The sequence below is a fragment of the Vibrio sp. 2132-1 genome (genome assembly GCF_033344315.1).
In genome coordinates, this window is sequence record NZ_JAWPON010000013.1 from 1 (window position 1) to 115,343 (window position 115,343).

The following is a 115,343-nucleotide window of genomic DNA, read 5'->3' on the forward strand; positions in this document are numbered from 1 at the left end:
TAAAATACAAAACGCCCGATGAAGTACATCGAGCGTTTTAGTTAAAAAGTGTCAACCCATATCAGGACGGGTCATTAACAATTATTTAAGTAGGAACAATTAGTATTGCTGGCCTCGCAACGCTGCAATACGTTTATCTAGCGGAGGGTGGCTCATTAGTAGCTCAGTCAGCGACTGCTTGCCGTTGATACCAAATGCCATCATGGTGCCATCCAGTTGAGATTCATGACTCACCTTCAAACGCTCTAGAGCCGCAATCATTTTTTCTTTGCCAACGAGGCGCGCTGCACCTGCGTCCGCGTGGAATTCGCGATGACGGCTGTACCACATAGTCAAGAAGCTAGCTAGGAAACCAAATACCAGTTCAAGCACCATGGATACGCCAAAGTAAACCATCATATTTGTACCTTGGCCTTCTTCATCATCGTTCGACGCCACGATATTGGCAATAAAGCGTGATAGGAAGATAACAAACGTGTTCACGACACCTTGCATCAACGTCATCGTGACCATATCACCATTTGCAATATGGCTCACTTCGTGTGCAAGTACTGCCTCTGCCTCATCACGAGTCATATTGTGTAAAAGACCAGTAGAAACTGCGACAAGAGAGTCATCTCGTTTTGCACCAGTCGCAAATGCATTGATATCTGGTGAATCATAAATAGCCACCGTTGGCATACCAATACCCACTTGTTGAGCTTGACGACCCACAGTTTCGACTAACCAATGCTCCGTTTCGTTGCGCGGGCTTTCAATGACCATACCACCAACCGAGCGTAGCGCCATACCCTTTGACATCATCAACGAAATAAATGCGCCACCAAAACCAAATACAGCAGCCATTACAAGTAAACCTGACAGACTGCCTGGTTGCATTCCAGTTACAGCGTAAACAATATTCAGAACAACACTAAGCACTAGCACGACAGCTAGGTTAGTTGCTAGGAATAACATAATTCGCTTCATTACTTTTCTCCGAGGAAGCTTATCGTTTTTTTAAAACGGATTGTTATAAGGAACAAATGGTAATCGCTATAAAAGCCAATTCCGTTGATTTTCATGTTCCGTGCGTTATAGATATAGTCTATCCGCGATAAAAACAAGGTTAAGCAATAAATTGCAACATTTGTTTTCGGGACTGAAATATTTGATTCAAGCGATTTCAAAACATGCTTTGGTAGGAGCTGGAACCTCCGTTCATATACATTTATCAAAATGATGAAATAAGCTCTGAGCTACTCATCATCTATTGATAGATGATCTTGGTGTTAAATCTATCACCTCTTAGCAACTTAGCTAGAAATTTTTTAATAGACCAAAAACAGTACGTTAGCTCTGCTATAGACTTTGGTCTTATTGTGCGGCCACATGGACATGCTAAATTCGAATGAGATGAACAAAACAGAGCCACTCTAAGTACATTGCAAAAAGTGCATTGGGTGAGTTCAAAAACTCCATGTATTGAGGGAAAAACCATGGTAGAAACTAACGACTATCAAATGGCTATTGATTTACTACGTTGTCACCTAGGCATCTCAGAGGACGAGGCAAAGCAACAACTTGGTATTTCAACCGATCATCATATGTCTCAGCGTGTTGCAGAAACACAACAAGCATTGATGGGGCTCAGCCAAGATAAGTAATCTGACTTTTTAGGTTACACCAACAAGAAAGGGCTGCATTGCGCAGCCCTTTGGGTTTTTAGTCTTTTATCCTAAACACCATTAGTCAGTGTTTAGCAACGGCTCTACATTAATGTACTTGCCTAGCTCTTTGCGTTTAGCACTTGGAATATATGGAATTTCCCCAAGCTTAGGTGCATCGATACGTGCTTCTAGCATCTCGATAATGTCAGCGTAGTGCTCTGTGCCAGGGTTGACGCGGTTTGCCACCCAGCCAACAAGATTCAAACCATCCGCTTTAATACTCTCCGCTGTGAGTAAAGCGTGGCTCAAACAGCCTAATTTAATGCCAACCACCAGTACAACAGGTAACTGCTCTTCTTTTACCCATGTAGATAAACAGTCCGTATCGGATACTGGCACACGCCAGCCTCCAGCACCTTCAACGAGAACAACATCGGCTTGCTGCTTATGTTGAGCCAGTTTTTGACTCAGAACATCGTAACTTATTTCGACATGTTCATGCTTCGCTGCAATGTGGGGAGAAGCAGGCAACTCTAAAGCGTATGGGTTCACATCATCATAGGCCACATCGAGTGTTGCGGCGTCTTGTAAGTGTAAAGCATCAGAGTTACGCCATCCGGCTTCAGTCTTGTCACTCCCTGCTGCCACTGGCTTATAACCAATAGTGTTTAGTCCTTTTGCAGCGATCGCTTGCAAAATGGCTTTAGACGCTACCGTCTTTCCAACATCAGTATCCGTACCAGCAATAAAAAAAGCATCAATCATAGATGTATTACTCCAAAACAAACCTGATAACTTGCAGGTAGAAGACCTTGATCGTTTTTAAACGCTTGGTACGCATGCTCAACTTTTAACAAAGTCTCGCGACTAGTTAAACCGTGTGAGCGCCCGCTGACGTGATTTGCACCTATACCTTTGAGGTCACGCATAACTGAAAATGCAGAGTCATACCAAACTGTGATGGTGGTCAAGTCTAGTTGATGGCTGTCACATCGAGATTGCGCTAACGCAATTTTTACCTGATTGAGCGTTAGAAAGTTATTGACGTGTTGATATGCATCAATTTTTTCCCATGATGCACGCAGCTCATACAGTGATCCATCAACCAGTGTAGAGAACCACGCTTTCCCACCATTTTTTAGCACGCGGCGCACTTCTTTTAGTGGGTAACTTAAATCTGTACACCATTGCAGCGCTAAACTTGAAAACACGTAATCGAAGCTATCATCGTCAAATGGTAAGTTTTCAGCATCAGCAACTTGGTAATGCATTCGTACTGCACCACAACGCTGCTCTGCTTTATCTAACATGGCTTGAGAGATATCGCCGCAGACTACTTCCGCACCACGTTGTTGAAGTAGTTGGGAGAAATAACCCGTGCCACAACCTAAATCCAATACACGTTTTCCCGTCAAGTTTTCAGGAAGTTTATCAAGCAGCTGATGCCCGACATCACGTTGAAAAGCCGCATGTTTATCGTATGTTTCTGCTGCTTTACCAAACGAAGAGGCAATCGCGTCTTTATCTTGATGGAAACTCTCTAACGCGAGCGTTTGCGCTAATGCGGTAGTTGCATTATCCATTACAGCGCTCCTAATGCTTGTTTCAATGCGATTGAAAGCGTTTTAACTTGTTCTGTACTATGGTTCGCAGTGAGCGTGATACGAAGGCGTGAGGTACCTTTCGGAACGGTTGGTGGACGAATCGCGGTGACCCATATGCCATTTTGTCGACAAGCGTTCGCAACCTGCAAAGCAAGTTCTGATTCGCCAATCACAAATGGCTTGATCGGGGTATCTGTTTCAACAAAGCCATCCAGATCGCTTAGATTCGTTTGATAAACCTCATTTAGCTCCGCCAGCTTTTCGCGTCGCCAAGACTGCTCTTGAATCATAGAAACCGCATGTGTCAACGCGTAGGCCTGCGCAGGTGGCATTGCTGTTGAATACACATGGTGACGAGCAAACTGGGTCAAAAAGTCACCCGTTGCTTGGTCACACAAAATCGCCGCACCGGACATGCCAAACGCTTTACCGAAGGTCACGACTAAAATCTCTGGTTTGACATTAGCAAGTTCACAAGAGCCTCCACCCGATTCGCCGAGCACGCCAATACCGTGAGCGTCATCCACTGCTAACCATGCTTTACGTAAGCGAGCTACTTCCGCAATGTCTTTCAACGGCGCGCAATCGCCGTCCATGCTGAAGACACCTTCAGTCACGACCAGATGATTGCCTTCATTAGTAAACAGCGTTTCTAAATGCTTAATGTCGTTGTGCTTAAAACGCTTCATTTTCGCCGTTGACAGTGCCCCTGCTTCCATCAAAGATGCGTGGTTTAATCGGTCTTGAATCAATACGTCTGATTTTTCTAGCAGGGTAAAAAGCAACGCTTGATTAGCACTGAAACCAGAACCAAATAATACCGCCCTCTCGAAGCCCAGCCATTCAGTTAACGCCGCTTCTAAGTTGCAGTGCGCAGCACTGAAGCCAGTCACCATGGGTGATGCCCCACTGCCACTGCCATAAACGCTCAGACCTTGCTGCCAAGCACGTACAAGCGCTTGATCATTGGCTAAGCCTAAATAATCGTTGCTTGAGAAGTTGATGTAGCGTCTGCCATCATGTTCTAAAATCGATTGGTTTCCGGCAAATACCACATTCATTGAACGATTCAACCCTTGCGCTTTACGAGCAGAAAGAGCAGATTCGATTCGAGATTTAAACGCTGGCATCGTAGAAAAGATCGTCTTTAGTTGGACGTGCAGCAACGCGCTCTACCACGCGATCCAGCAATTCGTTTTCTTCGATTTCATCAGGTTTTTGAGACACTTCTTGGCTGTTAATACCCAGCTTCTTAAACAGCATCATGTCTTTGTCTTCAGAAGGGTTTGGGGTCGTTAGAAGTTTGCAGCCGTAGAATACTGAGTTTGCACCTGCCATAAAACACAGCGCTTGCATCTGTTCGTTCATGTTTTCGCGACCAGCAGACAAACGCACAGCCGATTGAGGCATCATGATTCGTGCGATCGCAATCAGACGGATAAAGTCAAATGGCTCAACATCGTCCACAGTCTCCAGCGGTGTGCCCTTCACTTTTACCAGCATATTGATTGGTACGCTCTCAGGGTGTGTAGGAAGATTCGCCAATTCAACCAGCAAACCTGCACGATCGTTGGCACTTTCACCCATGCCGATGATACCGCCAGAACAAATCTTCATACCAGCATCACGAACGTGAGACAGCGTATCCAAACGGTCTTGGTAAGTACGAGTGGTAATGATGTTGCCGTAGAACTCAGGCGACGTATCTAGGTTGTGGTTATAGTAATCCAGACCCGCGTTTGCCAGCTGCTTCGCCTGCTCTGGCGTTAACATACCTAACGTCATACACGTTTCCAAACCCATGTCTTTTACGCCTTTGATCATATCGGTCAAATGCGGCATGTCGCGCTCTTTCGGGTTCTTCCACGCTGCGCCCATGCAGAATCGCGTCGAACCTGCATTTTTCGCTTTTTGAGCAGCGTCGAGTACACGTTCGACTTCCATCAGACGCTCTTTTTCGATGTCTGTGGTGTAACGAGCGCTCTGAGGACAGTACTTACAATCTTCTGGACAAGCACCCGTCTTAATCGACAGAAGCGTGCTTACTTGAACATGGTTGGTTTGTTGGTATTGACGATGAACAAGCTGCGCTTCAAATAGGAGATCCATGAATGGCTTTTCCATGAGATCGCGCACTTCAGCATGCGTCCAGTTATGACGAACTTCCACGTGTATTCCTTTAATCACTTTTTTGTTGTGTTGACAGTCTACTTAGTCTCGATAAACTGTCAACACAACAAGAAACAATAAAGTTTACATTGGTTTGTTTTTTAATCTCAACAGCTATTGGAATAGAACATGGATCTCGCCTTCGACCGCCATCACATCTGGCATCCTTACACTTCAACGTTGACACCTCTGACCTGCTACCCAGTGGCCTCAGCAAATGGTGTACACATTAAATTGGAAGATGGGGCAGAGCTTGTCGATGGCATGTCTTCTTGGTGGTCGACTATCCACGGCTATAACCATCCCCACCTAAATCAAGCGGCGCACCAGCAAATCGATCAAGTGTCACATGTCATGTTTGGCGGGATTACCCACCAGCCTGCAATTAGTTTGTGTAAGAAGTTGCTGTCCCTCGCACCAAATAACCTTGAGCATGTATTCCTTGCCGATTCAGGTTCCGTTGCCGTAGAAGTTAGCTTAAAAATGGCTCTGCAATATTGGCATGCGAAGGGCGAACGCCGACCGAAGTTTCTGACTTTGCGCCACGGTTATCACGGTGACACCTTTGCAGCCATGTCGGTTACCGATCCTGATAACTCAATGCACTCTCTCTACAAAGGCTTTTTGCCTGAGCATATCTTTGCGGAGTCACCAACCTGTGGTTATTGGGATGAATGGAAGCCAGAAGACCTTACCGACTTCGAGCACAAGATTGAGACTCACCATAAAGAACTTGCTGCGGTGATCCTAGAGCCTATCGTTCAAGGCGCAGGCGGCATGCGTATCTACCATCCAGAATTTCTCAAAGGCGTGCGTAAGCTTTGCGACAAATACGGCTTGTTATTGATTGCAGATGAGATCGCTACCGGTTTTGGACGTACCGGCAAATTGTTTGCCTGCGAACATGCAGATATTCAACCAGACATTCTGTGTGTTGGGAAAGCACTCACTGGAGGCTACATGACCCTCTCTGCGACCCTCGCGAGCAAACACGTAGCAGACACCGTTTGTGGCGGTGATGCAGGTTGTTTTATGCATGGCCCAACGTTTATGGGTAACCCACTTGCCTGTGCTGTTGCCACTGCAAGTTTGGAATTGATTGAGCAAGGTAACTGGCAACAGCAAACCCAACAAATCGAAGCGTTGTTTTCTGAGTTACTACCAAAACTTGAAGAATACGACTTGGTGAAAAACACCCGTTGGTTGGGTGCTATTGGCGTAGTGGAGACGCATCGCCCTGTGAATATGGAAGCCATCCAAGCCTTGTTTGTTGAACACGGAGTTTGGATTCGTCCATTTGGTAAACTGATTTATATGATGCCGCCCTTCATAAGCAAGCCGGAAGATATTGAGAAACTAGTTAACGCGATTGATGCAGCGTTGCAACGTAAAGACTGCTTCGCTTCATAGTTCAATTCAACATGAAAACGGTTTGAGTATGAGACTCAAACCGTCTCGTTATTTATTAGAGCAGTAAAGTTATCGGAGTTGACTGTCTTTACTCGCTCGTCTATTGAACAATGCTTGGCGTTGAGATACCAATTCGATTGTTGACTGACATTCGATACACAGACGAACGCCTTTCATTGCAAGACGACGCGCTTCCGGAATCTCATCACCACACTCATCGCAATAATGGGCGCTCTCACCCTTTGTGATACTGCCACGAACACGGAAAATCTCGTCGTCTATTGTGTTTTGAATTTGTTGGCTGACGCTATCGTCGTTTGCCCACCCTACGGCCATAAGCCCTCCTCGTTACTTGAATGAGAAAATCTACTTACCGTGGTAAGGTGGATGATTATATCGATTACAAATAACAAGATAATTAGGGTAAATTCGAAAACACTATTACGTTTTAGTAATAATTACTCTGTAATCGATTATTCGGCGCTCTCATGGAAAAGCAATGCAAGGTTACTCATACTCCCTTCCTCGCATTCAAAATACTGCGTTTGCTCAGGCTCTCTCAAAGTAACACTGAGTATCTTCTCTACCTCACCAAACTCCTCGTTAAAGTACTCACTGACTAATATGACGCGCTCACCAATACTAAATTCCAGTGACTTCTCATCTACCAACGCTCGATGGTAATGTTTGAAACGATAATCTTGAGGTTTGATCCGCAGTAAAACTGGGCTTTGATTCACAGTGGACTTATTAAAGGTAAGCTCGCCTTTGACGTGTTCTATCGAAATACTAAAGTTCATAGTTTGGTTTACCGAACATTCAAAGACTTTTCTGGGTAAGGTGCTAGCAACCGCAAACGTGCTCATCATAGCAACACTTAAACCCCAAGTGACCGCCAATCGTTTCATTACCATTCTGCCAACACTATAAATAGCGCTTGCTCAGACATACGGGTTAATACATATCCGTGTGAAGATGAATACGAGCCACTGAGTACACTATTCTCTTTCTCAATAACGATATCCTCGATGCCGTCAGCGTTGTAATCACCTTTTGCTACAATCGTAATGACTTGAAAACCATCGGTCGCGTCGAAGTACTCTGCTCTCACTTCACTGGAGACATGAGTTCTCTGGATATGGTCTGCTTCATCCCACGTTGATAGTGCCTTTGCTTTCTCCGCACTTTCGTCAGAAATAACAAAAGCAAGCGCACTTGGGGCTAAATTAGGAAAGTTATCGTCTAACTTAAATTTCGATATAAATGAGCGCTTGGAGGCGGCTAACTTTGCCATCTCACTCCATGTTTGACACTGAGTTAAATACGCTTTAAACGCACCGTATTCATAAGCTTTAGCCGCAGTAAAACCCTCTGAACTTGCATTAGCTAAGTCTTGGCAATTCGATACCAATTTTTCTTTGTCAGGCGCACGTCTCAATTCAAGTTCATAGCCCCAATAGAGCGAGTTACGAAGTTGCATATTTTCTTTGGAAGGTTTCGCTACTTCGCGCGCGAAAAAGCGGTCTGTTCGCTCAGTATCTAAGTATTGAGGTGGGATAAGTTCGCTTGCGACAACCCTACCGAAAACGAGCAAGGTAAGCGCAAAAATAACACGTAATAAAAGATGATTTAATGGCATAACGTTTAACAACAAAGACAAATGAGGACGTTAGCTTGTCACGTGAAAAACCGCTTAGAAAAATATTATTTATCTCCTACTGCCAGATTCTGGGCGAGCTCGTCACTAATGCGTGTGCTAATTACATTACAACGTATTTTCACTCGACGCAGATAACAAAAAACCCAGCACTAAGGCTGGGTTTTGGTGTTCTAGTGGTTAATGAATTAACCGATGTGCGTTGCGCCCGCCATGTACTTCTGAAGTACTGTAGGGATTGCAATGCGGCCGTCTGCTTCTTGGTTGTTTTCTAGGATAGCAACCATTGTACGACCTACAGCTAGACCAGAACCGTTTAGCGTGTGTACAAGCTCAGGTTTCTTCTCGCCTTTACGACGGAAACGCGCTTGCATACGACGAGCTTGGAAGTCCCACATGTTAGAACATGAAGAGATTTCACGGTAAGTTTCTTGAGCAGGAACCCAAACTTCTAGGTCGTAAGTCTTACGAGCGCCGAAGCCCATGTCACCTGTACATAGAACCACTTTACGGTAAGGAAGCTCAAGAAGTTGTAGAACTTTCTCAGCGTGACCTGTTAGCTCTTCTAGTGCGTTCATTGAATCTTCTGGCTTAGTGATTTGTACTAGCTCAACTTTGTCGAACTGGTGCATACGAATCAGACCACGAGTGTCACGACCGTAAGAACCCGCTTCTGAACGGAAACATGGCGTGTGAGCTGTCATCTTTATTGGTAGATCCGCTTCGTCAGAAATCGTGTCACGAACTAGGTTCGTTACAGGCACTTCTGCAGTAGGGATTAGAGACAGTTTACGTGGCTCTTCGTCGTTTACTTTTTCTACTAGCGGCTCAGTGTGGAAAAGATCTTTACCAAACTTAGGAAGCTGACCAGTACCGAATAGGCTGTCAGAGTTTACTAGGTAAGGTACGTACATTTCTGTGTAGCCGTGCTCTTCAGTGTGAAGATCCAGCATGAACTGAGCGATTGCACGGTGTAGACGAGCAAATTGGCCTTTCATCACGATGAAACGTGCGCCAGTGATCTTAACTGCACTTGCGAAGTCTAGACCGTCGCCCATTTCGCCTAGGTCAACGTGATCTTTCAGTTCGAAGTCGTAAGACTTTGGCTCACCCCAACGAGAGATTTCAACGTTGTCGTTTTCATCTTTGCCATCTGGTACTTCGTCTGCTGGGATGTTTGGTACAGAAAGCGTGAACTCGTCTAGTTGAGCCATTACTTGCTCAAGTTCAACTTTCTTCGCATCAAGATCGCTACCTAGCGTACCGATTTGTTTCTTGATCTCTTCTGCGCCTTCTTTGTCGCCAGCCGCCATTTTTTGGCCGATTTGCTTGGAGATGGAGTTACGCGTGGATTGTAAATTTTCTACTTCTACTTGAATGGACTTACGTTGTTCTTCAAGTTTACGAATAGTATCTACGTCTAGCTTAAAGCCACGACGCGCCAGTTTAGCAGCTGTTTCATCCAGCTCTGTACGAAGTAATTTAGAATCCAGCATTGTTAATCCTATGCTTTTTGTTGTGAAATCACGCGCACTTTCCAAGCGTACGCGTTAAAAAAATTTACTGAACAAATGTATCCAAAAACGCCTACTTTTCATAGCGCTTTTGTGGGCTATTTGCGTCTAAAGTAGCCAAGTAATCTAACTTTTCGCCGATTTTGGTCTCCAGACCACGATTTGTCGGCTGATAGTACCTACGATCGCCCATTTCAGGCGGCAAATATTGCTCACCTGCTGCGTAAGCACCAGGCTCATCGTGAGCATAACGATACTCAGCCCCATAACCCATGTCTTTCATCAAACTGGTTGGCGCATTTCGAAGGTGATGCGGCACTTCATATTCAGGTAAGTTATGAGCGTCCGCTAGCGCTTGTTTCCAAGCAACGTAAACGGCATTACTCTTTGGAGCGCACGCGAGATAAACAATAGCTTGAGCAATCGCACGTTCACCTTCTGCTGGACCAACGCGTGTAAAACAGTCCCACGCGGAGAGTGCCACTTGCATGGCTCTAGGGTCCGCATTGCCGACATCTTCCGATGCTATCGCAAGTAATCGACGGGCAATATAAAGAGGATCACAACCCGCAGCAATCATACGTGCAGCCCAGTAAAGCGCCGCATCTGGGTTAGAGCCACGAATGGATTTGTGGACCGCAGAGATTAAGTCATACCAGATATCACCTTTGTTATCGAAGCGAGAGACTTTCTCCCCTGCCACTTCAGCCAGCAACTTAAGCGTGATCTCTTTTTCACCTTGCGCATTGTCTTCTGCCATGTCGTAGAGCAGCTCAAGATAATTGAGAGACATGCGAGCATCACCGTTGACCAGTTCTGCTAGGCGGTCTAATACGTTATCAGCGAAATGTGCGGGTGTATTGCCCAAGCCACGCTCTTTGTCACTGATCGCTTGATTCAGCGCCAGTGAGATTTCATCTTTATCGAGAGACGTTAGCTTGTAGACACGTGCACGTGACAGCAATGCGTTGTTTAACTCAAACGATGGGTTTTCTGTCGTCGCACCAATAAAGGTAACCGTGCCATCTTCGATATGCGGTAAAAACGCGTCTTGTTGAGATTTGTTGAAGCGATGCACCTCATCCACAAATAAGATGGTGCGGCGACCCGCCATTTTGTTCTCACGTGCTTTCTCGATTGCAGCACGGATTTCTTTCACACCAGACGTTACGGCAGACACACGCTCTACTTCAGCATTGGCGTAGTTTGCAGCCACTTCCGCTAATGTCGTTTTGCCTGTACCTGGTGGTCCCCAAAGGATCATAGAGTGAATGTGACCCGCCTCTAGCGCACGGCGCAGTGGCTTACCAGGGCCTAAAATGTGCTGCTGTCCAATATATTGCTCGATCGTTTCCGGTCTCATACGAGCAGCAAGGGGACGAAAATCTTCGTCCCCCGAGAAATCTAATGTGTAATTACTCACTACCAATTAATTCCTTTGGTCATCCACTTCCACACCTTTTGGAATTGTGAATGTGAATCTGTCTGCTTTTGGTTTACCCAGCTTCACGTTGTTAAAGGTGAACAAACCTTTTTGGCCGTCTTGCTCAACCACATTGAAGCCTTTCACCACACCTTTGGCATCAATATTAATCTGGAATTGACCTTGTGTGGAGTCTACTGCAGTAGGAATGAGAGTGAACTGGTCACCTTTTTGAGATATTTTGTAGTTATTCCAATCACTTGCTCGGTTACGCGTTAGCAAAACAAATGGCGTTTGCTCTGTTGCTTGCTCTTGCCAGTAGATGCTCACTTGCTCGATGAATGGGCTGTAGTACCACAATGTCTTACCGTCAGAGACCAATAGGTTCTCATCAGGGAATGTTGTACTCCAACGGAACAGGCTTGGGCGGGCAATTTCAACCGTACCTTCTCCTTCCATAACCGTTTCGCCTTCAGGGCTGATAACCTGCTGAGAGAAATCTGCACTAAAGCCATCATTCATAGAAAGACGTTTGTTTAATTCATCTTTAGGAGATGCTGCGTGTGCAGTAGAGAAGAGGGAAAAGCTTAAAACAAGCGCGGAGAAAAGTTTCGCTGAACATAGTTTTTTCATTCAGATACCTATTATTAGAACCACTCACCTCAGTTGGACTGAGGTGAGTAACACAAGTTCATTAATCTTTTGGTGGCGCAGGTGCCAGTACTTCACGGTTACCGTTATGACCCGGAGCACTTACGATGCCCTGCGCTTCAAGCTGCTCTATAATACGGGCGGCACGGTTGTAACCTATCTTAAATCGGCGCTGAACACCGGAAACCGAACCTCGACGTGATTGAACCACGTGCTCAACAACTTGATCGAAGAGCGGGTCTACATCTTCATCCGCTTCCATTTGCTCACCTGGCAATAGACTTTCTGGAGTTTGATCTCCACTGATGATCTCTTCAATGTAGTTCGGTTTACCACGCGCTTTCCAGTTGTTTACAACAGCATGAACATCATCATCTGATGCAAATGCACCGTGAACACGAGTTGTATGACTTGATCCCGGCGGTAGATACAACATATCACCCATACCAAGTAGTGATTCTGCGCCGCCTTGATCTAGGATTGTACGAGAGTCCGTTTTAGTCGATACCGTAAACGCAACACGAGTTGGGATGTTCGCTTTAATTAGACCGGTAATAACGTCAACCGATGGACGCTGAGTCGCAAGAATTAAGTGAATACCTGCCGCACGCGCTTTTTGCGCCAAGCGAGCAATCAGTTCTTCAACTTTCTTACCTACCACCATCATCAGGTCAGCAAATTCGTCAACAACAACAACGATGTAAGGCAGCTTTTCTAGCAATGGCGGTTCAGTATCCATGCTGTCGCCTTCCTGCCAGAACGGGTCATGGATTGGGTGGCCCGCTTCTGCTGCCATCTTCAATTTTTCGTTGAAGCCCTTCACATTACGTACACCTAATGCCGACATCAATTTGTAACGACGTTCCATCTCGCCCACACACCAACGTAGAGCGTTTGATGCGTCTTTCATATCAGTCACAACTTCAGAAAGAAGATGAGGGATACCTTCATAAATAGAAAGCTCTAGCATTTTCGGGTCAATCATGATGAAGCGTACATCTTCTGGACCTGCTTTATACAGCATGCTCAAAATCATCACGTTCACACCCACCGACTTACCAGAACCTGTTGTACCTGCTACTAACACGTGAGGCATCTTCGCAAGATCTGCCACCACAGCTTCGCCCGCAATGTCTTGACCTAACACAACCGTTGTTGGTGACGTTGCTTGCTCAAACTGAGGGCTACTGATGACATCAGATAAATAGACCGTCTGACGACTCATATTTGGCAGTTCCAAACCGATGTAAGGCTTGCCAGGGATTACTTCCACAACACGTACCGCCATCGCAGACAATGCACGCGCTAAGTCAGTTGAAAGACCAGAAATACGACTTACTTTCACCCCCGGCGCCAAATCAAGCTCAAAACGAGTGATCACTGGTCCAGGATAAATACCAACCACATCGGCTTTGATTTTGTAGTCAGCGAGTTTGCTCTCTACCAATCGAGCGACCTGCTCTAGCGCATCACGGTCGATAAAGTTTTCACGTTTTTCTGGATGATAAAGCAACTCGAGCGTTGGGAGTGGCTCTTCCGGAACTGGCAAATTTTCTTCTTTCTGTACCAAAAATGGGTTCTGTGTTGCAGCGACTTTGGCTTGCGCATTGGAAACCATATCTTGGAATGCTGTAACGTCTTGGTCGTTGTCTTGGATCTCTTCTACTTCCACTTTTTGAGGTGCAGGTTCAAATGTTGTTGAAGGTGTTGCTGCTTGCTGATGAGGCGTTGTTGGCTGTACTTGCTGTGCAGGCTGAGACTCCACTTCGTCTTCATCATCTAACACATCAAAGTCAGAGATCGTAGGCTCAATATGTTGGCTCGACTCTGTTTGAGCCGTGATGCTACCTAATACAGCAGAATCAATTGCAGGCTCTTCATGTACAGGATGCTCTATACTTGGCTGCTGTACTTGCTCTGCTTCAAATTGTTCGTACTCCGCATAATCTGGTTCAACACTGATCGGTTCTTCTGTAGCTGTATGTGGCTCGACATAGGAAGAATAAGTGTCTGCAAATGATGGGGCTGCCTGTTCTTCAGTTCCCCAGTCATCTGCTTGTTGCGCCGCTGCTTCAAGCTCTTCTATCGTAACATTCAGTTGCTTGGTGCGTTCCAAGAGCGGATCAACGTTATCAGTGTTAACCGTATGGATAGGTTGTATTTGAGGCTCAGGTTCAGAATAAACTGGCGCAGCATTAACCGTAGCCTTGCGTTGTGGTGGCGTCGGTTCTACCATCGCCTGTTCCGCAGGCTTATCAGGTTTAGCTTGCGGCATATAAATAGGGTACTCATGCGCTGGCGCCGACTCTTTCGGTTCATCGACATCGTACGCCGTTAAATGAGGAAGCGGCTCATCATCAATTTCATAGTCTACATTATGTTTAGGCGTAGAGACTTTATCTTCTACAAACTCATCAAGCTGAGGTTCTAAAACTTCCTGCTCTGAACCTCTTGCCTTATTTGCAAGCGCGGCAATTAGTGCTAACGCACGATCACCAAGCCATTCCACGATGTTAAGCCATGAGATGCCAGTGAAGAGCGTAAAGCCCGCTCCCCACAAGAACAGCAGTACCAATGTGGTACCGAGTACATTCAATGTAGGTAAAGCGAGGCTAGACAACACATCCCCGACCACACCTCCGGATGAAAAATACCAAATGTCATCAAAATTAATATCGGCAAGACCGCAACTGGTCATAATAAGGACGACCAGACCGAGCAGCCTTGTACCCCATAGCATGAAATCAATGGGCTCATCTTCTCCTCGTTTACGGCAAATCACCCATGCAGCCGCCGCTAGCAAGAAAGGGATTGGGTAAGCGAGAGAGCCAAATGTGAAGAATAGAGTATCGGCTAGCCAAGCGCCGAAAAGGCCACCAGCATTATCGATATCCCCTCCCCATGCGGTTTGGGACCAAGAAGGATCGGCCGGACTGAAGGTAAATAGTGCAACCGCAAGCAATACCGAGCTAAGAACGCCAACGATAAAGCAGCACTCTTTTAAGCGTTGGAAGCCATTTAAGCGTGAAGACTGGGGCTCTTCACTGGTTTTGATAATGGTTTCGACTTTCTTTGCGTTCTCTTTGAACATAAATCAACTTGAATATGGAAATGAAATAGGAAATTGCAAAACATTCCGAGCGGCATCAAGCCGCTCGGTAAATTGATTTAACCATATCAAGGAGAAAAACCCAATTACTCTCTGGCGAAAGCGGAAGCATATACCGCTTTCTTTGCAAGAAATTAACGAGTTTTGATCACAAGCTGGTTAGATTGTTTCACTTCTTCCATAACAACGTATGTGCGAGTGTCATTTACGCCAGGTAGACGTAGTAACGTATCGCCCAATAGTCGGCGGTAAGCACCCATATCTGATACACGGGTTTTAAGAAGATAGTCAAAGTCACCTGAAACAAGATGACACTCTTGTATGTCGTCTAGCTTTTGAACAGCTGAGTTAAACTGCTCAAACACATCCGGCGCACCACGGTTTAGCGTAATCTCAACGAATACTAATAGTGATGCATCCAGGAACTGCGGATTCAATAATGCAGTATACCCTGTGATATAACCCTGACGCTCTAAGCGACGTACACGCTCCAAACATGGCGTTGGAGAAAGTCCCACACGTTTTGAAAGCTCAACGTTTGAAATACGACCGTCTTTCTGCAGCTCATTAAGAATGTTGCGGTCGATACGGTCTAGTTCCTTGGACGGCTTTTTATAGTTGTCTGCCATTTTTTATTCCACCTTATTACTTCCTTGCAAAAAAATATACTACAACTTTTTAATATTTGGTGCCAAATTTTACAAATCTATAACTATACTAGTTATTAATTCGACAATAACACCCTACTAACAGTTAATACAACCATTATAGAAAGAGGATACAGGATGATCATTGGCGTACCTAAGGAAATCAAGAATCACGAATATCGTGTTGGTATGATCCCAGCTAGCGTGAGAGAACTCATCTCACATGGTCACCAAGTTTTAGTTGAGACCAATGCAGGTGCCGGCATTGGTTTTTCAGACGATGATTACATCGCTGTCGGCGCATCCATTCTCCCTCATGCTGCTGACGTATTTGCGCAAGCAGACATGATTGTAAAAGTAAAAGAACCCCAAGCAGTAGAGAGAGCAATGCTCCGCGAAGGGCAAATTTTATTTACTTATTTACACCTAGCACCAGATTTTCCACAAACTGATGAGCTAATCAAGAGCAAAGCTGTCTGTATAGCCTATGAGACTGTAACAGATAATATGGGTCGTTTGCCACTGTTAGCACCAATGTCAGAAGTGGCAGGTCGGATGTCTATCCAAGCTGGTGCGCAAACGTTGGAAAAATCGCACGGCGGTCGTGGTCTGCTCCTAGGCGGCGTACCTGGTGTTGAACCTGCAAAAGTCGTTATCGTTGGTGGTGGCGTTGTTGGTGCAAACGCTGCTCGTATGGCGGTTGGCCTTCGCGCTGACGTCACTATTCTAGACCGTAACGTAGACACACTTCGTAAGCTTGACGAAGAATTCCAAGGTCGCGCAAAAGTGGTTTATTCTACTGAAGACGCTATCGAGAAGCATGTTCTAGAAGCGGACCTTGTTATCGGTGCCGTTCTAATTCCTGGCGCAGCAGCACCTAAACTGGTCACTAAAGAGCACATTGCTAAGATGAAGCCTGGTGCGGCAGTGGTTGACGTGGCAATTGACCAAGGCGGTTGTTTCGAAACTTCGCACGCGACAACTCACGCAGATCCAACTTACATCGTTGATGAAGTGGTTCACTACTGTGTAGCAAATATGCCTGGCGCAGTTGCTCGCACTTCAACATTTGCACTCAACAACGCTACACTTCCATACATCGTGAAGTTAGCAAATAAAGGCTACCGCGAAGCACTTCTAGAAGACAAAGGCTTCCTTGAAGGTCTAAACGTTATTCACGGAAAAGTAACATGTAAAGAAGTAGCAGAAAGCTTTGACTTGGAATACGTTGAACCAACTCAAGCTATCGCTATGTTTAATTAATGACAAAATAAAACATAACTTGTCACGTTTTGTTTACAAAAGCCCACTCATAAGTGGGCTTTTTCATATAGAGCGTTTGGCTATAAAGAATAACTAAATCTTATATGCACAAATTAAAATATTTCTAGGTGTGACCGATTTAGGGCAAAACTCTGACAATCTAACACGGTAACCACGTTCTTCAAGATAAAGCACTTTGTCTAATGCGAGCCAGATCTCCAACGGACGTTGAAAAACAAGTTGCACTAAGCTCATTCTCTCCATTTGCCAGAAGCGTTGTTCGCTTAACTTTTCAAAATGAGAGAAATCGATTTCTTGAGGAAGAACAATGCCTTTTTGCTCCGCTGCCCAGCGACATAAAGATTCAAAACCATCACTTAATTGCGACTTACGGATACTCGGCACAGGCTGATACTCTGCCATTCCCAAAGCTTGTCGCGTGATCAAATCAAACCCAAGACGAAACATCATTTCCTGCTGACGATGACGACGCACGCGCTCTCCTCCTGTCACCGTTTGTTGTAATGGGATACGCAGTTCTTGCTTAGACAATGAGAGAGAAGAAGCCCTGCCCGATTCCGACATCGGCTGGTATTGTTCCGACTGAATCAAGTGGTAACAACAAGGTGATATGGTCATCGCAGCAATCCCATTTTCACTGCCGTACTGCATTAGACGAACGTGAAGGTCACCGCATGCATGCAGTGCTACTGCGTGTTGCGTTGGCTTAAACACGGCTTTCGCTTTGCTATCAAACGCGTCGCCTTGAATAAACGTCATCTTCCAATGATGTTCATTGGCTGCTTGTTGCCCCGAATCGCACAGTGCTTGTTGGTATTCAAAGCTGGTTACAGGCTGATCGGTTTGCGTTGTCAGGATTCGCCCCAAGTAACCTTTACCTGAGCACCATTCTAGCCATTCTTCGCCACAGTGTTGTTGAATTGCAGCTTCACCCATCGAGCTAATTTGCTCCAACTTACGTCCCGGAATACCGTTATCTAAACCACGAGCGAGTTCCAAGCCGTTTAACGACAAAAGCTCTAAATGAGTCAGTTCTGCGAGTTGTTCAAGCTCAGGCAAAAACGGACTAAGTGCTTTTAACGCGAGTTCTGGTGCTGCTTTGTATTCTTCGATTTGAGAGGGAGTAAGAGACGCTAGCCATTGGCACAGTCGAGGATGTTGCTCCTGCCAAGGTAATGATGTGTGAATGCTGCTTTTAAAAGGCTCGAATCGCCACAAAGATTGGTTTTCGATTAAGCAGTCATTAATAAATTGAAATTGCGTTTTCATAACTCCCCCTACAACGAGCGCATTGTAGAGGGAATCGAAACATCAATGAAGTGTTATCTCACCGGAAGCTCGATGTCTTTAAACATCTCTTCGATTTCTGCATTAGACTTCAACGAAATCGCCTGCTCAACCACTGGACGCGTTAAGTGCGGTGCAAAACGCTCCATAAAATCGAACATGTAAGAGCGTAAGAATGTACCACGGCGGAAGCCGATGCTCGTGGTGCTCGCGCCAAACAAATGGCTCGCATCTATTGCAACCAAGTCACCGTCCTGCTCTTCATCCACAGCCATGCTTGCAATCACACCCACACCAATACCCATACGAACGTAAGTTTTAATGACGTCTGCATCAGTTGCAGTGAACACCACTCGCGGGGTTAAACCTTCGCGGTTGAATGCTGTATCCAGCTCTGAACGGCCAGTAAAACCGAACACGTAAGTGACTAATGGGTAAGCGGCAAGATCACTGATCGTTACTTTGTCTTTCTTCGCTAGTGGGTGGTCTTTAGGCACAACTATTGAACGATTCCAGTGATAACAAGGCAGCATGATGGCATCTTGATATAAGTGAAGCGCTTCTGTCGCAATCGCAAAATTCGCTGTGCCTTTAGCTATCGCCTCAGACATTTGTGACGGTGTACCTTGGTGCATGTGTAACGACACTTTTGGATAACGAGAAGTAAAACCTTTGATGACATCTGGCAGTGCATAACGAGCCTGCGTATGTGTCGTGGTGATATTCAGCGTCCCCATTTCTGGATGGGTGTGCTCTCCAGCCACCGCTTTGATACTTTCTACACGAGCGAGAATTTCTTGCGAGATACGTACAATTTCTTCACCAGCTGGCGTCACTTGCGTTAAGTGCTTACCGCTACGTTCAAAAATCTGAATGCCTAACTCATCTTCCAGCAACCGAACCTGTTTACTGATACCTGGCTGAGAGGTATATAAGCTTTCCGCCGTTGCAGATACATTCAGATTATGGTTTACAACCTCAACAATATACTTCAGCTGCTGCAGTTTCATCGTAATCCCTTACTTATTCATGAGAGAGTTTATTGGCCACTCAAGCGAGCGATATAATAATTAGTTATAACGCGTTCAAATCGAAATGAACAGCAATTTCTAACTTATACCTCAATCACATACTAATAATCTTCAAGCAAGAAACAATATGCACAAAGTTGAGCCAATAAATGACCGAAGTTCTATGATGTGACTTCTATCAGTAACTAAAACGTGGGAAAGACAAAATAATCAAACAAATAAGGTGCCGAGTAAGATAAGATTCATGTATTCTTTAACGCTAGCCGCAGAAAAGTAAAGCAGACGCAAAGATATGAATATTGGTTTAATAATCGCTTTGGTAGCCATCCTACTGGTGTTAATCCTAGGCTATAACATTATGTTGCAATATAAGGTTAAAGTTGAAACCGCAAAAAGGCAGGAATCAGCGCGATATGTAGCCTTGATAGATGGTACTGAAGAGTTGATTGGTCATGCGCACCATATCCCTTTTAGTAAAGAGCTGTTGCTGTGTCTAAACAATCGTATTCTTGACGCGCTAGAGAGCATGCATGAGCTGGACCCGAAGAACAAGCAACTTGCTCAACGTATCGAAAATATGAAGCAGCAGATTACGCAGCTAAAAGAGAATGGTCCTACTGGCGAGAGTACCACTTTCAAGATGCCGAGTAGTGATAAACAAGCTATCGTCATGCTTAAGCTGGTTAAACGACTTCGCGACACTATCCGTAACGAGCACAACAAAGGCCGATTGGATACCCAGACTTACGTCACCGAAAATGCGCGCTTGGAAACGATGCAAATTCGCATCAACATTGAAAATGTCATCAAAAGAGCAAACGACTCTATCGCTCGTGGCCAACCAGGCACCGCGCTTCAACTGCTGCGTAAAGGTATCGATGCTTTGAGCACTAAGAGCGATCCTTATTCTATTCAAGCGAAACAAAAGCTTGAAGAGATGTTGGGTGACTTAGATAAAAAGCGCCAAGATAAAAGCGATGCCGAAATGCAGCAGATTGCTGACAAAGAGCGTGACAATGACATGGAAGCACTCTTCGGCGAGAAGAAAAAGTGGTAACATTCACTTCAGGTCAAGAAAGGCTGCAATTGCAGCCTTTTTTCTATCCGCAAGACAACGGATATGCCCAGTAAAAATGTGAAGTACTAAAACTAAAATGATGAATCTAGACGCCTATCAAGATCTTCTTGCTCCCATTAACCAATTTCTGCAATGCAGTACACCTGATGAATGGGTAGAGGAAGCAAAGAAACCAGAGAACCTTCAAACCATTTTGTTAGACCACCTACTGTGCGAACTAAAAGCTGGCCAATCTGCCATGTTTTTAATTCGCAAGTATGCCGTTGACCAATCCAGTTCACATGCTTTACTTGACTGGTTTAAGCCCTACGAAGATTTTGCTTACCGTAACGTAGGCTCATTGGAAACTTTAAAAGGCAAGAGCAATATTTCTAAGTCAATCATGGCTAAGTCCGACTCACCATACAGCCAAGATTTGATCGATAAGATGGTGCTTTTGATAAAAGAGGAGTTACACCACTTTTATCAAGTTTTAGAGATCATGGAAAGTCGTGGAATTGAGTATAAAAATATTCCAGCAAGTCGCTATGCTAAAGGACTGATTTCGCATATGAAGACTCATGAGCCAGAAACGCTGATCGATAAACTCATCATTGGTGCGTACATCGAAGCCCGATCTTGTGAGCGTTTTGCCAAACTAGCACCACATATGGATGACGATATCGCAAAGTTCTACATTTCTTTATTACGTTCAGAAGCACGCCATTACCAGGATTATCTTGTATTAGCGGAGCAAATCGCAGGCAAAGATATCAGCGAGCGCATCGCCTACTTTGGACGTATAGAGGCAGATTTAATTTCTACGCCAGATACAGATTTTAAGTTTCACAGTGGTATTCCAGTCTAGCGAGCATATTCTCCCAAGGTTGAGCATACTCTGAACTTATATAGACAGAGAATAAATAAGCCGGACATTTCGTCCGGCTTATTTATTGTAGCAATGAGGTTAGGAATAAAGCTGAAACACAACAACTAGAGCTGGAATGAACCCATTCGAGTTTTCAAGTTGTGCGCTAGGCTACTAATCTGCTGACAAGCCACAGCCGTTTGTGAAGCTCCCTCAGCCATCTCTGTTGAAGCACTATCAATATGCTCCACGCTACGATTCAGCTCTTCGGATACAGAATTCTGCTCACTGCACGCCGTTGCGATTTGTGTACTCATTTGCGCTATGTTATCGACAGAATGTTCAATTTCTTTTATCTGGCTATCAGCATCATTAACTTGCTCAACACACTGAGAAATACCCTCCTGACAATCACGGCTTGAATGCCCTATTTTACTGCTGCTCTCTTGTAGTTGATTAACAATTTCCACAATTTGTGAAGTGGAGTCTTGAGTGCGTTGCGCCAGAGAACGAACCTCATCTGCCACAACAGCAAACCCACGTCCTTGTTCACCAGCCCGAGCGGCTTCAATTGCGGCGTTCAGTGCTAACAAGTTTGTTTGCTCGGCAATCCCGCGGATCACATCTACGACCACATTGATATTGTTTGAGCTCGATTCAAGCTCACGTGCCAGTTCATCTGATTCTTGGATCGTATGTGATACACGCTCAATTACTGCGATAGTTTGTTGTAACGTCACCGTTCCTTGCTTTGCCACTTCCGCAGCCGAATAAGCAGAGGTTGCGCCAACTTCGGTATTTTGTGCCACTTCACTTACAGCAGCTTGCATTTCTGTCATCGCAGAAGCCACCGAGCTAAGTTCAATTTGTTGATTTTGCATACCAGAAGCGGTCTGAGAAGAAATAGCACTCACTTCCTCTACTGCTGCCGTTAGCTGAATCGTTGAGTCATTAATCTCAGAAACCAACGAATGTAAGTTTGTTTGCATACCGACAAGCTCTTTGAGCAGCGTTCCTAACTCGTCTTTGCTCAATTCGCTTTCGTCGATTTGATTATTCAATTGACCCTTGGCGATTTTGGAAACGAATTCCAGTGCTCGATCAACAGGCCCGCAGATGACTCGAGAAAGCAACATGGCAGACATTACCATGACCAATGCGACGACAAGCGCACCAACAGCAGCGCTGTATTGTGTAAATGCCGCTTCACTTTGTACTTCTTCGCCAATCAAATTCACCAACTCATCGTTCAACGCGAGGGTATCATCCAAGCTGCTCAACGCTTTTGAGTAGGTATCGAAACTTGATAAAATTACATCATTTGCACTTTCAGCATCGCCTTGGCTTAGCAATACGTTGTAAGTCTTCGTTTCTTTGATGTATTGATTCCAAGTTTCTTTAAAAACGCTAAAGGACTGCGTTTCACGCTTATTAAGGTCGAGCTTTTCGTATTCTGCAATACCAGCCTGCACATCAGAACGCCATTGGTCGAGGCCTTTTAACCACTCACCAATTTTGGGGTGATTTGCGTTTGGCAATAAAGAGAACTCATCTTTACGCACTTTAGTAATATCAACTTGGATACCTTTCAAAATCGCAACAGAAGGTAAACTTTTATCTGTTAGCACTGAGATGTCTTTATTCAGTGTTAACAAACCTTGCACCAACATTACTGACACTAAACCAAACACGGCAAAAACGGTTAAATAACTAACCGATATTTTCTTTACGACACTTAAGTCTTTAATACGCATGCACTTTCTCCCCGCAGCCTTTCCAAACCTCTCACTTAAGTGAAAGCTTAACCTCTAAAACACACTGTTTTTTGCGCTCGATATCATTGAACGCTCTTATATACATCGGCTTGAGAGGTCAAATCTTGACCAGTAATTGATAGTTTTATCACATGCTATTTTAGAGATAGGCTCGCATGCTCCGTATTGTGTCTACATCTTTTCATGAGCGCTTCTCGGCGCAGATCCAAGATCTCATCGATGAGCTTTTCTTTCGCATTTATCCCAAAATGCTGGGCATAATTTTTTACTTTTGCTATCTCATTAGGTTGCAAGCGGTACACCTCTTTCTTTAAACGCGCTTCTGCTTCACTTCTAATCAAACCTTGCTCTTGTAACAATTTAATGATGGTTTCATCGGTTGGATTTACTGCTCTAGCCATGGTGCTCCATCTATCAATTTGAGTTCTAGCCATATAGCTAGATGAATGACGCCGCACAACTTATAGAGCAAAGATGACAGCTTGATTGCAGTGAATGCAATTCGTTGACTGTTGGTACTATTTTCCACCGCTTTAACGGCCACACACTCAATATCCCCATTCTCACCATTGAATAAAGATCACATTCTGATAACAATTTTCAGCGCTGGCTTAGATGTCATCCATATTTAACGTGCAAGTAACATTTATAAACAAGAATGATTGCTCTAGTTCAAATGATGGAAAAATAAGATGAAATTTTCGCAGTGGAGCCTTTTATTAAGTAGCTTGATAGCGTTACCCAGCATTGCAGATACCGACGTTTACCTAACGAATAACTCTGAGCAACCGTTAACTATTCAAGTAAAACATGAAGGCAGTGATTTGCTTCAATACGGAGAAGAATGGCAACAACATGTGCAGGTACTTGGTCCGTGGGAAACTAAATCTGTATTAAGCTTCAACCGCTGGGAGGGCGTGAAATCAAATCAAACTTACCGTTTTGAAACTGTGGTTTCTAGCCCCGAAGGTGAAAGCATAACACTCAATCAAATAATGGAAGGCCATTGGTACAATTCGACCATTGAATACGGCTTGTCCGCAGCCGATGTCGAGTTATCTCTCAAAGATGATCGTAACATTCATCGTGCCAACACTAACGCTTTTGGTACGAGAGAAACCGAACTGGCATTTAAGTCAGACAGTACCGCTCGATATGATGATCTTTACTACACCATCACGCCGAGCAAGGTAGCGGAGTCTGTCGACAACGAAGAACAAAACCTTAAGTTGATGACTTATAACATCTGGGCATTGACGGCTATTGCATCGCACATTGGAGATCGTTACGAACTGATTCCTCAACATGTAAAAGGTTACGATGTTTTGGCGCTGCAAGAGGTGTTTGCCAGCGGCCGTGAAGCATTCTTACGTGAGTTAGCCAAGGAATATCCTTACCAAACAAAGATGTTAGATAAAGAAGGCGTTAATATTCATGATGGTGGCGTAATCATAGTTAGTCGCTACCCTATCGTGAATGAAGCGCAATATGTCTTTCCCGATTGCTCTGGTACAGACTGCTTTGCCGATAAAGGCGTAAATTATGCGGAAATAATTAAAGGTGGTCAGGCTTACCATGTGTTTGCTACCCATACCGCATCTTTCGATACAGACACCGCCCGTGAGTATCGTCAGCGCCAGTTCAAACAAATCCGCGCACTCGCCCAATCTCTTGACATTCCTTCGAGCGAAACTGTGGTATACAGCGGCGACTTTAACGTAAACAAAAGAAAGTTCCCTGGTGACTACCAACAAATGATCGCTAACTTAAGCGCCATAGAGCCTCAGTACTCTGGTTACACGGAGTCAACCTTTGATCCCCGTATCAATAACTTCGCAGGTGAAGCGTTATCAGGTGGCGAAAACGTGGAATACCTTGACTATGTTATGGTGAGTAGTGAATACGGGGTGAAATCATTCAATGACAACCGTGTAGACGTGCCGCGCACAACCGCAGAGAGTTTATGGAAACACTACAACCTTTCTGACCATTTCCCAGTAAGCGCAACAATCAAGCCATGAAGAAAATCGCTTTGATAATCATGTCCGCCATTATGGCGGGCATGATATTTTTAACTTTCAATCACGATGTTCAAAAAAAAGAGCTCGCTTCCTCTCCTTCCCCTAAGACAAAAAATCAGAGTGTCTCCAGTACCTCACCACAAACAAGCAGCATCGTGCCCGATACGGATACTTCACCACAAACAACTAAGCTCCCTTCCACAGTTCAAATAACGACTGAGCGATTAACTCAACTCAAAGGCAGGAAACTTGTCGCTGAACTTGAGACGTTTTGGCAAGAGTGTATGTTGAACCGTAGTTGTGAAGAGCAGGTCGCCTTGTTTGAGGCGCATTTATCTTCAGCTCGATTCCAGCTTTTGGCGAACTACCCTCAGCTCAGAAGCCAATGGCAAGAGAGTGTAGGAAATTTGTTATTTGATGAGCAGCAATCACTGGCGTCGCGTATTGCACAGCTGAAGAACGAAGCAAGACGCATCTGGGGAGAATTGGCTGATGTTGTTTTCGCGGATGAGTTCGCGCTGTACGATTTCAACTTAGAAGCCCAAAAGCTGGACACTCAAAGCCCAGATAACTTTTTGCGAACTTTCGAACAACTCACCATTGACTGGCAAGAACATGCAGATGCTATTGGGCTAACAAGCGACCAGGAAAAATATGAGCGTGCGGTCACCCTGATTCCTAATAGTATGAGCCTACCAGATCGCTTGGCGATCATCGCAGAGCTTGAACGAACTTACTTAACGAAAGAAGAAAGTAAAAACATTCATGCTCGTCAGCAGCAAATTACAGAGCAAAAAAAACAAGTCAAAGATTACCAACAAGCATTACAACAACTTGAGTCCAAGCTAAGAACGCAAAGAGCTTCTAGCCATTCAAATTTGTCAGAACCGGAATGGCAAAGCTATTACCAACAAGAAGTCGCGGATTTTCGTCGTGAATTTTTTTCTTCTTAACAATGCGCTTTGACTGACTGAGAACTTAAAAAGGCACGTTGCTAACCAGCCGTCGTGCCTTATGTTCAACTCTCTACTTTTAATTCAGAACAAATTTAAACCAAATACATCTTTCACATCAAATAGCACTTTTTCGGTTTTCTCGCGAGAACGCTCACTACCTTGTTTTAAAATATCAATCAGCTGCGCTTTATCATTCAAATACATAGCGCGCTTTTCTCGAATAGGGCGAAGAATCTCTTGTAAGCATTCTTCTAACACTTTCTTGGTCAAACCATCACCTAACCCACCTCGTCGATAATGGTCTTTTAGCTGTTCGACATAATTTTTATCAGGATGAAAAGCATCGAGGTAGATGAATACAATATTCCCTTCGACTTGGCCTGGGTCCTCAATTTTCAGATGATTGGGATCGGTATACATAGATTTCACTGCCGCGGAAATCTCCTTTTCGGAGGCCCCTAAGTTGATTGCGTTCCCCATGCTTTTAGACATCTTATTTTTACCGTCAGTACTCGGCAAACGAGGTGCATCGCTAAGTAATGGACGGCATTCTCTAAGAACCTCTTTTCCACCCAGATGGTTTATTTTTCTCACGATTTCATTAGTTTGCTCTAACATCGGCAGTTGGTCATCACCCACTGGTACTAGCGTCGCATGAAACCCCGTAATATCAGCAGCTTGAGAAATTGGATACGTTAAAAAGCCTGCGGGAATAGAGCGTTCAAAACCTTTACTTTGAATCTCATTTTTAACCGTAGGGTTTCGCTCTAATCGTGCGATAGAAACAAGATTACTGTAATACATTGTCAACTCGGCTAACGCTGGAATTTGAGACTGCAACGTGATCGTCGTTTGAGCGGGGTTGATACCAACAGCCAAATAATCTGCAACGACATTGAGAATATTAGAGGATACCTTTGATGGGTTATGCGCGTTATCCGTCAGCCCTTGCATGTCCGCAACCAAGATCGTTTGCTCGTGCTCCGTTTGCAATTTGACTCGTTGTTGCAATGAACCAATATAGTGCCCGAGGTGTAATGGACCTGTTGCTCGATCTCCGGTAAGTATAATTTCACGCTGAGATGTATTTTTATGGCTATTCATATTTGTCTCCAAGTATTTAATAGATCGCTACTGGAGATAAAAAGATCAAACACTCTTAGCTACCATCCAGCAGCTTAAGAATGTAAGTATTCCGCGCCGCTCTATTTAGAGCGCCACCAAGAGAAGGTTGTTAATGAAGGGCGAACGTGTATTTTCATGTTTTTTAAACTAACAGCACACACCGCAGAACTCAATCTGTTTTGTACTGAATTAGTGTGAGTGTTCCAACAGCCAATTAAGAGGATTACATTGGTAAAGACATCGCAATGACCAAAACCGCACCAAATACCGAACCAGAGACAAACGCACACAGTACAGTTTTGTTGTGTTTCCTTTTCATTGATGAACTCCTATCCATAACTACGATGACCAGCCCTCACATCTAATACGCATGTGGATGCATCACGACAACGAGTTAACCAACATATCGCACGTAGGACCAGTACCGCTTTGTTAAATTGGGACCTCGTCCATAACTTGGAGTGTAAATGACTCCGGAACCTACAACAGAAGAAAATTTCATCACGTTACTGTCCTACCCTCCGGGTTTGTGGCTTAATAGGCAGCAGGAACACTTTTTTCTTTTACTGCGGATACTTACATGGAAGCTGTTTTACATCAGTTGCAATTCTCTTTGTCGATAACCGGACCTATCTGTTTGATGTTGATACTTGGCGTTCTTTTTAAGCGCTTTGGTCTAATCAACGATAATTTTATCGAAGTAGGCTCTAAACTGGTGTTTCAAGTTACCTTGCCTGCAATGTTATTTGTCAGCATTGTGGCTTCAGAACACGACTTTTCCGCGGCAAGTGGATTCGTCAATTTCGGCGTCATCGCTAGTATTTCGTTTTTCATTTTCACCTACCTTTCCGTCAAACTTCTGTTCAAAGCATCGCCTGACCAAGGCGTTCTCATCCAAGGTGGGTTCCGAGCAAATACAGGTATTATTGGTATCGCTTACGTTGCCAATGCGTATGGTTCTCAAGGTGTGGCGCTAGCAGCGCTCTATGTCGCGGTCACCACATTTATTTATAACGTCCAAGCGGTAATTTGCTTATCGCCCAAGGGGGCAACGTCTGCCTCGCAAGCAGCAAAGATGATGGGCCGAACACTGACTAGGAATCCGCTTATAATCTCCATTGTTCTAGGAATGACTTTTTATTTACTCGCTATTCCAGTACCGAATGTGGTTATTGACGCAGGAGACTACTTGTCCAAAATGACATTGCCTTTGGCGCTGTTGTGTACAGGTGGCTCACTTGACTTTAGCTTGATGAGAAAAGAGAAAGGTCCATCTTGGTTTGCGAGCAGTTACAAGCTCATCGTAGCGCCAGTCATCATCACCATGGGAGCTTACTTAGTAGGATTTCGAGGAATTGAGCTAGGTATTCTTTTCTTTATGAACGCCTCTCCAGTCGCTGCTGCCAGCTATGTCATGGCGCGTTCCATGGGAGGCAATGCCACGTTAGCTGCAAATATCATCGCACTCACTACGGTGCTTTCTACCGTGACCTGTACGTTGGGCATCCTATTTCTTAAGTTCTACAACTTAATATAATTGGTCCGCGATAAAATAAAGACGCTAAACGGCATTGATGTAAGTTACTGGTCGTGATTCGCAAAAGTGAGCTTTCTTACCAGACGAAAAAATTCACTCGCTTCAGATTCCGACAAACAAGAAAAAAACTCTTTCTGTAAATTCGTCATGATTTGATGAACTTGCTTTAAAGCATTTGCCCCCTTTTTTGTCATGCTTAGCATTTTAAGGCGCTGATTCGATTTACTTTTAGAAACTTGAACAAACCCTCTCTTTTCCAGATTGTCCACCATCCGCTTTGCTACACTTCGCTCAGTTCGAACCGCATCAGCCAACGCTTGCTGGCTCATAGGTTGAAATTCTTCTAAAGCGGCCAGTGCACTTGCCATTTCTAGTGTCATCAAATTTTGCCGAGAGAGCTCGGCTTGGGCACGATTGCGGTACATGCGCTGCATCACACCGCAGACAAACATAGGGCTTTGATCCAAAACGGAAATTGGGGAAATTTTCTGATCTTTCATCGTCGTTTTTCTTCTTTAGGCTTTCATTCGGTCGAAAAGACTGTGCTGATACTGCACACAACACGCCGTCTTTCAGGCTCGCGTCATAGACGGTAACCACCAAGTGAAAACATAAAATAAAGAGCGCCGAAGCGCCCTTTAATCGTGTTAATTATCACTAGTATAACTCAGTTAAAACAACCAAGTCCTACTCGCTTTGCTGACTGGGTTTAGTGCTGGTCTCAGACAACTCTGCCTCCGACTCTTTTCTCGCACGTCGATCAAACAATCGCTCAACCACTACAAAGAAGATTGGGACGAAGAATATACCCAATATCGTGGCACTGATCATGCCACCAAGTACGCCGGTACCTACTGCGTTTTGACCTGCCGATCCCACACCTGAACTGATAGCAAGTGGTACCACACCCAAACCAAAAGCAAGCGATGTCATGATAATTGGGCGCAGACGAACGCGAACAGCATGTAAGGTTGCTTCGATAAGCCCAGCGCCTTTCTCATAGTAGTCCTTTGCAAACTCAACAATCAGAATGGCGTTTTTGGTTGCCAAGCCGACCGTAGTTAATAAGCTCACCTGGAAGAACACATCGTTATCCATACTGCGCGTCATTACCGCAAGCACAGCACCAAGCACACCAAGAGGAACAACTAACACCACGGCGAAAGGTACTGACCAACTTTCATACAAAGCGGCAAGAACTAAGAATACAACGAGGATAGATAGCGCATATAGCATTGGCGCTTGGTTTCCGGAAAGGCGCTCTTCATACGAAATACCATTCCAGTTCACCGTGAAACCTTCTGGTAGCTTTTCTACCATTGCTTCAATTTCTTCCATGGCTTCACCAGTACTTACACCAGGAGCTGCACCGCCTTGAATATTCATTGCTGGCAAACCATCAAAGCGCTGCAAAAGAGGAGAACCATAGGTCCACTCGCCACTCGCAAAAGCAGAGAAAGGCACCATCTCTCCCTTAGCGTTGCGTACGTACCATGAATCGAAGTCTTTTGGCTGCATGCGGTATTCCGCATCACTTTGCACCATCACTTTCTTCACACGACCGCGGTCAATATAATCGTTAATGTAAGCCCCGCCCCATGCAGCTGACAGGATTTGGTTTACGTCATTGATACTGACATCCAAAGCACGAAGTTTGACGTGGTCAATGTTCACTTTGTACATTGGCGCATCTGCCTGACCGTTTGGACGAACACCGACAAGTTTCGGGTTTTGTGCAGCCATGCCCAGAAGTTGCCCTTGAGCCGCAACTAATGCATCGTGCCCTTTATTCAACGAGTCTTGGAGATAGAAATCGAAACCTGTCGAGTTACCTAGCTCTTGAATCGCTGGAGGGGCGAACGCAAACACCAAAGCTTCTTTAATGGTAGAGAAGTACCCCATCGCTCGGCCCGTAATGGAAGCCGCATCAGCGCCAGGCGCTTCACGCTCAGACCAATCTTTCAGGCCGATAAATGCCATCCCCATGTTTTGGCCTTGACCTGCGAAACTAAATCCAGCAACGGAGAAGACAGACTTTACATTGTCTTTTTCGTCTACTAGGTAAAAGTCACGCATTTTCTCAAGTGTTTTTTCCGTCTGTTCTTGTGTTGAGTTAGGCGGCAAAATAGCCATTGAGAATACTGTGCCTTGGTCTTCATCTGGCAAAAATGATGTTGGAAGGTTCATAAACAACCAGCCAGCACCTGCACTCATTGCCAAAAATACAACCAACATGCGACCTGTGCGTTTTAGAAGTTTGGCAACGCCGGTTTCATAGCCTGCTGTCATCGCATCAAACTTGCGGTTAAACCAGCCAAAGAAGCCTTTCTTCTCTAGAAGCTCAGCATCGCCTTTTTTCAGCAACGTAGCACACAATGCCGGAGTCAGAATTATCGCAACCAAAACGGAAAGCGTCATAGCCGCCACAATAGTTATCGAGAACTGACGGTAAATAACCCCGGTAGAACCAGACATAAACGCCATAGGGACGAATACCGCTGAAAGCGTCAAACCCACACCAATCAAGGCACCAGTGATCTGCCCCATCGATTTTTTGGTCGCTTCTTTGGGCTCTAAACCATCTTCATGCATCACACGCTCGACGTTTTCCACCACAACGATGGCATCGTCCACCAGCAAACCGATAGCCAGAACCATCGCGAACATGGTTAACGTGTTTACGCTAAATCCAGTCGCGTACAAAATAGCGAAGGTTCCGAGCAATACGACAGGCACTGCGATCGTTGGAATGATCGTCGCACGGAAGTTCTGCAAGAACAGGTACATGATTAAGAACACAAGAAGAATGGCTTCTAATAGCGTTTTAACCACTTCTTGAATCGAGGCTTTGACGAATGGCGTTGTTTCAAATGGGTAAGCAATCTGCAACCCTTCTGGGAACGTTGCACTCAGTTGTTCTAAACGCTCTTTCACCGCATTGGCTGTCTCAAGCGCGTTTGCGCCAGTACCTAATGAAATACCTAACCCCGATGCTGGGAAGCCATTATATTGGCCTCGAATATCATAACTTTCTGCACCACGCTCAACGCGAGCTACATCTTTCAAATAAACATTCGAACCACTGGCGTCGGACTTAAGAATGATGTCTTGGAACTCTTCTACACTGCTCAAACGACTTGCAGAAGAAATCGTAGCATTCAACAACTGACCTTCCTGCGCAGGTGCCGCACCCAGTTGACCTGAAGAAACTTGCGCGTTCTGTTCACTGATCGCGTTCGCTACATCGATTGCGGTCAAGTTGAACTGCGTAAGCTTAAATGGATCCAGCCAAACTCGCATCGCATACTGCGCACCAAACGCCTGCACTTGTCCTACGCCAGTTACACGACTTATCGGGTCTTGAATATTCGTTACAACAAAGTCGCCGATATCGTTTTCTGTAAAGTCAGGATCTTCAGAATAAACTGCGACAACCATGAGAAATGCCGTATTGGATTTATTGACGACAATACCTTGGTTTTGTACCTCCATCGGCAATGAAGTCAATGCCAATTGCAGTTTGTTCTGCACCTGTACTTGCGCGATATCAGGATCAGCTTCGCTATCAAACGTCAGGGTAATTGTCGCATTACCAAATGCATCACTGCTCGAGGATAGGTAGCGAAGGTAATCTAATCCTGTCATGTTTTGCTCGATAACCTGCGTTACCGAGTCTTCAACGGTTTTTGCTGATGCACCTGGATAGCGAGCACTGATGGTGATCGTCGTCGGTGAAATCGTTGGGTATTGCGAGACGGGTAAATTGAATAATGACATTACCCCCGCCAACATCGTTAGAATCGCGAGAACCCAAGCAAATACCGGACGATCGATAAAAAATCGTGCCATGATTACTCCTGTTCACCGTTTTGGATAGTTACCGAACTGCCTGGCCCTATCTTTTGTAAACCGGCGGTAATGACTTTATCACCCGCGTTCAAACCATCAATAATGCGCCATTGGCTATTGATCGCTTCGGCAGTCTTCACTGGTTTCGCTTCCACTTTGTTCTCGCCATTAACCGTCATCACTGTCGCTTTACCTGTCGCATCACGAGATACCGTATTTTGTGGTATTAGAATCGCATCAGGGTCGACACCAGTAATGACCGTCGCACGAACAAACATTCCAGGTAGCAACAAACCGTCAGGGTTTGGGAATTCGGCACGAAGCGTCACGCTGCCCGTACTTTCGTTCACATTGACCTCAGTAAATTTCATTGTGCCTTTGTGTTCGTAAGTGCTGCCATCTTCAAGCATCAATGTAACTTGCGCAGAGTCATCTTCTTGCATATGGCCTTGGGAGAGTGATGCTTTCAAACGCAGCAGTTGCGCGGATGATTGCACAATATCAACATTGATAGGGTCAAGCTGCTGAATGGTCGCTAATTTGGCAGCTTGGTTAGCCGTAACCAACGCACCCGCTGTCACACTCGATTTACCGATCACCCCGCTAATCGGAGCTTTGACTTGCGTATAATCTAAGTTGATTTTTGCTGTGTTGATCTTGGCTTTTGCGACTAGGACCTGCGCTTTCGCTTCTTTGTATGCCGCTTCTGCTTCATCCAAGTCTTGTTGGCTGATGGATTTTTTGGTGATCAAGGTTCTGTAACGCTTCACCGTGGCATAGGTCGACTCTGCCGCAGCTTGCGCACGGATTAATTCCGCTTCAGCGCTCAGCAAATCCGCCTGAAATGATGAATCATCAATTTGATATAGCGACTGTCCTTGTTCAACAAGGCCACCTTCAACAAAATTTCGCTCCGAAATAATGCCAGTGACTTGCGGACGAACTTCCGCTTCTTTGAATGCTCGGCTACGACCCGGCAACTCTACTGTCAATGCTTGGCGCGTTGGCTGCACTGTTAACACTTCTACTTCGGTTGCGGGCGCAGGCCCCCCTCCTTGGCTCGATCCTTCTTCGCTAGGTTGACATCCAACCACAAAAAGGCTCGACGCAATCAGCAGAGATAGCGTGGTTTTACGTCTCATGAATTTTTCTCTCTTATCTACCGACAAGCCTTCAAGATTCCTTATTAAAAGCTTCTAGAATGACTTAATAATGACTAAAGGATGTATATCCAGAACAAATTAATTAGGATGATAAATACCCAGTGTTGTACATACAACAAAATTTACAGTTCTATACGCTTACGAAAAACGTTTATGGTAAAGGTGTTATGAAGTTCTCAAATTTGAAGATTTTGGGTTGGAAATCACATTTTCCTGTGTGCAATTGCAATGGTTAAAAAGCAGCAAAAGTGATGATAAAAGCATCATCACGCTGTACAGAGTTTGTTACCGCTGTCTAGGGTTATTTGCCCACTCTGGTATACGAACTAAAGTGAGAAAGGAATGTAAATATAGTCGAAATTTCACAAGTCAGGTTCGCCACTTATCTAAAAAATAACCCGCTAAGAAGCGGGTTATTTCGTCAGTGAGATTGCTGTTCTCAAGCTTATACTTTGAACTGACTGACCTGATGATCTAAACGTTGAGTTTGCTCTGACAACATGGCTAAAGAAGCTTGCGCTTGGTTTACGATTTCCACAATTGAAGTGCTACTGTCTGCAATGCCTTGTACGTTGCTATTTACTTCGTCACTTACTGTACTTTGCTGGCTCGCAGCCGTTGCAATGTGTGTATTCATCTCGTTCATACGTGAAATCGCGTTCAAGATTTCAGAAAGGGATTCACTCGCTCGGCCAGCGGACTTGATCGTTTCATCACTGCTATTTTGGCTACCGCGCATCACTTCTACAGCTTGTCCTGCACCAGATTGTAGCTTTTCAATCATGGTTTGGATTTCTCCCGTACTCTGTTGCGTACGACTGGCTAAAGAACGAACCTCGTCCGCTACGACAGCAAAGCCTCGCCCTTGCTCTCCAGCGCGAGCCGCTTCAATGGCTGCGTTAAGCGCTAATAAGTTTGTTTGCTCGGCAATACCACGAATTACATCCAGTACGGACGCAATGTTACTCACATCATGATCCAATGTGTTAATGACGTGGCTTGCGCTTTCGATTTCACTTGCGAGGCTACGAATTGAGCTAACCGTTTGATCCAAAATAACATTGGTATTGGTAAGTTCATCATTCGCTGTTTGGCTCGCAACCGCAGCTTCGTTAGCGCTATCGCTTACATTTCTGCTGGTGACTTGCATTTCATGCACTGCCGCCGCTACCGCCTCGCTATCTTTTTGCTGAGAAACGGTCGAATTCGCGATGGTCGTGGTCAACGAGCTAAGATTTGCCATTTCGTTACGTAAGGTATTTGAGCTTTCAATTACCTGAGCGACTGTCATTTGAATTTTGGACACAAACTGGTTAAATGCGTCTGCTAAATTGCCAATTTCGTCTTGTGTTTTTACATCGATTCGCTGACTTAGATCACCTTCACCGGACGCAATTTCTGTCATCGCATTTTTAATATTATTGATAGGCTTCACAACCGTTTGCAACAACAAAAACGCCATCGCAATAGCGGCCAGAATAACAATCACAATGCCCGCTTCAAGAATGAGTTCTGCTCTTGTTGCAGCCGCTGATATTTCGTCCTTCAATTGGCTTTGCTTTTCTTCTATTGCATCTTTTACAACGTTAAGCTGCGCTCTAACCTCGATAAATTGGTCTTCAAAGGTATGTTTGTGCTCATTGTAGTAACCACGCCATTGAGATTGAGGTAAACGTAGCATCGCCTCATAACTTGCTAACCATTTTTCACCCAAAGAGACAAGCGTTCGAACTTCATTACCATGTGTAGAAGGCGTCACACCGGCTTGCGATAGCTCAATCATTTGTTCCATACGCGGCAGCGCTTTGTATGCGTTGTCTTTGTATTCACCGATGTGGTGATCAATATCGGTTTGAGTATCAGAAAGAGCAACACCTTGGATTGCAGATGTAGCTTGGTAAAGATCGCGGTAAGCATCCTCAATCGTTAATAAGTTCGGCACGATCCGTTCGTTGAGTGTCTCACTCAATTCAGATTGCTTCCAACTTGTCATAACGTTTAATACAGAGCTCACAATAAACAATCCAATAATCAATGACAGCGGAATCACTATCTTCTGCTTGATCGTTAAGTTCTGGAACATGAATAGACTCTCTTTATTTATGGTATACAAACTGCCGGAAATTATATCAAACAAATAGAGTATACTATTAGGTAAAAGAGGCTATTCAACATGAAATCTAATGACTTTTTGACAAGGGTTCTAATTTCAACAATTAGTTGATTTTATACAAAATTTAACAAAGAGATCTTTTCAAAAGATGCAAATTAAAATGCTCTTTCAAAACGAAAAATATGTAACAGAAAGTGAATTAAAAGGGACCACATTTTGAAGAATAGATCGACTCAATGATTTACTGAGAACACATACAAAACACAGTTCTTGGATTGAGCACCACCGCGGAATATGCAAAGGTCCGAACATTTCTTCTAAAGCTCAAAAAAAACATTGTTTATCTGACGTATTTAAGGGTACTCCTTGATGATGTTAGTCGTGATGTTGGCAGACAGGATGCTTACAAGTTTTCGAAGTTAACCAGTAGCACAGTGAACGATTCAGATTTTCTTGAGCGCCAAGGCAATAAAAAAGTTTGCTATTTTCCTCTCAAGAGACGCATTAAAGAAAATAATGCAACCTAGTCACAAAGTCTTGCTACATCTTCAGAAAAGAATGATGTTGCTAAACAAATCTGGTGCAGCATACACATTGAAGCTAAACTCGTTTAAGGAACTTTTTCATATCAATATGAGAAAACATAGATTTCTCAAAGTTACACCGACCATTCAACGATTAAACTAATGTTAGCGTACCGGTACGTCCAAAAACTCCATGCATGAACCATTTGAAAGAGCCAAAATGTTCCAACCCAACTTCGCCTCAGTGGAGTGGCGAGTCGTTTCGCTCGCTCTCCTACTCTCTCTTCCTAACACAGCTCAAGCGGATCCACTAGATAAGGAAATTAGCAACCTTCTCCAACAACGTTTTTCTATCGCGGTTTTGCTGTCCGATACTGACGCAATTGCGTTTGGTATTGGCGACTTTGATCCGAATGCATTATTTGATACCGCCAACCCAGAGTTCGGGACTGACGAGTCAATCAATGAACGTCGAAGCAAATCCGTATATGTTCTCCCTTACACGACTAACTTTGACATAGAGGGCAGCGAGGACTTACATGAGCTGTCGTTTAAGGCATTTACGATACAAACAGAGAATGATCTCAAACTATTCGGCACAAGTAAGGATCTTCTCAAGGAAAGGACATACGGTGCGTCGATTGGTTATGGGTACCTATACAAAGCAAGTGAAAACGTCACCCTTAGCACCAGAACGACGACTCACCTTATGCGTTATGAAAACTCATTCTCTACCGATAATAAACTTTCCTCCATCATTGGAAGAATCCTAGACGGCCGTGCCGTTAACGTTTCAGCATGGGCGGCAATAGTTCAACCATCCATTAAAGCCAAATACACGTCTCCCACAAGTTGGGGGAAATGGCATGCCAGTTCGACATTGAATTCATTCATGGGGCACAGCTGGGGAAGCGCAAATAACGTCAATATAGGCAACCCTAAAGGTTGGTACCTATCTAATGAAATCACCGGTTACTACAATATTTATCACGGTGAGCAAGCTTTATTTACCGGGATTAAAAGAGTCGACCTTTCGCATGATTTAAGCGATGAACTGGGAAGCCCGCATTACTACGAAGCTTCTATAGGATGGCTATTTTATGCACCAAAGCCCTTTGATTGGTTAGACAATTTCGGCATAGGCGTTAACTTCAACTACGGCTCGACTCTCAGAGGTGGCAGCATTCAACTTTACTACAACAAACAATAACGCTGTCAGTACAGGAACCAGTTGGTAGCATATATAACAAGAAGAACTAGAAGACACAAAAGGAATGGCAGAGTTAGCGTCTTCGCAAACTTTTTCATGAGACTTGGGTTATCAAACACTACACCTTCCGCTTCTCTTACCCTTCGCTCTTCGTCAAAATGCCATTTAATGGCTAAGTAGGCTCCTATCCCTAATACAATAAGCTTAAAAGCTCCAGCAAAGTAAGGAAAGAAATTAGCCCAACTGTCGTTCATTATCCATCTCCATCAAATTCAATATCAGCTTTGCGGTGGCAGAATCCAAAGTTCATGTAGAATGCCCCCCTCAAAGTCAGACTCTCTGGCTAGCGCCAGTCTACTGCTCGAGATAGCTGTCCACAACTCTCTTTACCAGATCGGCATTTATTAATTATTTAATAAATAACAAGAAAGACACTAGCACACTTGCTGAAAAGTAAGTGTCAGTTTGGATTGAAACTCATCAGGAATCGAAAATGGTCCGCAGTCGACTTGTTGATCTAGTGAAAACCGAATTACCTAGCGCCAAATCGTTCGCTAGTATAAAAATGTAGCCTATCGCACTTCTGGTCGAGTGCTAACGAACTTATGATGCACATGTCATTAGCAGTGCAATTTTAAGTTTATCAATTAGCTAAAGTTTCCCACCTTAACTGCCAGTAAGTTTGCTGTGTTTGAGATGATCTCGACATGACTAGTGTATAAATAGTATGGAGGTTCAAAGTGAAGGCAAGGCAATTTTCCTTACTAAAAATATTGTTTTTGTAATTTTATTTCAGGATTATCGAAACCATCATAAGGATAATTCGAACTAATCTTAATCCATGCTCCTTCAGTTACATTTGCTTTCTTTTACTCACTTCTCGCGACTATTAGTGGCATTTTGAGACAATTTCCTACACTCCTTTCTTTGTCTTAGTTGATATAAATCATGGTTAGAAGAAAACAGAATCACCTGTATTTCTCGATACATGAATCCAAACTGCCCGACTTTTCGTAACTAAATTACAGATAGACACGATTTTTAGTATGGCACGTTTTTGAGGAACCAAGATGTTAGATACCCTCATGCTGTCGCGGATCCAGTTCGCGGCCAATATCAGCTTTCACATTCTCTTCCCGACCATCACCATTGCGTTGGCGTGGATGTTGGTGTTTTTCAAGTGGCGATATAACCGCACACAAGCCCCCGTATGGCTCGATGTTTATTACTTCTGGGTCAAGATATTCGCTCTCACTTTCGCCTTGGGTGTGGTATCCGGCATTACGATGAGTTTCCAGTTTGGTACCAACTGGCCAGGCTTTATGGAACGAGTCGGAAACGTAGCTGGACCATTGCTCGGATACGAAGTGATGACCGCCTTCTTTATGGAAGCCACCTTCCTGGGTGTAATGCTTTTTGGACGAGGACGAGTACCGGAATGGGTTCATACTCTCGCCACCGTTCTGGTTGCTGTTGGGACAAGTATGTCCGCATTTTGGATTCTGGTGCTTAACAGCTGGATGCACACACCAAGTGGCTATGAAGTGATTGACGGCATTGTTCATGTGACCAGTTGGAAAGAAGTCATTTTCAATCCTTCTTTACCTTACCGTCTTCTGCACACGCTATTAGCATCGGCGCTGACTGCCAGCTTCTTGATTGCGGGTATCTCAGCTTATCAAATAATGAAAAAGCCAGATCACCGCTCAGCCAAACTTGGCCTAAAAGTCGCGCTGTTCGCGGCGGCTGGGTTCATCCCGGTACAAATCTTTGTCGGTGACCTTCACGGGTTAAACACGCTTGAACATCAACCTGCAAAAATTGCAGCGATGGAAGGTGTGTGGGAGACCGAGCAAGGCGCGCCTCTTCTACTGTTTGCGATGCCAAATAAAGAAACTCGTAGCAATGATTTTGAAGTGGGCATCCCGAAGTTAGCGAGTTTGATTCTTACTCATGACTTAGACGGAGAAATCCAAGGCCTCAACGAGTTTGCGCCTGACCACCCGCCAGTCAAGCCCTTGTTCTTTGGCTTCCGCGTGATGGTTGGTGTAGGTGTCCTTATGCTGCTGGTTAGCTGGTATGGCGCGGTGAAGCTAGCACGCAAAAAAGCGCTACCTAAACCTTACCTGTACACTGTATTAGCCATGACGTTCTCTGGTTGGATAGCCACACTGGCGGGTTGGTATGTTACTGAGATTGGTCGACAACCTTGGTTGGTCAGCGGTGTATTGCGAACATCCGAAGCCGTCACCACGGTTGCGAGCAGTAGCGTGATGACTTCGCTCATTATGTACTTAGCCATTTATGCTGCATTGCTGGTTGCGTACATCCATACCCTATTCTATTTGGCGCGCAAAGACGTTGCAGCCCATGAAGTCCCACTGACACAACAAGAGGCCTAATCATGCTCAACTATCTACCAGAAATTTATCTTCTGCTGCTTGGCTTCTCGGTCTTTATGTATGCCGTGCTCGACGGCTACGACCTTGGCGTCGGTATCCTTTTACCAAGTGATAATGAAGCGCAACGTGACCGAATGATAGCCTCTATCGGCCCTTTCTGGGACGCGAACGAAACGTGGCTGGTGTTAGCCGTTGGTATTTTGTTGATTGCCTTTCCTACCGCTCACAGTTTGATTTTAACGGAGCTCTATATGCCGACCGCCATCATGCTTATCGCACTGATAATGCGTGGCGTAGCGTTCGATTTCCGAGCCAAAGCGAACTCGGATCATAAACCTCATTGGGATTGGTGCTTCAGAATTGGCTCGCTAATCACCGCACTAACTCAGGGTTACATGGTGGGTCGTTACATCATGGGATTTGAACAATCAACCGAAGCATTTGGCTTTGCTTGGTTAAGCGCACTTTGTGTAGCGGCGGCGTACGTTTACATCGGTGGCGCATGGTTAGTACTAAAAACGGAAGGTGATTTGCAAATACGCTCGGCCCGTTGGTCTCGCCGTGCTGGTTGGTTAGCAGCCTTAGGAATCTTGGTGGTTAGCGTTGTAAACCCAATTGTAAATCAACAAGTTGCCTTGCGTTGGTTCAGCTTCCCAGAAATCTTGTTGCTTGCCCCAGTTCCGTTAATTGTATTGGCAACCATCTTCCTAGTTGATCGCTATTTGCGTCAGGTTCCAATGGTGAATGATCTGGGTGTGCGCTGGCCTTTCTTTGGTGTCACCGTCATTTTCGCGTTGAGCTTTCTCGGGCTTGCGTATAGCTTCTTCCCAGAAGTTGTGCCGGGGTTGATGACCGCACAACAAGCGGCCTCCTCACCTGCGACATTAATAATCGTGGGCTACGGTGTGATGATTGTTATGCCGGTGATATTGCTTTACACCTTTGTGGTATACCGGATCTTCAAAGGCAAAGCGACAGAACTTAGCTACAAGTAGGAAAGGGAATTCCTCAACAAAGCGCCGCTGCTCATGCGGCGTTTTTTTGCAGTACTCAACGACTAAAGTATCTACCCAAGGCGACTGAGTGGGAACGCTGAGAGAATGTAGCGGCAGCCAGTAGTTTGTTCCTAACTAGAACGAGATAACCGTTTCTCAACTATAGCGATACAGGCACAAAAACAGAAAGAATATTTGATGTTACAAAAGGTAGACCGCCACTTTAAAACGCTTTGAGTATTTTTTGCGCTCAATGAGGTACAAGTATACTTATGCTTTTTATGACTTGTGAACACTCAATTGCATGTTATGTTGCTGTTGAAATCGTACATGAAATAAGGACAAGAACATGAAGATAAGATGCAAAACGACGCAAAGCATTGAAAAATTTAACCCTGATGACCTCAATCCAAACACAGATCTCTTTGGTATGATTGCTGTTGTATTCGTGTTCATGGCTGTTTTGCTTAGCATCTAGTAGCACTACGTTCATTCTTGTGGCCGTATTCATACCTCATGTGATATGGCTGCTAAATTCTAGATTAAAGCGGATAGGCTAACCCGCACCAATCAGATTATGGCGGCCTCTGTATAGCATCTTCAATTTTGGCGTTGTATCGAGGTGAGGTGTGAATAGTTGGCTTGTAGATAGAATGGCGCTTGCACCTTGAGCACTCTTGTGTACTTTCAATGACGCATTACTTTAGTGTAGATACGAAAAAAGGCCTGATAAATCAGACCTTTTAGAATGTGGCGGTGAGTGAGAGATTCGAACTCTCGATACGTTGCCGTATACACACTTTCCAGGCGTGCTCCTTCAGCCACTCGGACAACTCACCGAATCAAATTTTGGTTAGCATCATTGGCTAACGAGGCGCTAATTTAATGATTATGTGCCTGATGGTCAAGGCTAAACATAAAAAAAAGCGCCCTTTTCGAATCGATTGCTCACTAAGTAACTAAATTGAGCAAAACTGGGGCATTTAGATGCTTTGAGAATAACCGGGAACACGGAACCAACGGCGGCACATGTCCAAGAAGTACCCATACAACACACCCATGCCACAAGAAATAACAGCGTTACTTGCCACTGCGGTCACAATTTGATCTGTAGACGCGCCAACTGCGAATAAGATACCCGCATAAACTGGAGATTGAAATAGTACATAAGCGACCAGATCAGAGATGTTTTTCATAAAGGAAGACGGTGACACCTTACTACCTTGATGCAGCACCCAATCACGAAAAACCCCATACGGCCAAGCAATGGCGATATTCACTGGAATCGATAGCGTACGCGATGCTAGAGATTGCTCAAATGTCATCCCTGAAATCAAAATCTCGACAATCATCCCTGTGATAAAGCAAAAAACAACCATAGCAAAGGTATCCGCTGCGGCGTGACGAATACAAAATGGTCCACGAGACTTCATTTACAAAACCCTTAAAATCAAACACTGCAATTAATAAAAATAATAAAACTATTAACCACTAAAAAGACACCAAGCCAGTTAATGATGCAATTAGAACACACAAAAACTAGCTTATGGCTCTGTATTTAAAATTAAGTTGTAAATTTATAACCAACTTTTAAAGTAAAAGTAGTTTTTTTCACCAATGACGAGTAAAAACGCCTAAAATTACGTAAAAATGGTACAAAAACACGGATTTCACTTACATAAAAAGGGGTTACGATAATTATTTTGACGTAAAGTTAGAACAAAACTCGGACTGTAAACAGTCACTCCTATAGCTTATGCTACCAAGCTGCGAAAATTCAGAGTATTACCGATATAATCACAGTAGAAGGTCTTGCTGCTTTACTCGTAAAAGTAAAACTGCAAGCCTGTTCATTGCAGGTTAGAAGAGTTTGTCACGAAGCTGGATGACGTATGAATAGTAAGAACAATTCACAGTTGCGCCATATTGATTCAGTTATGGTGAGGCCAGCAAAATCGTTAATGTATCGATATCATCTTGGTCTGGGGATTGCTGACGCTTTAAGTTACTTCTTATCCGTTCAGCGACTGAAGAAACGTCGTCACTGAGTTCAAGGGGAGCCTCCGCAATGATCGCTGAAATAGCCTCAAGTGCTTCATTAAGATGTCCATTATCTAGAGCGACATAGAAGTTGAGTAACCACTTTTCAGCATTAAAGCTATCTGCTGCATTTCCATCAAAGTCCGATTGGTACTGATATAACTGTGTCGCATGAAGATACAGTGCATCATTTAATTCAGACTCCACTATTGGTTTCGCTATTATGTGGTCTGCTCCTACATTAATCATACGTTCTTGTGTTTCTTTGAACACATCCGCTGTACAGCCAAAAATCAGTACCGACTTAGCAGGTGAACTCATTGCTCGAATGGCTGATATGGCCCCAACGCCATCTAGAACAGGCATATGATTATCCATCAGTATCAAATCAAATGGTTTGCTCGCAACCTCATCGACTGCAAGCTGACCATTTTCGACACTTGTGCACTCAAAGCCCTTGGCTCGGAGGAAAGTTTCCATAATGATCGCATTTGTTCGGTTGTCTTCAACAATGAGTGCTTTCAACCCTTTACAGTTCAATTTATGTGTATTGATTGACTCTACTTTACCCGGCTTGCAAGGTGTAAGGGCAATTTCGACAGTAAAAGTCGTTCCAGCGTCCTCCTGACTCTCTACAACCACTTGCCCACCCATATGTTCCGCGATTTCTTTGACTATTGCTAAACCAAGCCCTGTACCACCAAACCGTCTAGTCGTTGATGACTCCGCTTGCTCAAAAGGACGAAAAATGCGTTTTTGTGCCTCTTTTGAAATACCAATTCCTGTATCTTTTACCTTTAGTATCAGCTTGGTGCCTGCCTTACTCGATTTCTCGGCTAGCTCTACCTCTACGATGCCACGATCGGTGAACTTAACAGCGTTATTGAGTAGATTGAACAGTACTTGACGCAAACGGGCTTTGTCATTGTTGTACCAACGACCCGTTGGTACATGCGAGACGACTCTAAAGCGAAGACCTTTTTCTGCACATAGAGTTTGATAAACACTCTTGATACTGCCGATAATCGACTCAATTGGGAAAGGCTTATTTTCAAACTCAACATGCCCTTGTTCAATTTTTGAGTAATCTAAAATCTCATTGAGTAATGTCATCATGTGATCACCTGAATCATAAAGTGTTCTCAGGTGCTTACGCTGCTCATCGGTAAGTGGTGTTTTTAACAGTATCTGGGCAGTTCCTAGTACACCGTTCATTGGTGTGCGAATCTCGTGCGACAATGTGGCTAAGAATGCCGTTTTAGCGTTTGTCGAAGCCTGAGCTTTTATTCTCTCCTGCTCTAAATAGATCGTCTTTTCATTGAACTTCTCGATAAGCTGTCCGATTTCGTCATCGCTATCGTAGTCAATATCTATGATCCCACCAGTTTTCGAGTCATCAATCTTAGCGGCAATGCGAACAATTGGTTCAACAATATAGCGATTCAGTAAGTAGTAACCGACCAAGACACACAAGAGCAAAAATGGAATGATCCTCCCCTCAACGCTCATCACTTGTTCAAACACTTGATCGGCGACTTTAGCTTTTGCGTTGACAACTTCCATGCGCCAATCGAACTCTCCGAAATCAAGCTCGCTGACATAAATTTCGTCCGTCAGTTGAAAGTTGTGTTCAATAATCACGTTTGAGTCAGCATCGCGAACCACTACCCCCAAAGAATGCTGGTTCGTGTGCTCTCGAATAAACTGAAAAAGTGCATCAAGTGATAGGTCTACCGTTACAACTCCAGCGAATCGACCGTTTTGGTAGTACGGAGAAGACGCGGTAATCATCTGGACCTGAGTAAAGGTATCGATGTAAACCGTAGACCAACTAACAGAACCTACCGGAGCATCGGCGGCAGCGACATACCAGGCTTCATTATCATAACCGCCAGATTCGGGGTTATTGTAGGAGTGAATTTGGTCAATACCACTATCACTGTTTTTATTGAAGAATAGACTTTTATATCTCCATTGTTCTGCTTTTAGTTCGGGTTTAGGCCATACGCCACCACTAACAAGCATCTTGTCACTCAATTGAAGTATATGTGGAATTATTGTGTTGAGAGATTGAATATTTTCAGTCCCTTGGGCTAGCCCTACTAAGCTGCTCAATACACCTGTAGAACTGAGGAGGGGCTCTTTTATCTCAAGAGCCAGGAGTTGGGTACGTAACTCTAGGTTTTGCTCTAGCTTTTGTCTAACCGGTGGCTCAACAACCAAATAGGCGACAGAACCGATAGTGGCGATAAAGAAGCACAGGTAAAGTGTTAGGGCGAGAATGCTTTTTTTTCTAAGTGATGAGCGAATTTCCATAGATGTGTGAATCATTCCCTAATATCGATTTATCACTAATTGATTGGTAAGATGAGCGCAATCAACCATCCCATTAACAAATGGTATTCTATTTTGAAACTACAAGACATCCTTTCTCTCCCAGAACTTGACGGTAAACTACTAAACCTAGCAAAAACTCAAGGCTTTGTAACAGCGATGGCTGCAGCGCCAAACGTATTAATGCCTCAAGAGTGGTTGCCATTCTTATGGGGTGGAGAAGAAACAGCGCCATTTACTGACGGTGAACAACTAGAGCAGTACATTGACGAGATTGTACAAATGTGGAACCAAACTCGTCCCGCTCTCCTAGAAGGCACTTGGCAGTGGCCTGCAGGGTGCGCGCTAGATGAGCAAGACATTGTAACAAGTCAGGCTCGCGATTTCTGTGAAGGTGTATTACAAGGCTGGCAACTTGCGCGTGATGACTGGGAAACGTTGATGCCTGAGGATAGCGAAGATAATGCCCTACTCGGTGGTGTTTTACTTTCTCTTACTATGCTTTACGACCCAGAAACAACCATTGAAACATTGGCCGAACAAGGTATGGAAGGCTTAGAGCAGTTTGAAGAGATCTTCAATGCAATGCCAGTGATGTTATGTGGTCTTACCCAGCGCGGTGTTGCATTAGCTGAAGAACAATAGACGCAACGCTGTCGACCATCAAGATTGAACGGCTGAATAGACAAAAAGCTCTCCAAATGGAGAGCTTTTTTGATCATGTTAAAATTACATGTGGAATATACCGCGCCATATCTTGAGTCACTAAGCTACTGTCTTCCCTAATCGAAATACCGGCAGCTCTATCATTGACCAACCAACTGCCAATTAACGTATGGTTTTGCCCAAACTTAGGTAGTGGATGGTATTGCTGGACGATATTGAATTTAGATTCATAAGGCCCTGACGTTTTAACAAAACGTTTTCCATCGATGACGATCTCGATGTTCGCGCCCTCTCGAGAAAATAGTGGCTTGATGACACAATCTCTCATAGTGTTCGCTTTTGAATCGTTAGCAAAATAAGCGGGCAAAAGGTTCGGGTGATTAGGAAAGCGCTCCCACAATAACGGTAAAAGTGCTTTATTGGATAGAATCGACTTCCACATCGGTTCTAACCAGTTTACGTTCGCAGTCGCTAAGTACTTCGCATATTCCTCTTCAAACATAAACTCCCAAGGGTAAAGCTTAAACATCCAACGAATCGCTCTGTCGTCAGCATCCACAAACAGACCATCTTCCGTCACTCCAATATCTTCGACATGCACGAATGCCGTTGCTAACCCTGCCTCTCGCGCGCAATCCTCTAAATACTGGACAGTCCCTTTATCTTCTTCAGTGTACTTGCAGCAGCTAAAGTGAAGTGTTTGTCCTGGTTGGTATTTTGCTATTTCGGCAAAGCGCTCGATCAAAAAGTCTTGAAGAATATTGAATTGATCCGCGCTCTGGTGAACTCGACCTTTATTTACAACATCTTCTAGCCACACCCACTGCCAAAAGCCAGTTTCAAACAAGCTGGTTGGCGTATCCGCATTGTTTTCCAGTAATTTTGCAGGCGAGGTCCCGTTGTACGCGAAATCCAGCCGCGAATAAAGCGAAGGTTCGCTTCGTCTCCATGAAGAAGCGACCTGCTCCCACATAGATTCAGGGATCGCACATTGCGTCAGCAACCGCTCACTCCGAACGACTTCATCCACAATAGCCAGGCACATCTGATGCAGCTCTTCAGTGGGCGCTTCTATATCGCGCTCAATTTGCTCCAGCGTGAATTGATAGTAAGCACTCTCATCCCAATACGGTTGGTCATACATGGTATGGAAACCAAAACCAAACTGGCGTGCTAATTCACGCCAGTTTTCGCGCTCTTGTATTTCTCGTCGAAACATAGTTCTTTTTAACCGCCTCGACTGACCGACACCGCTTTACCAAACCCGCCTCGAGACATCGCCCTGCCAATGGTGCCGCCACCACGTTTATTAAGGCTATTCGTCGCAACTTTGGTCGGCTGATTTCGGTAGGAGCCAAAGAATTGTCCTGCTCCATTATAGAATTTGGATTTATAACGGTACATCGGCTCTGAGTAATAGCTCTTGTTATAACCTTTCAACCCGCTTAATGAGCGACTGTAAAAAAAACCGCCAAAGTTAGGTACATAAGCTCGGGAACTGGAACTGTAGTAACAATCATCCTCGTAGAAATCATTCTCGCATTCGAACTCGCTGCGGTAGCGAGGGGCATTTTGTTCGGCACGAGCTAAAGCTTCTTGGTATGCAATGTCACACTGTTCACTAAACTCAGGCGAGTTAGATTTACACTCATCAGCATCAGAAAAAATGTACCCTTCTGTTTTTGACTCGTACGTAGCAAAGAAGAAAATACCACCAAAGGCAGCAAAGGGAAGAATTTTCCCAAGCTTTAAGCTTTTGTCCATGGAAGAACGTTTAACGTTAGAACTCCGCTTCATCGTTCCTCCTAGTAAGTCATGCAAGCGGCATTCAATACGCCGACCGAAACAGAAACTGCGGCTAATACGATACCGGCTGGCAGTTCATCTTTTTCGATACGCTCTGCCACTTTCGGAAGTAAAATAAAGCGTACAATTGCAAATGCGATAATTTGAGCAAGCATTGCGACAACGCCCCATACCATAAAATCGACGATATTGACTGAGTTTTTTGCCGCCCCCGAAATCGCGAGACAGTAACCAAGGAAAGCCCCACTTAGCGCAATCGCTGCTGCTGTATTTTGTTTTTCTTTAATCAGATGCCACTCATCGTATGGCGTCAACTTGACGTAGATGAACTTAAACGCCAATACAAAAATAATAGAAACAGAGAAATAGAGTAAAAAGTTTGGGAAGCCTGCTAACAGGCCGGCAATCATGTGCATTATTGTTCCTTGTTCATTTCTTTCCAGGCAAAACCTTCAATACGTTCATCTGCAATGTAAAACAGCTTGGTACTCGCGGGTACTTCAGCATCTAAATCTGGGTTGAGTTGAATACCATCGCCAATATCAAAAGCAATCAGCGTGGCATGATGGCGTCTTTTGAGAAAAACGAAGAGATTCTCAATAGTGGTGGCAGACTGCCCCTCAGGATAAATAACTGAGTATTGTGTCATACCTCGTGTTGAAGCCAAAAGCTCCTGATGAAGCGCACTTGAGCCCGGGTCAACTGCCGCTTTTGCCAACATTTCTGCGCCAACAGCAGGTATGCATTCCGCTTTCGGGCAATGCTGATTTAGAAGTCGGCCTAGCGCTTCATCTTTAAAGTAAGCGACCAAATGAGCGGAAGGGTTTACAGATGCGCAGTACAGAGCGGCTGACAAGGTAATGTCGTCCGAGAGATTATCCACAATAATGCAAGCGGCTTCGGCAATATTGGCGTTTTTCATTTCTTGCGAATCGGTATAACTGGTCACTTTGATAAAACTGATTTCGCCAGGTAACGGGTTCTCTATTTCTGAACGGCTGCATAAAACAATCGGGCGCTTTCCCTCTTCTTCATGTTGTAACATGCGAATAAGGTGCATCGTTCTCGATCCATTCCAGCCCAACAATACAATATGGTTTTCCACTCTTACTCTCCGTTTTCCTAAAATACCCGCTCGCCAATAGTCCATCGCTGCTCCAGCGACACGCCCCAATAATGCGGCGAATAAGCTCAAACCGCCGGGGATTACAAATAGTACGACAACCCATTTACCCAAATCTGTTACAGGAGAATGGTCGCCATAACCCACCGTACTCGCCGTAACCATGAGGTAATAGATAAAGTTAGCGAAACTGTCTGTTAATGCGGTTTCACCAGCGAGAACCAGCAGCCACCATGAAAGGCTCACATATAAGCCACTAAAGATGAGAAGGCTTCGGTTGCTCAATTTAAAAAGGTGGGAACTAAGCCACTTTTTAACTACTAACCACACCGCCATAAATTTATGACCTCGATATTCATTGATTGCATCAATAGTAACTCATTGATAGTAAGACACAAAAAAACCAGCCATATTCGGCTGGTTTTTGAGATTTACTTTCAGTTACGCCTACTTTTTAAGCATTACCTTTCACTTGCATATTTAGCTGCTCAGCAAAATCTAGCATGCGGTTAAGCGGTATAAGGGATTTAACACGCAGTTCTTCGTCAACAAAAATCTCGTGCTCTTCACCACCTTCACTAAGCGCTTTCTCAATTGCTTTCAAACCGTTCATCGCCATCCAAGGACAGTGTGCACAGCTGCGACATGTTGCGCCTGCACCTGCGGTTGGCGCTTCGATAAGTTCTTTCTCTGGCACAAGTTGCTGCATTTTAAAGAAAATACCTTTGTCTGTCGCAACGATCATTTGTTTGTGAGGAAGCGCTTTCGCTGCTTTGATCAGCTGACTCGTTGATCCAACGGCATCGGCAAGTTCTACGACGCTTGCTGGTGACTCAGGGTGAACCAAAATAGCCGCATCTGGATACACGCTCTTCATTTTTCGTAGCGCATCAGCAGAGAACTCATCATGAACCACACACTCACCCTGCCAAAGCAGCATATCTGCGCCAGTTTTGTTAGCGATGTACGATCCTAAGTGACGGTCTGGTCCCCAGATGATTGGCTTGTCTTCGGCGTCTAAATGTTCCACGATTTCAAGCGCAATGCTTGATGTAACGACCCAATCGGCACGAGCTTTAACTGCGGCAGACGTATTTGCATAAACCACAACCGTATGATCAGGGTGAGCATCACAAAACTCGCTGAACTTATCCGCAGGACAGCCAAGGTCGAGCGAACATTCCGCTTCCAACGTTGGCATTAGAATGCGCTTTTCTGGTGTCAGAATTTTGGCCGACTCGCCCATAAAGCGAACACCACCAATAATCAATGTACTTGCAGGGTGACGATTACCAAACTTCGCCATTTCCAACGAGTCACCAACAAACCCGCCAGTGTCTTCAGCTAGGGCTTGAATCTCAGGGTCGGTATAATAGTGCGCGATAAGTACCGCATCTTTTTCTTTGAGTAACTTTTTAATACGCTCAATGTAAGATGCTTTTTCTTCTTCGCTTAATGGAACTGGTTTCGGTGGGAATGGGTAAACAGTGTCGATTTTATCTAATATATGGCTCATTGCTCTTGCTCTACGCAACTTCCTTTAATCCGAGTATTGTAACCTCGTTAATTTTCAAAAACCAACTTGTCGCGGGGATTTCTAGCGGTCTAGCCGTATATCTTTGTTACAGGTAGCATTTCCGAGTAGCGAAATTCGGTGCAACACAAGGTCAGAGGCTCTGCATCATTGCTATCGACTTAGCCGTTCTGCACCAACAGAAAATGGAAAAGAAAAAGGAAGCCGAGGCTTCCTTTTCAAAACATAACGTCTTACAGCTTAGAGCTGGCAAGTTTTGCAGATGCACTACCTGGGTATTCATCAACCACTTGTTGGTAGTACTTTTTCGCTTGAGCTGCATTGTTATTACGCTCAGCGATTTCGCCTAACTTAAGCAACGCATCGGCTCGCTTATTGGAGTCTTTATAAGACACAACAGCGGCAAAACTTTTCACTGCATCCTCATCCTGCTTTTTAGCGAAGTACAACTGACCTAACCAGTAGTGAGAATTCGCTGAATATGTAGAATCAGGATAATCTTTCTGGAACTGCTGGAACGCTGCAATTGCACCAGTGTAATCACGCTTTTTGAGAATGAGGTCAACTGCATTCTGATATGCCGTTTGCTCATCAACATTTGGAGTGTACTGGCCACCTGTTTTCACAGGTTGTGCTTCTTGTGCAGGTGTGGATTTTATCTCTCCACGAACACGATCCAGCTCGACAAACAACTCACGTTGACGTTGCAACATTTGTTTCATTTCGTAGCTATTTCGCTCTAATTGACCACGCAATTCACTGATCTCTTGTGACATTTGGTCAATTTGCTGTTGCATTTGGAGCTGAACGCGATTGCGATTTTGTAGCAAACGTTCTAGACGCTCTACTTCCGTTTCAGATGAACGGCTCTTAGAGACGGATGATGTGCTGTTGAGATCGGATACTGGAGCTGGTGCAGCGAACGCAAAGTTCGCTGCACTTGCCAGTAACGTAAGCGCAACAGCGCGCTTAGTGTTACTGAACATGAGGATTACCTCGAATTAGTATACTAGAACCGCGCGACGGTTCTTAGCGTAAACTTCATCTGATTGACCTAGAAGAAGTGGCTTCTCTTCACCGTAGCTAACGATTGAGATTTGGTCAGCTTGAACACCTAGTGCTTGTAGGTAGTTCGCTACTGCTTGTGCACGACGCTCACCTAGAGCAATGTTGTACTCAGGTGTACCGCGCTCATCAGCGTGACCTTCGATAGTTACGTTAAGTGCTGGGTTCTTGCTTAGGTAAGAAGCGTGAGCCGCTAGCATCTCTTCGTAATCTGCTGCAATTGTTGAGTTGTCAAAAGCAAAGTAGATTGTTTGAGTTTCACGTAGCGCTTGCTCTTTTAGCTCTTGCTCTGTCAACTGACCGCTTTGATCAATTGGCGTAGCTACTGTTGTTTCAACTGCGCCATTGTTGTTTGTTGCTGCACCAGTGTTAGAAGCAGCGTCGTCGCTTGAACTACACGCTGTAACAGCCATTACAGGAAGCGCGATTAGTAGCCCTTTTAGAACCTTGTTCAGTTGCATCTTATTTTCCTTTATTAATCAAACTTATTACTACAAAAACGGTGACCATGCAGGCGCTCGAACACGCCCATTTGTTGCCGGTAATCTAGCTTTGAATCGACCATCAATTGACACCATCGATAGTACGTTTTTCTTGTTGTAAATCGAGCTATACACAACCATGCCACCGTTTGGGGCAATACTAGGAGACTCATCAAGCAAGGTCTTAGTTAAGACTTGAAGAGCACCAGTTTCCAAATCTTGTTTCGCCAAATTAAATCCTGCGTTGCTGCGGTTCACCATAACTAGGAATCGCCCATCAGGAGTAATCTGACCACCCAAATTTTGGCTGCCTTGCCAAGTCAAACGGTCAATAGAACCGCTGCCCAAATTTACTTGATAAATCTGTGGTTTACCACCCCTATCCGATGTGAAAATCAACGATTTTCCATCCGGATGCCAGAACGGTTCCGTATTATTTGATCTGCCACGCGTAATTTGCGTCAGCTTACGAGTGTTAAGGTCAAACGTATAAACATGAAGCGAGCCTGTTTTAGAAAGAACAATCGCTAACTTATTGCCATCTGGCGAAAATCTTGGCGCACCATTGTGACGTGGGTATGAAGTAATTTTCTCACGTTCACCGGTGTAGATGTTCATGATGAAGATTTCTGCTTGGCCATTTTGGAAGCTAACATACGCAAGCTTTTTACCATCTGGTGACCACGCTGGTGACATTAATGGTTGCTTAGAACGTAAAACCAGACGCTCATTGTAGCCATCGTAATCAGCGACTCGAAGTTGGTAAGGGAAACGGTCTTTATCGTTCACTACCACATATGCGATACGAGTCATGAAAGCGCCACGGTCGCCAGTTAACTGTTCATACACCAAATCAGAGATACGGTGAGCGTACTCACGCATACGAGGCCCTTGAACAGTGGCTACTTTATTGAACAGCACATGATCTTTTGACAGAACCAATTCACCGTCACTACCAAGCGCCTTACTCTTCCCACCTGTTAACTGACCACGCACAATATCAACAAGTTGATAGTTGATAACGTAGTCACCTTGGTCGTTTTGCTTGATTGAACCAGTCAATAGCGCATCCACACCTAAATTGGTCCAAGCATCAAAATTAACTTCTGATTCACTGAACGGTGTTTGTGGCATTTTGCTCGTTGGAACTGGGCTGAATTTACCACTACGTTGTAAATCCGAGGCGATAACAGCAGAAACATCCGTTGGAAGCGCTTGTGTGCCCTCCCACTTAAACGGAACAACAGCAATTGGTCGTGCTGAATCAATACCATCGGTAATGACCAACTCTAATGCGGCATTCGCCACATTTGTCATACTGCTAAACAGTACAAACATTCCTAGTAAAAGGCGTCTAATCACGTCTTATTCCTTTTAGTCCAAAGCAACAGTTATGTTGATGTCTTTTAGTCTTTCATTGACCGCTGATTCTGAAGATTTAGGGAACGTCCCTACCTGAGCTATTGCTCGCTTCGCCGCAGCACATACTCGAGTATCGCCACTCAAAACGGTAACACCAGAGACCATCATATCAGTTCCTGTCGGAATCAATTTGATGTTTACCCTACACTCCTTTCCCAGCAAGTAGTCATCCTTAATCAGCTTTTGCTGAATATTTTGAGTATAGATGGATGACATACGAGAAAGTTCGTCGTCAATAAATTGATTGCGCGCAGCACTGTTTTTACTGACCTCATCCTCGAGACCCGCAAAAATATCATCTAACGCGGCTTCTTGAGCTTTACGCTCACGCTCGGCACGCTCAGCTGCTTCTCTCGCTTTACGCTCTCGCTCCGCTGCCTCTTTTGCCGCTTTCTCTTTTGCAATGCGCTCTTGTTCAGCTTTTTCAGCAGCTTCACGCTCACGACGTGCTTTTTCTTCCGCTTCTTTTGCTGCTTTTTCACGAGCCAAACGTTCTTGCTCAGCTTTTGCTATAGCCGCTTCTTTTGCTAAACGCTCCTGCTCAGCTTTACGCACGGCTTCTTCTTTTGCCTTGCGCTCTTTTTCTAGCTTAGCAGCTCGCTCTTTTTCTTTGCGAACACGTTCTTCTTCCTGCTTGCGCTCTTGCTCTTTTTTCTTACGTGCAGCTTCTGCTTCTCGTGCCGCTTGAGCATCTTTCGCTTGCTGCTCTTTCAACTTGCGAATTTGCTCTTCTTCAGCTTTGCGGTTTTTTTCTAGCTGCTCTGCTTCGCGTCTCAGTTTATCAAGACGCTCTTGTTCTTTTTTCGCTGCCTTTTCGCGTTGCTGGCGAATTTCTTTCGCTTGTTGCTGCACAAGTTTTGGATCGATGACAACAGCTTGAACCATTTGCCCTGTAGGCTCTGGTTTAGACATGTTGAAGTCAGTCCCCCAAAGCAGGGCTGCAACTAGAATTGCATGCAAACCAACCGATATTGCTATCGGTTTGGCGTATTGGTTGGGTTTCTTCTTGTGATCTTTCATAGATAATTGATGTCTATTCCCTGATATCGGTCATTAGACCTACCTTAGGGATACCAGCTCGACTTAGTTCATCTAGCAATAGAACAACATCGGCATATGGTGTTGCCGCGTCGCCACCTACCGCAACTGGTGAATCCGGCTTAACCTCTCGCTCCGCTTTCACTCGCACAATAACATCTTGCAACGACAAACCTCGCTGAACTTCTTCATCATTTACGCTTAGGCCTAAATTACCCTCGCTATCAATTTCGATGATAATAAAGCTACTGTCAGTCTCGCCAGCAAGGTCTTGCATAGATTCTGCGGTCGATGTTTTCGGAAGATCAACGTCGACGCCTTGAGTCACAAATGGAGCGGTCGCCATAAAAATGATCAACAGTACGAGCATTACGTCGATATACGGAACAACGTTGATCTCCGCTGTCATTTTTCGCTTTTTAGGTTGATAACCCGCCATGCTTTATTCCTTATCCGCGCTGTCTCGGCCAGCCATCGCTTGACGATGAAGGATGCTGTGGAATTCTTCAGAAAATGTTGCGTAAGTGTGCTCTAGTTTACTCACTTTATTGCTTAGGCGGTTGTACGCCATTACTGCCGGAATAGCCGCAAATAGCCCCATCGCTGTCGCGATAAGTGCCTCGGCGATACCCGGTGCAACCATAGACAACGTAGCTTGCTTTACTTCACCCAGCGCAATAAAGGCGTGCATGATGCCCCAAACGGTACCAAATAGGCCGATATAAGGGCTTATAGAACCGACTGTTGCCAAAAACGGTAAGCTTGTTTCTAGCTCATCTACTTCACGAGAAACAGCAACGCGCATTGCGCGGCCAGTGCCTTCCATGATGTAAGCTGGTGAATTTGCGTTGCTCTTACGTAGGCGAGCAAACTCTGTAAAACCTGCGTAGAAGATTTCTTCTGTGCCTTCAATTTCGTCTTTACGCGCTTTTACTTTTTGGTAAAGCTGAGAAAGATCAGTACCCGACCAAAATTTGTCTTCAAACTGCTCTGCATTTTTTGATGCTTGAGAAAGCACTTTGCTGCGCTTGATGATCATTGCCCATGACACAATTGACATGCCAAGCAACGTCAGCATCACAAGCTTTACCAACAGACTGGCCTGAAGAAAGAGATCTAAAATGGAAATATCAGCAGTCACTATTTGTTAGCTCCGAATTTATAAAGGTTGGAATAGCTATTGGTTTCATTTTCTTATTATCGATACATGCTACCTTAACCGAGGCCTTGCACAATATCTTGCCTTGATCATTGACCAACTCTTGACAGAATTGCAGAGAAGCACGTTTTATTTCTGACACTCGGGTTACGACTGTCAGATGCTCGTCCAGCCTAGCCCCTTGGTTAAAATCGATATCCATGTGTCGGACAACAAAGCCGATATTTTGTTCCAGTAACACATGTTGAGAAATGCCTTTAGCACGTAACATCTCTGTCCGTGTCTGTCCGTGCGCGCTCAAAGAATTTTAGATAATTAGAATGATATACAACACCGCCCGCATCAGTGTCTTCATAGTACACGGTGATCGGCCAGTGAAAGAGATTTGATGTGCCTTGCAAGGGAGTACCAATATATTCAATTCTTTAAAGTAATTACTATAACTGAAGCGACAGCAATTGGTACCGAGCTAAGGAAATATTTTTGAAATTTGTAGAAAAAATAAAAGCTAGGCGAGATACCTAGCTTTTATTCGATGATTTAGTAACCGACTTTATTACAGCATATTTCAGCCTAAATGAAATAAAGTGCCGTTAGATAAATTAAGATAGCTAACGAGAAATAAGGACTAAACAAAACTTGCCAGTACCAGTTTCTTGGCTTGAAGCCCACCCCATACACCATGCTTGAACATACAGACCAAATCAGTGCTGGTGCGACGATTGAGTTAAAACCACCAATTGCTTGATGGTAAGCTTCAGGGTCCCACATCACCAATCCTACGTGCATAAAGCCAAGGATGAGAGATAAGACTCGTAGCAGAGTCTTATCCATTGGTGCGTGAAGTTTCGCTACCTTATCAGCGAGGTTACTCACTGTCTTTATCCATCATTTCTGAGTGCTCTAGCCAAAGAGCGTTGATGATACCGAATGCACAAGCAAGTAGTACACCTAGAATCCATGCGAAATACCACATAGTAAATGCCCCTTAGTAAAGTGAGTTTTTGTTGTCTTCAATGTACTGGTCATCAAGGCGACCAAACATCTTGTAGTAAGTCCAAGATGTGTAACCAAGGATGATTGGCACCATAACAAACGCAACGCCTGTCATTAGGTTCAGAGTCAGCTCAGATGACGTTGCATCCCACATTGTTAAGCTGTGGCTTGGCATTAAGTCTGAAGGCATGATGAATGGGAACATCGCAAAACCTGCAGTAAAGATAACACCAGCAACACCCAAGCTTGAAGTAATGAACGAAATCGCACATTTTTCAAGACGAGATGCCAATACAGCGAGAAGCGGCATTGCAACACCTAATACAGGAGCAGCCCATAGTAGTGGGTAGTTTTCAAAGTTCTTCATCCACGCACCAGCTTCACGGATAACCTCTTTGTTTAGAGGGTTAGAAGCAGCGTTAGTGTCGATACCGCCAACAATGACGTAGCCATCGATATTTTGGATCCAGAAACCAGCCGCTACAAACGCAGCAACCGTCAGTAAACCAGCTAACTGAGCAACGTTGCGCGCACGCACATGCACTTCGCCCGTTGTTTTCATTTGTAGCCAAGTAGAACCTTGCATCAAAATCATGAACAAGCTTACTAGACCACACAACAGTGCAAATGGGTTTAGTAGACCAAAGAATGAGCCATGGTATGTTGGCATCAAGAACTCACTCAATTGGAATGGTACACCTTGTAGAAGGTTGCCAAACGCTACACCAAAGATGATTGGCGGAACAAAACCACTGATTGAGATACAGATATCCCAGGTATTGCGCCATTTTGGATCTTCGATTTTAGAGCGGTAGTCTAGGCCCAGAGGACGAAGCCATAGCGCTGCTAGTGTCAAAATCATCGCTAAGTAGAAGCCTGAAAATGACGTTGCGTAAACCAAAGGCCAAGCTGCGAACAGTGCACCACCAGCAGTGATAAGCCAAACTTGGTTACCATCCCAGTGAGGAGCAATTGAGTTAATCATGACACGGCGTTGCGTGTCGTTTTTACCGATGATAGGTACAAGCGCGCCTACACCCATATCGAAGCCGTCTGTTACTGCAAAACCAACTAGTAGAACACCGATTAGTACCCACCAGATGAGTCGCAAGATTTCGTAATCAAACATCTTGTTATCTCCTTACCTTACGCTTCTACTTGGCGACTAACTTTGTCTTCAACAGAGTCAGCATTTTGCTCGAAGTGGTAGCGACCCGTTTTCAGGCTACTTGGGCCTTTACGAGCGAATTTCAACATTAGGTAAACTTCTGCAATCAGGAATACCGTGTATAGCGCCAGAATTGCGAAGAGTGAAGTCCAGATTTCACCTGCAGTTAGTGCAGAAGCTGCAACATGCACTGGTAAAATTTCACCTACAGCCCAAGGTTGACGGCCGTACTCAGCGACGAACCAACCCGCTTCAATTGCAATCCAAGGTAGTGGAATGCTAAATAGTGCAGCTTTTAGAATCCATTGTTTCTGCTCAATCTTCTGACGACACGTTTGGATAAACGCCGCACCAAAGACAAACAACATGATGAAGCCACAAGCAACCATGATACGGAATGACCAGAATAGCGGCCATACTGTTGGGATTGAGTCGTCCGCAGCAGCTTGGATTTGCTCTTCTGTTGCATCAACAACATTGTCTGTGTAGCGTTTTAGAAGTAGACCGTAACCTAGGTCACCTTTCACTTCATCAAACGCAGTCATGTTTTCTTCTGACTTATCGCCCGCACGAAGCTTCTCTAGAAGTTCATAAGCGTACATGCCGTCACGAATACGATCGACGTGTTCATCACGTAAATCACGAAGACCTGTTACTTGCTCATCAAAAGAACGTGTCGCGATAATACCCATTACGTAAGGGATCTTAATTGCGTAATCGGTATGCATCGTTTCCTGGTTAGGAACACCAAATAACGTAAATGCGGCAGGTGCAGGTTCAGTGTGCCACTCTGCTTCAATTGCAGCGAGTTTCACTTTTTGAACTTCACCAAGCTCGTAGCCAGATTCGTCACCAAGAACGATGGTAGATAAGATAGCTGCAATACCGAAAGAAGCAGCAATAGCAAACGAACGACGAGCAAACGCAATGTCACGACCTTTTAATAGGTAGTATGAACTGATGCCTAGAATAAACATTGCGCCACAAGTGTAACCAGAAGCAACCGTATGCACGAACTTAACCTGAGCAACTGGGTTTAGTACAACCTCAGAGAAGCTCACCATTTCCATTCGCATGGTTTCGAAGTTGAAATCTGCGCCTACTGGGTTTTGCATCCAGCCGTTTGCGATAAGAATCCAAAGAGCAGAGAAGTTAGAGCCTAGTGCCACAAGCCAGGTAACCGCTAAGTGTTGGCGTTTAGATAGACGATCCCACCCGAAGAAGAATAGACCAACAAAAGTTGACTCCAGGAAGAATGCGACAAGTGCTTCGATCGCTAGCGGTGCACCGAAGATATCACCTACATAGTGGGAGTAGTAAGACCAGTTCGTACCAAACTGGAACTCCATGGTAAGGCCTGTCGCCACACCAAGTGCAAAGTTAATACCGAATAGCTTACCCCAGAACTTGGTCATGTCCTTATAGATTTGCTTGTTCGTCATTACGTACATCGATTCCATAATGGCCAGAAGGAAGGCCATACCAAGGGTCAATGGTACGAATAGGAAGTGATACATCGCTGTCAGTGCAAACTGCAACCGCGATAGATCAACTACGTCAATCATGGTAACTCCTATGTGTCGGCTGAATGACACTCTCTACATATTGCAATCCATATTCAGGTGTTATTTACACTTGAAAAATGTTGAATTATCACAACTCATTGTTGCAAAAATGTGCTTCATTGGTTAGTTAATTGTTAAGCATCAGCTAATATAGCTGGGGCTAATATTACTTGTAAAAACAGATTGTTTCAAAAGGTTTATAGCCGTAACGCGCTTTGATATACATCAATGTTTATGCGCGGAATTTGCACAAAAATCCATCACATTGATCTAGATCAACCAGTATTGGATACGGATGTTAAGAGAGAGTAATCAGGAGAGAAATTAACCAGTTGCAAGCAAACATCGAGTTAACAATCAATGCTTTTTACTTACTAAACCAGTATGAGAAAAAATTCAAAAAATGTGAGTTTGGTCAACTTTAATGAAGCGCTGGGCAACAAAGGCCCAGCGAGGGAATCTTATTTTTCAATTCCGAAATGCAAATACGCACGATCTGTCGCGATTCTTCCACGCGGAGTGCGTTGTAAATAACCTTGCTGAATAAGATAAGGTTCAAGAACGTCTTCAATAGTGTCCTTTTCTTCACCTATCGCCGCTGCCATGTTGTCGAGCCCGACCGGACCACCACCAAATTTTTCCATAATCGCGAGTAGTAGCTTACGGTCCATGTAATCGAAGCCTTCGGCGTCCACATCAAGCATATTCAACGCCTTATCGGCAACATCGGCACAAATGTGACCATTGCCTTTCACTTCCGCATAATCACGAACACGGCGTAGCAAACGGTTAGCAATACGTGGTGTGCCACGCGCACGTCTTGCCACTTCCAATGCACCTTCAGGTTCCATTGATAAACCTAAACAATCCGCGCTTCGCTGCACAATATCTTGGAGGTCTTTTATCTTATAAAACTCAAGGCGCTGAGTAATACCAAAGCGATCGCGCAATGGTGACGTCAAAGAGCCCGCTCGGGTCGTCGCACCAATTAACGTAAATGGTGGTAAATCGATCTTAATAGAACGAGCGGCCGGACCTTCACCGATCATAATATCCAGTTGATAATCTTCCATCGCCGGATACAGCACCTCTTCAACCATCGGGCTCAAGCGGTGAATCTCATCGATGAACAACACATCGTTTTCTTCAAGGTTGGTTAACAGCGCGGCCAAATCGCCTGCTTTCTCAAGTACAGGGCCTGAAGTAGTGCGAATGTTCACTTCCATTTCATTGGCAACGATATTCGCAAGTGTGGTTTTACCCAAACCTGGGGGACCAAAAATCAAAAGGTGATCAAGTGCTTCGCTACGTAACTGAGCAGCTTTAATGAAGATCTCCATTTGGTCACGGACATGGTCCTGACCTTGGTAATCCGCTAATTTTTTCGGCCGAATAGCACGATCAATGACATCTTCATCACGAAAGGCAGGGTTTTCTGGCGCGATTAAACGATCGGCTTCAATCATCTTTTTACCTTGAAAAATGGTTACCTGAGAGAATAATGCCGCTCGTTTAACAGCAAGTGGCATATTTCTATATCTCGTCATCCTGTACAGCGACGAAGGAGCGTGATACAGGATCTTCTATCCGAGCGATTTATGGTCAAATTGTTTCATTAACCGCTCAGCGTGCTGCTATTAGATTCCCAGTCTCGCCAGGCTCGCTGGAATGACACAAAAAAACATCGTTAAGCGATTGGCATTAACCTTAGAGAATGAGTTATCTTGAACAAATGTTCACTGTGCAACCAGCGTTACACCATTGATTTTAGAGCTTCACGGATCATTTGCTCACTGCTCATGTCCGGTTTAGCGATCTGAGATACCACTTTTGACGCTTGAGTCGGCTTGTAACCTAGAGCTAGAAGCGCACTGATTGCTTCTTCTTCCGCGTTGTTGGATGTCGCACTAGAATCCGCAGGAGCAGCATCCGTAAATGGTGTAAATAGATCGCCAGCGCCCCACCCTTTCAAGCGGTCTTTCATTTCAACAACCAATCTCTCTGCGGTTTTCTTGCCAACGCCTGGAAGCTTAACCAGCGTAGAAACGTCTTCATGTTCCACACAAGTAACAAATTGCGTTGCTGTCATACCAGAGAGAATACCAAGACCGAGTTTAGGACCAACGCCATTGGCTTTGATCACTTCACGGAAAAGTGCTCGTTCTTTTACCGTGTTGAAACCGTATAGCAATTGCGCATCTTCACGGACAACAAAGTGAGTATAAATAATGGCTTCTTCGCCAACATTTGGCAGTTCGTAAAAACAGCTCATTGGCATCTGGACTTCATAGCCAATGCCATTAACTTCAATTAATACTTCAGGTGGTTGCTTTTCAATCAGTATGCCACGAAGACGTCCAATCACTATAAATACTCTTTGGAAATGAATTTGCGACAGGATAATAAAGAACTGGATAGACATCCAGTTAATTTTAACGGTAGCGCCCTTTTCTGGCACTGGTTGCTTTGCCCGCTAACGCAACGAGAGTCTTGTTAGTATTGGCATGACAAATCGCCACACCTAAAGCATCGGCTGCATCCGCTTGAGGCTTGGCGGGCAATTTAAGCATCTGCTGAACCATATGCTGAACTTGCGCTTTGTCCGCGCCACCAGTGCCGACGACAGCTTGCTTAATAAGACGAGCCGCATATTCAAATACCGGCAACTCCGCATTCACCGCAGCAACAATTGCACTGCCACGAGCTTGGCCAAGTTTTAGCGCTGAATCCGCGTTTTTGGCCATAAACACTTGCTCGATCGCGAAAACGTCCGGTTGAAACTGGGTAATGATTTCCGTGACGCCTGCATAAATCTGTTTAAGCCGACCCGGAAGTTCTTTTTCTGAAGTACGAATGCAGCCACTACCAAGGTATTGCAAGTGGCGTCCATTTTGACGAATGACCCCATAGCCGGTAATGCGCGAACCTGGGTCAATGCCCAAAATAATTGACATGAATGTTCCTAAAAATGAGGCCTAATTCGGCCTCAGTCTTTTTATTATTACTTGCTAACTTCGGAGCAAATACCGCTCTCGACACCTTGAGTTTAATCTAGCGTAGCCGCAACGTCGTCAGAGATATCACCATTGTGATAAACCTCTTGAACGTCGTCCAGATCTTCCAAAGCGTCAATCAAACGAAGTAGTTTTGGCGCAGTATCCGCGTCCAAATCTGCTTTCGTAGATGGGATCAGCGACACCTCCGCGTTCTCTGCCTCAAAACCTGCGGCATCAAGAGCATCTTTTACGAGTCCAAAATCGCCTGGGGCCGTGTAGACATCAATCGAGCCATCTTCTGCCGTTTCAATGTCATCAGCACCACTTTCTAATGCTACTTCCATTACCGCATCCTCATCTAAACCTGGGCCATATGAAATCACGCCTTTCTTGTCGAAAAGATAGTTGACGCTACCATCCGTCCCCAGATTACCGCCTGACTTTGAGAATGCATGGCGTACGCCAGATACCGTACGATTTCGGTTATCCGTCATACATTCGACCATGACCGCCGTACCACCTGGACCATAACCTTCATAGATCACGGTTTCCATGTTGTCGTCGCCTTCACCACCAGCACCTCGGCTGACAGCGCGGTTGACAGTGTCACGTGTCATGTTGTTAGACAGTGCTTTATCAATTGCAGCTCGCAAACGTGGGTTATTTTCTGGCTCACCGCCCCCCTCTTTTGCCGCAACAACGATTTCACGGATTAATTTAGTAAAGATTTTGCCGCGCTTCGCATCTTGCGCTGCTTTACGGTGACGAATATTCGCCCATTTACTATGACCAGCCATAATTCACCTTTTAATGTATTTTGACGCTTAATAACAAAACATGTTCTAAAAGCGTTGCTTGGGAAATTGCTTTGGAAGTTTCTTGGGTTTATTTAAACAAAAACTCCCGCAGTTGCGGGAGTTTTCTTCAAATGTTGTGCGCTTATTCTGCGTCTTTTTCTTTCGCTGCAGTTACTGCGATTGCTAGCTCTTCTAGCGCTGCTGGGTTCGCAATACTTGGTGCGTCTGTTAGTAGACACGCCGCTGCTGTTGTTTTAGGGAACGCGATAACATCACGGATGTTCTCTGTGCCACATAGCAGCATTACTAGACGGTCTAGACCAAATGCAAGACCAGCATGTGGAGGCGTACCGAATTTCAGCGCATCAAGCAGGAAACCGAACTTAAGCTGTTGCTCTTCAGGTGTGATACCTAGAATATCAAATACGGCTTCTTGCATATCTGCGTTGTGGATACGAACAGAGCCGCCGCCCACTTCGTAGCCATTTAGAACCATATCGTAAGCGTTAGAATTTGCCGCAGCAGGGTTTGCTTTTAGCTCTTCTGCAGTCACACCTAGAGGCGATGTGAATGGGTGGTGCATCGCGTGTAGGTTGCCTTCGTCATCTTCTTCGAACATTGGGAAGTCAACAACCCATAGTGGAGCCCATGCAGACTCATCCGTTAGCTCTAGGTCTTTACCTAGTTTCAAACGTAGCGCACCCATTGCTTCTGCAACGATGCCCGCTTTATCAGCGCCAAATAGGATAATGTCACCAGATTCCGCTTGAGTACGATCTAGAATGCCGTTGATCACGTCTTCATTTAGGAACTTAGCGACTGGAGATTGGATACCTTCCATGCCCGCTGCACGGTCATTAACCTTCATCCAAGCTAGACCTTTCGCACCGTAGATGCCAACGAATTCACCGTAGCCATCAATTTGCTTACGAGTCAGAGAAGCGCCACCTGGAACGCGAATAACGGCAACGCGGCCTTTTTCGTCGTTTGCTGGACCTGAGAATACTTTGAACTCAACGTCTTTCACTAGGTCAGCAACGTCTACTAGTTCCAGTGGGTTACGTAGGTCTGGCTTGTCCGAACCGAAACGACGAATCGCTTCGCTGAACGGCATTACTGGGAATTCACCTAGGTCAACGTTTAGTAGCTCTTGCCACATTTCACGAACCATTTTCTCAGTCGTTGCACGAACTTGGTCAGCCGTCATGAATGACGTTTCGATATCGATCTGAGTGAATTCTGGTTGACGGTCAGCACGCAAGTCTTCATCACGGAAACACTTAACGATTTGGTAGTAACGGTCAAAACCAGACATCATTAGAAGTTGTTTGAATAGCTGTGGAGACTGAGGAAGCGCGTAGAAGCTGCCTTTGTGAACACGGCTAGGTACTAGGTAGTCACGAGCGCCTTCTGGTGTCGCTTTTGTTAGTACTGGTGTTTCAATGTCTAGGAAGCCGTTGTCATCTAGGAAACGACGAACAAAGCTAGACGCTTTAGCACGTAGCTTGATACGGTCGCTCATTTCTGGACGACGTAGATCTAGGTAACGGTACTTCAGACGTTGCTCTTCAGAGTTCTTTTGGTTGAAGTCTAGAGGCAGAACATCAGAACGGTTGATGATTTCAAGACCTTTCGCAAGGATCTCAACTTCACCTGTTGCCATGTCTTTGTTTACTTGGCTTTCTGGACGAACGCGAACTTCACCAGTTAGCTTGATACAGAATTCATTACGAAGTGTGTTAGCCACTTCATACGCATCTGCCATATCTGGATCAACAACTACCTGAACGATACCTTCGCGATCTCGCATATCGATAAAAATAAGACCGCCTAAATCACGACGACGGTTAACCCAGCCGCAAAGTTCTACAGTTTGTCCTGCAAGGGACTTGTTCAGGTGACCACAGTAATGGGTACGCATAATGAAATTCCCAATCTCTCAAATGTTGTTAACTACGCTCTGTCAGCCTCATTGCTAAGCAGAGTAAAGATTCAGTTATACGCTGAATGTCCACGAAAATCGACTACTCAACATACAATTACGTGTGTTTTATCATTCACTGGTGCTTTTTAGTACAACAAATGTTCAAAAGCGCACCAAAGCGAAAAAATTGGGGAGGATTATAGCGTGAAATTACCTATTTCAGCAAAACTCTCGTAAAGTATTCACACGAGTATCAAGCAGTAAAGAATAATGGATAACTTACCTCTTCGACTTGGATTGACAATGTGGTCACACAACCAATGGCAACAAAGTTTTTACGGCAGCGGGACAAAGCCCGCTGAACGTTTAGAAAGGTATGCGCAAGTGTTTCATACCGTGGAAGGCAACACGACATTTTATGCCACACCGACGCTCAATACAGTGCAAAACTGGAGAACCGCAACCCACGATGATTTTCGCTTTACTTTCAAACTTCCTAAAGCCATTACTCATGACCAAATGCTAAGAGGTTGCAGCGAACAACTGAGAGACTTCATGAAAGTCATGGAGCCTTTGCATGATCGTGTGGGGCAATGGACAATTCAATTACCAGCCGCATTCGGTCCTGAGCACCTTGATCGACTGAAAAAGTTCTGCGCGAGCTTTCCACCTAACTTCCCTCTCGGTGTTGAGGTTCGCCATATGGCATTTTTCTCCAAAGGCGAAGAAGAGCGAGCACTTAACCAATGGTTAGTAGAGAATAATATTGACCGCATTATTATGGATAGCCGCCCAGTCTTTGCCGCTAAGCCCGACAATGAGGCGATTATTGATGCACAAATGAAAAAACCACGAGTCCCTGTTCACGCCATTGCTACCGCTTCACATCCTTTGATTCGCTTTATTGGTCATCCAGAAGAACAACAAAATTACGAGTTTTTTAAACCATGGCTCAACAAGTTGCCACAATGGATTGCCGAAGGTAAACAGCCATATGTCATGATCCATACCGCAGACAATATAATTGCGCCAGAGTTGGCCGCAAACCTATATAAAGACATACAAAAGCGTATCACACTCCCTGAGTTATCACCTTTCCCAGCTGACGATGGCAACTCGCAGTTACAGATGTTCTAACGCAACACATGACAGAGGCGCGAAATTCCCATAAAATACGCGCCTTTTTTGGTGCCTGACATTTTCAGGCGGCTTGTATGCAGAGACTTAGTTATGAACCCTAAGAGCAATCCAGATACTATTTTTTCGGCTCCAATCGATAAAATTGGGGATTTCACGTTCGATGAACGCGTAGCGGAAGTATTTCCTGACATGATTCAACGATCGGTACCGGGTTACAGCAATATTATTTCTGCAATCGGTATGCTGGCAGAGCGTTTTGTAAAACCTCACTCAAACATCTATGACCTTGGCTGTTCTTTGGGTGCTGCAACATTGTCTATGCGTCGCCATATCAAACAAGAAGGTTGCCAAATCATCGCAGTGGACAACTCTCCTGCGATGGTTGAGCGTTGTAAACTTCACGTCAACGCTTACCGCAGTGACACTCCTGTGGATGTAGTAGAAGCAGACATTCGCAATATCGAAATTGAAAACGCGTCAGTGGTGGTGTTGAACTTCACTTTGCAATTCCTCTCTCCAGAAGATCGTTACTCCTTGCTCGAAAAAATTTACGCTGGCCTTCGTCCGGGCGGCATTTTGATTCTATCGGAGAAGTTCGTCTTCGAAGATGAAGTGTCGAACGAACTGTTAATTGACCTTCACCACGACTTTAAACGTGCGAATGGTTATAGCGAACTAGAAATCAGCCAAAAGCGCAGCGCGATAGAAAACGTAATGCGCCCAGATTCAAAGAAAGAACATAAAGAGCGTTTCGCTAAAATTGGCTTTTCTAGCTACGACGTTTGGTTCCAATGCTTTAACTTCGGCTCCATGTTCGCGATTAAATAGACCATGCATACCAAGCCTGAACCATACCGATTTCGGCTTTTGTTAATAATTTATACCCATCAACTCAGCGATGACTAACTATGTTTAACTTTGCAAATTTCTACCAATTGATTGCCCAAGACACTCGTCTTCAACCTTGGCTTAATGTGCTTCCGCAACAGCTAACGGATTGGCAAAATGCAGAGCACGGTGACTTTGGTCGCTGGTTGAAAGCCCTGAACAAAATCCCAGCGGGTAGACCGGACAACATCGACATTGTTGATTCTGTCACGATTTCAAACAATGAGCCGATGCCTCAAGGGGAACTTAAAAAGCTAGAAAGCTTACTTCGTACATTCCATCCTTGGCGCAAAGGCCCATACCACGTACACGGCATCCATATTGATACTGAGTGGCGCAGTGATTGGAAATGGGACCGCGTGCTTCCACATATTTCTCCATTAAAGAATCGCAGCGTACTCGATGTAGGTTGTGGTAACGGCTACCACATGTGGCGCATGCTAGGTGAAGGTGCACGCTTAACTGTCGGTATCGATCCATCTCACCTGTTTCTAATTCAGTTCGAAGCAATTCGTAAACTAATGGGCGATGACCAACGTGCACACCTATTGCCATTGGGTATTGAACAACTACCTAAGTTAGAAGCGTTCGATACGGTATTCAGCATGGGCGTGCTTTACCATCGCCGCTCGCCTCTCGATCATTTAGTGCAACTAAAAGATCAATTGGTATCTGGAGGTGAACTCGTATTGGAAACACTCGTGATTGAAGGTGATGAGAATGCAGTACTGGTCCCGACTTCTCGTTACGCGCAAATGCGTAATGTCTATTTCTTCCCTTCAGCAAAAGCCCTAAAAGTGTGGCTAGAATTGGTCGGTTTTGAAGATGTTCGTATCGTTGATGAAAACATCACGTCCGTAGACGAACAACGTACCACAGATTGGATGACGCATAACTCTCTACCTGACTACTTAGATCCGAACGACCCAAGCAAAACTGTAGAAGGCTATCCTGCCCCTCGCCGCGCGGTTCTTGTCGCTCGCAAATCATAATTCGCTGAGATTCCTGACATTGTCTTAACTCATTTTACGAGTTAAGACATTACCCTCTTTCCTCGTAATGAGCGAGTTTGTTTTTTGAATCCATTTTTCACGTCAAAATATAAGCACGCTCTAAATAAGGATGCGCTTTTATGTCCTTGATTTTTGGCTTTTCATCACTATTCCTCAAACAATAAGTAATAGAGAAACATTCTTACTTGTGAGGCTTTATCGATATAAGCTAAACTCCTAAAAAATAAACAACTTAATCCAATCCCAAGGTTTTCAATGTTATTACGATTGACCCCGATTGTTGCCATCGCCTTACTATCTGGATGCTCACTAACCAAAGGCGAACAGTACCACCAAGAAACGTTAGCGGCGATTCAAAATTCAGAAGCGAATGTCAATAATCGCATTACCAACCTAGAGCTACAGCTCAGCAACCAATCGGACTATATCGACAGCCTTGAAGAACAAGTCGATAAACTACAGGTTGAACTTCTTACATTTCGCGATGAAGCAATGGCAGAAGTAAAAAAACCGAAAGAACCGATTATTGTCCAATCTCCCGCTCCTGTGGAACCAACCCCAACTCACGATATTGTCCTTGGCTCTATCGAAAAGGTCACTGTAGAGTCGATTAAGCAAACTTTTGATGCACGTATCGACACTGGTGCCGCGACGTCGTCTTTAAATGCCGTTGATATTGAAGAGTTCGAAAGAAATGGCAAAAAATGGGTCCGATTCCACTTAGCAGACACCAGTAAATCCGAAGAAGAGAAAAGTACTTGGATCGAAGCTCCTGTCATTCGCTACGTCAAAATCCGCCAGGTTACCAGTGAAGAGTTAGAACGCCGCGCTGTGGTAGAACTTTGGGTGCGCGTTGGAAAAATTCATGAAAAAGCGCAATTTACGTTGGCAGATCGCTCACATATGAACCATCCTATTTTACTGGGTAGAGAATTTATGCGCGACATAGCACTTGTCGATGTAAGTCGTACCTATATCCAAACGGACGAAGATAAAAAATAATAAGGTAGATTATGACGTCAAAAATACCGTTTTACCTTTCTATCATCTTATTGGTGATTGCGGGCATTGCTCTGAGTGTTTTCAGACATGAAAACTACGGCGTGCCTTGGACGCCAGGCGAAACTCGCCAGGTATGGGATGTAGAAGCTCGTATTGAGTTCAATGCTAACGGCAACGAAGTAAAAGCGTCACTTGCAGCCCCTCATACACAAAGTGGTTACACACTTATCGGTGAATCTGCTTCCTCATCAGGTTATGGCGTTTCCTACATCAATGACGATTCAGGCCGTCGTGCAGAATGGTCAATTCGCCAAGCTCAAGGGCCACAAACCATATACTACAAAGCCCAGTTCTTAGTAGACCCTCAGGCTAAAGTCACTCCTTTACCGCCAACGGAAGACATTACGCCACCAACGCTATCAGCACCACAAGCAGCAGCGGCAAATGCCCTTATCGAACGTGCGATGAGTCGCTCAGCCGATAATGTGACGTTTACTCGTGAGCTTATCAAAGCGCTTAATGACCCAGATAGCCAAAACTCGTCGCTACTACTGAACGATTTCAGCCGTACTGATGCACTGCATAATATTTTGCTTACCGCAGGTATACAAAGCAAAACCGTCGGTGTTATCGAACTAGAAGATGGTCGTCGACGCCAAACAATTCAACCAATGGTTCAGGTTTGGTCAGGTAAAGATTGGGTACTGTTTTCACCAAAATCCGAACAAAAAGCAGTGAAACCCAACTTGTTAGTGTGGGATGAATCAAACGTATCCTTACTTGACCTTGTTGGTGGTAAAAATAGCCAAGTGCATTTCTCGATGATTAAGCAAGAAATGACACCACAACAAGCTACAAACAACAAAATAGAAGCAGATGGATTACTGAATATTTCAATTCATAGCTTACCTTTGGAAGAGCAAGCGATGTTCAAAACCATCATGCTCATCCCTATTGGTGCTCTGATCGTTGTGTTCTTGCGTGTGATTATCGGCCTGAAAACATCCGGTACCTTCATGCCTGTGTTGATTGCCGTTGCTTTTGTTCAAACTCAACTATTAACGGGTATTGTCGGTTTCTTGCTAATTGTAGGTACAGGCCTGATTATTCGAAGCTATTTGTCTAGGTTGAACTTATTGCTGGTAGCAAGGATATCTGCGGTCATTATTACCGTTATTATGATCATCTCGGTGTTCACCGTTGTTGCGTTTAAGATGGGCTTAACGGAAGGCCTAACAATTACCTTCTTCCCTATGATCATCTTGTCTTGGACGATTGAACGTATGTCAATCCTATGGGAAGAAGAAGGTGCGAAGGAAGTTGCTCTGCAAGGTGGTGGTTCATTGCTGACAGCGGTATTAGTTTACCTTGCAATGACGAACTCATACATTCAACACTTAACCTTTAACTTCATTGGTCTACAGTTGATTGTTCTGGCCGGTATTCTATTACTAGGTACTTACACAGGTTACCGCCTCACTGAGCTACGACGCTTCAAACCACTAGCGGAGGACTAAACGATGTTCGAAAGTTTTACTTCGCCGTCTAAGCTTCGCCATAAAGGCATTATGGGGATGAACAAGCGTAACCACAGCTATATTGGCCGTTACAATGATCGTTCTAAATACCCACTTGTCGATGACAAGCTAAAGACCAAAATTATTGCACAGGCAGCAGGAGCAACAGTTCCTGCCCTGATCGGTGTCATTCATAACCAAGCTGAAGTTAAGACTATCCACAAAATGGTTGAGAACTGGCCTGGTTTTGTGATCAAACCTGCACAAGGTAGTGGCGGTAAAGGCATTCTGGTTGTTACGTCTCATAAAAACGGGGTATATACCAAACCCTCCGGCTCTACAATTGGTAGGGATGAGGTCGAGCGTCACATTAGTAATGCGCTTGCTGGCCTTTTCTCTCTTGGTGGTAAAAATGACGTTGCTGTGGTTGAAAACTTAATCAAGTTTGATGACTGTTTTGATGGCTTCAGTTATGAAGGCGTACCAGATGTTCGGATCATCGTATTTAAAGGTTATCCAGTTATGGCGATGATGCGCTGTTCTACAGCGGCTTCCGACGGCAAAGCAAACCTTCACCAAGGTGCCGTAGGAGTAGGCATTGACATCGCGACAGGTAAAGCCGTCAGAGCGGTGCAGTTCGATCATCCAGTGACTCATCACCCTGATACAGGTAAAGACCTTTCGACCCTTCAAGTACCGCATTGGGAGCGCTTGCTGGAGCTTGCGTCAAGTGCCTGGGAAATGACAGGTTTGGGATACATGGGTACGGATATGGTGCTGGATAAAGATGAAGGACCTATGGTTTTAGAGCTTAACGCTCGCCCTGGTCTGGCAATCCAAATCGCTAATGGTGCAGGCTTGCTTCCTCGTTTGAAACACATAGAGAGCCTTGGCACACCTGCTGAGTATCCAAAACCGATTGAACGCGTCGCTTACGCGGCAGAGCAGTTCGGTGTGAAGCCGTTGTTCTAACCCTCCGACATAATGTTCGTTATTACTCGCCAGTAATTGTCATGATTACTGGCGTTTTTGTTCCCGCATCCAAAAACCTTGCACTTGCTCTCCTTATTAAACACATCCTTCTCATATATAAGTTGAATCAATGATCGAGCTAACAAAATCAACATAGATCGTTTCTTTTCTACTTTGCCTTTTGAGTATGATGAGAGCTCCCCTTACTCAACTTGAGAGGTTGGGAAATGCTAATAAAAGAAACAAATAATGATGAACCAGAGCTTGAAGAACAAGAGAGCTTAGACCAACACCTACAACGCTTGTCTGAGCTTTCTGTCCAAGCACTCGAAGAGCTTGCTGAAATGATCGAAGTCAGGGACGATATTCCAGAGGAATAAACGTCGCTTCCTCGTGAAGTTCCGCTAATAAGCCGAGACTGCCGTCCTACAGTCTCGGCTTGTCTTATGTTGTTCGAAGCCTACCTCGTAAATAGATACAAAAACGCCCGCGTTCATTGCGGGCGTTTTATTAGATTCGGAGTTTACGATTCAAACTCTTCAATCATCTCTTGCGCTTCAGTCTTAGGCTTATCCGTTTGACCAAAACCACGCAGACCAACTACGTGTACGTGCTCGTGGTCTTTAAACACCTTACGCACCAGTTTGTAGGTCGTACCTTTCTCTGGGCTGATGTTTTCAGGTGCCGCGATGAGAAGCTGCATATCCAGACGGTCACACAATTCGAACAATGTCGCGATCGATTTCGCATCCAGACGCGCGGCTTCATCCAAGAAGAGCAGACGACAAGGCACAATGTCTTTGCTGCGTAGACGACGAGACTCTTCTTCCCAGCTTTGAACAACCATAAGAAGGATTGACTGACCGGTACCGATCGCTTCACCTGTTGATAGCGCGCCAGACTCAGCCTGTAGCCAACCATCTGTACCACGGTTCACTTCTACACTTAGCTCTAGGTAGTTACGGTAATCCAGTAGCTCTTCACCCAGAACTTGAGGAGAACGTTGACCCATATCGATGTGTGGGTTCACGCGTTGGAACAGTTTCGCCATTGCTTCAGAGAAAGTAAAGCGAGTCGATTCAAACAGGTCTTTGTGCTGCTCTTGTTGTGTCGCTAGACCGTTCAGTAGCACTTCGTGACTTTCGCGGATCTTCACGTTTAGACGTACGCCCTTCACCTGACCAAACGAAATGTTCGACAAGCCTTGATTCAGCATACGAATACGGTTTTGCTCACGCTGAATCGTCTTCTTGATGATGCTCGCTACCGACTCAGAGCTGATCGCTAGACGGTTTTCACGTTGCGTTAGCTCTTCCGTTAGACGCGCCAGCTCGACTTCCATCTCTTCGATTGCTTCAACTGGGTCATCAGTACGGATGATATCCTGACGAATACGCTCACGAAGGTGTTGGTATACAGCAATATAGAACAGAACTTTACGCTCTGGGCGAGCGTTGTCTTCTGATAGACGCAGCGCATCACGCAGGTCGTCATTGTTCGCAACCGCTAGACGCAGCGCACCCAGTGATTTATCCGACATCGAACGCAGTTCATCCGCTGACATGTAAGCCAGTTCACGCTTGTGTAGACGACGCTCAACATCGTTTTCACGCGCCAGACGAAGTACTGAACACCAGCCAGCTTTCGCAGCAACCACGAACGTACGCAGCTCAACGTATTCTTTCTGAACTTTCTTCAGACGTTTTGCCAAGCCTTTCATCTCTAGTTCAGTAGAGGTGATCGTGCGCTCGTATTCGCTCTTACGGCTGCGAGACGTGTGTAGACGCTCGTGCAATTCGTCACGACGACGCATTGCGCGCTCTTCTGCACCTTCGTCAGCGTTCACGCCAAACTCTTGAAGCTCTTGTTTGAACTCTTGAACCGTTTCCAGTTTCGCTTGGTGTGAACTCTTCAATGAAGCTAATACTTGGTTGTATTGGTTCATTTGACCTTGCGATTGCTTCAACTCTTCACGAGAGCGAGTACGCATTTGTTCAGCTTGAACCAGTTTAGCTTTTAGCTGCTCACTCAGTTCGCTACTCTTGTTCAGTAGGTCTACTGAATCAGAGTAAGCGAAGTAGTGACGACGTTCAACGAGATCCGAGAGTGCAAAGATTTGCTTCTTAAGATCTTGTAGCCGCTCGTCTGCCGCTTTGTATTCTGCTTCTAGTGCATCGAATTGCTCTGGGTCAGCATCAAGCGCAGACGCAATATTCTCTAATTGCGTGACGGCTTTTGCATGGTTGTTTAAGAAGTCTTTTGCCTCTGCAAGCTGAGCGATTTTCTCTTCTAGCTCATCAAAACGCGCTTGCAATGACTCATCTTCAACAAGCACCATGTGTGACGCTAGCTTGTCCAGAGAAGACAACGCTTGCTTGCTGGTTTGAAGCTGAGAACGTTGTTGTTGCTCTTTCGCATCCAGATCCGCCAACACGCGAGCAATTTGGTTACGCTTATCACGAATAGTTGCCAGTGCTTGTTCTGGATCGGCGTCAAAAGCAACCTGAATGTGGTTAGACACAAATAGGTTAAACGCTTGGTACAAGCGCTGCATTTTCTGAGAATCAAACGCCGCTTTCGCGTGTTTCTCTACCACTTCTTCTCGTTCGTTACGCAGCAACTCTAGACGCTGCTCACGTGCCGCACGGCCAAACAATGGGATCTCAGGCAAGCGAGAGTAACGCATTTGGCGATCGTTCATACGAACGCAAACCGCGCCCTCTAACTCTTCTGCATCGAACGAGCTGTCATCAAAGGCATCGATGTCACCTTCAATGATGTACAAGTCTTCTGGACAGTCGTCTAGCTCTACCAGTTTTTCTTCGATGCCTGACAAGTCAGAAACAACGATAGCGTGACGAGCCGGACCGTACATCGCACTGAAGTAAGGCGCGTCATCAATCGTGATGTCATCGTAGATCTCAGACAGCAATACACCGCCCAGCGTATCTGCCAAACCTTTCAGGCGAGGGTCATTTGAACCACCAGGAGAAGCAAGACGCTCAATCTCAGCGTCTAGCTGGCTACGGCGCTCAGCAAGCTTATCTTTAGCTAAAGACAGCTCCCTTTCTTGTTCAAGGACAACTTGCATGTGGTTCATTACCGCATGGCGATCCTCAAGCTCTTCACCGCTCTGCTCTCTCAGTTTCTCTAGCGCATCGTTCGCCGCAATCCAAGCTGGTGCTATTGCTTCAAGCTTACTAATTTCTGCCACCGCGTTTTGCTCTAGACGGCGCTGTTCACCACGCTGATCACGAACTTCTTCTTGAGCTATCTCTAGTGATTCGATTTGCGTCGCATGACGTTCACGTTCTTGTTCAAACGTAACCTCATCGGTTAGTTCAACGTGATATTGCTTTTTGTATTCAGCAACCAGTTCACGTGCTTGACGCTGCTGGTTAAGGCTGCGTTCGAGATCACGGTGTTGTGCTCGCCATTGCTGTTCGTTTTGTGCGATTTGTTGTGACTCACGCGCTTTCGCAATTGCGGTTTTCGCATGTTCAGACGCGTCTTTGCGCTCAACTTGACCAACAATGCTTTGTACCAGTTTAAGCGCGGTTTCAAACTGCTCTGCCGCTGCAGAAGACATGTCCAGTTTGTGCTTAACCGATAGCAACGCATTGGTGCTTTCTGACTCTTTGTTCTTAAGCTCAGAGACAAGCGCTTGAGCCGATTCCGCCGTTAGGCTGTCATCGCCAAGTAGTTGCTTCGCTTTCTCCAGCGCTTGAACTGCTTGTTGATATTGAAGGGCGCGAGTTTGCTGAACGTCAAGAGCTTGCTGGTAATCAGCAAGTTGCGTCTTAAGGCTATCCACCTCTTCTTCTGCAACGGTAGCTTGCTCTTCAGCCATCATCACGCGTTCTTGCGCTTCTTCCACTACCATCATTTGTTCTTCAAGACGCTCGCTCAGCTCTTCAAGATCTTCTTGGTAGCGTTCGATCTTCTCTTGCTGACGCAGCGCGTTTTGCACCAGTTGCAAGTGATCAGAAGCCGCTTGGTAGTCTTGCTCTAAAGAAGATTCTGATTCGATCAGCAGTTCCAGCTCTTCTTGAACGCGGTTAAGCAGATTGTTTTGCTCAATCAAGGTCTCGCGAGAACCAAATAACTCTGAACGCAAAGACAATGTCTGTTCTAGTTTTTTACGTCGCTCGTTGGCATGGCGCATATAGTCCGCTGCCACGTAGTTGGTCGACTCTGTAATCAAATGTTTGAACAAGTCACGGTCTGCTTGCGTGGTTTTGATCGCTTCTAGCGTCATGCGGTTTTCACGCAGCGCCGATTCCATATCTTGGAACGCTTTTTTCACGCCGCCGTTTTGTGGCAAAAGGTAGTCACGTAGCGAGCGCGTAATCGCACTTGAGATACCACCGTAAAGCGATGCTTCGATCAGGCGGTAGAATTTAGAACGGTCACCAGAGTTACGCAGTTTCTTCGGAATCACACCGAATTCAAACATTTGTGCGTGGTAATCCACGATAGAAGAGAACGCTTTGAACTGAACGCCTTCAAATTCCGCGATCGATTCTTTTACTTCGTTGATTTGACGTACACGAGCTTGAGTCGCAGATACGCTTTCAACCAAAATATCCGTTGGTTTCACATGGCTTGGAAGACCTTGGATCACAAACGGTTTGATGTCTACTTTCTTATCACGACCCGCAACTTGCTGTAGTTTTACTGCAAACAATAGGCGTTGGTTACGTGAGTTCACCACGTCTAGCGCCGCATAACATGCGCCCGGCTGTAGCTTACCGTACAAACCTTTGTCGCGAGACGATTGGCTGCTGCCTGCTTCTGTCGTATTACGGAAGTGCAGTAGCGTTTGGTCAGGAATCAATGCGGTGATGAACGCCGCCATTGTGGTTGATTTACCTGCACCGTTACCACCTGATAGCGTGGTGACCAGACCATCGATGTCAAACGTACGGGCAAAGAAGCCGTTCCAGTTGACCATGGTCAGCGATTGGTATTTACCGCGTTCAATCATGCTCATGCTTCACCCTCTTCTGTTGTTTCTTCTTGGGCTTGGTCGTCTTGATCTTCTTCAGACAATAAGCTGCCTTGGCTTGGCTCTTTGGTGTGCACTACTGCTTCACCATCACGGATTAGACGCAGCTGCGCTTCACGCATGTCATCGCCAATACGTACATCGGCACCAAAGCGGAATACCGCTTCACTGATGCTGAATTTACCGGTTTCACCGATGTTGATGATCATGCCTAGGCGACGCAAACGACGAAGTGACGTACGTACTTTTTCAAACAGCTTTTCTTTATCAAGGTCAGAACCAGTCGCACGGTTCGTCACTAGCTTCATCAGCTTGTTTTCGTCTGCTAGAGCAAGCAGTTCGTCGTACAGCTCTTGGTTAGTAAAGATGCCTTCGTGCGCAAGACGCTCTGGGCTTAGGTAAAGGAAACACAGTACCTTCCCCACCAGCATATCCAGTTCAGAAAGAACACTACGGCCAATCAGAGACGTTGAACGAGGACGAAGGTAGAAGAAACCTTCTGGCGCTTTCACCAATTCGGTGTTGTAGCGTTGGTAGAAAGAAGAAAGCTCAAGTTCGAAATCCGACAACAACGCGTGATTGTCTAGATCTTCACTTGAGATATGACGCCCTGCTCGAAGCATGCTGTCTAGCGCTGGGAACAGAGGGTTAGAAATTGCTTTTGCCAGATTCTCTGACATGTATTCATTAGTATCGGTCGATGACATTCGCTTGTACCTTTGCCCCAAATTCGTTGATTGCTTTCCAGTCTGGTTGAATCGCTTGGTAATCCGATTCTGAATACCCTAGACGTACAGCTTGATCGACGATAATGCGAGCTAAATCAAAATGATGAGTGTAAGGGTGCTGTGCAAGGTAATCTCGCAGTACCACACTCAAGTCGATTGGTGTGCCTTGATCTTTATGCGCTTTTAGCATGTCACCAATTCGTTCAGACAGCTCATCATTGACTTGTTGAAACTCTTCGTATTCTACTTCCATCGGAACTTGACCCGTTACCTCGTCATCACGCAGTACTAGGGCCTCATCACGAAGGTCAGAAAGCCTCTCCGCATCTGCATAAGTCAGATACCAAGGCGCATCGAAGTAATCTTTGACAGATTGACGCAGACGCGAGCTAAACGCACGGTTCTTATCCATATCGATTGCAGTACGAATAAACTTGTGCACGTGTCGGTCGTAACCAATCCAAAGGTCGATCGCTTGCTGGCCCCAGCTTGTGATTCGGTCCAGCTTCATTTGCAGACCAAACAAGGCTTCTTCGATAAACTCCAGCTCAGGGTCACCGTAAACAATTTCTTGAATATCGAGGATCTGAGTTTGCAGTTCATCACTGGCGGCTTGCAGCGTATCTTGAAGTTCACGCAACGTGCTTGATGTTTCTGACAGAAGTGCTTCACAGTTGTTGATCGCTTCGCGCCAGTCTTTGTTAAGCAGGTCAGCAATCTGTTGTTTCACTGACTGTTGCTGCTCATCCATAACACGTTGGTTGAGGTCAATTTGATCGAAGATTTCGCCTACAGAATATTTTAAAACACCGTATACGTTTTTCTTCCAGTGACCCGGTGTGCCACCTTTTTGTGCTGCCTCAATCGCTTTCGCCATTTCATCCGCTACCATGGATAGCTGGATAGATAGACGCAGTTTTGAGAACTCACGATGACGCACGTAGTAGTCGGTTATTCCTATCGCTAATGGCGACAAGCGGTAAATGCTCGCTCCGTCAGTAATCTCACTGACAAAACGGCTCATAAGACGCTGCTTAACCATCTCGTTGATCGCATTGTTCGCACGAAAAGCGGAGGCTTCGCCGGTCTCATCAAATAGTCGAGTGACGATGGCAAATGCATCATGCAGTTCACCTTCACCCAGTTCTTCATCGAACCTTTCATTACTCAGTACGGCAATGGCTATCAAAAATGCCAATCGCTCTGTGGTCAGGTTCAACGAGAAATCGTGCTGCTTAACCCAGCCAACCAGCTCATCGATTGGTTGCTCTGCAGCATTGAGAGTCATCTCACTCATTGTTATTCCTGTTTATCGTTCTTTTTAGCCCACACATGAATGTAGCGGCCTAATGAGAGGTATGGCTCTTGTCGACAAAGTTGTTTTTCTAGCGCCAACACATCTTCAAACTCGTAATCACCCATGTATTCCATATTGCCTATGTAATCACTAAATGAGCGAATACCAGATTTGCCACAAATATTAAAACCTGAATTTTCTATCCACTGGTAGACTTCTTCAGGTTTTAAGCCTTTTTGCGGCTGTAGTTTAAATCTTTTTCGGTGAGGCATGCCGTCTAATATATGAGGAATGTTGCCACAAACCACGTTTTTATAGACTAAACCGTGGTGGTTGTAGAACATGACTGATGCGATACCTCCCGGTTTTACTTGTTCAAGAACTGTTTCAAGTGCGGCCTTAGGATCAACCAGCCACTCCATCACAGCGTGGAACATAACCAGATCGACCTGTCCATCCATATGTTCACCGATGGATTGGACAGGCGAATGAATCAGGCGATACTGCTCAAGCAAACCGTTTTTTTCAATATCCTGCTTAGCCAACTGCAGCATTTCCGAAGATAGATCACATAAAGCGATTCGATGTCCGAGCTTAGCAAGCTTTTGCGACATTTGTGCCAAACCACCACCAGCGTCCAACACTTCTAGGGGTTGCTGGTCAGCATCTAATTCACTTAGAATCTGTAGAAAATCTTCCCACACAATGATTTGGCGGATCTCCCCTTTATCGGAGCCGTAAATATTTTTTGCAAATTTGTGGGCGATATCGTCGAAATTGCGGTCTTCTGTCACTTCTGCTGAGTTATCATAACGGATTGTGCCGCTATTCTGGCACAAGGAAAGCAGGAATAAAGAGGGATACCCTCATTTTTATTATCAATTGATGTTTTTTCGGACTATTTATGTATGTTTGAGCTGAAAAAAGTAGTGTCAGCCATGCTTATGCCCCTTCCGGCATTGCTGCTGATAGGCTTGTTGGGTCTTGCTCTCATTAGTTTTACTACAAAACGTAAAACTGGCTGCTTCGTTGTTCTATTCTCTTTTGTTGGCATTTTTCTTGTTGCCTTCCAACCTGTTTCAACCAAGCTTCTTATGCCGTTAGAGCGAGAGCATAAAGCCTTTTTGCCAGTTTCTGGCACCATCGACTACGTGATGGTTTTAGGGAATGGTCATGTTATCGATGACGAAATTCCACCCACCTCGCAGTTAAGCCGTGCAGCATTAATGCGCTTAACTGAGGGCATTCGTATTTTAAGAATGTATCCAGGCGCGAAATTAATCTTATCCGGCTATGCTGGCGGATCTGAAATTAGCCACGCGCGAATGATGGCGAACGTTGCCCTTGCGTTGGGAGTCGCGAAATCCGATATCATTTTATTAGAAGATGCGAAAGATACGTGGGAAGAGGCGCGTCAAGCGGCTGCATTCGTTCAACAAAAGGAGATTGTGTTAGTCACTTCTGCGAGTCACATGAGCCGTGCATTGTATGAGTTCAACGCAGCAGGCATTAAACCAATCCCAGCCCCGACCAACTTCTTAGCTATTAGCGAGATAAGTCAACCTTGGGATAAATACTCACCTAAAGCGCGTTACTTAGAACAAACAGAGCTTTATTGGCATGAGTACTTGGGCAGTATTTGGCAAAGGTTGCGTGATACTGTCGGCCAAACACCAATGGTTGAAGCAAACTAGTATTATCTTGAAGCCACAAAAAAGGAGAGCCGAAGCTCTCCTTTTTCTTTTTACGATTGAGTTATGTTCCAACTAGTCACCAGCAAACATATAGCCTTCGCCGTGTACCGTTACAAAAATCTGTGGGTTCTTAGGATCGAACTCCATTTTTGCGCGCATACGTCGAATAAGAACATCAATGGTGCGGTCATTCGGCGCATCCACTCGATGGCTGATCATGTTCAAAATACGCTCACGACTTAACACCTGGTTAGGATAAGACGATAATGCCACCAAAAGTTCATACTCTGCTTTAGTTAGTTTTACTGGCTCACCGTTGCGGCTAAGTGCGCGACGTTGAATGTCGAATGTCCACTCCCCAAAGCGCACAATGTGCTCTTCACTGGTTTCATTCGCTTTCGAGCTGCCACTGCGCGCTGCTGAAATACGCCACAGCAAGTTTTTAACGCGAACTAACAGCTCTCTCAGTTCAAAAGGTTTTGTCACATAATCGTCAGCACCCATTTCTAGGCCTACGATTTTATCAATGCTATCCGTGCGTCCTGTTACTAATATGATACCAATATCCGATTGGCTACGTAACTCACGAGTAAGCATCAGGCCGTCTTCACCAGGCAGGTTAATATCCAGCATGATCAGGTCTACATCGCCCGCTTGCAAAACTTCACGCATTTCTGCGCCACTCTCTGCTTCGCTGACTTGGTAGCCCTCATTTTGGAAATATCCCGCAAGCTTACTACGAGTTACAACATCATCTTCTACGACTAATACGTGATAGCTCATTTACACCACTTTTCTGTCTTCTTATTATCCAAGACGTATTCTATTCATAACTAGTAACATTTCTAGTCATAGATACATTAAAACGCAAGATTTAGCGTTTTTATTGATTCAAAACAAGCTTGCCCATTGCTATTAATAAACGGTCATTTTTGACCATAAAACATAACAATTATAGTTACTGCTATTCATTTTAATTGATTACACTTAGGGGATATCCCTAATTGACTTTGTGATGCATGACTTGAAGCATCATTCAGGAGCCCAAAATGCAAGAAGTGAAAGCTTTTAATGAAAAACGCGCTGAAATTTACTGGTGGTTTTCGAGCTTGTTCGCAAAAGAACTAACAGAGAAAGAATTGGAAGCCTATCACAGTGTTGAAATTCGCAGTTTTCTCGCAGGTTTAGGTGAAAATGAGTCGCTAAAACCAGCCGTTGATAGCCTAGTTGATGCGCTGAATCGGTTACAAGATCGTGAAGATGCACAACTAGAGCTTGCAGCTGACTTTTGTGAACTGTTTTTGAAGACAGAAAAATACGGCGCTCTTCCTTACGCATCCATGTACATTGGTGAATCAGGTTTACTGAATGACAAGCCAGCTGAGGAAATGGAAAAGTTGATGGCTGAATTTGGCGTTCAAGTAGACGAAAACCTAAAGGAACCTGCGGATCACTTAGCCGTTGAGCTCGACTTTCTCGGGAACATGATTATCCGCTCAAACGAGCTTGAACAAGAAAAACACATGGAAGAAGCCTTCGTTAAACAAAACGACTTTATCCAGCAACAATTGATGTCTTGGTTACCTCAGTTTTCAGACAAATGTAAACAATTCGACGAATTTGGATTTTACTCGAGTGTCGCGAAACTATTAGTTGCATTTTGTAAACTAGACAGCGCCTACCTTCTTGGTGAATAATTGCCGCCTATTTTTAGGGAGCCTGCCTATCGGGCTTCCTGTATGCCTGAAAGTGACCAATTGTAAGTAACTTGGGTATAATATTCGTTTGCCTTAACTTAGCGCAAAGACGCTTGGTTATTTAGCAGTCAAAATGTGACTTCAAATACACAAATCTCTTGCTGAAAACATTGCTAGTCAGTTCACATAGGGCTAAAATGTGAGCGCAAACGATTAAATATGATTTATATGTAAACCGCTGAAATATAGCGGTTTTTGTGTTTTCTTAACAGGTTGATGGCAATTTCTCATCAGATAGAAAAAAGATAAAATTCATCGACCGATGCTGCTACGTACCCTTTTGTCGCACTTGGATCAACCGCTGCCGAGACACTTAGCGCCAATTTTATATTGCTAGGTGTGAAACCATTAGAGCATCAGGTACATCCAATACGACATATTTCAGTAGCTCGATACAGGACACCATTTATGGCCACGATAAAAGACGTTGCTCGCTTAGCCGGCGTTTCCACTACGACAGTTTCGCACGTTATCAATAAAACGCGTTTCGTTGCAGAAGCAACGCAAGAAAAAGTAATGAAAGCCGTTGACGAGCTGAATTACGCGCCAAGTGCCGTTGCACGCAGCCTAAAATGCAACTCAACTCGTACGATTGGCATGTTAGTAACTCAATCAACTAACCTATTTTTCTCAGAAGTGATTGATGGCGTTGAGAGCTACTGTTACCGCCAAGGCTATACTCTGATTTTATGTAACACAGGCGGGATTTACGAAAAACAACGCGATTACATTCGTATGCTGGCTGAAAAGCGCGTTGATGGCATCCTAGTGATGTGTTCTGACTTAACCGAAGAACTAAAAGAGATGCTTGACCGTCATGCGGACATTCCTAAAGTGGTCATGGATTGGGGCCCAGAGAGCTCACAAGCAGACAAGATCATGGATAACTCAGAAGAAGGTGGCTACATTGCAACCAAACATCTGATTGACAATGGTCATACGGATATCGCTTGTCTAAGCGGTCATTTTGAAAAGCTTGCTTGCCAAGAGCGCATTGCAGGTTTCCGTCGCGCAATGAGCGAAGCGAACCTAGCTGTAAATGAAGACTGGATCCTTGAAGGTAACTTTGAATGTGATACGGCCGTATTAGTTGCAGATAAAATTACCGCAATGGACAAGCGCCCGACGGCGGTATTCTGTTTTAACGACACAATGGCTCTAGGCCTAATGAGCCGCTTGCAACAAAACGGGATCAAAATTCCTGAAGATATTTCAGTGATCGGCTACGACAACATCGAGCTTGCGGAATACTTCTCTCCACCGCTAACGACTATCCACCAACCTAAACGTCGTGTTGGTAAAAATGCATTCGAAATTCTACTTGAGCGTATCAAAGATAAAGAACACGAAAAACGAATTTTCGAGATGCAACCTGAGCTTGTAATTCGAAATACTGTGAAAAAAATGAACTAAATTTCACTGTATTTAACCGTGTTAAATAAGCGCTCTACAGGGGCGCTTATTTTTTTGGAAAAATTAAGCATTCTCTAATACTTCACACCACTCTAATAACAATTGACTAACGTTAACTCCCTGTTTTATATAAATGTAATATATATTAAGAACTCCTTTTCAAAGGCCAATTTGCACCTTTCCATATGCAAAATAGAGCATTCAATCTATCATTTTTATTGAACCGAAATCACACTTTTAACGCTAAACCGTGATGTTAATTCAATATAAGAAGTATGCTCATTGTGTCACGCACAGGGCAAACCATTCGAAAGAGTGGGACGCAAAGCCTCCGGCCTGAACCATATTACGATATGGAAGGTAGCGGGGTTACCGATGGCAAGTGTGTAAGCAATGACTTTACTCTGTAATGACATTGTTTTTACGCATGTTTGCTACTCTCTCGGACCTGACTTTTGGTGGCGTAATATTAATTACACCGAGATAACAAAACATGGATAAACCGATACTCAAAGACTCTATGAAGCTATTTGAGGCACTTGGTAATATCAAGTCGCGCTCAATGTTTGGTGGCTTCGGACTATTCGCTGATGAAACAATGTTTGCACTAGTGGTAAACAATCAGCTTCATATCAGAGCAGACCAAAAAACTTCATCTGACTTCGAGAAACAAGGGCTAAAGCCTTACGTTTATAAAAAACGTGGCTTTCCAGTCGTTACAAAGTACTACGCTATTTCCAGCGATTTATGGGAATCAAGCGAACGCTTAATCGAAGTAGCGAATCAATCATTGAAAAAGGCAAAGCTTGAGAAAGAACAGCAAGCAAGTACAAAGCCTAACCGTTTGAAAGATTTGCCTAACTTACGACTGGCTACCGAGCGCATGCTAAAAAAAGCCGGCATCGAATCCGTAGAGAAGCTTGAAGAGGAAGGTGCGCTTAACGCCTATAAAGCGATAAGAGATACGCACTCTGCAACCGTCAACATTGAGTTGCTATGGGCACTAGAAGGGGCTATCAACGGCACTCATTGGAGTGTGGTACCTCAAGCTCGCCGAGATGAGTTGATGAACGGCCTCCAATAAAAGTCGGCCTAAAAACTATCTTGTAAAACCGCAGTCTAATCTGCGGTTTTTTTGTGAAATTTTTTCGGTTTTCCTACTGTCTTATTACATATATCCCAAATTGGAATCAAAATTATGAATAAGAAACTGATATTAGGTCTCATCCTACTAGCGGCTATCGTCTTTTTAGGTATTAACTTTGGCCAGTATTTAACCTTAGAGAATGCAAAAGCCCAACAAGAAGCACTAACTACATACATCGATCAGAATTTTGTATTCTCGGCTGCGATTTACTTTTTTACCTACATTGCAATTACCGCTTTTTCTATCCCAGGAGCGGCAGTAGTCACCTTACTTGGTGCAGCCTTATTTGGTTTTTGGACAAGCTTGCTACTGGTTTCTTTCGCTAGCACTATGGGGGCAACACTGGCCTTCTTGAGCAGCCGATACTTATTGCGTGACTGGGTACAAAACAAATTCGGAAATAAACTCAACGCAATTAATCAAGGTGTCGAAAAAGACGGAGCTTTTTATCTATTTTCCTTGCGTCTAATCCCTGTATTCCCTTTCTTTCTAATCAACTTACTGATGGGCTTAACGCCGATGTCTGTAGGTAGATTTTATCTCACTAGCCAAATAGGTATGCTGCCAGGCACAGCCGTATATCTGAATGCAGGTACTCAATTAGCAACAATTGAAAGCCTATCGGGCATTGTTTCACCCGCAGTATTAGCGTCTTTTGCGCTATTGGGACTATTTCCAATCATCACTAAATGGGTTATGAATAAAGTAAGGCCGACACCAAGTCAGCAAAACTCGTAATTGGTGAAGTGGGTATTTTGATGAAAATATTTATCGCTAAAAACCCAGCAGAAGCACACATTGTATGTGAGCTGCTTAAAGTGGAACAAATTTACTGTGAAGTTCGTGGAGAAGGTATTTTCGGCTTAAAAGGAGAACTGCCGTTTGGTGATGATACCGATCCTTATGTGTGGCTTTTTGACACTGCACAAAAGATGAAAGCTGAAGAAATAGTAAAAGCATATCGAAAACAATCCGATAGGCATGAGTATCAAGATTGGCAATGCCCAAAATGTCATGAAATAAACGAAGGGCAATTTGGTGCATGTTGGCAATGTGGATATCAACTAGGAGAGCTATAGCGGCTCTCCTATTCAGTGGATGCACTCAGTTTTAAGCACATACAGCTTGCTGTTTAATAAACTCGATGGAGTGTTGATTGAAGTCTTCTGGACGCTCTACATTGCATACATGACCACAATTCGGGATTTCTCGTAGAATGCTGAGCTTATGTGCTGCAACCATTTCTTTGACAGGTTTAATAAACATGTAATCCCTGTCGCCCATTAAGTAAAGAGTCGGAATGGGTAACTCTCGATCTTTAAAATATTTCATTAACGGATTTACATCAGCGGCAAGAATAAACCAACGTTTAAATTCTTTTTGGCAAAGCTTCTTGGCTTCGCGAATAAAAAGGTGGCGAGATTCTCGTTGGCTTCTTTGAGGCATAACAATATAAGCGAACAGTTTGTAGAGCCACATGTACGGTAGGATATGCTTACAAAAATTACCTAATTTCACCAATATCTGAGAACGAGTGTTAAGCCTTGTGACAGCACCGCCGAGCACCATCGAACGTACGCGCTCTGATGACAATTCAGCAAGGTTTCGAACAATAATAGTACCAAGCGACATACCGACAAAATGAGCGGATTGGATCTTTAAATGGTCCAATACTTTCAAAATATCTTGGGTAACTTCCGTAAAGGTATAACGGCTAGCAATGAGCTCTTTAAGTAACTGATTTGACTTTCCATGACCTCTTAAATCGATCAGCAATAAGTTAAAGTGTTGCTTGTAAGCTTTAATTTGCTTGAACCAGATAGAAGAGCTACCACCAGCACCGTGCACAAATACAACCCACTCATTACTAGTAGGGTGCAAATAGGTTTTATGAAAAAGTAGCGGCTGGGTCATATTGAGTATCAAAAAGATCGTGCTATTGAGTAAAAAGCCATCCTACCACACTCCCCTTACTCAAGATAATAAAGGCACCTCATTCGGTGCCTTTCGTTACAATTTTAAGTCAAACTAACGCTGAGTGGTAAAGCTGCAAATAAGATTCTGCGGCCTTTTGCCAACAAAAGTCTTGTTGCATCGCGTGCAACTGTACTTTATTCACTTCAGGCTCGTTTTGAGCGTAGAGCAACAGTGCCCTTAGCATCGTTAACAACAATGCCTGCGGTGTCGGTTCGAAAAAAACAAACCCCGTTGCTTCAGATGGGTTTACATCATAATCGCTAACGCTGTCCTTCAAGCCACCAACACCGCGTACTATCGGTAATGTCCCATAAGCCATACTATAGATTTGGTTTAAGCCACATGGTTCAAACTCAGAAGGCATCAAGAAGAAATCAGAACCCGCTTCAACGATATGCGCAAGTTCATTGTCATACGCTTCTACAAAGGCAAATTGGCTAGAAAACTGCGCGGCAACCTCTCGTAACTGAGCGGCAAGAACAGGGTCTCCGGTCCCAACGACAACTAGCTGAACATCGTGCTTCAAAAAATCGGCCAAAGCAGGCAACAAGTAATGAACGCCTTTCTGCTGGGTCAACCGACAAACCATACCGAACATAGCTACATCTTTTTCGGGCAAATTTAGTCTTTGTTGTAATGCTTTTTTACAAGCTTTCTTCCCTTGCGACATACTTTTCTGGTCGGCGCAGTAATTAACCGGCAAGTAGGTATCCGTTTCCGGATTCCAAGCGCTGTAATCACAACCATTCAAGATGCCGACTAAGTCCTGCGCACGTTGCTGAAACTCCCAAGCCATGCCGTGACTGCCAAGCTCTGTTTTTAGTTCCTCTGCGTACGTAGGGCTAACCGCGTTTATCTTATCTGCATTCATTACACCAGCTTTAAGCATCGTAATATGCGTTGCACTCACCGCAGCATCGGGAACGTTTCTACAATGAAACTCTGGCAAACACTGCACGTCTTCATAACTAAATACGCCTTTAAAGACCGCATTGTGAATTGAAATGACGCTTTTAGTATGAGCAAAAAACGGATCATTGCCATACCTGTGCTTGAGCAAAAATGGAACAAGACCTGTGTGCCAATCGTTCGCGTGTATGATATTAGGTTGAAAGGCGAGCTTGGGTAACATATCGAGACATGCTGCACTAAAAAACGCAAAGCGCTCGCCGTTATCAGTATACGCTTGGTTGTTCTCCGCATACATTGATGGTCGATTGAAATACGGCGGACAATCAATCAGGTAAACAGGATTTTGACCTAACATGAGCCGCAAAACTCGATACTCCGTATGCGGCCATGATGTTAATTCTGTTTCTAATACAACTTCTGCGTCTGCGAGTTTATCAATACTGCTGTACGCAGGGATGGTAATTCTTACGTCTTGCTGTAGGTTTTGAAGGGCTTCCGGTAGTGCCTTGGCAACATCTGCCAAGCCACCACTTTTAATGAGGCCTTCAACCTCAGAAGCTACAAACAGAATAGATAAGTTGTTAGTAGCCAACTCGAGCTCCTTTCGGAATAACAACAATGCCCTCCTCAGACACGTGGAAGTGTTTTTTATCTTCTTGAAGATTCACACCAATCTGAGTACCAGGAGCAATATCGGCATCCTTGTCGACAATCACACGACGTAAAACACAGCCTTCGCCAATTTTTACGTCACCAAGAAGTATACATTCGCTGATATCGCAAGCAGAAGCAATATTACTGCGAAAACCAAGCACCGACTTTTCGATTCTTGAGCCTCTAACATAGCTGCCATTACACACTAAACTATCGATTATCTGCACACGACCATTATCAGAGTCGGTAAATGTCGCAGGTGGCAATGGTGGGTAGTAGGTGTGCAATGGCCATTTACGGTTGTACAGCGAAAATGGAGCATCTTTTTCTAGCAGATCCATATGCGCTTGCCAGTACGCATCAATAGTTCCGACATCACGCCAGTACACCTCTTCTTTTTCGCCACTGATTTTGTTGGTACTGAAGTCATACACGAACACATCACCTCTAGGGAACATCTTTGGAATGATGTCCTTTCCAAAATCATGTGATGAAGCTTCATTATCCGCATCTTCGACCAACTCTGAGAACAGTACCTGAGCTTCAAAAACATAGTTACCCATTGAAACTAAAGCGTAATCAGGGTCCCCAGGAATCGATTTCGGATTTGCTGGTTTTTCTTCAAAGCCAATCATACGACCTTCACTATCCACTTCGATAACCCCAAATTGCGACGCCTCTTTTAGTGGCATGCGCAATGCAGATACCGTCAGAGAAGCCTGCTTTTCTGAGTGGAAGTTCAGCATTTGTTTGATATCCATCTTATAGATATGGTCAGAGCCAAAAATACAAACTTGCTCTGGTTCCTCTAATTCCATAAAACGCAGGTTTTGATAGATCGCGTCCGCCGTCCCTTCGTACCAACGTTTACCAGTACGCATTTGAGCGGGAATAGGATCGATAAAGCGGTCTGTAATGCCGTTGATGTTCCACCCCTTTTTTAAGTGATGGAATAAAGATTGAGATTTAAATTGGGTTAGGACGTAAATGCGCATCAGATCCGCATTAACAAAATTGTTTAGAGCAAAATCGATCAATCGATAACTACCACCAAACGGTACCGAAGGTTTACTGCGAGATTCCGTTAAAGGTCTCAAACGAGAGCCTTCACCGCCAGCAAGAATCATTCCCAAAACACCAGCCATTTGTTGTTCTCCATATCGTTATAGCTTGGATTTGGTACTCGCTTGAATGAGTCATACTCGGGGAGTCAAGCGAATACATTTAGCAACCGTCTCTGAGTTTCTGTGAACTCTTACAACACGGATAAAAAAGCTACGGCACTTCCAGTATGCAACGTCCACTCTTTCCTTATTTTTTGACGCAAACAATGCACACAGTTGCACTAATTTTTGTAATAAATTATCTAAGCGGGTTCTAAATTACAATTTTTAATACGCCATTCTGTGTACCATACAGCTCTTGCGTACTCAAGACGATATCTAGATCACACATGGAAAAGCAAACGATTACATTGTGAAAACAATTTACGAACGGATTCACTACACCACCGATTTTTTAGCCCAATGTATAACAAATATGTGAATGCAAAATGAAAGTTACAACGAATATTTTTTACATAAAAAATACATCAGCGACTACGAAATATTGATGCTGGGATCTTCTCGCGTCAGCAAAACTCAGTCAAAGCAGCAAAGATCTATACGAACAACACAGTGGCCTTTACGCAAAACAAAACGCAAAAAAGGCAGCGATATCGCTGCCTTTTTACATTACTTAGATCGTACGTTTTTATGCTTTCGCTTTTTTACGCTTATCAGTGACTTCCCACTTACCGTCAACAAAGAGCGCTGTCCAACCAGATGGTTTGCCATTCTCTTCCGAACGAACGTAGTTCTCTTTTGTTTTGCGACTAAAGCGTACGACTGCAGGACGACCATCAGGATCTTCTTGCGGTGCGGTCGCTAGGTATTTGAACTTCTCAGGTAAACGCTCTTCAAAACGTGCCAGTTCAGCAACCAAAGGAGCACGTGTCTCGCGCGATTTCGGGAAGTTGCTTGCCGCCATAAATAGACCTGAAGCACCATCACGAAGTACGAAATACGCATCTGAGTTTTCACATGGCAACTCGGGGAAATGAACAGGATCTTCTTTCGGTGGCGCGACTTCGCCATTCTTAAGAATCTTACGAGTGTTCTTACACGTTTCGCTCGTACAATCCATGTATTTACCAAAGCGACCGTTCTTAAGCACCATATCAGAGCCACATTTGTCACACTCAACAACTGGACCATCGTAGCCTTTTACTTTGAACTCGCCGTATTCAACAAGGTAGCCTTCACAATTCGGGTTATTACCACAAACATGCATCTTACGCTTGTCATCAATCAGGTATGCGTCCATCGCTGTTTCACAGATCGGACAACGCTTTTTAGCACGAAGAGCTGCGGTTTCAACGTCTTCTTCTAGAACGTTAATAATACCTTCTTCGTCACCCAAGTTGATGGTTGTCTTACAACGCTCTTTTGGTGGTAACGCGTAACCTGAACAGCCTAAGAACACACCTGTCGAAGCAGTACGGATGCCCATTGGACGGCTACACGTCGGACACTCGATATCCGTCATGACGATGTGGTTTAACTTCATACCGCCTTCTGACTCATCCAGCTCCGCTTTTTCAAGATCGCCAGTAAAATCAGCAAAGAAGTTGTCTAACACAGCTTTCCAGTTCACTTCACCTTCAGCGATTTGGTCCAATTTCTGTTCCATACGCGCAGTAAAGTCGTAGTTCATCAAATCGTTAAAGCTGTCATCAAGGCGGTCAGTAACAATTTCACCCATTTTTTCAGCGTAGAAACGGCGCTGATCAACTTTCACATAGCCACGATCTTGAATCGTAGAAATGATCGATGCGTAAGTCGACGGACGACCAATGCCTCGTTTCTCCAGCTCTTTAACCAGTGCTGCTTCAGTGTAGCGCGCAGGTGGCTTTGTAAAGTGCTGTTTAGGGTCAAGTGACTCTAAGCTTAGCTTATCGCCAAGTTGTACCGCTGGAAGGATTGTATCCTCGTTTTTGCCCATTGGACGCTGTACACGAGTCCAGCCGTCAAATTTAAGGATACGACCTTTCGCTTTAAGCGTGTATTCTGCCGCTTTTACGCTGATGGTTGTTGAATCGTATTCTGCTGGCGTCATTTGACACGCTACAAACTGATTCCAAATCAAAGCATAAAGTTTGTGCGCATCAGCATCGACACCTTGCAGGTCTTCCGCCTTAACACCCACATTTGAAGGACGGATCGCTTCGTGCGCTTCCTGTGCCCCTTCTTTGCTACCGTACGCCAATGGTTTCGCTGGCAGGTACTTATCACCAAACTCAGAACCAATAAAGTCACGTACAGCGTCCACAGCCTCGGCACTTAGGTTAGTCGAGTCAGTACGCATGTAAGTGATGTAACCGGCCTCATAGAGGCGCTGAGCTAGCATCATGGTCTTTTTCACGCCGTAGCCCAGACGTGTACTCGCTGCCTGTTGAAGCGTAGAGGTGATGTAAGGTGCTGAAGGCTTGCTCTTTGTAGGACGGTCTTCACGCTTACATACTTCGTAACTTGCATTCTCAAGTACAGACATCGCTGCTTTGGTTTCTGCCTCATTAACTGGCTTAAACGCAGAACCGTCTTTCTGCGCAACAAGCAGTTTAAAGTCCGCTTTGTCTTTCGTTTTCGTATTCGCATGAATGTCCCAGAATTCTTCTGGTACAAACGCGTTAATCTCACGCTCACGCTCAACTAACAATTTCACCGCAACAGACTGCACTCGACCAGCAGATAAGCCACGAGCCACTTTTTTCCAAAGTAAAGGTGAAACCATAAAACCAACGACACGGTCCATGAAGCGACGTGCTTGTTGGGCATTTACACCATCCATGTTCAGCTCGCCAGGTGTCTGGAAAGCTTGTTGGATCGCGTTTTTCGTAATTTCGTTAAAAACTACACGTTTGTATCGCTCTTCATCGCCACCGATGATCTCACGAAGGTGCCATGCGATTGCTTCCCCTTCGCGGTCCAAATCGGTTGCGAGATAAACGCAATCTGCGTCTTTGGCGAGTTTTTGTAGTTCGTTGACAACTTTTTCTTTGCCTGGAAGGATTTGGTAATTCGCTTCCCAGTCATGATATGGGTTAATCCCCATTTTTTTGATCAACGCTTTGCGGTCTTTCTCTTTTTTAACGCGCGCTTTCTCTTCCGGACTCATCCCTTTAGTTGAGATGGCTGCGGCTTTTTTCTCACCAGTGCTTTGACCGGCCGTAGGCAGATCACGCACATGACCAACACTAGACTTAACAATAAAGTCTTTACCAAGGTACTTATTTATCGTCTTTGCCTTGGCTGGTGACTCCACTATAACGAGTGATTTACCCATAACTGACTCTAACGTCCTTCATAATAATGCGGGTAGAAACCTTGTTTAAAGGCCACCCGCATAATGTTCTATTTCATTGCTTCTTTTTTTACTATTGTGCGAGATGAAAAGAAGATCAACTGCTTTTTTGAAATTCAGATCCGATTGGTTGACAATTCATCGTCTTTATACTTCAAAGAGACAGGGTTCTGAAAGGTATTGAGCGGCATATCTAAACAGGCAAACTTAGCATCCGCTAATCCAATGCAATAAATTTTGTTACCCATCACAAAATAGTTTGGTTCAATGTTCTGCCATCTTCCTCCGCATCATGCTTATACTCTAAAAATTGATCTGTTTAGTCTTACTGAACGATTGACTGAATTAATCATGCAAACCCATTTTAGTTGTAGGTATACTCAGCGCTCTTAACTGAATAGAATGGTAGAAAGAATATGTCTGATAGAACGTTTATCGAAGAGTTCGACCTTCTTTTGATCGCTAACCAAATCATCCAAGAGCACGATGATTACATCGAGGGAATGCGAGCAACAAGCGTAGAAGAAAAAGAAGGTGTTTTAGTTTTTAAAGGTGAATACTTCCTTGATGACAAAGGTTTACCAACTTCAAATACGACTGCAGTATTCAATATGTTTAAATACTTAGCGCATCACCTTTCTAAGGAATTTACGCTGGTTAAATAGTATTGGGAAACAAAAAAGCCAGAGTGTTATTCACTCTGGCTTTCCGGTTTCAGGTCAGAATATTTAGCAGCTTAAAGCCTTAAGTTTGTCGAAGTAGTCAGGGAACGTTTTCGACGTACACTTTGGATCGTTAATCGTCACAGGCGTATCACTAAGTGCCACCAGCGAAAAACACATCGCCATTCGATGATCATCGTAAGTATCAATCGCAGCATGCTTTAACTGAGAGACAGGTTTGACGATGATGTAGTCTTCCCCTTCTTCCACTTCCGCACCAACTTTACGTAACTCAGTCGCCATAGCTGACAAACGGTCTGTTTCTTTTACACGCCAGTTATAAACGTTACGAATAGCGGTAGTGCCTTCGGCAAATAGCGCTGTTGTCGCGATGGTCATTGCAGCATCAGGGATATGGTTGTAATCCATATCAATGCCTTTTAATTGACCAACACGTGAAATTACGTAGTCATCACCCCATTCAATTTCTGCACCCATTTTTTCAAGCGCATCAGCAAATTGAATATCACCTTGAATGCTGTTTTTACCGATACCCGTGACTTTAACTTCTCCGCCTTTGATGGCTGCCGCCGCCAAGAAGTAAGAAGCAGAAGACGCGTCACCTTCAACCAAGAAATCGCCTGGAGCGATGTATTGCTGACCGGCTGGGATCACAAACTCTTGATAGTCGTTGTTGATCACATCGACTCCAAACTGCTTCATGATATGCAGGGTGATATCGATATAAGGCTTAGAAACCAAATCGCCTTCGATGTTGATGCGAATTTCACCTTCAGCCAATGGCGCAGACATTAAGAAAGCGGTCAAGAACTGACTTGAAATGGACCCATCGATAGAAACTGTACCTGCTTTTAGGCCAGTACCAATTATTTTGAGAGGCGGAAAGTTCTCGTTTTCCATGTACTCAACGTTCGCACCAGCATCTTTCAGTGCCGTGACAAGGTGACCAATTGGACGCTCTTTCATACGAGGTTCGCCCGTCAGTACATACTCCCCTTCTCCAAGACAAAGAGCCGCAGCTAATGGTCGCATCGCAGTGCCAGCATTGCCGAGAAATAACTCTACCGGCTCTGAGACAGAAAACGGGCGCCCAAGGCCGTCAACGAGACATTCTGTTTTATCTTCGGAAAGTTGGTATTGAACGCCTAGTTTAGTCAGCGCATTCAGCATATGGCGAATATCATCACTGTCGAGGAGATTAGTAAGGCGAGTTCTGCCTTTAGCAAGAGCAGCAAGTAAAAGAGCTCGATTAGAAACGCTTTTAGAGCCAGGAAGGTTCACTTCCCCTTGAATTTTATTGATAGGTTGTAACGTTAGGCTTTCCATTAAAAGTTGATAATCCTTTGTGCCCTCAACATACGATTTTTTATGAGGGCTAAACAATTCTTCGTGAATTCAGACTACCCAAAAAAACACGACAAAACCAGAGTAAATCGGCGCTAATTTATGAATATCCTCAAGCAGCCTAAAGATACAGAATTAAAGGCATTGCCAGCGATGTAAATAAGAGCGAAAGAAGCACGGCGAAACAGCAAACTATTTCGACTTGATTTGACAATAAGCCAGCCCGACTGTACATGCTTGATTAGGCTTCGTTAGGCTAAAACAACCTAGGGTTAATAAGTGATATCAACCCTGACTCCATCATCAAAATATAAAATACGAACTTCATCCCCTCGACTAAATAACATATTTTTATCAACATCTTGGATGACATTAATTAGCTTATCACCCTTCACTTTGATGAGTAGCTCAACTAACTTATATTCAACCGTGTATTGGTAATTACTTTGGTTTTGAGCAACTGCGGCACCTGCAAGCGCACCCACTGCCGTCGCGACTTCTCTTCCCGTACCGCCACCAAATTGATTACCGACTAAACCACCGATAGTGGCACCAAGTAGTGTCTTCCAACCGTTACTTTTCGATTGAACAACCTCTTGTTGAGTAATATAACGGACAGAGTCAATCTTCCCGTAAACTACTTCATTAACTGGCTTGGCAACATTTCTTTCATAGGCTGCGTTGGCGACAAGTGGTAAAAACAGTATGATCCCAAGCCATACTTTTACGATATTTCTTAACCAGGTCATCATAAACTCCTCTGACTCCAATGTTGGTAACGACTTCTTATGGCTATTTATTTAACTGAACTCGATGAAACGTTCAACTTCCCCTCACCCTATAAAGCACTCAGCGACCCCAATGGTTTGCTGGCTTTTGGTGGTGACTTAAACCCCATGAGAATCCTCAATGGTTACTATCAAGGCATTTTCCCTTGGTATGGTCCTGGTGAACCTATTTTATGGTGGAGCCCTTCTCCGCGCGCCGTGTTTGACCCATTGCAGTTTAAGCCATCTAAAAGTCTCAAAAAGTTTCAGCGTAAACATAACTATAAAGTAACACTCAATTTCGCGACAGAAGAAGTGATTAGACTATGTTCTTCAACACGCCCTGCAGAGGAAACATGGCTCAACGAGGAAATGCAAACTTCCTACATTGAGTTAGCCAAACTTGGTCACTGTCACTCTGTAGAAGTATGGCATGACAACAACCTGATTGGCGGACTATATGGCATTTGCGTGGGCCAACTTTTTTGCGGGGAGTCGATGTTTAGCCTAAAAGATAACGCATCCAAAATTGCATTGTGGTACTTATGCAACCATTTGGCGTCAAAGCAAGGTCAATTAATCGATTGCCAAGTTATGAATTCTCACTTGGCATCACTTGGCGCATTTGAACTTGAGCGTGACGAATTTATGCAAAAACTACTATCTTTAAGAGAAAAGCAAACACTATTTGATGCCTATCAGCCCCAAGTTTTGCAGGATTCAGTATGAGTACGGATATACAACATATTCGAATAGGGTTGACGAATAATCACCCTTGTAGTTATTTGCCTGAACGGCAAGAGCGGGTTGCGGTGGCGCTTGATGAAAGGCTGCATACTGAAGAAAATTACCAGTTGCTCATGGCTAACGGTTTTCGTCGTAGCGGAGATACCATATATAAACCGCATTGCGAGCATTGCACCGCTTGCCAGCCAATTCGAGTCTCGATTCCAGACGTTAGATTATCAAAAAGTCAGAAGAGGCTGCTTAATAAAGCACAGTCTTTACGCTGGGAAATGAAACCTGAAATGGATGAGGAATGGTTTGAGCTTTACAGTCGGTACATCTGCAAACGGCATAGAAACGGCACTATGTACCCACCAAAGCGTGATGAGTTTGCTCGATTTGCTCAAACCAGCTGGCTGACAACGTCGTTTTTACACATTTACGATGAATCAGATCAATTGCTCGCCATTGCAGTGACAGATTTGATGCCACAATGCTCGAGTGCTTTTTATACTTTTTTTGACCCTGACTACGAGTTATCTCTTGGCACGTTAGCAGTGCTTTATCAAATTAAATACTGCCAAGAAAACAAACAACAGTGGCTATATTTGGGATATCAGATTGATGAGTGCCCAGCAATGAGCTACAAAACACGCTTTCAACGCCACCAAAGGCTAGTAAATCAGCGTTGGCGAGGGTAGAATACGCCTCAACTTTACATAATTACTATTTAGCGGCAGAATATAGCCCGCTAATATTGCCTAATTTCTAAAGAGGATTAAATGGCTAAAGAAGACGTAATCGAGATGCAAGGCACTGTCCTTGACACTCTACCAAACACTATGTTCCGTGTTGAACTTGAAAACGGTCACGTTGTGACTGCTCACATCTCTGGCAAGATGCGTAAGAACTACATCCGTATCCTAACGGGTGACAAAGTAACTGTAGAGATGACTCCATACGACCTGTCAAAAGGCCGCATCGTCTTCCGCGCTCGTTAATCTCTGATTTTCGGATGCAATAAAAAACGGAGCAAGCTGCTCCGTTTTTTATTGCACAATTTTTTCCGATTTAGTTCAGATAAAAAAAAGCGTACGATCTTCTCGTACGCTTTTGCGTTTGTTACCGACTAACGATTAATGCATCGCTGTCTCTGTCTCACTTAAGTATTCAAACTCAAGCGTATCGTTGACCAGCGTTACCTTCACTGTACCGCCGTCAACTAAAGATCCAAACAACAGTTCGTTAGCCAAAGGCTTCTTAAGCTGTTCTTGGATAACACGCCCCATTGGGCGAGCCCCCATAGCTTTGTCATAACCTTTATGTGCTAACCAATGGCGAGCGTCTTGCGATACTTCCATTGAAACGCCTCTCGCATCAAGTTGCACTTGCAGTTCAACAATGAACTTATCAACCACTTGATGGATAACGCTTTCATCAAGGCTGTTAAACCAGATGATGTTATCAAGACGGTTACGGAACTCAGGAGTAAACACCTTCTTAATTTCCGCCATTGCATCATGACTGTTGTCTTGTTGAATCAAACCAATTGATTTCTTCTCGGTTTCCGCCACTCCTGCGTTAGTTGTCATAACAAGAATGACATTACGGAAGTCTGCTTTGCGACCATTGTTGTCCGTTAGCGTACCGTTATCCATGACTTGCAACAACAGGTTAAAGATATCAGGGTGCGCTTTTTCAATCTCATCAAGTAATACGACTGAATGTGGGTGCTTAATAACAGCATCAGTTAGCAAACCACCTTGGTCATAACCGACATAACCAGGAGGCGCACCAATTAAGCGACTTACGGAGTGACGCTCACCATACTCAGACATATCAAAACGAAGTAGCTCGATACCTAGAAGCTTAGATAACTGCACCGTCACCTCTGTTTTACCAACCCCTGTTGGGCCTGCAAACAAGAATGAACCAACAGGTTTGTTGTCTACACCTAAACCTGCACGTGTCAGCTTGATCGCCTCGGATAATGCATCAATCGCATTATCTTGACCGAATACCAACATCTTCATTTTGCTATCTAAGTTTTTCAAAATGTCTTTATCTGAAGAAGAAACCGACTTCTCTGGAATTCGCGCCATTTTGGCAACCATTGATTCGATATCAGCCACTCCGACCGTTTTTTTACGACGGCTTGCAGGAGCAAGACGACTACGAGCACCAGCTTCATCAATGACATCAATGGCCTTATCTGGTAGATGGCGTTCATTAATGTATTTAGCCGACAGTTCTACCGCGGCACGCAGTGCTTTATTGGTATAACGTACTTCATGGTGAGCTTCGTACTTCGGCTTCAAGCCCATCAAGATTTTAGTTGTATCATCCAATGAGGGCTCTACAACGTCTATCTTTTGGAAACGGCGAGACAGCGCACGCTCTTTCTCGAAAATGTTGCTGTATTCTTGGTATGTCGTCGAACCAATACAACGCAACTTACCACTACTTAAAAGAGGCTTAATAAGATTTGCTGCATCGACTTGACCACCAGATGCCGCGCCTGCACCGATGATGGTATGTATTTCATCGATGAACAAAATGGCATCTTCTTCTTTTTCAAGTTGTTTCAAAATCGCCTTGAAGCGCTTTTCAAAATCACCGCGATATTTGGTACCAGCGAGCAAAGAGCCAATATCTAGTGAATAAATCACGCTGTTTTGAATGACCTCAGGGACCTGCCCTTCAACAATTCTCCATGCAAGACCTTCCGCAATGGCTGTTTTACCAACCCCTGCCTCACCCACTAGTAGGGGATTATTCTTGCGGCGTCGACAAAGTACCTGAATAGTGCGCTCTAACTCTTTATCACGTCCAATGAGTGGGTCGATGTTTCCATCTTTAGCGACTTGATTAAGATTCGTCGCAAAGCTTTCTAGGCGTTCTTCAGAATTAGGCTCTTCAACACTTTCTGAGCTAAACGAGTCTGATGATGAATCCTCACCTGCACCTGATGCTTTAGTAATACCGTGGGAGATGAAATTAACAATATCTAATCGGGAGATGTCATTTTTCTTCAGTAGGTAAGCGGCATGCGACTCTTGCTCACTGAAGATAGCAACAAGCACGTTGGCGCCTGTTACTTCATTACGACCAGACGACTGTACATGAAAGACGGCGCGTTGTAGTACACGTTGAAAACTCAAAGTCGGCTGCGTTTCACGCGTCTCATCACTATCTGGGATAAGAGGCGTAGTTTGATCGATGAAAATATCGAGTTCGTTGCGTAAAGCGTCAAGATCCGCCTTACAAGCTAGAAGGGCTTCCTTAGCTGCATCATTTTCCAACAATGCAAGTAGGAGGTGTTCGACAGTCATAAACTCGTGGCGTTTGTCGCGCGCCCGAGCAAATGCACCGTTAAGGCTTGACTCTAGTTCTTTATTTAGCATAAGTACCTCCCGAAAAAACAACTGGGGTTGTTCGAGCAAGTCTTCTTTGTTTACGCTTGCTCCATAGTGCAAAGTAGCGGATGTTCATTTTCCCTTGCGTACATCGTAACTTGCGCTACTTTTGTTTCGGCAATTTCTGCGCTGTATGTGCCGCAGATTGCCTTTCCTTCATAGTGGACCTGAAGCATGATTTGAGTTGCTTTATCAATATCATGTGAGAAAAATCGCTCAAGCACCTCTATGACGAAATCCATAGGTGTATAGTCATCATTATTGAGTACGACATTGTACAGCTTAGGTGGCTGGACTTTCGTACTTTCTCGCTCCAGAAGATCAGAGTCCGGAGTGACCCATTCAAAATTTTTACTCATGGCAATCTAAAGATATCGTATCAAAGGGTTGATGTTTTCGACCTATAAAAACAATCTACCACAAGCGTGCAGCGCGGTGTAGTGAGTTATGGCACCGAATTCGATCTTTGATCGATAAAAGTTGCTACCTAATATAGAGACTAATGCACGTCTTGATACGGCGCAAATAAAAGATGCTTGTCGATAAGTTACACATTTTTTCTTATAAAAGAACTTTCTATTTATTGCTTTCGGACTATTGCAAACCACCCCATCATCTTCTATCTGGATCACACTTCCTCATTGAGAATACGGTAATTATCACGAAAACTTCATTTTTTATTCAGTTAGAGGATTCTTCTCCCATAAGCAACACGGACAGTATGGCTTTTTAAGTATGAGCCACTTCATAGGCAAATTGACTAAACTTCTGCGTATATACGAAAAACTGTTTGCAAATTTGTTAATCTCAAAAGTGATTTGTTTTCAATTATGTTTCTGTTTGTTGCTCACTGCTATTGACTGTCGAAATTCATTGACTACAGTGGAAAGTGTCGATGCATAAATCATCATTTTGAAACCTCTCTTCTTTAAGTGGTTTTTTGATGAATGTGACTTATCATTGATTTGACGTTTGTTGGCATTCGCTGACAATGGTAGTACCAAGTTAAAGGTATAACTTGGTTGCAGTAACAACATCAGTAAAAAATGCATGAGGGATGTAAAGCATGGCTACAGGTACAGTAAAGTGGTTTAACAATGCCAAAGGATTTGGGTTTATTTGTTCAGATGAAGAAGAGGGAGATATCTTTGCCCACTACTCAACTATCCAGATGGACGGTTATCGTACACTGAAAGCAGGCCAACAAGTCTCTTACGAGATTGAAAAAGGTCCCAAAGGCTGTCACGCGAGTAGCGTCGTGCCTCTTGAAGGCCAAGCCAAATAATTAGAGCGCTGTCGAAATATAAAAATATTGCTCTCGAAACGCCACGTTGATGTTTTGAAGAGAAAAATAAACCCGCCAAGATAGCGGGTTTCTTACTATTTAGAGCACGTGTTACAAAAGGAACACTTACAACGCACTTACAGGATAGGAAACACGCCGAAAACGACGTGTTTTTACACTAACTTACTTGTTAATGATTGCGTTAAAGGTTTCGCTTGGACGCATCAATTTAGAAACCAATGCATCGTCTAGTAAGTAGTAACCTCCTAGCTCACCTTTCACGCCTTGCGCATTATTTAGCTCAGCAACGATCGTTTCTTCCTGCTCTGACAGCGCTTTTGCAATTGGTGCAAATTCAGCAGCAAGATCCGCATCATCCGTTTGCTCTGAAAGCGCTTTCGCCCAGTAAAGTGCAAGATAGAAGTGGCTTCCACGGTTATCTAGCTCACCCACTTTACGTGACGGAGATTTGTTGGTGTCTAAAAACTCACCGGTCGCTTTATCTAGTGTATCTGCGAGAACCTGAGCCTTAGGATTGTTTGTCGCTACACTTAAATGCTCTAACGAAGCTGCAAGCGCTAGGAACTCGCCCAAAGAATCCCAACGAAGGTGATTCTCTTTTTCTACTTGTTGAACGTGCTTAGGAGCAGAACCACCAGCGCCTGTTTCAAATAGACCACCACCATTCATCAATGGAACAATAGATAGCATCTTAGCAGACGTACCTAACTCGAGAATTGGGAACAAGTCTGTTAGGTAGTCACGAAGAACATTACCTGTAACAGAGATAGTATCTAGGCCCGCTTTCATACGCTCTAGTGAGTACTTACAAGCTTCAACAGGAGATAGGATCTTAATCTCTAGACCGTCAGTATCGTGATCTGGTAGGTAGGCGTTTACTTTCTTGATGAGCTCAGCATCGTGCGCGCGGTTTTCATCTAGCCAGAATACAGCTGGAACACCTGTTGCACGTGCGCGAGTCACTGCTAGTTTAACCCAATCTTGGATTGGTGCGTCTTTAACCTGACACATACGGAAGATATCACCTTCTTCAACCGCTTGCTCTAACAGTACGTTACCTGAAGCATCAACAACGCGAACAGTACCCGCAGCGTCTAGAATGAATGTCTTGTCGTGAGAACCATACTCTTCAGCTTTCTGAGCCATTAGACCAACGTTAGGTACGCTACCCATAGTGGTTGGATCAAATGCGCCGTGCTCTTTACAGAAATCAATAACCGCTTGGTAAATACCTGCGTAGCTACGATCTGGAATCATCGCTTTGGTGTCTTTTTGTTTACCATCTGGTCCCCACATTTGACCCGAAGAGCGAAGCATTGCTGGCATAGAAGCATCTACAATAATGTCACTTGGTACATGTAAGTTTGTGATACCACGATCAGAGTCAACCATCGCAAGTTCTGGTTGAGTTTGGTAAACCGCTTGAATGGCCGCTTCAATTTCTGCTTTTTGCGCTTCAGGTAGAGACTCAATTTTTGAGTAAACATCACCGATGCCATTGTTTACATCAACACCTAGCTCTTCAAACAGCTTACCGTACTTATCGAAAACGTCTTTGTAGTAAACTTTTACTGCATGGCCGAAAATGACAGGGTCAGACACTTTCATCATCGTCGCTTTCATATGAAGAGACAGCAGCACGTCTTGTGCTTTCGCTTCAGCAATCTCTTTCTCGAAAAATTCAACCAACGCCTTCTTCTTCATTACTGAAGTATCAATGACTTCTTTATCTAGTAATGGGAACGCAGACTTAAGCTCTTTAACTGTACCATCATTACCGACAAACTCGATTTTGACCTCTGTTGCACCAGAGATAGTTGTAGACTTTTCGCTACCAAAGAAGTCATTGTCTGACATGCTCGCAACATGGGACTTAGATTCTGCTGACCATGCACCCATTGAGTGTGGGTTTTTCTTCGCGTAGTTCTTAACCGAAGTCGGAGCACGACGGTCTGAGTTACCTTCACGAAGTACTGGGTTAACCGCACTACCTTTGATTTTGTCGTAAGCCGCTTTAATCGCTTTCTCTTCGTAAGTGCTCGGCTCTTCTGGGTAGTTTGGTAAATCGTAACCTTTCGCCTGAAGCTCTTTAATCGCCGCTTTAAGCTGAGGAACTGAAGCTGAAATGTTAGGTAGCTTGATGATATTTGCTTCTGGAGTTTGAGCTAGTTCACCAAGCTCAGTCAACGCATCGCCAATGCGCTGTTCTTCTTTTAGATGCTCTGGGAAGTTAGCGATAATTCGACCTGCTAGTGAAATATCACGAGTATCTACATTGATGCCAGACGATGCTGTGAATGATTGAATGATTGGTAGTAATGAATAAGTTGCTAGCGCCGGCGCTTCATCAGTGATGGTGTAGATAATTGTAGGTTTTTCTGTAGGCATGAAATTTCCCTATTTTTTAATCAACTTGTTGGCTGATCAACTCAGCGTCTGAGTTGGTTTAATTGACGCATTGCTGCGCGTTAGCAGTACATGTCTCCTCACTAACGCCACATGCGGTTCGCACTCTTTGTTGTAGTTTGAAGCTCTAAGCTCTGAATCCATGAGTGCACTGATATAATTAAACAAATAACACGAATTAGTCTATCATTCTGTGCGCGTTTGTTAGTTTTAGGCGCGCAAATCATATCCGATCATGAGAAAACTTAAAACTTTCAAACACAGTTCATTTACATTTTTGCAGGGTAGTTAACATGTCATCTCGTACAGGTCAGGAAAAAGGTCGCAGTCGTAACCAGTCTAAAACGGGCCATTTTAAACACTCAGGAGCTCGCAATGGCTCGAAGACTCGTACTCAGCAAGACCGCCGCCCTAATCTCCCAACAAAGAGCCAAAAGCCAAAAGTGCCCCCTAAAGATCGTAAAGTCATTATTTTCAATAAGCCTTACGATACGCTCAGTCAATTTACCGATGGCGATGGTCGCAAAACGTTAGCGGACTATATCCCGATCAAAAATGTCTATGCGGCTGGCCGATTGGACCGAGACAGCGAAGGTTTAATGGTACTCACTAACGATGGCATCTTGCAGGCGAAGCTAACGCAGCCAAAGTCAAAATCGCCGAAGACTTATTGGGTTCAAGTCGATGGCGCTCCTCAGGAGCAAGATCTTGAAAAATTGAGAAAGGGAGTAGAGCTAAAAGATGGTATGACTCTACCAGCCGAAGTTGAAGTTATTCCAGAACCACAAGTCTGGGACAGAACGCCTCCTGTTCGTTTTCGAGCAAATATCCCTACCACTTGGTTAGCCATTACCATTATTGAAGGAAGAAATCGTCAGGTGCGTCGCATGACTGCGCACATCGGCTTCCCTACCTTGCGCCTCATTCGTCATTCGATGGGTGATATCGTCCTTAACGACCTAATGCCTGGTGAATGGAGAGAAATCTCTCTCTAATAAGCAGAAAAGATAAAAGCAGGCTTAAAGCCTGCTTTTTAGATTCGTACTTTTTCAGTTAAGCCCTATCTAATGAACTAAGGGATTACTGCTCAGCAAGCCAGTTTTTAAAGGCCTCTTTTTCCGCCGGAGACGCTTTCTGGTACATCGTCTTTAATACATCAACCATTGGGCTGTCGTTCGATGCGGCTGTTGAACGGGTATCACTAGTCTCAACTCGAGGCTCGATATCACTTACTGATTGTTGATGCTGATTCACAGTTACATAGCTAACAGCAACACTCGCAATACCGCCAGCAATGTTGTAGTTACGAGTTTCTTGAGGGTAATTACGACCAATTTGAACACCATCTGACTCTAATACATCTTCGACCAAAGCAATAGGTTGGCCTTTGGTATCCAGTAATTGCCAATCTAGAGGCGAGATGTTGTTTTGCGCTTGGCGAAGAGTTTTAAACTCTGGCAGTTCAAACGTTAGCTTTTCGTTTTCAGCATCAAATTTAGCAACGATTACATCACTGTAAACCGTCTTAAGGTTTTCGTTAATTTCGAATGTAGGTTGATATTTGAAGACAATTTGATTCGTTCCGTCAGGTAGTTCGATTGTCTTCTCACTAGAAAAAAGACCACCTTCTAGATCTGGCTTCTCCATGTTGACGGCCAATAACTTTACGTCTTCTGGAACCACTAAAGTCGTTGCAGCGTAGAGGTTTGTACTGGCAAAAATAGACAGTGCCATTGCCACTTTTAATGATAACTGCATAGAATTTTTCATCCTTATCTTCATAGTAAAAGACCCAGCATATAGCTGGGTCTTACAATATCAAACTGGGTATTGATTACCAGTAGAAACGAGCACCAACACCGAAGTTAGTTGCGTCGTCTGTGTCTTTGTTGTCGAAGTCAGTACCTTCGAAAGTGTAACCCGCTTCTGCGAATACACGTGCCCATTTAGAGAACTTGTATTCAACACCAGCGTAGAACCAAGAAGAGTCTGCGTCTACTTTACCTGCTTCGTCAGTAGACTGAGCTAGGTACTCGTAACCAGAGTATAGAGTTGTTTTAGGAGCGACAGCGAACATACCAGCTACAACGATGTAGTGTGAATCAACTGTTGATTTACCTAGCTTATCTTCGTTTTCGTTGTAGTAGTACGTAGCACCTAGAGTGTGCTCGTTTAGTGCGTACTCAGCAGTTACTTCAAAAGATAGGTTTTCGTTATCAGTACGCTCTGTGTGAGAAACTGTTTGCTCTACACCATTAAGAACTAGTTTTTTCTCTTTAGTTACGTTGATGTCGTTGTTCGCAGTAAGTACACCAGCGTGTAGAGATAGGTCGTTGAAAGATTTACCAACGAATACTTCTAGTACTTCTTCGTTAGAATCTTTTTCGCCTAGCGCGTAACCAGCTTTTAGCCAGAACGCGTCATTTTCGTAAGCGTATTTGATTTGAGAATCGTTGTTCCAAGCGTGACCGTATGCAGTTTCCGCTGCATTACCACCGAAGAAGTAAGAGTAATCTGCGAAGTATACGTCATCAGCCCAAGTACCTTCTTTACCGAAGCGAAGAGTACCCATATCACCCATATCAAAACCGATGATGTGGCGACGTACGTATACAGAGTCATCTGTACGCTCGCTTGAATCAGCACCTGCGTCGTAGTTGTCACCTAGAGCAACACCGATTTCAACTTCACCCAGAACTTTTAGGCTTTCGTCAACAACGTAAACCGCGTTCACACCAGTACGAGAAGAGCTAGTGTTTAGCTCTGCTGTGTGATCAGTTTTTTCTGTGAATAGAAGAGTTGGACGTAGCTGACCGTAGAAATCTACAGAACCTTCTTCAGATTTGAATACTTCAGCTGCGTTCACTGAAGTTGCAGACGCAACTACAGCTAGTGCTAATAGAGTTTTTTTCATAATTAATCCACTGCCTTTTCTTAGTTCGGGATATCCTTGTCCGGTTCCCTTTTTTTATATGTTTGAGGTAAAGCGTTAACAAAACGTTATACAGCACCTCCTCAAAATCTGGAGCTAAGAGTGCAAAAGATTATTCTGGCTGTCAAATTTTCTAAATACCAATGTAAAAAAAACAAAATACCATTATAAAACAATAACTTGATAGGTTTACCTTTATTTATTCGACGAACATCTAACCAATCTCCATTATTATTTGTAATTTACAAAATTATTAACAAATGGTTTTTTAATCCAATAAGTAAATTTAAAAAAACAAAAAAAAGAATAAAAACCCACAAATCAGACCAAGTTGGAGTTTTATATTTTTCATATAATGAAATTAATTTCATTAAGATAAGGTTCAATATTTTTTTGTGAAGGAGATCTACATTCCTTATAAAAGCATTCCGTTTTGTGAACTACTGTACAACTAGTGATGTGTGCTACTATTCGCCTCCAACGCATTTGAGGCCCGTATGCTGACCAGTAACATTCAAAAATCGATTCGTAATAGCTATCAAAACCTTCAAGATCAACTTGATAACTTTGTGCCTAGAAGAGCACAAAACTACCTTGTTGCAGAGATTGCAAAAACGCTGTGCGGTCAGTATCACAAATCTAACCGAATACTCGTTGCAGAAGCAGGGACTGGAATTGGTAAATCGCTCTCCTATCTAATGGCGACCATTCCCGTGGCTGTACATAACAATAGAAAAGTGGTTATCTCAACGGCGACCGTCGCTCTGCAAGAGCAGCTCATAAACAAAGACCTCCCTCTTTTTCGTCGGATTACCGACCGAGAGTTTTCTTTTATTTTGGCAAAAGGCCGTCAACGCTATTGTTGTGCAGAAAAGCTCGCTACTGCTAGCGGTGCTGATGGTGGCCAGTTAGCCATGTTTGAAACCAAACCTAAGCAAAAAGATATAGAGCTGTTAGAAACAATGCATCGCTCTCTTGCGCAAGGTAAATGGGACGGTGACCGTGATTCTTGGCCTAAACCCATCGACGATAAGCTTTGGCAACTGATTGTCAGTGATAAACACAGTTGCAATAACAGTTTACCAGGCCACCGCGGCTGCCCATTCCAAAAAGCGCGCTCAGAGTTGGATAAAAACGATGTCATCATTGCTAACCACTCTCTCGTCATGGCAGACGCAGATTTAGGTGGCGGCGTGATTTTACCTGAGCCAGAAAATACGATATACGTCTTCGACGAGGCACATCACTTACCTCACGTCGCTCGTGACCATGCTTCAGCATCTGCGAGTTTAAAAGGTGCGGCAGCATGGCTTGAGAAGTTAAATCAGTCGATTAGTAAGTTTTCATCACTCGCAGACGAGAAACGCGTAGCTCGATTTCGCAACGACCTTCAAGACGCGGTTCAGAACTTGATACCGGCACTGACTCAATTGCCCAAACAGTTCGACCCGGCTCAATTTGAAGAGGGTATCTACCGCTTCGAACACGGTGAACTACCAGAATGGCTAGAGAACCAATCCAAAGAACTAAAACAGTTCAGTAAAAAAGCAAATCAGAGTGTGGCAAAAATTGCCGACCTTATTGCGGAAAGAGTAAAGGACGGGGAGCTTGCGACAAGGTTGGCTGAACCAGCGCTTGCAGAGCTCGGTTTCTACATTCAAAGGTTAGAAAACCTAGCGCAAGTATGGCATTTAATGGCTGAACCAACTCGTGAAAAAGGTGCGCCTTTAGCTCGCTGGTTAGAAACCCACCCCGATCGCGAGGGTGATTTCATTGTGAGTGTTTCGCCACTTGAAATTGGATGGCAACTCGACCAACAGATTTGGAGCAGATGTATTGGCGCCATTTTGGTTTCCGCAACGATGCGTGCATTAAACTCTTTCCATTACTTTTGCCATCAGGTTGGTATTGATGGAAAACCAGAATCAGGTACTCAGTTTTTAGCGCTTGCGTCACCATTCGATTACCAAAACCAGGCAGAATTACTCATCCCTGCGATGAAATATGAACCACCAGCGCCTCAATTTACTGAATATCTTATTGAGATCTTGCCTAAGTACTTGGAAGACAAGAAAGCCAACTTAGTATTATTCTCATCCTATTGGCAGATGAACCAAGTCGCGAAGGCACTCTCTTCGGAGTTCATAAAAAAAGGCTGGGCGTTGCAAGTTCAAGGTGAAAGCTCACGTCAAGAAATTCTAAAAAAACATAAAAAGTTAATAGAATCAAATAAAACCAGCGTCTTATTTGGTACTGGCAGTTTCTCTGAGGGGCTAGACTTACCTGGCGAATTACTTGAAAACTTGGTGATTACAAAAATTCCATTTGGCGTTCCAACCTCCCCTGTTGAGCAGGCTCATTCCGAATACATTGAGAAAAAAGGAGGAAACCCGTTTATGCAAATAACTGTACCAGACGCAAGCAAAAAGCTGATCCAGAGCGTAGGTCGCTTACTGCGTAAAGAGAGAGATTCTGGTAGAGTAACGATTCTTGATCGACGCCTAGTCACTAAGCGATACGGACAAGCCTTAATCGACTCACTACCTCCATTTAAACGTAAAATAGAATATTAGAAGAATCACCATTTATGGAAATGATTGAGCCAACCATGCTGTTGGTGTTGGCGCTTGTCGCTTTTGTCGCAGGATTTATTGATGCAGTTGCCGGTGGTGGTGGCATGCTTACCGTACCTGCTCTACTTTCGCTAGGCTTGCCGCCTCATATTGCACTAGGCACCAATAAACTTGCCGCTACCTTTGCTTCTTCTACTGCGGCATTTACGTACTACAAAAAACGTCTATTCAAGCCTCAATGCTGGCGGCGTGCATTCGTGGCGACACTCTTCGGAGCGACATTAGGTACGCTATTTGTAGATGCGATTAGTACGGATTGGCTGGAAAAAGGATTGCCGCTTGTTATTTTGGCGGCAGCGTTGTATACCGTTTTTCATAAAACGCCCCACTCTGCTCATCAAAGTCCAATACCCGAGCCTTGCCCAAAACTTCATAAAAAACAGTACATGCAAGGCTTATCCATAGGATTCTACGACGGACTCGCAGGGCCTGGAACTGGGGCTTTTTGGACAGTAAGTTCAATGGCGCTGTACCGACTGAATATCTTGCTCGCCTCTGGCTTAGCAAAAGCAATGAACTTTACCAGTAACTTTACCTCTTTGATCACTTTTGCATTCCTCGGACACATCAACTGGGTGCTAGGCTTAACAATGGGAGTATGTTTAATGGCTGGTGCTTTTGTTGGCGCGCACTCCGCTATTAGATTTGGTTCTAAATTCATTCGTCCTGTATTTGTTACTGTCGTCAGCATACTAGCCATTAAATTGGCTTATGACGCATGGTTTGTAGGTTTGTCATGAACATTTCTCAACTCCAGGAAAATCTAGAACAAATGGCGAAGCAAGCCGCTGTTCTTGACCGTCAAAGAGGCGAACATCATGTTCCGCTTTTTGATGAGCGTTTATTTGGTTGCCGCTCTCGCTTACTTACTCCTTGCGTAAAAGAAGCAAAAGCCACGCTGGATGCGATTGTGCGTGAGCAAAATGAAGGTAAGCTCACCGCTTTGCGTGCTGAGTACCTCACTGAACGGTTAGTGGCGCAAATCGGTGCAATTCAACGCGAGATTTCTACCACTAAAATTCGTAAGAATGAAATCAAACATAGCAGCTATTTCCGCAAGCCTATCAACGTGCTTTATCAGGAACTCGCTCAACACCAAGAGTGGGCAAGACGCTTGCGCGAGATGGTGTTAGAAAAAGAACGTGCTGTCGAAAGCGCTCCGAGTTTTATGCGTGCCGACGCTCAAAAAGTATTACTAGCAACCGAGCAACGTTTAGCGCGTTGTGAAGCAGCACTTCTTAAGCTAGAGAACCAAATTACACATAGGGAAAAACATCAATAATGGCTGATCAACCAACCTCGCCTTTAGATGACGCACCTGAAGAGATCAAACTGGCTGTCGATTTAATCTATTTGCTTGAGAGCAATGAGATAGATCCAGAAGTTGCGCTTAACGCTTTAAAGATCGTGCAAAACGACTTAGAAAACAAATTAAAAGCAAAGTAGCTCAGAGCGTTTCAATCCTTTCACCGAGACTCATTTTCAGTGCTCTTACACAATGATACTATTCATAAAAAAGTACGCCCCCAAAAGGATAAATAATGAAAGTAATCAGCTTTAACATCAATGGACTACGTGCGCGACTGCACCAACTCCAAGCGCTAATCGACAAACACCAACCTGATGTGATTGGTCTTCAGGAAATTAAAGTTCACGATGAAGCATTCCCGATTGAAGCTGTCGAAGCCATGGGCTACAAAGTGTATTTCCATGGTCAAAAAGCACATTACGGCGTAGCAATGCTTTGTAAGCAAGAGCCTCTACACGTTCAAAAAGGGTTCCCGACGGATAACGAGGAACATCAAAAGCGCATGATCATGGCAACGTTTTTAAATGAAAACGGCGAAAAGGTCACTGTGCTAAACGGCTATTTCCCTCAAGGGGATAACATCAGCCACGAAACCAAATTCCCATACAAGCGCCAATTCTATAAAGATCTGATGACCTACCTAAACGATCATCACAATAACGACGAGCAATTGATTGTTATGGGTGACATCAACATCAGCCCTATTGATGCAGATATCGGTATCGGCGAACCAAACCGTAAACGTTGGCTAAAAACAGGTAAATGTTCATTCCAACCTGAAGAGCGCGAATGGTTGAAAACCTTACTAGACTGGGGCTTTGTGGACACCTTCCGTAAGCTATACCCAGAGGTGAACGATCAATTTTCGTGGTTTGACTACCGTTCTCGCGGTTTTGATGATAACCGTGGCCTACGAATTGATGTCATTTTGGCAACCCCTTCTCTAGCGGAAAAGTGTATTGAATCTGGTATCGACTATGAGCTTCGTGGTATCGAGAAGCCTTCAGATCACGCACCAATCTGGTCAACATTTAAGTAATATATTGCAAAGCTATAAGCGAGACTCAACGCTAAGCTTAGTCCAATAAAAAGGGAGACTCTGTCTCCCTTTTCATACAAATTACCAGTTAATCACTGATTCAGCGGCCAAACCGTTTGACCATCAATAGTTATCGGTGTTTGAGCAAATTCGTTCAGACAGTAGCCTGTATTACTACTTGCAAAGTAAGTGAGCGGCATCGGCGGTAGATTCAGCGCCACAACCTGCTGTTTCGCTTTTTCTGTGAACGAGAACCCCCACATATCGAGATAGTTAGTCATATCTCGCTGAGAGATGTAGCTCAGAGCAATAAGCAACCAGTCGTTGTTCGAGATGCTATTTGCTTCTTCCCGAGAGTAGTTGGCAAAACCAATGCTCAATCGTCTCTCATCCCAAAGCGCGTCGTCCGATTTTAAGCGGTTAAACTCACGTTCAATCAGGTGCAAGCGCGCCAATAAATGCCAACCATTTTTAAGCACACCTTCATGCTGCGCCGCCATCATCATTTGAATGTAAACACGAGCGCCCCAACTCCAACTGGTTTGATTTTGCGCAGCCATGTATGCGTTTGGATCCGCTTGAGTTCGGCTAGCTTGCAATAATTCAAACTGGCCTTTGAAATCCAAGCTTTGGCAAGTTGAAACTTTTCCCGTATTCTGGAAGAAACGAGACTTACTGTAATACGAGTAGTAATTGGTCGTTGAATGCCCTTCCCAGCCTGAAAATCGGAATCGACCTTTTTCTAAACCATGACCAAGCTCATGTAAATCACCGTGACCGAGTGGGCTGAATGACCAGTAAGCATCGTAAGGGTTACCCGAACAACCATAACCACACGTCGCTTGGTCAGCGTTCATGTGCTTCACTGTATCAATATTGGCGATTTCCCAACCTTGGTTTTGGGCGTATTGAATAATTTCAGGCACTTCATCTATGCCCGGCCCTTGGAAACCTGCCAGCACATGCGGGTAGTTGTGAACATATTCTTCTGTTGCAAGCGCCATTTCCGAAGGGGTAGACCACATTTCATCGTTGACCGACTCCAACATTTTGTCGCGCTTTGAGTGTACTTCAAACCCAGGAGTGATCAGCTCAGCCCAATCGAATAAATTGGCTTCTAACTGTTGAATAAAAGCGTCGTTGTCCTTCTCACTTCTCCAAACTGGATGCTGTGCCACATGATTAAATTTCAGTTCAACCGGAACATCATTTTTGTCAAAGTGAACCTGTACTGGGCCGCCATAAGGAGAAGTCAGCGTGATGGTTTCACCCGCTTTGACTTCGTAAGCAAATGAAGTCAGCAGTTTTGGTCGCGTGTATCCATCTTCGCTGAACTCATGAGTTGCACCACTTCTTAAAGTGTTGATGACAATCTTAGTCGCCACATCATTGCTGTCATTACGTTTAACCGTAAAAGTTTCCCCAGGAAGCGCATACACACCAGCCGAACGGAAGTTACGCTTTGATTCCATATTAATCGTTGCACTGATTCTCTTTATTTCAGGGCTAAACTCACTACGGCTGAAGTTCCCCATATTTGGTTGTTTTGGGTTCACGCTTCGGCTGTTGTATTGCACGTAATCGGCAAAGTACGACTTTAGGAATTCGGTCGTTTGGGTTGACTGTTTGTCCATCGGGAAGACAACCGTTTGACGATAATGATCAGCCAGCAATACCATGAGTTTTTCGTATTGGTAGCCGTTTTGATTAAACAAATCTACTTTTTGTTCATCAAGCTTTTGCAACCAATGGCGAATGCTGTTTGCCCCTGCATAAAATTGACTGTCCATATTCGCAGTGTCAGGGCAGGATTTGTCATCACACTTTGACAAGTCAACGTTGAAATTTTGAGATTCAAAACGAGACAACAGCGCTTGTTGTGTGATGACAGAGTCCGGCACAACGTTCATCAACGATGAAGGATCCCAGTCGACCAAGCCTAACTTACGCCAATAGTTATCTCCCACATAATCAACATGGAATCTTCCCAAAATGTCTTGGCCAAGATCAGTTAGTCCTCCATCCCAATGCAGGTATAGAACAGGAATTTGGGCTTGCTCAGCGTATTCCAAAGCTTCGAGTACTGGTTTGTTGGTATCTCCAGATTGCAGATGCTGTGACAAGATCAATAAGTTTGGAGTATTGGTTTGCAAGCAGCTAAGTAGCTTCGAACCATCGCATAGGTTGGCCTCGTTAAACGCCAACTCTTGTGAAACATTGTCTTTCAGCCAATTCCGAGTCGCTTGCTCATCCGGAAAGTAATAAGACTGATCCATTTGCGCGATGACGACGTTTGAAGTAACTCCGCCCGACAACCAAGTGACCAGGTTACTTAACCATTTCGTCATCGCTGCGTTGGAAGAGTCGGGAAAACGTTGTGCCGTTCTAAATGGGTTACTACCTAATAGTGCGTAACGTTGACCATTAGACTTTTCCCCGGCAACGCCAATTGACAGAGCTTGATCTTTGTAACCGCTTGCCATGGCCTTATTGGTCATCAAGATGGTGTCGTTGAAGCCATACTGAGGTGCCAAGATCGCGGCATCATGGGTTGGATCCCAATAAAGACCTGAAAGGTTTTTCGCAATTGCAGATTTGATCGTATTCGACTGCATCTTGTGAGCTTCTACAACCTGACGACTTTTACGAATGAATTCGCTCGGGTCAGAAACGAGCAGTGCATTACCAGTTTCAAGAGCTTGTTGAACTGGAGCTGGCGTTGGTTTTACTTGAGCATTAGGTTGTGATTCTCCCTCTCCCCCACCACATCCTGTGGCTAAGGCGGCAATGCCCAACGATAGAATTGTTTTTTTCATTTTTACTTACTAAACAATGAGTTTACCGAATGTTAATGTAAGTTGATGAATAATAAGAAAGAGTCTTTTACATCGACTGAAAAAATAGGAATGAAGATAACAAAATTATCAAAAGCAATAGCACCCACTCCGATGCTATTGCCTCTATTGATAATTAGCTTAAAGGACGCAGATAAGCTAAGAAACGCTTCTCTGCCACTTTGAAACACCACAAGATCATAAACGTCAGTGCCATGTAGAACAGCCCCGCCGTCAGGAAAGACTCAAATGGTGCATAGTAGCGCGAGTTAACTAGACGCGCAGCACCAGTTAAATCCATGATGGTAACGATGCCCGCGACTGCACTTCCGTGCAGCATAAATATGACCTCGTTTGAATAAGCTGGTAATGCTCGACGCAATGCACTCGGCAAGATAATACGTCTGTATGTCATAAACTTACTCATGCCATACGCTTTCGCAGCTTCCACCTCACCTTTCGGCAAACCATTAATCGCACCACGAATAATTTCTGCGGTGTAAGCCGATGTATTCAGAATAAAAGCGACCAAAGCACAGAACCAAGCGTTCTCCCATAAGGTATCTTTCACAGGGAAAAACTGATCCATGCCGTAGTAAATCAAATACAGCTGAACCAATAGCGGCGTTCCACGGAAAAAGTAAATGAATCCCCAAGAAGGTAAGCTTAGAGCGTAATTGGTACTATTGCGTGCCACGGCTAATGGGATAGAGACACACAAGCCAATAACCAACGCTAATCCCACTAACCAAACTGTTGTCCAAAGTCCCTGAAGATAAGTTGGAAAGCTTTCAATAATCAAAGAAAAGTCCATAACTTACCTCGCATGAATACTGAACTTACGCTCAACAAGCTTGAGTAGCCCGGTCGAAACGCTGGTAAAAAATAGAAAGATGAGCGCGACAGCCATGTAAAAGGTGAACGGCATTTTGGTCGTACCTGCTGCCAATGAGCTCATTCTCACCATGTCATCCAGACCAATAATGGAAACTAACGCAGTGGTCTTAAGTAACACTAACCAGTTATTACCAAATCCAGGTAATGCATGACGAATCATCTGAGGAAGCAAGATTCTTCTAAACGATAAAGCAGAGCTCATCCCATAAGCTTTCGCCGCTTCTAATTCACCCTTGTCCACCGCCATGATCGCTCCACGAAAAGTCTCCGCCATGTAGGCGCCAAAGATAAAACCAATCGTGAGTACACCAGCTATAAATGGGCTGACATCAATATAATCAGGTAAGTAAGACGTCCATTCATGGTTTGGATCACTCGAGGCAAAC

101 protein-coding genes, 1 tRNA gene, 1 pseudogene and 1 riboswitch (1 of these 104 running past the window's edge) are annotated in these 115,343 nt (G+C 44.4%); of the genes and pseudogenes, 37 read left to right on the top strand and 66 right to left on the bottom strand.

The window, feature by feature from the left end; translation table 11 throughout:
* Positions 1–99: 99 nt before the first annotated feature.
* Positions 100–969 (bottom strand): protease HtpX, encoded by an 870-nt coding sequence (gene htpX, locus R8N47_RS15360; RefSeq protein ID WP_005388085.1) that lies wholly within the window; start codon positions 967–969, stop codon positions 100–102.
* A gap of 509 nt (positions 970–1,478) precedes the next feature.
* Between htpX and R8N47_RS15365 the strand changes: the two genes are divergently transcribed.
* Complete coding sequence (locus tag R8N47_RS15365; RefSeq protein WP_005378215.1) at positions 1,479–1,646, top strand: hypothetical protein; 168 nt, start codon at positions 1,479–1,481, stop codon at positions 1,644–1,646.
* An 81-nt stretch (positions 1,647–1,727) separates the two neighbouring features.
* On the opposite strand, the gene bioD is transcribed toward R8N47_RS15365, so the two are convergent.
* From bioD to bioB, 4 genes are read right to left on the bottom strand one after another with little or no spacing between them, the layout of a single operon-like run.
* On the bottom strand, positions 1,728–2,414 hold the full coding sequence (gene bioD, locus R8N47_RS15370; protein WP_005378217.1) for a dethiobiotin synthase: 687 nt from the start codon (positions 2,412–2,414) through the stop codon (positions 1,728–1,730).
* Positions 2,411–3,232: a malonyl-ACP O-methyltransferase BioC gene (gene bioC, locus R8N47_RS15375; RefSeq protein ID WP_005388087.1), complete on the bottom strand. Its 822-nt coding sequence runs from the start codon at positions 3,230–3,232 to the stop codon at positions 2,411–2,413. Before bioC ends, bioD begins: the two co-directional genes overlap by 4 nt.
* Complete coding sequence (gene bioF, locus R8N47_RS15380) at positions 3,232–4,383, bottom strand: 8-amino-7-oxononanoate synthase (RefSeq protein ID WP_025631796.1); 1,152 nt, start codon at positions 4,381–4,383, stop codon at positions 3,232–3,234. Before bioF ends, bioC begins: the two co-directional genes overlap by 1 nt.
* Positions 4,370–5,422, bottom strand: a complete 1,053-nt coding sequence (gene bioB, locus R8N47_RS15385; protein WP_005495747.1) for a biotin synthase BioB — start codon at positions 5,420–5,422, stop codon at positions 4,370–4,372. Before bioB ends, bioF begins: the two co-directional genes overlap by 14 nt.
* A gap of 129 nt (positions 5,423–5,551) precedes the next feature.
* Here bioB and bioA point away from each other — a divergent pair, with 129 nt between their 5' ends.
* Positions 5,552–6,832, top strand: coding sequence for an adenosylmethionine--8-amino-7-oxononanoate transaminase (bioA, locus tag R8N47_RS15390; RefSeq protein WP_064353791.1), 1,281 nt, complete (start codon positions 5,552–5,554; stop codon positions 6,830–6,832).
* 69 nt (positions 6,833–6,901) lie between these two features.
* Here bioA and R8N47_RS15395 read toward each other — a convergent pair whose 3' ends face one another.
* From R8N47_RS15395 to lrp, 8 genes are all read right to left on the bottom strand, one after another.
* On the bottom strand, positions 6,902–7,168 hold the full coding sequence (locus tag R8N47_RS15395) for a DksA/TraR family C4-type zinc finger protein (RefSeq protein WP_045413777.1): 267 nt from the start codon (positions 7,166–7,168) through the stop codon (positions 6,902–6,904).
* A 137-nt stretch (positions 7,169–7,305) separates the two neighbouring features.
* Positions 7,306–7,746, bottom strand: coding sequence for a hypothetical protein (locus R8N47_RS15400; protein WP_064353790.1), 441 nt, complete (start codon positions 7,744–7,746; stop codon positions 7,306–7,308).
* Positions 7,740–8,471, bottom strand: a complete 732-nt coding sequence (locus tag R8N47_RS15405) for a hypothetical protein (RefSeq protein ID WP_064353789.1) — start codon at positions 8,469–8,471, stop codon at positions 7,740–7,742. Before R8N47_RS15405 ends, R8N47_RS15400 begins: the two co-directional genes overlap by 7 nt.
* 206 nt (positions 8,472–8,677) lie before the next feature.
* On the bottom strand, positions 8,678–9,985 hold the full coding sequence (gene serS, locus R8N47_RS15410) for a serine--tRNA ligase (protein WP_005437179.1): 1,308 nt from the start codon (positions 9,983–9,985) through the stop codon (positions 8,678–8,680).
* Between the two features lie 91 nt (positions 9,986–10,076).
* A complete protein-coding gene (locus tag R8N47_RS15415) occupies positions 10,077–11,432 on the bottom strand; it encodes a replication-associated recombination protein A (RefSeq protein WP_017821702.1) in 1,356 nt (451 codons plus the stop codon).
* Positions 11,433–12,059, bottom strand: coding sequence for an outer membrane lipoprotein chaperone LolA (lolA, locus tag R8N47_RS15420; RefSeq protein ID WP_064353788.1), 627 nt, complete (start codon positions 12,057–12,059; stop codon positions 11,433–11,435).
* Positions 12,060–12,120: 61 nt separating this feature from the next.
* Positions 12,121–15,168 carry a DNA translocase FtsK 4TM domain-containing protein gene (locus R8N47_RS15425; protein ID WP_064353787.1) on the bottom strand — a complete coding sequence of 1,016 codons (3,048 nt, stop codon included), beginning with the start codon at positions 15,166–15,168 and terminating at the stop codon, positions 12,121–12,123.
* Between the two features lie 152 nt (positions 15,169–15,320).
* Positions 15,321–15,815: a leucine-responsive transcriptional regulator Lrp gene (lrp, locus tag R8N47_RS15430; protein WP_005378234.1), complete on the bottom strand. Its 495-nt coding sequence runs from the start codon at positions 15,813–15,815 to the stop codon at positions 15,321–15,323.
* Between the two features lie 156 nt (positions 15,816–15,971).
* Between lrp and ald the strand changes: the two genes are divergently transcribed.
* Positions 15,972–17,096, top strand: coding sequence for an alanine dehydrogenase (gene ald / locus R8N47_RS15435; RefSeq protein WP_005378241.1), 1,125 nt, complete (start codon positions 15,972–15,974; stop codon positions 17,094–17,096).
* Positions 17,097–17,189: 93 nt separating this feature from the next.
* Here ald and R8N47_RS15440 read toward each other — a convergent pair whose 3' ends face one another.
* Both R8N47_RS15440 and cysB read right to left on the bottom strand, forming a co-directional pair.
* Positions 17,190–18,386: a methyltransferase gene (locus R8N47_RS15440; RefSeq protein WP_054702685.1), complete on the bottom strand. Its 1,197-nt coding sequence runs from the start codon at positions 18,384–18,386 to the stop codon at positions 17,190–17,192.
* A gap of 53 nt (positions 18,387–18,439) precedes the next feature.
* A complete protein-coding gene (gene cysB / locus R8N47_RS15445; protein WP_005388967.1) occupies positions 18,440–19,414 on the bottom strand; it encodes an HTH-type transcriptional regulator CysB in 975 nt (324 codons plus the stop codon).
* 313 nt (positions 19,415–19,727) lie between these two features.
* Here cysB and R8N47_RS15450 point away from each other — a divergent pair, with 313 nt between their 5' ends.
* Positions 19,728–20,492 (top strand): hypothetical protein, encoded by a 765-nt coding sequence (locus tag R8N47_RS15450; protein WP_005378247.1) that lies wholly within the window; start codon positions 19,728–19,730, stop codon positions 20,490–20,492.
* A 97-nt stretch (positions 20,493–20,589) separates the two neighbouring features.
* Positions 20,590–21,360, top strand: coding sequence for a tRNA isopentenyl-2-thiomethyl-A-37 hydroxylase MiaE (gene miaE, locus R8N47_RS15455; protein ID WP_064353786.1), 771 nt, complete (start codon positions 20,590–20,592; stop codon positions 21,358–21,360).
* Positions 21,361–21,485: 125 nt separating this feature from the next.
* On the opposite strand, the gene R8N47_RS15460 is transcribed toward miaE, so the two are convergent.
* Both R8N47_RS15460 and R8N47_RS15465 read right to left on the bottom strand, forming a co-directional pair.
* A complete protein-coding gene (locus R8N47_RS15460) occupies positions 21,486–23,114 on the bottom strand; it encodes a methyl-accepting chemotaxis protein (RefSeq protein WP_064353785.1) in 1,629 nt (542 codons plus the stop codon).
* Positions 23,115–23,269: 155 nt separating this feature from the next.
* Positions 23,270–23,536: a hypothetical protein gene (locus R8N47_RS15465; RefSeq protein ID WP_017634954.1), complete on the bottom strand. Its 267-nt coding sequence runs from the start codon at positions 23,534–23,536 to the stop codon at positions 23,270–23,272.
* 291 nt (positions 23,537–23,827) lie between these two features.
* On the opposite strand from R8N47_RS15465, the gene R8N47_RS15470 reads away from it, so the two are divergent.
* Together R8N47_RS15470 and R8N47_RS15475 are read left to right on the top strand one after the other, a co-directional pair.
* Complete coding sequence (locus tag R8N47_RS15470) at positions 23,828–25,156, top strand: sphingomyelin phosphodiesterase (RefSeq protein ID WP_064353784.1); 1,329 nt, start codon at positions 23,828–23,830, stop codon at positions 25,154–25,156.
* Positions 25,153–26,109 (top strand): hypothetical protein, encoded by a 957-nt coding sequence (locus R8N47_RS15475; RefSeq protein ID WP_064353783.1) that lies wholly within the window; start codon positions 25,153–25,155, stop codon positions 26,107–26,109. Before R8N47_RS15470 ends, R8N47_RS15475 begins: the two co-directional genes overlap by 4 nt.
* 84 nt (positions 26,110–26,193) lie before the next feature.
* Here the strand turns inward: R8N47_RS15475 and trpS are convergent, their stop codons facing one another.
* A complete protein-coding gene (gene trpS / locus R8N47_RS15480; protein WP_064353782.1) occupies positions 26,194–27,216 on the bottom strand; it encodes a tryptophan--tRNA ligase in 1,023 nt (340 codons plus the stop codon).
* Positions 27,217–27,817: 601 nt separating this feature from the next.
* Here trpS and R8N47_RS15485 point away from each other — a divergent pair.
* A complete protein-coding gene (locus tag R8N47_RS15485; RefSeq protein WP_064353781.1) occupies positions 27,818–28,774 on the top strand; it encodes an AEC family transporter in 957 nt (318 codons plus the stop codon).
* Between the two features lie 44 nt (positions 28,775–28,818).
* On the opposite strand, the gene R8N47_RS15490 is transcribed toward R8N47_RS15485, so the two are convergent.
* From R8N47_RS15490 to R8N47_RS15505, 4 genes are all read right to left on the bottom strand, one after another.
* Complete coding sequence (locus tag R8N47_RS15490) at positions 28,819–29,274, bottom strand: MarR family winged helix-turn-helix transcriptional regulator (protein ID WP_064353780.1); 456 nt, start codon at positions 29,272–29,274, stop codon at positions 28,819–28,821.
* Between the two features lie 187 nt (positions 29,275–29,461).
* On the bottom strand, positions 29,462–32,623 hold the full coding sequence (locus R8N47_RS15495; RefSeq protein WP_054577971.1) for an efflux RND transporter permease subunit: 3,162 nt from the start codon (positions 32,621–32,623) through the stop codon (positions 29,462–29,464).
* 2 nt (positions 32,624–32,625) lie between these two features.
* Entirely contained in the window at positions 32,626–33,765 is a 1,140-nt protein-coding gene (locus R8N47_RS15500) for an efflux RND transporter periplasmic adaptor subunit (protein WP_064353779.1), read from the bottom strand.
* A 466-nt stretch (positions 33,766–34,231) separates the two neighbouring features.
* Positions 34,232–35,869 (bottom strand): methyl-accepting chemotaxis protein, encoded by a 1,638-nt coding sequence (locus R8N47_RS15505; RefSeq protein WP_149191921.1) that lies wholly within the window; start codon positions 35,867–35,869, stop codon positions 34,232–34,234.
* 774 nt (positions 35,870–36,643) lie between these two features.
* Between R8N47_RS15505 and R8N47_RS15510 the strand changes: the two genes are divergently transcribed.
* On the top strand, positions 36,644–37,633 hold the full coding sequence (locus tag R8N47_RS15510) for a Solitary outer membrane autotransporter beta-barrel domain (protein WP_064353777.1): 990 nt from the start codon (positions 36,644–36,646) through the stop codon (positions 37,631–37,633).
* 5 nt (positions 37,634–37,638) lie between these two features.
* Here the strand turns inward: R8N47_RS15510 and R8N47_RS15515 are convergent, their stop codons facing one another.
* Positions 37,639–37,887 carry a hypothetical protein gene (locus R8N47_RS15515; protein WP_005378271.1) on the bottom strand — a complete coding sequence of 83 codons (249 nt, stop codon included), beginning with the start codon at positions 37,885–37,887 and terminating at the stop codon, positions 37,639–37,641.
* An 816-nt stretch (positions 37,888–38,703) separates the two neighbouring features.
* On the opposite strand from R8N47_RS15515, the gene R8N47_RS15520 reads away from it, so the two are divergent.
* The 3 genes from R8N47_RS15520 to R8N47_RS15530 all read left to right on the top strand — a co-directional run bounded on the left by R8N47_RS15520 (position 38,704) and on the right by R8N47_RS15530 (position 41,508).
* Complete coding sequence (locus R8N47_RS15520) at positions 38,704–40,035, top strand: cytochrome ubiquinol oxidase subunit I (RefSeq protein WP_033905059.1); 1,332 nt, start codon at positions 38,704–38,706, stop codon at positions 40,033–40,035.
* A 2-nt stretch (positions 40,036–40,037) separates the two neighbouring features.
* Positions 40,038–41,030 carry a cytochrome d ubiquinol oxidase subunit II gene (locus R8N47_RS15525; protein ID WP_033905058.1) on the top strand — a complete coding sequence of 331 codons (993 nt, stop codon included), beginning with the start codon at positions 40,038–40,040 and terminating at the stop codon, positions 41,028–41,030.
* Between the two features lie 349 nt (positions 41,031–41,379).
* Positions 41,380–41,508, top strand: a complete 129-nt coding sequence (locus tag R8N47_RS15530) for a hypothetical protein (RefSeq protein WP_017635045.1) — start codon at positions 41,380–41,382, stop codon at positions 41,506–41,508.
* A gap of 273 nt (positions 41,509–41,781) precedes the next feature.
* On the opposite strand, the gene R8N47_RS15535 is transcribed toward R8N47_RS15530, so the two are convergent.
* The 3 genes from R8N47_RS15535 to R8N47_RS15545 all read right to left on the bottom strand — a co-directional run bounded on the left by R8N47_RS15535 (position 41,782) and on the right by R8N47_RS15545 (position 45,386).
* Positions 41,782–41,869: transfer RNA gene (locus tag R8N47_RS15535), tRNA-Ser, on the bottom strand.
* 144 nt (positions 41,870–42,013) lie between these two features.
* Positions 42,014–42,463, bottom strand: a complete 450-nt coding sequence (locus tag R8N47_RS15540; protein WP_054575116.1) for an L-alanine exporter AlaE — start codon at positions 42,461–42,463, stop codon at positions 42,014–42,016.
* 502 nt (positions 42,464–42,965) lie between these two features.
* Positions 42,966–45,386: a hybrid sensor histidine kinase/response regulator gene (locus tag R8N47_RS15545; RefSeq protein ID WP_053349448.1), complete on the bottom strand. Its 2,421-nt coding sequence runs from the start codon at positions 45,384–45,386 to the stop codon at positions 42,966–42,968.
* A 51-nt stretch (positions 45,387–45,437) separates the two neighbouring features.
* On the opposite strand from R8N47_RS15545, the gene R8N47_RS15550 reads away from it, so the two are divergent.
* Positions 45,438–46,049, top strand: coding sequence for a YecA family protein (locus R8N47_RS15550; protein WP_141135616.1), 612 nt, complete (start codon positions 45,438–45,440; stop codon positions 46,047–46,049).
* Between the two features lie 73 nt (positions 46,050–46,122).
* Here R8N47_RS15550 and R8N47_RS15555 read toward each other — a convergent pair whose 3' ends face one another.
* The 21 genes and pseudogenes from R8N47_RS15555 to aspS form a co-directional block, all read right to left on the bottom strand.
* Positions 46,123–47,289, bottom strand: a complete 1,167-nt coding sequence (locus R8N47_RS15555) for a glutathionylspermidine synthase family protein (RefSeq protein WP_054866291.1) — start codon at positions 47,287–47,289, stop codon at positions 46,123–46,125.
* A gap of 8 nt (positions 47,290–47,297) precedes the next feature.
* Positions 47,298–47,867 (bottom strand): DUF1190 domain-containing protein, encoded by a 570-nt coding sequence (locus tag R8N47_RS15560; RefSeq protein ID WP_025766906.1) that lies wholly within the window; start codon positions 47,865–47,867, stop codon positions 47,298–47,300.
* A gap of 8 nt (positions 47,868–47,875) precedes the next feature.
* A complete protein-coding gene (locus R8N47_RS15565) occupies positions 47,876–48,292 on the bottom strand; it encodes a DUF350 domain-containing protein (protein WP_005378281.1) in 417 nt (138 codons plus the stop codon).
* The gene (locus R8N47_RS15570; protein WP_064353748.1) at positions 48,292–49,335 is read right to left on the bottom strand and encodes a potassium channel protein; all 1,044 of its coding nucleotides are present in this window, start codon (positions 49,333–49,335) and stop codon (positions 48,292–48,294) included. The genes R8N47_RS15565 and R8N47_RS15570 overlap by 1 nt, the downstream gene beginning before the upstream one ends.
* A 118-nt stretch (positions 49,336–49,453) precedes the next feature.
* Positions 49,454–50,515: a quinolinate synthase NadA gene (gene nadA, locus R8N47_RS15575; RefSeq protein WP_005387928.1), complete on the bottom strand. Its 1,062-nt coding sequence runs from the start codon at positions 50,513–50,515 to the stop codon at positions 49,454–49,456.
* A gap of 251 nt (positions 50,516–50,766) precedes the next feature.
* On the bottom strand, positions 50,767–51,519 hold the full coding sequence (gene ybgF / locus R8N47_RS15580; protein WP_005378285.1) for a tol-pal system protein YbgF: 753 nt from the start codon (positions 51,517–51,519) through the stop codon (positions 50,767–50,769).
* Positions 51,520–51,534: 15 nt separating this feature from the next.
* Complete coding sequence (pal, locus tag R8N47_RS15585; protein ID WP_005378293.1) at positions 51,535–52,059, bottom strand: peptidoglycan-associated lipoprotein Pal; 525 nt, start codon at positions 52,057–52,059, stop codon at positions 51,535–51,537.
* A gap of 30 nt (positions 52,060–52,089) precedes the next feature.
* The gene (tolB, locus tag R8N47_RS15590; protein ID WP_005387925.1) at positions 52,090–53,442 is read right to left on the bottom strand and encodes a Tol-Pal system beta propeller repeat protein TolB; all 1,353 of its coding nucleotides are present in this window, start codon (positions 53,440–53,442) and stop codon (positions 52,090–52,092) included.
* 12 nt (positions 53,443–53,454) lie between these two features.
* Positions 53,455–54,522, bottom strand: coding sequence for a cell envelope integrity protein TolA (gene tolA, locus R8N47_RS15595; RefSeq protein WP_017820045.1), 1,068 nt, complete (start codon positions 54,520–54,522; stop codon positions 53,455–53,457).
* A gap of 13 nt (positions 54,523–54,535) precedes the next feature.
* On the bottom strand, positions 54,536–54,979 hold the full coding sequence (locus R8N47_RS15600; RefSeq protein ID WP_005378298.1) for an ExbD/TolR family protein: 444 nt from the start codon (positions 54,977–54,979) through the stop codon (positions 54,536–54,538).
* A gap of 3 nt (positions 54,980–54,982) precedes the next feature.
* On the bottom strand, positions 54,983–55,681 hold the full coding sequence (gene tolQ, locus R8N47_RS15605) for a protein TolQ (RefSeq protein ID WP_005378301.1): 699 nt from the start codon (positions 55,679–55,681) through the stop codon (positions 54,983–54,985).
* Positions 55,671–56,112 (bottom strand): annotated as a pseudogene (gene ybgC, locus R8N47_RS15610) (tol-pal system-associated acyl-CoA thioesterase). The gene tolQ and the pseudogene ybgC overlap by 11 nt, the downstream one beginning before the upstream one ends.
* Positions 56,113–56,272: 160 nt before the next feature.
* Positions 56,273–56,575 (bottom strand): cyd operon protein YbgE, encoded by a 303-nt coding sequence (gene ybgE / locus R8N47_RS15615; RefSeq protein WP_017820043.1) that lies wholly within the window; start codon positions 56,573–56,575, stop codon positions 56,273–56,275.
* On the bottom strand, positions 56,568–56,675 hold the full coding sequence (cydX, locus tag R8N47_RS15620) for a cytochrome bd-I oxidase subunit CydX (RefSeq protein ID WP_000270284.1): 108 nt from the start codon (positions 56,673–56,675) through the stop codon (positions 56,568–56,570). The genes ybgE and cydX overlap by 8 nt, the downstream gene beginning before the upstream one ends.
* A gap of 12 nt (positions 56,676–56,687) precedes the next feature.
* Entirely contained in the window at positions 56,688–57,824 is a 1,137-nt protein-coding gene (cydB, locus tag R8N47_RS15625) for a cytochrome d ubiquinol oxidase subunit II (RefSeq protein WP_006742909.1), read from the bottom strand.
* Positions 57,825–57,841: 17 nt separating this feature from the next.
* Positions 57,842–59,428 carry a cytochrome ubiquinol oxidase subunit I gene (gene cydA, locus R8N47_RS15630; RefSeq protein ID WP_005378311.1) on the bottom strand — a complete coding sequence of 529 codons (1,587 nt, stop codon included), beginning with the start codon at positions 59,426–59,428 and terminating at the stop codon, positions 57,842–57,844.
* Between the two features lie 461 nt (positions 59,429–59,889).
* Entirely contained in the window at positions 59,890–60,894 is a 1,005-nt protein-coding gene (ruvB, locus tag R8N47_RS15635) for a Holliday junction branch migration DNA helicase RuvB (RefSeq protein WP_005378312.1), read from the bottom strand.
* A 287-nt stretch (positions 60,895–61,181) separates the two neighbouring features.
* Positions 61,182–61,793: a Holliday junction branch migration protein RuvA gene (gene ruvA, locus R8N47_RS15640; protein ID WP_017820041.1), complete on the bottom strand. Its 612-nt coding sequence runs from the start codon at positions 61,791–61,793 to the stop codon at positions 61,182–61,184.
* 67 nt (positions 61,794–61,860) lie between these two features.
* Complete coding sequence (ruvC, locus tag R8N47_RS15645) at positions 61,861–62,382, bottom strand: crossover junction endodeoxyribonuclease RuvC (RefSeq protein WP_005387909.1); 522 nt, start codon at positions 62,380–62,382, stop codon at positions 61,861–61,863.
* Positions 62,383–62,474: 92 nt separating this feature from the next.
* Positions 62,475–63,221 carry a YebC/PmpR family DNA-binding transcriptional regulator gene (locus R8N47_RS15650; RefSeq protein ID WP_005378402.1) on the bottom strand — a complete coding sequence of 249 codons (747 nt, stop codon included), beginning with the start codon at positions 63,219–63,221 and terminating at the stop codon, positions 62,475–62,477.
* Positions 63,222–63,363: 142 nt separating this feature from the next.
* The gene (aspS, locus tag R8N47_RS15655) at positions 63,364–65,142 is read right to left on the bottom strand and encodes an aspartate--tRNA ligase (protein WP_064353747.1); all 1,779 of its coding nucleotides are present in this window, start codon (positions 65,140–65,142) and stop codon (positions 63,364–63,366) included.
* Positions 65,143–65,448: 306 nt separating this feature from the next.
* Here aspS and R8N47_RS15660 point away from each other — a divergent pair, with 306 nt between their 5' ends.
* The 7 genes from R8N47_RS15660 (at position 65,449) to R8N47_RS15690 (ending at position 72,057) form a co-directional block, all read left to right on the top strand.
* Positions 65,449–66,282, top strand: a complete 834-nt coding sequence (locus R8N47_RS15660) for a DUF72 domain-containing protein (protein ID WP_230850612.1) — start codon at positions 65,449–65,451, stop codon at positions 66,280–66,282.
* A gap of 93 nt (positions 66,283–66,375) precedes the next feature.
* Positions 66,376–67,113, top strand: coding sequence for a carboxy-S-adenosyl-L-methionine synthase CmoA (cmoA, locus tag R8N47_RS15665; RefSeq protein WP_017635063.1), 738 nt, complete (start codon positions 66,376–66,378; stop codon positions 67,111–67,113).
* An 80-nt stretch (positions 67,114–67,193) separates the two neighbouring features.
* On the top strand, positions 67,194–68,165 hold the full coding sequence (gene cmoB, locus R8N47_RS15670; protein WP_005387902.1) for a tRNA 5-methoxyuridine(34)/uridine 5-oxyacetic acid(34) synthase CmoB: 972 nt from the start codon (positions 67,194–67,196) through the stop codon (positions 68,163–68,165).
* Positions 68,166–68,441: 276 nt separating this feature from the next.
* Positions 68,442–69,188, top strand: coding sequence for an ATP-dependent zinc protease (locus R8N47_RS15675; RefSeq protein ID WP_005378391.1), 747 nt, complete (start codon positions 68,442–68,444; stop codon positions 69,186–69,188).
* A gap of 11 nt (positions 69,189–69,199) precedes the next feature.
* Complete coding sequence (locus R8N47_RS15680) at positions 69,200–70,705, top strand: inactive transglutaminase family protein (protein ID WP_005378389.1); 1,506 nt, start codon at positions 69,200–69,202, stop codon at positions 70,703–70,705.
* Positions 70,706–70,708: 3 nt separating this feature from the next.
* Positions 70,709–71,677: an alpha-L-glutamate ligase-like protein gene (locus R8N47_RS15685; protein ID WP_005378387.1), complete on the top strand. Its 969-nt coding sequence runs from the start codon at positions 70,709–70,711 to the stop codon at positions 71,675–71,677.
* Between the two features lie 227 nt (positions 71,678–71,904).
* Complete coding sequence (locus R8N47_RS15690; RefSeq protein WP_005378381.1) at positions 71,905–72,057, top strand: hypothetical protein; 153 nt, start codon at positions 71,905–71,907, stop codon at positions 72,055–72,057.
* A gap of 143 nt (positions 72,058–72,200) precedes the next feature.
* Here R8N47_RS15690 and mukB read toward each other — a convergent pair whose 3' ends face one another.
* From mukB to cmoM, 4 genes are read right to left on the bottom strand one after another with little or no spacing between them, the layout of a single operon-like run.
* Positions 72,201–76,664 carry a chromosome partition protein MukB gene (gene mukB / locus R8N47_RS15695; protein ID WP_064353760.1) on the bottom strand — a complete coding sequence of 1,488 codons (4,464 nt, stop codon included), beginning with the start codon at positions 76,662–76,664 and terminating at the stop codon, positions 72,201–72,203.
* Positions 76,665–76,666: 2 nt separating this feature from the next.
* Entirely contained in the window at positions 76,667–77,392 is a 726-nt protein-coding gene (gene mukE, locus R8N47_RS15700) for a chromosome partition protein MukE (RefSeq protein WP_005378379.1), read from the bottom strand.
* Positions 77,373–78,710: a chromosome partition protein MukF gene (gene mukF, locus R8N47_RS15705; protein ID WP_017634722.1), complete on the bottom strand. Its 1,338-nt coding sequence runs from the start codon at positions 78,708–78,710 to the stop codon at positions 77,373–77,375. Before mukF ends, mukE begins: the two co-directional genes overlap by 20 nt.
* A 2-nt stretch (positions 78,711–78,712) precedes the next feature.
* Positions 78,713–79,504: a tRNA uridine 5-oxyacetic acid(34) methyltransferase CmoM gene (gene cmoM, locus R8N47_RS15710; RefSeq protein WP_025766915.1), complete on the bottom strand. Its 792-nt coding sequence runs from the start codon at positions 79,502–79,504 to the stop codon at positions 78,713–78,715.
* Between the two features lie 114 nt (positions 79,505–79,618).
* Here cmoM and elyC point away from each other — a divergent pair, with 114 nt between their 5' ends.
* On the top strand, positions 79,619–80,404 hold the full coding sequence (gene elyC / locus R8N47_RS15715) for an envelope biogenesis factor ElyC (RefSeq protein ID WP_005387893.1): 786 nt from the start codon (positions 79,619–79,621) through the stop codon (positions 80,402–80,404).
* A 72-nt stretch (positions 80,405–80,476) separates the two neighbouring features.
* Here elyC and torR read toward each other — a convergent pair whose 3' ends face one another.
* A complete protein-coding gene (torR, locus tag R8N47_RS15720) occupies positions 80,477–81,187 on the bottom strand; it encodes a two-component system response regulator TorR (RefSeq protein WP_005378370.1) in 711 nt (236 codons plus the stop codon).
* A gap of 266 nt (positions 81,188–81,453) precedes the next feature.
* Here torR and torD point away from each other — a divergent pair, with 266 nt between their 5' ends.
* The 5 genes from torD to R8N47_RS15745 all read left to right on the top strand — a co-directional run bounded on the left by torD (position 81,454) and on the right by R8N47_RS15745 (position 85,800).
* Complete coding sequence (torD, locus tag R8N47_RS15725) at positions 81,454–82,101, top strand: molecular chaperone TorD (protein WP_017820035.1); 648 nt, start codon at positions 81,454–81,456, stop codon at positions 82,099–82,101.
* A 468-nt stretch (positions 82,102–82,569) separates the two neighbouring features.
* The gene (gene purR, locus R8N47_RS15730) at positions 82,570–83,574 is read left to right on the top strand and encodes an HTH-type transcriptional repressor PurR (RefSeq protein ID WP_005378368.1); all 1,005 of its coding nucleotides are present in this window, start codon (positions 82,570–82,572) and stop codon (positions 83,572–83,574) included.
* A 287-nt stretch (positions 83,575–83,861) separates the two neighbouring features.
* Positions 83,862–83,951, top strand: a riboswitch (cyclic di-GMP riboswitch).
* Positions 83,952–84,067: 116 nt separating this feature from the next.
* Positions 84,068–84,658, top strand: coding sequence for a TfoX/Sxy family DNA transformation protein (locus tag R8N47_RS15735; RefSeq protein ID WP_005378367.1), 591 nt, complete (start codon positions 84,068–84,070; stop codon positions 84,656–84,658).
* Between the two features lie 114 nt (positions 84,659–84,772).
* Positions 84,773–85,459 (top strand): TVP38/TMEM64 family protein, encoded by a 687-nt coding sequence (locus tag R8N47_RS15740; protein ID WP_005378366.1) that lies wholly within the window; start codon positions 84,773–84,775, stop codon positions 85,457–85,459.
* Positions 85,460–85,479: 20 nt separating this feature from the next.
* Entirely contained in the window at positions 85,480–85,800 is a 321-nt protein-coding gene (locus R8N47_RS15745; protein WP_017820033.1) for a DUF2007 domain-containing protein, read from the top strand.
* Positions 85,801–85,831: 31 nt separating this feature from the next.
* On the opposite strand, the gene R8N47_RS15750 is transcribed toward R8N47_RS15745, so the two are convergent.
* From R8N47_RS15750 to topA, 4 genes are all read right to left on the bottom strand, one after another.
* Positions 85,832–86,635: an alpha/beta fold hydrolase gene (locus tag R8N47_RS15750; RefSeq protein WP_017820032.1), complete on the bottom strand. Its 804-nt coding sequence runs from the start codon at positions 86,633–86,635 to the stop codon at positions 85,832–85,834.
* Between the two features lie 109 nt (positions 86,636–86,744).
* Positions 86,745–88,202 (bottom strand): glycogen synthase GlgA, encoded by a 1,458-nt coding sequence (glgA, locus tag R8N47_RS15755; protein WP_064353745.1) that lies wholly within the window; start codon positions 88,200–88,202, stop codon positions 86,745–86,747.
* Positions 88,192–89,409: a glucose-1-phosphate adenylyltransferase gene (gene glgC / locus R8N47_RS15760; RefSeq protein ID WP_017634726.1), complete on the bottom strand. Its 1,218-nt coding sequence runs from the start codon at positions 89,407–89,409 to the stop codon at positions 88,192–88,194. Before glgC ends, glgA begins: the two co-directional genes overlap by 11 nt.
* Positions 89,410–90,016: 607 nt before the next feature.
* The gene (gene topA, locus R8N47_RS15765) at positions 90,017–92,647 is read right to left on the bottom strand and encodes a type I DNA topoisomerase (protein WP_054576377.1); all 2,631 of its coding nucleotides are present in this window, start codon (positions 92,645–92,647) and stop codon (positions 90,017–90,019) included.
* A 434-nt stretch (positions 92,648–93,081) separates the two neighbouring features.
* Here topA and R8N47_RS15770 point away from each other — a divergent pair, with 434 nt between their 5' ends.
* On the top strand, positions 93,082–93,330 hold the full coding sequence (locus R8N47_RS15770) for a YciN family protein (protein ID WP_005387884.1): 249 nt from the start codon (positions 93,082–93,084) through the stop codon (positions 93,328–93,330).
* Between the two features lie 63 nt (positions 93,331–93,393).
* Here R8N47_RS15770 and aroA read toward each other — a convergent pair whose 3' ends face one another.
* Together aroA and R8N47_RS15780 are read right to left on the bottom strand one after the other, a co-directional pair.
* Positions 93,394–94,674 (bottom strand): 3-phosphoshikimate 1-carboxyvinyltransferase, encoded by a 1,281-nt coding sequence (gene aroA / locus R8N47_RS15775; protein WP_017634728.1) that lies wholly within the window; start codon positions 94,672–94,674, stop codon positions 93,394–93,396.
* Positions 94,675–94,964: 290 nt separating this feature from the next.
* Complete coding sequence (locus R8N47_RS15780) at positions 94,965–95,441, bottom strand: glycine zipper 2TM domain-containing protein (protein ID WP_005378348.1); 477 nt, start codon at positions 95,439–95,441, stop codon at positions 94,965–94,967.
* A 39-nt stretch (positions 95,442–95,480) separates the two neighbouring features.
* Here R8N47_RS15780 and aat point away from each other — a divergent pair, with 39 nt between their 5' ends.
* The 3 genes from aat (at position 95,481) to infA (ending at position 97,186) form a co-directional block, all read left to right on the top strand.
* On the top strand, positions 95,481–96,188 hold the full coding sequence (gene aat / locus R8N47_RS15785) for a leucyl/phenylalanyl-tRNA--protein transferase (protein ID WP_005378347.1): 708 nt from the start codon (positions 95,481–95,483) through the stop codon (positions 96,186–96,188).
* On the top strand, positions 96,185–96,886 hold the full coding sequence (locus tag R8N47_RS15790; protein ID WP_047100846.1) for an arginyltransferase: 702 nt from the start codon (positions 96,185–96,187) through the stop codon (positions 96,884–96,886). Before aat ends, R8N47_RS15790 begins: the two co-directional genes overlap by 4 nt.
* 81 nt (positions 96,887–96,967) lie before the next feature.
* Positions 96,968–97,186 (top strand): translation initiation factor IF-1, encoded by a 219-nt coding sequence (infA, locus tag R8N47_RS15795; RefSeq protein ID WP_001040192.1) that lies wholly within the window; start codon positions 96,968–96,970, stop codon positions 97,184–97,186.
* Positions 97,187–97,321: 135 nt separating this feature from the next.
* Here the strand turns inward: infA and clpA are convergent, their stop codons facing one another.
* Entirely contained in the window at positions 97,322–99,589 is a 2,268-nt protein-coding gene (gene clpA, locus R8N47_RS15800; RefSeq protein ID WP_064353744.1) for an ATP-dependent Clp protease ATP-binding subunit ClpA, read from the bottom strand.
* A gap of 50 nt (positions 99,590–99,639) precedes the next feature.
* Positions 99,640–99,960 (bottom strand): ATP-dependent Clp protease adapter ClpS, encoded by a 321-nt coding sequence (clpS, locus tag R8N47_RS15805; protein ID WP_005378419.1) that lies wholly within the window; start codon positions 99,958–99,960, stop codon positions 99,640–99,642.
* 707 nt (positions 99,961–100,667) lie between these two features.
* Here clpS and cspD point away from each other — a divergent pair.
* Positions 100,668–100,886 (top strand): cold shock domain-containing protein CspD, encoded by a 219-nt coding sequence (gene cspD, locus R8N47_RS15810; RefSeq protein ID WP_005378407.1) that lies wholly within the window; start codon positions 100,668–100,670, stop codon positions 100,884–100,886.
* 183 nt (positions 100,887–101,069) lie between these two features.
* Here cspD and R8N47_RS15815 read toward each other — a convergent pair whose 3' ends face one another.
* Positions 101,070–103,295, bottom strand: a complete 2,226-nt coding sequence (locus tag R8N47_RS15815) for an NADP-dependent isocitrate dehydrogenase (RefSeq protein WP_005378404.1) — start codon at positions 103,293–103,295, stop codon at positions 101,070–101,072.
* A gap of 311 nt (positions 103,296–103,606) precedes the next feature.
* On the opposite strand from R8N47_RS15815, the gene R8N47_RS15820 reads away from it, so the two are divergent.
* Complete coding sequence (locus R8N47_RS15820; protein WP_053349439.1) at positions 103,607–104,308, top strand: pseudouridine synthase; 702 nt, start codon at positions 103,607–103,609, stop codon at positions 104,306–104,308.
* Between the two features lie 85 nt (positions 104,309–104,393).
* Here R8N47_RS15820 and R8N47_RS15825 read toward each other — a convergent pair whose 3' ends face one another.
* Entirely contained in the window at positions 104,394–105,071 is a 678-nt protein-coding gene (locus R8N47_RS15825; protein ID WP_017820027.1) for a DUF2057 family protein, read from the bottom strand.
* Between the two features lie 76 nt (positions 105,072–105,147).
* Positions 105,148–106,227 (bottom strand): porin, encoded by a 1,080-nt coding sequence (locus R8N47_RS15830; RefSeq protein ID WP_005378424.1) that lies wholly within the window; start codon positions 106,225–106,227, stop codon positions 105,148–105,150.
* A 515-nt stretch (positions 106,228–106,742) separates the two neighbouring features.
* On the opposite strand from R8N47_RS15830, the gene dinG reads away from it, so the two are divergent.
* The 5 genes from dinG to xthA all read left to right on the top strand — a co-directional run bounded on the left by dinG (position 106,743) and on the right by xthA (position 111,226).
* Positions 106,743–108,818: an ATP-dependent DNA helicase DinG gene (gene dinG / locus R8N47_RS15835; RefSeq protein WP_017634733.1), complete on the top strand. Its 2,076-nt coding sequence runs from the start codon at positions 106,743–106,745 to the stop codon at positions 108,816–108,818.
* A 14-nt stretch (positions 108,819–108,832) separates the two neighbouring features.
* On the top strand, positions 108,833–109,618 hold the full coding sequence (locus R8N47_RS15840) for a sulfite exporter TauE/SafE family protein (protein WP_005378430.1): 786 nt from the start codon (positions 108,833–108,835) through the stop codon (positions 109,616–109,618).
* Positions 109,615–110,160, top strand: a complete 546-nt coding sequence (locus R8N47_RS15845; RefSeq protein ID WP_033905048.1) for a primosomal replication protein — start codon at positions 109,615–109,617, stop codon at positions 110,158–110,160. The genes R8N47_RS15840 and R8N47_RS15845 overlap by 4 nt, the downstream gene beginning before the upstream one ends.
* Positions 110,160–110,324: a pleiotropic regulatory protein RsmS gene (rsmS, locus tag R8N47_RS15850; RefSeq protein WP_005378432.1), complete on the top strand. Its 165-nt coding sequence runs from the start codon at positions 110,160–110,162 to the stop codon at positions 110,322–110,324. Before R8N47_RS15845 ends, rsmS begins: the two co-directional genes overlap by 1 nt.
* 95 nt (positions 110,325–110,419) lie before the next feature.
* A complete protein-coding gene (gene xthA / locus R8N47_RS15855) occupies positions 110,420–111,226 on the top strand; it encodes an exodeoxyribonuclease III (RefSeq protein ID WP_005378433.1) in 807 nt (268 codons plus the stop codon).
* 92 nt (positions 111,227–111,318) lie between these two features.
* Here the strand turns inward: xthA and R8N47_RS15860 are convergent, their stop codons facing one another.
* From R8N47_RS15860 to R8N47_RS15870, 3 genes are all read right to left on the bottom strand, one after another.
* Positions 111,319–114,042: an ImpA family metalloprotease gene (locus R8N47_RS15860; RefSeq protein ID WP_053307478.1), complete on the bottom strand. Its 2,724-nt coding sequence runs from the start codon at positions 114,040–114,042 to the stop codon at positions 111,319–111,321.
* Between the two features lie 154 nt (positions 114,043–114,196).
* Positions 114,197–114,874: an ABC transporter permease gene (locus R8N47_RS15865; RefSeq protein ID WP_005378435.1), complete on the bottom strand. Its 678-nt coding sequence runs from the start codon at positions 114,872–114,874 to the stop codon at positions 114,197–114,199.
* Between the two features lie 3 nt (positions 114,875–114,877).
* Positions 114,878–115,343, bottom strand: the 3' portion of a protein-coding gene (locus tag R8N47_RS15870; RefSeq protein ID WP_005378436.1) for an ABC transporter permease. The gene runs 275 nt beyond the window's last position; only the last 466 of its 741 coding nucleotides appear in the window; its start codon lies off the right edge, out of view — the gene reads right to left on this strand; its stop codon occupies positions 114,878–114,880.

Coding starts and splice junctions, on each gene's coding strand:
- htpX (WP_005388085.1), bottom strand. CDS start 969: ATGAAGCGAATTATGTTATTCCTAGCAACTAACCTAGCTGTCGTGCTA.
- R8N47_RS15365 (WP_005378215.1), top strand. CDS start 1,479: ATGGTAGAAACTAACGACTATCAAATGGCTATTGATTTACTACGTTGT.
- bioD (WP_005378217.1), bottom strand. CDS start 2,414: ATGATTGATGCTTTTTTTATTGCTGGTACGGATACTGATGTTGGAAAG.
- bioC (WP_005388087.1), bottom strand. CDS start 3,232: ATGGATAATGCAACTACCGCATTAGCGCAAACGCTCGCGTTAGAGAGT.
- bioF (WP_025631796.1), bottom strand. CDS start 4,383: ATGCCAGCGTTTAAATCTCGAATCGAATCTGCTCTTTCTGCTCGTAAA.
- bioA (WP_064353791.1), top strand. CDS start 5,552: ATGGATCTCGCCTTCGACCGCCATCACATCTGGCATCCTTACACTTCA.
- R8N47_RS15395 (WP_045413777.1), bottom strand. CDS start 7,168: ATGGCCGTAGGGTGGGCAAACGACGATAGCGTCAGCCAACAAATTCAA.
- R8N47_RS15400 (WP_064353790.1), bottom strand. CDS start 7,746: ATGGTAATGAAACGATTGGCGGTCACTTGGGGTTTAAGTGTTGCTATG.
- R8N47_RS15405 (WP_064353789.1), bottom strand. CDS start 8,471: ATGCCATTAAATCATCTTTTATTACGTGTTATTTTTGCGCTTACCTTG.
- serS (WP_005437179.1), bottom strand. CDS start 9,985: ATGCTGGATTCTAAATTACTTCGTACAGAGCTGGATGAAACAGCTGCT.
- lolA (WP_064353788.1), bottom strand. CDS start 12,059: ATGAAAAAACTATGTTCAGCGAAACTTTTCTCCGCGCTTGTTTTAAGC.
- R8N47_RS15425 (WP_064353787.1), bottom strand. CDS start 15,168: ATGTTCAAAGAGAACGCAAAGAAAGTCGAAACCATTATCAAAACCAGT.
- lrp (WP_005378234.1), bottom strand. CDS start 15,815: ATGGCAGACAACTATAAAAAGCCGTCCAAGGAACTAGACCGTATCGAC.
- ald (WP_005378241.1), top strand. CDS start 15,972: ATGATCATTGGCGTACCTAAGGAAATCAAGAATCACGAATATCGTGTT.
- R8N47_RS15440 (WP_054702685.1), bottom strand. CDS start 18,386: ATGAAAACGCAATTTCAATTTATTAATGACTGCTTAATCGAAAACCAA.
- cysB (WP_005388967.1), bottom strand. CDS start 19,414: ATGAAACTGCAGCAGCTGAAGTATATTGTTGAGGTTGTAAACCATAAT.
- R8N47_RS15450 (WP_005378247.1), top strand. CDS start 19,728: ATGAATATTGGTTTAATAATCGCTTTGGTAGCCATCCTACTGGTGTTA.
- miaE (WP_064353786.1), top strand. CDS start 20,590: ATGATGAATCTAGACGCCTATCAAGATCTTCTTGCTCCCATTAACCAA.
- R8N47_RS15460 (WP_064353785.1), bottom strand. CDS start 23,114: ATGCGTATTAAAGACTTAAGTGTCGTAAAGAAAATATCGGTTAGTTAT.
- R8N47_RS15465 (WP_017634954.1), bottom strand. CDS start 23,536: ATGGCTAGAGCAGTAAATCCAACCGATGAAACCATCATTAAATTGTTA.
- R8N47_RS15470 (WP_064353784.1), top strand. CDS start 23,828: ATGAAATTTTCGCAGTGGAGCCTTTTATTAAGTAGCTTGATAGCGTTA.
- R8N47_RS15475 (WP_064353783.1), top strand. CDS start 25,153: ATGAAGAAAATCGCTTTGATAATCATGTCCGCCATTATGGCGGGCATG.
- trpS (WP_064353782.1), bottom strand. CDS start 27,216: ATGAATAGCCATAAAAATACATCTCAGCGTGAAATTATACTTACCGGA.
- R8N47_RS15485 (WP_064353781.1), top strand. CDS start 27,818: ATGGAAGCTGTTTTACATCAGTTGCAATTCTCTTTGTCGATAACCGGA.
- R8N47_RS15490 (WP_064353780.1), bottom strand. CDS start 29,274: ATGAAAGATCAGAAAATTTCCCCAATTTCCGTTTTGGATCAAAGCCCT.
- R8N47_RS15495 (WP_054577971.1), bottom strand. CDS start 32,623: ATGGCACGATTTTTTATCGATCGTCCGGTATTTGCTTGGGTTCTCGCG.
- R8N47_RS15500 (WP_064353779.1), bottom strand. CDS start 33,765: ATGAGACGTAAAACCACGCTATCTCTGCTGATTGCGTCGAGCCTTTTT.
- R8N47_RS15505 (WP_149191921.1), bottom strand. CDS start 35,869: ATGTTCCAGAACTTAACGATCAAGCAGAAGATAGTGATTCCGCTGTCA.
- R8N47_RS15510 (WP_064353777.1), top strand. CDS start 36,644: ATGTTCCAACCCAACTTCGCCTCAGTGGAGTGGCGAGTCGTTTCGCTC.
- R8N47_RS15515 (WP_005378271.1), bottom strand. CDS start 37,887: ATGAACGACAGTTGGGCTAATTTCTTTCCTTACTTTGCTGGAGCTTTT.
- R8N47_RS15520 (WP_033905059.1), top strand. CDS start 38,704: ATGTTAGATACCCTCATGCTGTCGCGGATCCAGTTCGCGGCCAATATC.
- R8N47_RS15525 (WP_033905058.1), top strand. CDS start 40,038: ATGCTCAACTATCTACCAGAAATTTATCTTCTGCTGCTTGGCTTCTCG.
- R8N47_RS15530 (WP_017635045.1), top strand. CDS start 41,380: ATGAAGATAAGATGCAAAACGACGCAAAGCATTGAAAAATTTAACCCT.
- R8N47_RS15540 (WP_054575116.1), bottom strand. CDS start 42,463: ATGAAGTCTCGTGGACCATTTTGTATTCGTCACGCCGCAGCGGATACC.
- R8N47_RS15545 (WP_053349448.1), bottom strand. CDS start 45,386: ATGGAAATTCGCTCATCACTTAGAAAAAAAAGCATTCTCGCCCTAACA.
- R8N47_RS15550 (WP_141135616.1), top strand. CDS start 45,438: ATGAGCGCAATCAACCATCCCATTAACAAATGGTATTCTATTTTGAAA.
- R8N47_RS15555 (WP_054866291.1), bottom strand. CDS start 47,289: ATGTTTCGACGAGAAATACAAGAGCGCGAAAACTGGCGTGAATTAGCA.
- R8N47_RS15560 (WP_025766906.1), bottom strand. CDS start 47,867: ATGAAGCGGAGTTCTAACGTTAAACGTTCTTCCATGGACAAAAGCTTA.
- R8N47_RS15565 (WP_005378281.1), bottom strand. CDS start 48,292: ATGCACATGATTGCCGGCCTGTTAGCAGGCTTCCCAAACTTTTTACTC.
- R8N47_RS15570 (WP_064353748.1), bottom strand. CDS start 49,335: ATGGCGGTGTGGTTAGTAGTTAAAAAGTGGCTTAGTTCCCACCTTTTT.
- nadA (WP_005387928.1), bottom strand. CDS start 50,515: ATGAGCCATATATTAGATAAAATCGACACTGTTTACCCATTCCCACCG.
- ybgF (WP_005378285.1), bottom strand. CDS start 51,519: ATGTTCAGTAACACTAAGCGCGCTGTTGCGCTTACGTTACTGGCAAGT.
- pal (WP_005378293.1), bottom strand. CDS start 52,059: ATGCAACTGAACAAGGTTCTAAAAGGGCTACTAATCGCGCTTCCTGTA.
- tolA (WP_017820045.1), bottom strand. CDS start 54,522: ATGAAAGATCACAAGAAGAAACCCAACCAATACGCCAAACCGATAGCA.
- R8N47_RS15600 (WP_005378298.1), bottom strand. CDS start 54,979: ATGGCGGGTTATCAACCTAAAAAGCGAAAAATGACAGCGGAGATCAAC.
- cydX (WP_000270284.1), bottom strand. CDS start 56,675: ATGTGGTATTTCGCATGGATTCTAGGTGTACTACTTGCTTGTGCATTC.
- cydB (WP_006742909.1), bottom strand. CDS start 57,824: ATGTTTGATTACGAAATCTTGCGACTCATCTGGTGGGTACTAATCGGT.
- cydA (WP_005378311.1), bottom strand. CDS start 59,428: ATGATTGACGTAGTTGATCTATCGCGGTTGCAGTTTGCACTGACAGCG.
- ruvB (WP_005378312.1), bottom strand. CDS start 60,894: ATGATTGAAGCCGATCGTTTAATCGCGCCAGAAAACCCTGCCTTTCGT.
- ruvC (WP_005387909.1), bottom strand. CDS start 62,382: ATGTCAATTATTTTGGGCATTGACCCAGGTTCGCGCATTACCGGCTAT.
- R8N47_RS15650 (WP_005378402.1), bottom strand. CDS start 63,221: ATGGCTGGTCATAGTAAATGGGCGAATATTCGTCACCGTAAAGCAGCG.
- aspS (WP_064353747.1), bottom strand. CDS start 65,142: ATGCGTACCCATTACTGTGGTCACCTGAACAAGTCCCTTGCAGGACAA.
- R8N47_RS15660 (WP_230850612.1), top strand. CDS start 65,449: ATGTGGTCACACAACCAATGGCAACAAAGTTTTTACGGCAGCGGGACA.
- cmoA (WP_017635063.1), top strand. CDS start 66,376: ATGAACCCTAAGAGCAATCCAGATACTATTTTTTCGGCTCCAATCGAT.
- cmoB (WP_005387902.1), top strand. CDS start 67,194: ATGTTTAACTTTGCAAATTTCTACCAATTGATTGCCCAAGACACTCGT.
- R8N47_RS15675 (WP_005378391.1), top strand. CDS start 68,442: ATGTTATTACGATTGACCCCGATTGTTGCCATCGCCTTACTATCTGGA.
- R8N47_RS15680 (WP_005378389.1), top strand. CDS start 69,200: ATGACGTCAAAAATACCGTTTTACCTTTCTATCATCTTATTGGTGATT.
- R8N47_RS15685 (WP_005378387.1), top strand. CDS start 70,709: ATGTTCGAAAGTTTTACTTCGCCGTCTAAGCTTCGCCATAAAGGCATT.
- R8N47_RS15690 (WP_005378381.1), top strand. CDS start 71,905: ATGCTAATAAAAGAAACAAATAATGATGAACCAGAGCTTGAAGAACAA.
- mukB (WP_064353760.1), bottom strand. CDS start 76,664: ATGATTGAACGCGGTAAATACCAATCGCTGACCATGGTCAACTGGAAC.
- mukE (WP_005378379.1), bottom strand. CDS start 77,392: ATGTCATCGACCGATACTAATGAATACATGTCAGAGAATCTGGCAAAA.
- mukF (WP_017634722.1), bottom strand. CDS start 78,710: ATGAGTGAGATGACTCTCAATGCTGCAGAGCAACCAATCGATGAGCTG.
- elyC (WP_005387893.1), top strand. CDS start 79,619: ATGTTTGAGCTGAAAAAAGTAGTGTCAGCCATGCTTATGCCCCTTCCG.
- torR (WP_005378370.1), bottom strand. CDS start 81,187: ATGAGCTATCACGTATTAGTCGTAGAAGATGATGTTGTAACTCGTAGT.
- torD (WP_017820035.1), top strand. CDS start 81,454: ATGCAAGAAGTGAAAGCTTTTAATGAAAAACGCGCTGAAATTTACTGG.
- purR (WP_005378368.1), top strand. CDS start 82,570: ATGGCCACGATAAAAGACGTTGCTCGCTTAGCCGGCGTTTCCACTACG.
- R8N47_RS15735 (WP_005378367.1), top strand. CDS start 84,068: ATGGATAAACCGATACTCAAAGACTCTATGAAGCTATTTGAGGCACTT.
- R8N47_RS15740 (WP_005378366.1), top strand. CDS start 84,773: ATGAATAAGAAACTGATATTAGGTCTCATCCTACTAGCGGCTATCGTC.
- R8N47_RS15745 (WP_017820033.1), top strand. CDS start 85,480: ATGAAAATATTTATCGCTAAAAACCCAGCAGAAGCACACATTGTATGT.
- R8N47_RS15750 (WP_017820032.1), bottom strand. CDS start 86,635: ATGACCCAGCCGCTACTTTTTCATAAAACCTATTTGCACCCTACTAGT.
- glgC (WP_017634726.1), bottom strand. CDS start 89,409: ATGGCTGGTGTTTTGGGAATGATTCTTGCTGGCGGTGAAGGCTCTCGT.
- topA (WP_054576377.1), bottom strand. CDS start 92,647: ATGGGTAAATCACTCGTTATAGTGGAGTCACCAGCCAAGGCAAAGACG.
- R8N47_RS15770 (WP_005387884.1), top strand. CDS start 93,082: ATGTCTGATAGAACGTTTATCGAAGAGTTCGACCTTCTTTTGATCGCT.
- aroA (WP_017634728.1), bottom strand. CDS start 94,674: ATGGAAAGCCTAACGTTACAACCTATCAATAAAATTCAAGGGGAAGTG.
- R8N47_RS15780 (WP_005378348.1), bottom strand. CDS start 95,441: ATGACCTGGTTAAGAAATATCGTAAAAGTATGGCTTGGGATCATACTG.
- aat (WP_005378347.1), top strand. CDS start 95,481: ATGGCTATTTATTTAACTGAACTCGATGAAACGTTCAACTTCCCCTCA.
- R8N47_RS15790 (WP_047100846.1), top strand. CDS start 96,185: ATGAGTACGGATATACAACATATTCGAATAGGGTTGACGAATAATCAC.
- infA (WP_001040192.1), top strand. CDS start 96,968: ATGGCTAAAGAAGACGTAATCGAGATGCAAGGCACTGTCCTTGACACT.
- clpA (WP_064353744.1), bottom strand. CDS start 99,589: ATGCTAAATAAAGAACTAGAGTCAAGCCTTAACGGTGCATTTGCTCGG.
- clpS (WP_005378419.1), bottom strand. CDS start 99,960: ATGAGTAAAAATTTTGAATGGGTCACTCCGGACTCTGATCTTCTGGAG.
- cspD (WP_005378407.1), top strand. CDS start 100,668: ATGGCTACAGGTACAGTAAAGTGGTTTAACAATGCCAAAGGATTTGGG.
- R8N47_RS15815 (WP_005378404.1), bottom strand. CDS start 103,295: ATGCCTACAGAAAAACCTACAATTATCTACACCATCACTGATGAAGCG.
- R8N47_RS15820 (WP_053349439.1), top strand. CDS start 103,607: ATGTCATCTCGTACAGGTCAGGAAAAAGGTCGCAGTCGTAACCAGTCT.
- R8N47_RS15825 (WP_017820027.1), bottom strand. CDS start 105,071: ATGCAGTTATCATTAAAAGTGGCAATGGCACTGTCTATTTTTGCCAGT.
- R8N47_RS15830 (WP_005378424.1), bottom strand. CDS start 106,227: ATGAAAAAAACTCTATTAGCACTAGCTGTAGTTGCGTCTGCAACTTCA.
- dinG (WP_017634733.1), top strand. CDS start 106,743: ATGCTGACCAGTAACATTCAAAAATCGATTCGTAATAGCTATCAAAAC.
- R8N47_RS15840 (WP_005378430.1), top strand. CDS start 108,833: ATGGAAATGATTGAGCCAACCATGCTGTTGGTGTTGGCGCTTGTCGCT.
- R8N47_RS15845 (WP_033905048.1), top strand. CDS start 109,615: ATGAACATTTCTCAACTCCAGGAAAATCTAGAACAAATGGCGAAGCAA.
- rsmS (WP_005378432.1), top strand. CDS start 110,160: ATGGCTGATCAACCAACCTCGCCTTTAGATGACGCACCTGAAGAGATC.
- xthA (WP_005378433.1), top strand. CDS start 110,420: ATGAAAGTAATCAGCTTTAACATCAATGGACTACGTGCGCGACTGCAC.
- R8N47_RS15860 (WP_053307478.1), bottom strand. CDS start 114,042: ATGAAAAAAACAATTCTATCGTTGGGCATTGCCGCCTTAGCCACAGGA.
- R8N47_RS15865 (WP_005378435.1), bottom strand. CDS start 114,874: ATGGACTTTTCTTTGATTATTGAAAGCTTTCCAACTTATCTTCAGGGA.